The sequence below is a fragment of the Pseudomonas kilonensis genome (genome assembly GCF_001269885.1).
Classification (GTDB): domain Bacteria; phylum Pseudomonadota; class Gammaproteobacteria; order Pseudomonadales; family Pseudomonadaceae; genus Aquipseudomonas; species Aquipseudomonas kilonensis.
Genome location: NZ_LHVH01000020.1, coordinates 56,992 through 137,884 on the forward strand (window position 1 = coordinate 56,992; position 80,893 = coordinate 137,884).

Annotated in this window: 74 protein-coding genes and 2 pseudogenes (1 of these 76 cut by a window edge); 28 read left to right on the forward strand and 48 right to left on the reverse strand. The window is 61.9% G+C overall.

Translation table 11 applies throughout. The annotated features are described in order from the left end of the window. A protein-coding gene (locus AD662_RS13900; RefSeq protein WP_053188080.1) for a methyl-accepting chemotaxis protein crosses the window boundary here: on the forward strand, positions 1–391 show its 3' end. Its footprint begins 1,229 nt before the window's first position; 391 of the gene's 1,620 nt are visible here — the last part of the coding sequence; its start codon lies off the left edge, out of view; its stop codon occupies positions 389–391. 446 nt (positions 392–837) lie between these two features. On the opposite strand, the gene AD662_RS13905 is transcribed toward AD662_RS13900, so the two are convergent. Genes AD662_RS13905 through AD662_RS13920 form a run of 4 tightly spaced genes read right to left on the reverse strand, consistent with a single transcriptional unit; the run spans position 838 to position 3,947 of the window. Next, the gene (locus AD662_RS13905) at positions 838–2,205 is read right to left on the reverse strand and encodes a 4Fe-4S binding protein (RefSeq protein ID WP_018613413.1); all 1,368 of its coding nucleotides are present in this window, start codon (positions 2,203–2,205) and stop codon (positions 838–840) included. Then, positions 2,193–3,047, reverse strand: a complete 855-nt coding sequence (locus AD662_RS13910) for an FTR1 family iron permease (protein ID WP_018613411.1) — start codon at positions 3,045–3,047, stop codon at positions 2,193–2,195. Before AD662_RS13910 ends, AD662_RS13905 begins: the two co-directional genes overlap by 13 nt. 22 nt (positions 3,048–3,069) lie before the next feature. Continuing rightward, positions 3,070–3,414 carry a cupredoxin domain-containing protein gene (locus AD662_RS13915; RefSeq protein ID WP_018613409.1) on the reverse strand — a complete coding sequence of 115 codons (345 nt, stop codon included), beginning with the start codon at positions 3,412–3,414 and terminating at the stop codon, positions 3,070–3,072. Between the two features lie 2 nt (positions 3,415–3,416). Next, a complete protein-coding gene (locus AD662_RS13920; RefSeq protein WP_018613407.1) occupies positions 3,417–3,947 on the reverse strand; it encodes an iron transporter in 531 nt (176 codons plus the stop codon). Between the two features lie 204 nt (positions 3,948–4,151). Between AD662_RS13920 and AD662_RS13925 the strand changes: the two genes are divergently transcribed. Further along, a complete protein-coding gene (locus AD662_RS13925; protein WP_018613405.1) occupies positions 4,152–4,379 on the forward strand; it encodes a DUF3079 domain-containing protein in 228 nt (75 codons plus the stop codon). A gap of 140 nt (positions 4,380–4,519) precedes the next feature. Here AD662_RS13925 and AD662_RS13930 read toward each other — a convergent pair whose 3' ends face one another. The 3 genes from AD662_RS13930 to AD662_RS13940 form a co-directional block, all read right to left on the reverse strand. Further along, complete coding sequence (locus AD662_RS13930; protein ID WP_018613403.1) at positions 4,520–6,259, reverse strand: dipeptidase; 1,740 nt, start codon at positions 6,257–6,259, stop codon at positions 4,520–4,522. A 330-nt stretch (positions 6,260–6,589) separates the two neighbouring features. Next, on the reverse strand, positions 6,590–8,590 hold the full coding sequence (locus AD662_RS13935; RefSeq protein ID WP_018613401.1) for a peptidase U32 family protein: 2,001 nt from the start codon (positions 8,588–8,590) through the stop codon (positions 6,590–6,592). A 116-nt stretch (positions 8,591–8,706) separates the two neighbouring features. Next, complete coding sequence (locus tag AD662_RS13940; RefSeq protein WP_033062923.1) at positions 8,707–10,275, reverse strand: sensor domain-containing diguanylate cyclase; 1,569 nt, start codon at positions 10,273–10,275, stop codon at positions 8,707–8,709. Between the two features lie 127 nt (positions 10,276–10,402). On the opposite strand from AD662_RS13940, the gene AD662_RS13945 reads away from it, so the two are divergent. Then, positions 10,403–10,861 carry a metallophosphoesterase family protein gene (locus tag AD662_RS13945; RefSeq protein WP_053179523.1) on the forward strand — a complete coding sequence of 153 codons (459 nt, stop codon included), beginning with the start codon at positions 10,403–10,405 and terminating at the stop codon, positions 10,859–10,861. A 6-nt stretch (positions 10,862–10,867) separates the two neighbouring features. On the opposite strand, the gene AD662_RS13950 is transcribed toward AD662_RS13945, so the two are convergent. The 3 genes from AD662_RS13950 to AD662_RS13960 form a co-directional block, all read right to left on the reverse strand. Continuing rightward, positions 10,868–11,770, reverse strand: coding sequence for a sugar phosphate isomerase/epimerase family protein (locus AD662_RS13950; RefSeq protein WP_018613397.1), 903 nt, complete (start codon positions 11,768–11,770; stop codon positions 10,868–10,870). Between the two features lie 175 nt (positions 11,771–11,945). Continuing rightward, complete coding sequence (locus tag AD662_RS13955; protein WP_018613396.1) at positions 11,946–13,115, reverse strand: Gfo/Idh/MocA family protein; 1,170 nt, start codon at positions 13,113–13,115, stop codon at positions 11,946–11,948. Positions 13,116–13,133: 18 nt separating this feature from the next. Further along, complete coding sequence (locus tag AD662_RS13960; RefSeq protein WP_018613395.1) at positions 13,134–14,054, reverse strand: TIM barrel protein; 921 nt, start codon at positions 14,052–14,054, stop codon at positions 13,134–13,136. 127 nt (positions 14,055–14,181) lie between these two features. On the opposite strand from AD662_RS13960, the gene AD662_RS13965 reads away from it, so the two are divergent. The 3 genes from AD662_RS13965 (at position 14,182) to AD662_RS13975 (ending at position 16,241) form a co-directional block, all read left to right on the forward strand. Next, positions 14,182–15,237, forward strand: coding sequence for a LacI family DNA-binding transcriptional regulator (locus AD662_RS13965; protein ID WP_033062921.1), 1,056 nt, complete (start codon positions 14,182–14,184; stop codon positions 15,235–15,237). A 73-nt stretch (positions 15,238–15,310) separates the two neighbouring features. Then, the gene (locus tag AD662_RS13970; protein WP_018613393.1) at positions 15,311–15,877 is read left to right on the forward strand and encodes a chalcone isomerase family protein; all 567 of its coding nucleotides are present in this window, start codon (positions 15,311–15,313) and stop codon (positions 15,875–15,877) included. Between the two features lie 58 nt (positions 15,878–15,935). After that, positions 15,936–16,241, forward strand: coding sequence for a DUF6482 family protein (locus tag AD662_RS13975; protein WP_024617111.1), 306 nt, complete (start codon positions 15,936–15,938; stop codon positions 16,239–16,241). A gap of 21 nt (positions 16,242–16,262) precedes the next feature. On the opposite strand, the gene AD662_RS13980 is transcribed toward AD662_RS13975, so the two are convergent. The 8 genes from AD662_RS13980 to AD662_RS14015 form a co-directional block, all read right to left on the reverse strand. Further along, positions 16,263–16,751: a DUF2878 domain-containing protein gene (locus AD662_RS13980; protein WP_018613391.1), complete on the reverse strand. Its 489-nt coding sequence runs from the start codon at positions 16,749–16,751 to the stop codon at positions 16,263–16,265. Then, complete coding sequence (locus tag AD662_RS13985; RefSeq protein WP_033062920.1) at positions 16,751–18,019, reverse strand: SAM-dependent methyltransferase; 1,269 nt, start codon at positions 18,017–18,019, stop codon at positions 16,751–16,753. The genes AD662_RS13980 and AD662_RS13985 overlap by 1 nt, the downstream gene beginning before the upstream one ends. Further along, on the reverse strand, positions 17,982–18,806 hold the full coding sequence (locus AD662_RS13990; protein WP_018613387.1) for a DUF1365 domain-containing protein: 825 nt from the start codon (positions 18,804–18,806) through the stop codon (positions 17,982–17,984). Before AD662_RS13990 ends, AD662_RS13985 begins: the two co-directional genes overlap by 38 nt. Further along, positions 18,803–20,050 carry an NAD(P)/FAD-dependent oxidoreductase gene (locus AD662_RS13995; protein WP_018613384.1) on the reverse strand — a complete coding sequence of 416 codons (1,248 nt, stop codon included), beginning with the start codon at positions 20,048–20,050 and terminating at the stop codon, positions 18,803–18,805. The genes AD662_RS13990 and AD662_RS13995 overlap by 4 nt, the downstream gene beginning before the upstream one ends. A 3-nt stretch (positions 20,051–20,053) precedes the next feature. Next, positions 20,054–20,809, reverse strand: a complete 756-nt coding sequence (locus AD662_RS14000; RefSeq protein WP_018613382.1) for an SDR family NAD(P)-dependent oxidoreductase — start codon at positions 20,807–20,809, stop codon at positions 20,054–20,056. Next, positions 20,806–21,228, reverse strand: a complete 423-nt coding sequence (locus AD662_RS14005) for a nuclear transport factor 2 family protein (RefSeq protein ID WP_014339204.1) — start codon at positions 21,226–21,228, stop codon at positions 20,806–20,808. The genes AD662_RS14000 and AD662_RS14005 overlap by 4 nt, the downstream gene beginning before the upstream one ends. A gap of 146 nt (positions 21,229–21,374) precedes the next feature. Beyond that, on the reverse strand, positions 21,375–22,451 hold the full coding sequence (locus AD662_RS14010) for an alkene reductase (RefSeq protein ID WP_018613380.1): 1,077 nt from the start codon (positions 22,449–22,451) through the stop codon (positions 21,375–21,377). Between the two features lie 51 nt (positions 22,452–22,502). Further along, entirely contained in the window at positions 22,503–23,342 is an 840-nt protein-coding gene (locus AD662_RS14015) for a pirin family protein (RefSeq protein WP_018613378.1), read from the reverse strand. 121 nt (positions 23,343–23,463) lie between these two features. Between AD662_RS14015 and AD662_RS14020 the strand changes: the two genes are divergently transcribed. Then, on the forward strand, positions 23,464–24,378 hold the full coding sequence (locus AD662_RS14020; RefSeq protein ID WP_018613376.1) for a LysR family transcriptional regulator: 915 nt from the start codon (positions 23,464–23,466) through the stop codon (positions 24,376–24,378). Between the two features lie 134 nt (positions 24,379–24,512). Next, positions 24,513–25,130, forward strand: coding sequence for a hypothetical protein (locus tag AD662_RS14025; protein WP_018613374.1), 618 nt, complete (start codon positions 24,513–24,515; stop codon positions 25,128–25,130). Positions 25,131–25,353: 223 nt separating this feature from the next. Here AD662_RS14025 and AD662_RS14030 read toward each other — a convergent pair whose 3' ends face one another. The 4 genes from AD662_RS14030 to AD662_RS14045 all read right to left on the reverse strand — a co-directional run bounded on the left by AD662_RS14030 (position 25,354) and on the right by AD662_RS14045 (position 29,367). After that, positions 25,354–26,556 (reverse strand): NAD(P)/FAD-dependent oxidoreductase, encoded by a 1,203-nt coding sequence (locus AD662_RS14030; RefSeq protein ID WP_053188083.1) that lies wholly within the window; start codon positions 26,554–26,556, stop codon positions 25,354–25,356. A gap of 236 nt (positions 26,557–26,792) precedes the next feature. Next, positions 26,793–27,167 (reverse strand): response regulator transcription factor, encoded by a 375-nt coding sequence (locus AD662_RS14035; RefSeq protein WP_053188086.1) that lies wholly within the window; start codon positions 27,165–27,167, stop codon positions 26,793–26,795. Positions 27,168–27,268: 101 nt separating this feature from the next. Continuing rightward, positions 27,269–27,919: a response regulator transcription factor gene (locus AD662_RS14040; protein WP_053188088.1), complete on the reverse strand. Its 651-nt coding sequence runs from the start codon at positions 27,917–27,919 to the stop codon at positions 27,269–27,271. Next, positions 27,916–29,367: a sensor histidine kinase gene (locus AD662_RS14045; RefSeq protein WP_018613366.1), complete on the reverse strand. Its 1,452-nt coding sequence runs from the start codon at positions 29,365–29,367 to the stop codon at positions 27,916–27,918. Before AD662_RS14045 ends, AD662_RS14040 begins: the two co-directional genes overlap by 4 nt. A gap of 765 nt (positions 29,368–30,132) precedes the next feature. On the opposite strand from AD662_RS14045, the gene AD662_RS14050 reads away from it, so the two are divergent. Beyond that, entirely contained in the window at positions 30,133–31,074 is a 942-nt protein-coding gene (locus tag AD662_RS14050; protein WP_018613364.1) for a LysR family transcriptional regulator, read from the forward strand. Positions 31,075–31,101: 27 nt separating this feature from the next. On the opposite strand, the gene AD662_RS14055 is transcribed toward AD662_RS14050, so the two are convergent. After that, entirely contained in the window at positions 31,102–32,112 is a 1,011-nt protein-coding gene (locus tag AD662_RS14055; protein ID WP_139213181.1) for a GlxA family transcriptional regulator, read from the reverse strand. Positions 32,113–32,319: 207 nt separating this feature from the next. On the opposite strand from AD662_RS14055, the gene AD662_RS14060 reads away from it, so the two are divergent. From AD662_RS14060 to AD662_RS14080, 5 genes are all read left to right on the forward strand, one after another. Continuing rightward, entirely contained in the window at positions 32,320–33,327 is a 1,008-nt protein-coding gene (locus AD662_RS14060; protein ID WP_018613361.1) for an ABC transporter substrate-binding protein, read from the forward strand. Positions 33,328–33,438: 111 nt separating this feature from the next. Beyond that, positions 33,439–34,431, forward strand: coding sequence for a helix-turn-helix domain-containing protein (locus tag AD662_RS14065; protein WP_053188091.1), 993 nt, complete (start codon positions 33,439–33,441; stop codon positions 34,429–34,431). A 70-nt stretch (positions 34,432–34,501) separates the two neighbouring features. Next, positions 34,502–35,434 carry a SphA family protein gene (locus AD662_RS14070; protein ID WP_053188094.1) on the forward strand — a complete coding sequence of 311 codons (933 nt, stop codon included), beginning with the start codon at positions 34,502–34,504 and terminating at the stop codon, positions 35,432–35,434. 12 nt (positions 35,435–35,446) lie between these two features. After that, complete coding sequence (locus AD662_RS14075; protein ID WP_053188097.1) at positions 35,447–36,694, forward strand: MFS transporter; 1,248 nt, start codon at positions 35,447–35,449, stop codon at positions 36,692–36,694. Between the two features lie 26 nt (positions 36,695–36,720). Beyond that, a complete protein-coding gene (locus tag AD662_RS14080; RefSeq protein WP_053188100.1) occupies positions 36,721–38,178 on the forward strand; it encodes an amidase in 1,458 nt (485 codons plus the stop codon). Positions 38,179–38,715: 537 nt separating this feature from the next. Here AD662_RS14080 and AD662_RS14085 read toward each other — a convergent pair. Further along, positions 38,716–40,203 (reverse strand): aldehyde dehydrogenase family protein, encoded by a 1,488-nt coding sequence (locus AD662_RS14085; RefSeq protein ID WP_018613351.1) that lies wholly within the window; start codon positions 40,201–40,203, stop codon positions 38,716–38,718. 629 nt (positions 40,204–40,832) lie between these two features. On the opposite strand from AD662_RS14085, the pseudogene AD662_RS30150 reads away from it, so the two are divergent. Together AD662_RS30150 and AD662_RS30155 are read left to right on the forward strand one after the other, a co-directional pair. After that, a pseudogene (locus tag AD662_RS30150) lies at positions 40,833–41,123 on the forward strand (PAS domain-containing protein); the annotation flags it as partial. Further along, positions 41,103–41,372, forward strand: a pseudogene (locus AD662_RS30155) (methyl-accepting chemotaxis protein); the annotation flags it as partial. The pseudogenes AD662_RS30150 and AD662_RS30155, both read left to right, overlap by 21 nt. A gap of 133 nt (positions 41,373–41,505) precedes the next feature. On the opposite strand, the gene AD662_RS14095 reads toward AD662_RS30155, so the two are convergent. Beyond that, a complete protein-coding gene (locus AD662_RS14095; protein WP_053188105.1) occupies positions 41,506–42,834 on the reverse strand; it encodes an alginate export family protein in 1,329 nt (442 codons plus the stop codon). Positions 42,835–43,125: 291 nt separating this feature from the next. Here AD662_RS14095 and AD662_RS14100 point away from each other — a divergent pair, with 291 nt between their 5' ends. The 3 genes from AD662_RS14100 to feaR all read left to right on the forward strand — a co-directional run bounded on the left by AD662_RS14100 (position 43,126) and on the right by feaR (position 46,276). Then, the gene (locus tag AD662_RS14100; protein ID WP_053188108.1) at positions 43,126–44,625 is read left to right on the forward strand and encodes an APC family permease; all 1,500 of its coding nucleotides are present in this window, start codon (positions 43,126–43,128) and stop codon (positions 44,623–44,625) included. Then, positions 44,570–45,190: a DUF3156 family protein gene (locus AD662_RS14105; protein WP_053188111.1), complete on the forward strand. Its 621-nt coding sequence runs from the start codon at positions 44,570–44,572 to the stop codon at positions 45,188–45,190. The genes AD662_RS14100 and AD662_RS14105 overlap by 56 nt, the downstream gene beginning before the upstream one ends. A 123-nt stretch (positions 45,191–45,313) precedes the next feature. Then, entirely contained in the window at positions 45,314–46,276 is a 963-nt protein-coding gene (gene feaR / locus AD662_RS14110; RefSeq protein ID WP_053179561.1) for a transcriptional regulator FeaR, read from the forward strand. A gap of 182 nt (positions 46,277–46,458) precedes the next feature. Here the strand turns inward: feaR and AD662_RS14115 are convergent, their stop codons facing one another. The 6 genes from AD662_RS14115 to AD662_RS14140 form a co-directional block, all read right to left on the reverse strand. Then, positions 46,459–47,226, reverse strand: coding sequence for an SDR family oxidoreductase (locus tag AD662_RS14115; RefSeq protein ID WP_053188114.1), 768 nt, complete (start codon positions 47,224–47,226; stop codon positions 46,459–46,461). Next, entirely contained in the window at positions 47,219–48,019 is an 801-nt protein-coding gene (locus AD662_RS14120; RefSeq protein WP_053188115.1) for an SDR family NAD(P)-dependent oxidoreductase, read from the reverse strand. Before AD662_RS14120 ends, AD662_RS14115 begins: the two co-directional genes overlap by 8 nt. After that, complete coding sequence (locus tag AD662_RS14125) at positions 48,012–48,833, reverse strand: molybdenum cofactor biosynthesis F family protein (RefSeq protein ID WP_053188118.1); 822 nt, start codon at positions 48,831–48,833, stop codon at positions 48,012–48,014. The genes AD662_RS14120 and AD662_RS14125 overlap by 8 nt, the downstream gene beginning before the upstream one ends. A gap of 78 nt (positions 48,834–48,911) precedes the next feature. Beyond that, positions 48,912–49,571 carry a helix-turn-helix transcriptional regulator gene (locus tag AD662_RS14130; protein WP_018613332.1) on the reverse strand — a complete coding sequence of 220 codons (660 nt, stop codon included), beginning with the start codon at positions 49,569–49,571 and terminating at the stop codon, positions 48,912–48,914. A 51-nt stretch (positions 49,572–49,622) separates the two neighbouring features. Continuing rightward, entirely contained in the window at positions 49,623–49,988 is a 366-nt protein-coding gene (locus AD662_RS14135) for a cupin domain-containing protein (RefSeq protein ID WP_018613329.1), read from the reverse strand. Positions 49,989–50,166: 178 nt separating this feature from the next. Beyond that, a complete protein-coding gene (locus tag AD662_RS14140) occupies positions 50,167–51,465 on the reverse strand; it encodes an NAD(P)/FAD-dependent oxidoreductase (protein WP_053188121.1) in 1,299 nt (432 codons plus the stop codon). 311 nt (positions 51,466–51,776) lie between these two features. Here AD662_RS14140 and AD662_RS14145 point away from each other — a divergent pair, with 311 nt between their 5' ends. From AD662_RS14145 to hpaR (AD662_RS14155), 3 genes are all read left to right on the forward strand, one after another. Then, complete coding sequence (locus AD662_RS14145) at positions 51,777–52,946, forward strand: p-hydroxyphenylacetate 3-hydroxylase oxygenase component (protein ID WP_053188125.1); 1,170 nt, start codon at positions 51,777–51,779, stop codon at positions 52,944–52,946. A gap of 65 nt (positions 52,947–53,011) precedes the next feature. Beyond that, the gene (locus AD662_RS14150) at positions 53,012–53,953 is read left to right on the forward strand and encodes a p-hydroxyphenylacetate 3-hydroxylase reductase component (protein WP_053188127.1); all 942 of its coding nucleotides are present in this window, start codon (positions 53,012–53,014) and stop codon (positions 53,951–53,953) included. A 224-nt stretch (positions 53,954–54,177) separates the two neighbouring features. Beyond that, positions 54,178–54,600 carry a homoprotocatechuate degradation operon regulator HpaR gene (gene hpaR / locus AD662_RS14155; RefSeq protein WP_018613322.1) on the forward strand — a complete coding sequence of 141 codons (423 nt, stop codon included), beginning with the start codon at positions 54,178–54,180 and terminating at the stop codon, positions 54,598–54,600. Between the two features lie 139 nt (positions 54,601–54,739). On the opposite strand, the gene hpaI is transcribed toward hpaR (AD662_RS14155), so the two are convergent. From hpaI to AD662_RS14195, 8 genes are all read right to left on the reverse strand, one after another. Then, complete coding sequence (gene hpaI, locus AD662_RS14160; RefSeq protein ID WP_053179571.1) at positions 54,740–55,537, reverse strand: 4-hydroxy-2-oxoheptanedioate aldolase; 798 nt, start codon at positions 55,535–55,537, stop codon at positions 54,740–54,742. Positions 55,538–55,551: 14 nt separating this feature from the next. Continuing rightward, on the reverse strand, positions 55,552–56,355 hold the full coding sequence (gene hpaH, locus AD662_RS14165) for a 2-oxo-hept-4-ene-1,7-dioate hydratase (RefSeq protein ID WP_018613318.1): 804 nt from the start codon (positions 56,353–56,355) through the stop codon (positions 55,552–55,554). A 12-nt stretch (positions 56,356–56,367) separates the two neighbouring features. Further along, positions 56,368–57,672 carry an MFS transporter gene (locus AD662_RS14170; RefSeq protein ID WP_053188130.1) on the reverse strand — a complete coding sequence of 435 codons (1,305 nt, stop codon included), beginning with the start codon at positions 57,670–57,672 and terminating at the stop codon, positions 56,368–56,370. Positions 57,673–57,724: 52 nt separating this feature from the next. Further along, on the reverse strand, positions 57,725–58,117 hold the full coding sequence (locus AD662_RS14175; protein ID WP_053188133.1) for a tautomerase family protein: 393 nt from the start codon (positions 58,115–58,117) through the stop codon (positions 57,725–57,727). A 45-nt stretch (positions 58,118–58,162) separates the two neighbouring features. Next, entirely contained in the window at positions 58,163–59,020 is an 858-nt protein-coding gene (gene hpaD / locus AD662_RS14180) for a 3,4-dihydroxyphenylacetate 2,3-dioxygenase (protein WP_027911702.1), read from the reverse strand. A 175-nt stretch (positions 59,021–59,195) separates the two neighbouring features. Beyond that, positions 59,196–60,656, reverse strand: a complete 1,461-nt coding sequence (gene hpaE / locus AD662_RS14185; RefSeq protein ID WP_014338032.1) for a 5-carboxymethyl-2-hydroxymuconate semialdehyde dehydrogenase — start codon at positions 60,654–60,656, stop codon at positions 59,196–59,198. Between the two features lie 5 nt (positions 60,657–60,661). Next, entirely contained in the window at positions 60,662–61,432 is a 771-nt protein-coding gene (locus AD662_RS14190) for a fumarylacetoacetate hydrolase family protein (RefSeq protein ID WP_053188136.1), read from the reverse strand. Continuing rightward, the gene (locus AD662_RS14195) at positions 61,429–62,106 is read right to left on the reverse strand and encodes a fumarylacetoacetate hydrolase family protein (protein WP_053179581.1); all 678 of its coding nucleotides are present in this window, start codon (positions 62,104–62,106) and stop codon (positions 61,429–61,431) included. The genes AD662_RS14190 and AD662_RS14195 overlap by 4 nt, the downstream gene beginning before the upstream one ends. 187 nt (positions 62,107–62,293) lie before the next feature. Here AD662_RS14195 and hpaA point away from each other — a divergent pair, with 187 nt between their 5' ends. Further along, positions 62,294–63,199, forward strand: coding sequence for a 4-hydroxyphenylacetate catabolism regulatory protein HpaA (gene hpaA, locus AD662_RS14200; RefSeq protein WP_018613304.1), 906 nt, complete (start codon positions 62,294–62,296; stop codon positions 63,197–63,199). Between the two features lie 62 nt (positions 63,200–63,261). Then, positions 63,262–63,684, forward strand: a complete 423-nt coding sequence (gene hpaR, locus AD662_RS14205; RefSeq protein ID WP_003201625.1) for a homoprotocatechuate degradation operon regulator HpaR — start codon at positions 63,262–63,264, stop codon at positions 63,682–63,684. Positions 63,685–63,855: 171 nt separating this feature from the next. Here hpaR (AD662_RS14205) and AD662_RS14210 read toward each other — a convergent pair whose 3' ends face one another. The 6 genes from AD662_RS14210 to wecB form a co-directional block, all read right to left on the reverse strand. Next, positions 63,856–64,191: a hypothetical protein gene (locus AD662_RS14210; protein ID WP_053188138.1), complete on the reverse strand. Its 336-nt coding sequence runs from the start codon at positions 64,189–64,191 to the stop codon at positions 63,856–63,858. A 199-nt stretch (positions 64,192–64,390) separates the two neighbouring features. Beyond that, positions 64,391–65,170, reverse strand: a complete 780-nt coding sequence (locus tag AD662_RS14215) for an alpha-amylase family protein (protein ID WP_077506954.1) — start codon at positions 65,168–65,170, stop codon at positions 64,391–64,393. Positions 65,171–65,350: 180 nt separating this feature from the next. Continuing rightward, entirely contained in the window at positions 65,351–67,354 is a 2,004-nt protein-coding gene (locus AD662_RS14220) for an NfrA family protein (RefSeq protein ID WP_053188140.1), read from the reverse strand. Beyond that, positions 67,351–69,465, reverse strand: a complete 2,115-nt coding sequence (locus tag AD662_RS14225) for a glycosyl transferase family protein (RefSeq protein WP_053188141.1) — start codon at positions 69,463–69,465, stop codon at positions 67,351–67,353. The genes AD662_RS14220 and AD662_RS14225 overlap by 4 nt, the downstream gene beginning before the upstream one ends. Before the next feature lie 12 nt (positions 69,466–69,477). Beyond that, entirely contained in the window at positions 69,478–71,691 is a 2,214-nt protein-coding gene (locus tag AD662_RS14230; protein ID WP_053188145.1) for a hypothetical protein, read from the reverse strand. A gap of 38 nt (positions 71,692–71,729) precedes the next feature. Further along, positions 71,730–72,959: a non-hydrolyzing UDP-N-acetylglucosamine 2-epimerase gene (gene wecB, locus AD662_RS14235; protein ID WP_018613291.1), complete on the reverse strand. Its 1,230-nt coding sequence runs from the start codon at positions 72,957–72,959 to the stop codon at positions 71,730–71,732. 939 nt (positions 72,960–73,898) lie between these two features. Between wecB and AD662_RS14240 the strand changes: the two genes are divergently transcribed. The 3 genes from AD662_RS14240 to AD662_RS14250 are packed head-to-tail and all read left to right on the forward strand — an operon-like array spanning position 73,899 to position 76,806. After that, positions 73,899–74,459: a TRAP transporter small permease gene (locus AD662_RS14240; RefSeq protein ID WP_018613289.1), complete on the forward strand. Its 561-nt coding sequence runs from the start codon at positions 73,899–73,901 to the stop codon at positions 74,457–74,459. Beyond that, positions 74,456–75,736: a TRAP transporter large permease subunit gene (locus AD662_RS14245; protein WP_018613287.1), complete on the forward strand. Its 1,281-nt coding sequence runs from the start codon at positions 74,456–74,458 to the stop codon at positions 75,734–75,736. The genes AD662_RS14240 and AD662_RS14245 overlap by 4 nt, the downstream gene beginning before the upstream one ends. A gap of 50 nt (positions 75,737–75,786) precedes the next feature. Beyond that, positions 75,787–76,806, forward strand: a complete 1,020-nt coding sequence (locus AD662_RS14250) for a TRAP transporter substrate-binding protein (RefSeq protein ID WP_053188148.1) — start codon at positions 75,787–75,789, stop codon at positions 76,804–76,806. Between the two features lie 152 nt (positions 76,807–76,958). Here the strand turns inward: AD662_RS14250 and AD662_RS14255 are convergent, their stop codons facing one another. From AD662_RS14255 to AD662_RS14265, 3 genes are read right to left on the reverse strand one after another with little or no spacing between them, the layout of a single operon-like run. Then, positions 76,959–77,750: a transporter substrate-binding domain-containing protein gene (locus AD662_RS14255; protein ID WP_033062917.1), complete on the reverse strand. Its 792-nt coding sequence runs from the start codon at positions 77,748–77,750 to the stop codon at positions 76,959–76,961. A 55-nt stretch (positions 77,751–77,805) separates the two neighbouring features. Then, the gene (locus tag AD662_RS14260) at positions 77,806–78,438 is read right to left on the reverse strand and encodes a response regulator (RefSeq protein WP_053188150.1); all 633 of its coding nucleotides are present in this window, start codon (positions 78,436–78,438) and stop codon (positions 77,806–77,808) included. A 31-nt stretch (positions 78,439–78,469) separates the two neighbouring features. Continuing rightward, positions 78,470–79,831 carry a cache domain-containing protein gene (locus AD662_RS14265; protein ID WP_053188153.1) on the reverse strand — a complete coding sequence of 454 codons (1,362 nt, stop codon included), beginning with the start codon at positions 79,829–79,831 and terminating at the stop codon, positions 78,470–78,472. A gap of 315 nt (positions 79,832–80,146) precedes the next feature. Here AD662_RS14265 and AD662_RS14270 point away from each other — a divergent pair. Next, positions 80,147–80,893: carbon starvation CstA family protein (locus AD662_RS14270; protein WP_282955933.1), on the forward strand; the 747-nt coding region annotated here is incomplete at its 3' end.

Consider the following 80,893-nt stretch of genomic DNA (forward strand, 5'->3'; position numbering starts at 1 on the left):
AGTCCGGGCGCTGGCTCATCGGACCCAGGATTCGACTCGGGAAATCGAGGGCATGATCGGTAACATCCGCCTGGACAGCGGGCACGCAGTGAGCTCCATGCAGAACAACAGCGAACTGGTGCAAGCCACGCTGCTAGTGGCCCAGCGCTCCGGCGATGCCCTGGACGAAATCGCCCGCTCGATCTCGCAGATCAACGAGCGCAACCTGATGATCGCCAGCGCCACGGAACAGCAGGCCCTGGTGGCGCGAGAGGTGGACCGTAACCTGGTGGGTATCCGCAACCTCTCCGAACAGGTCATGCTGGGCGCCCGACATACCGATACGGCGGGCCAGGACCTGGCGCAGATGGCCGGCTCACTGCACGAGACGGTGGCGCGGTTCAAGGTCTAGATAGTTTATTGCGGGGCGAGATGCCCGCCGAAGTCGTAGTCACCCGACCCCCTGTGGGAGCGGGCTTGCTCGCGAAAGCGGAGGGTCAGCTTGCATCGATGCTGATGCTGCTGACGTCATCGCGAGCAGGCTCGCTCCCACAAGGATTTTGTGTCGAATCCATATGCAGTGAGTATCCGCAACCCCCTGCTCGCGATAGCGGCGGATCAGTCTGCGATGATGTTGGCTGTTCCGACCCCTTCGCGAGCAAGCCCGCTCCCACAAGAATTTTGTGTCGAATCCAGATGCTGTGAAAACCCGGGCCCCCCTGTGGGAGCGAGCCTGCTCGCGATAGCGCTGGGTCAGCTTGTGGTGATGTTGGATGTGCCGACATCTTCGCGAGCAGGCTCGCTCCCACAAGGGGTTTGTGTCGAATCCGGATGCTGTGAACACCCGCAATCCCTTGCTCACCATCCCCAGAATTGCAACCACCAGCCATAACCCACCAAGCTGCTGGCCAAGACCAGGCATGACATGGCCGGCAATCGCTGGATCGGTGATACCTCTGTTTGCTGCAGGCGTTTCCAGCCCAGCCATAAACTCCAGGCTATCGCCGCTATCAGCAACACGGCCCGAGCCGGTTGGACCCATTCCAGCAGCAGTCCTTCATAGCGCAACAGTTTGACCGTGGTGGCCGACAAACCGAGGAACAACCCTGCACCGCCAAGGGGCGTCAGGGTGATGGCTAAGGGCCAATATTGTGCGCTATCCCCCGAGAGGCGTGCCGCCAGGCGCATCAGCAGCATCAGCGAAGTGCCGATCAGCAGCGCACTCATGCCCAGGTACGCGACGATGCAAAAACCATCGAGCCAACTGAAACTGTCATTGAGTTGCGGATAGTGCGTCAACAGCCACCAGGGCGCATTGTCCTGGAGTGCCCAGAGCCAATCATGACTGACCAGCCATTGGGCCAGGCTCTGCTTGAGGTCGATGAACCACGGGCTGACGGTCCACTGGAAGGCGCCCATGGCCAGGCCGATGACACCGAACAACAGCAAGCGAACATCCCAGGGCGAGAGGGCGTCAGCCGTCGAGTGCAGGATTTCCTCGCTGCTGGAGCGGGCAATCAGCCGTACCGCATCGCGCTGGCCGCTGCAGCGACCACAGGCGTGGCAATCGGCGGCGCCGCGCATACGGCGGATGTCCAGCAAGGGCGCGCAGTTGGGAGGAGGGCGACGCGGTGCCGGGTTTTCCAGCCAGCGTTGTTCGTCCACCTGAAAGTGCACCGGCGCCAAGCGAGCAAGCAGGGAGAAGACGCCGCTGACCGGGCACAGGTAACGGCACCACACCCGCTTGCCCCGGGCGAACAACAGGCCGACGATCACCGCGGCGACGGTCGAGCCGCCCAGAATCAGCAACGCCGCCTGGGCGTAGTCGTAGACGCTGATCAGTTGACCGTAGAGGGTGGTCAGGCAGAACGCCAAGGTCGGCCAGCCAGCCCAGCGCAATCCGCGCGGCACCCCGAGACCCTTGCCGTACTGGCTGGCCCATTCGCTCAAGGCGCCTTCCGGGCACAGCACGCCACACCAGAGCCGCCCGAACAACACGATCGAGAGCAACACGAACGGCCACCACAGGCCCCAGAACAGAAACTGCGCCAGCAACGTGAGATTGTCGAACAGGCGTGCCTGGCCGCTGGGCAATGGCAGCAGGGCCGGCACCACCAGCAGCACCGCGTAGAACAGCACCACCGCCCATTGCACGGCACGAATGGTTGCACCGTGGCGCCGCATGCCGTCGCCCAGGCGTTGAAGCCAGGGGTTCAGGTCGGGCATGGCAGGTTTTCCGCCTTGCGCGGCCACAGCCAGCCCGCGACGACGCCCCAATAGCCCAGCCACACCAGCAGCGTCATCGCACTCGGGCTGGCCCGATACCCGGTGAAGTCCGCCAGGAACCCGCCCAAACCGTGGCCGTCGTCGAGTATTGCGCTGCTGTCCCACAGCGCGTCGCCAATGCCGCGATACACCGCCTCAGGCCAATCCATCGCGAGCAGTTGCCCGCCGACCCGCTCGATACCGCTGACCAACAGCGCCGCCCCCAACAGCAGCAGGATCGCTTCGCTGATGGCAAAGAAACGCGGCCATGAGATGAACCGGCGGCTACTGTGCAGCAAGGAGACGGTCAGCAGCGATAGCACCAGCCCGGCCAGCGCACCCACGGCGAACAAGCCCAGTTGCGGCCCTTGCAGACGCGCACCGGCGCCATACAGGAACACCACGGTTTCACTGCCTTCGCGGCTGACCGCCAGCAACGCCAGCACCAACAGCCCCAGGCCGCCCTGGCGGCTCAGGCGCTGGTCGGCGTGGCGTGTCAGGTCATGCTTGAGCGTCCTTGCGTTTCGGTGCATCCAGCCGACCATCTGCACGATCAGCAGGCTGGCGACCAGTGCCAACGACGCCTGGAACCATTCATTGGCCGTCCCGCTCATGGCCTCGCCGGCCAGCAGGATCAGGCCGGCGAGCACACCGGAAAGCAACAAGCCCAACGCTGCGCCAGCCCATACATAGCGCAGCAGTTGGCTGGCCTGTTGTTGCCGGCTGACCCAGGCCTGGAGAATCCCGATCACCAACAACGCCTCGACGCTTTCGCGCCAGACAATAAACATCGATTGAGTCATGCAAACGCCTCCTGCTGGCCGATTACTGGGCGAGAATCCCGCCCTCGGGCAGTTGCGGATTGAATTCGTCGAAAAACGGATAGCGCCCGGGACGCAGCGGGTGGATGACCACGAAGGTCGTGACACCGGGCGAGAGCACTTTCTCCACGCGCAAAGGCGTGCTTTCGAACTCCGCCGGGCCCTGGCCGATGTTTTTCAGCACGATCTTGAAGCGTTGCCCGGCTGGCACTTCCAGTTGCGACGGGGTGAAATGCCCGTCGCGCATGCTCAGCTCGTAGGTCGGCAGTTCAGCCTGGGCGATTGACGGTTGCAGCAGACCGGCCAGCATCAGCCAGGCCAGGTATGACGGCCAGAATCGGCGATTCATGTTCAGTACCCGCCTTTTTTCCCGATCCCGGCGTAGACGAATTCGTAGTGCAATTCACAGCGCTCGAACCACGGCGCCACGCCGGTTTCCTTGTCGGTATGACGACCGAGGGAGCCATGGCCGCCGGGTGGCAGGACGGTGAACGTCAGTTGATATTTGCCTGGGCCGAGCAGCTTGACGTTGTCGCCATAGTGCGGCCCGTCGTTGGCGACCATGGCGTGGAAGTCGCCCTTGAGTGCGGTGTCGTTGCCTTGTTTCTTCAGTTGGAACGACACATTGAGATAGGGAACGAAGCTGCCTTCCTGGAAACCCTGCTGGTTGTCCGCCGTGGCGCGGATGTCGGCTTCCAGGTGCACGTCGGAATCGGCCGTGGCCCGCATCATCCCGGCCGGTGCCATTTCAATCGGTTGCAGGTACACCGCACCGACTTCCAGCCCTGGGCACAGTTGCGGTTCGCCGATGGGGTATTCCTTGGCCTGGGCCAGTGGTGCGAGAAACAGCAGGGCCAGAGGTAGAGTGGCAAGTGTGCGCATGATGACTTCCTGGTTGGCTAAATGATGGCGCCGAGTCTAGGAAGCTTTGCTGCGAATAATAATGATTCTTGTCAATTTTTAGCGCGAATTCTTGATCGGCGAACGCCTATTCGCTGCTGCGCGGCTGTTCTTGATCAGGATCAAGGGAGGTCGTGCCTCGACGGGGTAGGGTACGGGTACACCCATCGGTTATGCGGGGTCGTCATGGCAAAGCCCTTTCCCATCAGTCCCAAACATCCCGAGCGCATCTGTTGGGGCTGTGATCGTTACTGTCCGACCAGTGCGCTGGCCTGCGGCAACGGTGCCGATCGAACGATGCACCCGGCCGAGATGATCGGGGACGATTGGTACCTGCATGGGGATTGGGGGTTGGAGCTGGTCGACATTACCGCCAAGGTCATCGATCCAAGCGCCACTCACGTGAAGGTGTAGGAGCTGTCGAGTGCAACGAGGCTGCGATCTTCCCAAAAACACTTGAATCTCAAGAGAAAGATCAAAAGATCGCAGGCTTCGCCAGCTCCTACAGAACCGAGCGGGAGCAAGCTCCCTCGCCACAATGGATCACACGCGCCTTAGAGCTTCGGCAACTGCCCGATCCGCCCCATCATCTCGGTCACGATCTGCAAGTCCAACAGGAACTGCTCGACCGTCTTGAACTCGTTGTCGTTGTGACCGGTGTACTTGACGTCGGGCATGGCCAGGCCGAACTGCACGCCATTGGGCAAGTCATGAACCGAAGTGGCGCCGGCAGAGGTGCCGTATTTGTGTTCCATGCCCAGGTTCTCCGTGGCGACGGCCAGCAGCGCCTTGACCCATTCGCCTTCGGGGTTGCGGTACATCGGCTCGTCAATGGAGGCGTCGAAGGCGACGGCGACCTGGGATGTCTTGGTCCAGGCAGACAGCTTGTCGGTGATCTCAGTCTTCAGTGCCTCGGTCGGCTTGCCAACCGGAACCCGCAGGTTGACCGCCAGCTTGAAGGTCTTGTCATCCATCCCGACGTAGGTCAGCGTGGCGGTCAGCGGCCCCATGAACGCGTCGGAAAAGCCGATGCCCAATTTTTTGCCCAGGTAATCCAGGCCCCAGTTGTCGGTGGCGTAGCGCGCGGCGTCGGTGATGTGGTTGTGCTTGAGCGCGACTTTGCCGTCGAGGCCGTTGATGAACACCAGCATCCTGGAGACCGGGTTGACGCCTGACTCGGGCTCGGAGGAGTGGGCCGAGACGCCAGTGAAGGTCAGCTTGACCGTGTTGTCGGCCACTTCGCTTTTTGCCTCAAAGTCGCCGCCATTGGCCTTGGCATAGGCTGTACCGGCCTTGAGTAGGTTGGCGGCCAGTTCGGTGGGCTTGTCGGTGACAAAGGTCGCCACCGACGTCGACGGGATCTGGTTGGTCGCCATGCCACCGGTGAGCGCCGTTATTTCCGCGCCCTTGCCCTGTGCCGCGCGGCGCGGGAAATTGGCCATGACGGTGCCATAGCCTTTCTCGGCAATCACCACGGGGTAGCCGCCGTCCAGTGCCAGGTTGTAGTTGGGCGTCGGGTTGCGTTCGAAATAATAGGGGATGGCGTCGCCGGTGGTTTCCTCGGTGGTGTCGACCAGCAGCTTGAAGTTGCGCGCCAGCGGCAGTTTCTCTTCCTTGATGATCTTCATGGCATAGAGCGCGACCACGATGCCGTTCTTGTCGTCCTCGGTACCGCGGCCATACATGCGGTCGCCCACCAGGGTGACCTTGAACGGGTCGAGGCGGGTGCCATCTTTCAACACCCAGTTTTCCGGCGTTACCGGCACCACATCGGCATGGGCGTGAATGCCGACGACTTCGTCGCCGCTGCCTTGGAGGGAAATCTCATAGACGCGGTTGTCGACATTGCGGAAGTTGAGGTTGAACGCCTCGGCCAGGCTTTTGATCTTGTCGGCGATCTTGAGGAATTCCGGGTTCTCGTGCTGGGCAACGCCGTCCTTGCGAAAGGTCGGGATGGCGACCAGTTCCTTCAGTGTCTCGGTGGCCGCCTGGCCGTATTTCACTCGGGCATAGAGGCCCAGCAGGCGATGGATTTCATTCTGCTGTTCAGTCGAAAGGGTTTTGTTGCCTTGGAACGCGCTGATGGCCGGGCCGAGGTTGGCGGTTTTGCCCAGGTCGCTCTTGGCCACATCGGCCAGGAATTGTCTGAAATCGGTGACTGAGGTGTCGGAGAAGGTTTTGACGATGGCTGCGCCCTGTTGGGCGGTGATGTTGGCGAAGGCTGGTGTGGTGATCGAAGCGAGGCTGGACAACAGCAGGGTGGCCACGGCCAGGTGTTTGAGCGAGAAGTCCATTGCTGGGCATTCCTTTGCAGGCGGTAGGAGGGAAGTGTCTGATTTGATGACACAAACCTTTACAACCTAACAGGCGATTGTGGGGCAGGGGAGTCTGGCGAGGGGAATTTGTCGCACAGTGAGGCAAAAACGGCGCAGAAATGAAAAATCCATTCCAATCACCCAACATTCAGTGTGGGAGCGGGCTTGCTCGCGAAGAGGCCAGCACATTCAACATCATCGTCGACTGTTATGCCGCCTTCGCGAGCAAGCCCGCTCCCACAGGGGATCTGTGGTGGATGCCAGTTTTGTTAACACCCACTCCCACAGGGGAAGCGGGTGGGTATTGGTTTAATGCGGTGCGCGGGGGATCGTCTTGAGCAGGTCTTCAGGGCTGATATGGCCGACCACGGGTTGCGCGGTGCTGCCGGGCAATGGCAGGTCGAGGATGTGCCCCTTGATCTTGCCGACCACATGCATTTCGCAGGGTTTGCAGTCGAACTTCAGCGTCAGCACTTCATCACCGTGTATCAGCTGCATCGGTGCCACCTTGGTGCGTACGCCGGTGACGCCCTTGGCCTGCTTGGGGCAGAGGTTGAACGAGAAGCGCAGGCAGTGCTTGGTGATCATCACCGGCACTTCACCGGTTTCCTCGTGGGCCTCGAACGCCGCGTCGATCAGCTTGACGCCGTGACGATGATAGAAGTCCCGGGCCTTCTGGTTGTAGACGTTGGCCAGGAACGACAGGTGCGACTCCGGGTACACCGGCGGCGGGCTGGTCTCGGCCTTGCGGCCACCGCGTGGGTGGGCTTCGATGCGGGCGGCGGTCAGGGCCTCGATGGCTTCGCGGCGCAAGGCCTTGAGCTGCGAGTTGGGGATGAAGAACGCCTGGGGCGCATCCAGCTCGATCGCGGTGGCGTGGTATTCGGTGGTGCCCAGTTGGCCGAGCAGGTCGTGCAACTGCTCCAGGGCCTGTTCCGGCTTGTTGGCCACGCCAAACGGCCCATCCAGGGCGACGCTGGCGCTGATGCCTTCCTCGCTGGTGGCGGTCAGTTCCAGGCGCGCTTCACGCAGGCGTGCAACCCAGGCCAGGCCCACGCGGCGTTCGGAGGAGGTCTTGAGCAACGCTTGCTGCCAGTTGTGGTCCAGGTTGCGGCTCAACGGGTGGTTGGGGCGCAACTGGTACATGCCGGCCGGCATTTCGTTGGGCTCGACGCGGTAGCGGTAACGCTTCTGGCCATCCTCTTCGAACTCACCCTTGGGCTCAGCGATGTTGGCGCGGAAACCGACGACTTCGCGCTTGACCAGCACATTGAGGCCGTCGCCGTTGGACAGCGGGTCGAAGGTCACCACTTGCAGGTCGCGCTTGCCGACTTTTTCCACCACGCCCACCGGCACGCCGGTAAAGGTCGGCGAATCGAAGGCGCCGATGTCGATCTTGCGTTCGCTGACGAAATAGTCGGTGCTGCCACGGTGGAAGGTCTTGTCCGGGTCGGGGACGAAGAAGTGCGCGGTGCGGCCGCTGGACGCGCGGGCCAGGTCCGGACGGTCTTCGAGGACATCGTCCAGGCGCTGGCGGTAATAGGCGGTGATGTTCTTCACATAGCCCATGTCCTTGTAGCGGCCTTCGATCTTGAATGAACGCACGCCGGCTTCGACCAGGGCGCGGATGTTGGCGCTCTGGTTGTTGTCTTTCATCGACAGCAGGTGTTTTTCGTAGGCGACCACCCGGCCTTGGTCGTCCTTGAGGGTGTAGGGCAGGCGACAGGCCTGGGAACAGTCGCCACGGTTGGCGCTGCGGCCGTTCTGGGCGTGGGAGATGTTGCACTGGCCGGAAAACGCCACGCACAGCGCGCCGTGGATGAAGAACTCGATGGCCGCGTCGGTCTCGTCGGCGATGGCGCGGATTTCCTGCAGGTTCAGCTCACGGGCCAGGACCAGTTGCGAGAAACCGGCCTGGTCGAGGAATTTTGCCCGGGCCAGGGTGCGGATGTCGGTCTGGGTGCTGGCGTGCAGCTCGATGGGCGGGATATCCAGCTCCATCACCCCCAGGTCCTGGACGATCAACGCATCGACACCCGCATCGTATAACTGGTGGATCAGTTGGCGGGCCGGCTCCAGCTCGTTGTCGTGCAGGATGGTGTTGATGGTCGTGAACACACGGGCGTGGTAGCGGTGGGCGAACTCCACCAGCCGGGCAATATCGCCCACCTCGTTGCAGGCGTTGTGACGCGCGCCGAAACTCGGGCCACCGATGTACACGGCGTCGGCGCCATGCAGAATGGCCTCGCGGGCGATGGTCACGTCGCGGGCGGGGCTGAGCAATTCCAGATGATGTTTGGGCAAGGACATTTTTTTAGTCAGGCTGGTCACGGTCGAAGCGCGCATTGTAGCCGCCAGGCGCCTTACAGGCACCTGTGGACTTGGGTTTGCACGATCCTGACCGATGCGCGGCGCTCCCGCCGGGTTCACTCCGGTGTCGAGCTGGCGCTGCACCAACGGTTTCGCCCTGTGTTCTTGGCCAGGTACAAGAAGGCATCGGCGGCCCTGATCAGCATGGCCGGGGTGACGTCCTCTCCGCTCGGCTGGCAGGTGGTGACACCGGCGCTGATGGTCACAATGCCCAAGGGATGGTCGCCATGTTCAATGTTCAAGGCCCTGACGGCTTCGAGGATTTGCTGCGTGACCTTGGCGGCACCGGCGCTGTCGGTGTTGGGCAGCAGCACGGTGAACTCTTCACCGCCGTAGCGGACCGCCAGGTCACCCGGCCTTTTGATGGTCTGCCCGAGCGCGGCGGCAATCGCCCGTAGGCAATCGTCGCCAGCGGCATGGCCGTATCTGTCGTTGAAACGCTTGAAGTAATCGACGTCGAGCATGATCAGGGCCAGGGACGAACCCTGGCGCCTGGCCAGGCGGATTTCATCGGCCAGGGCAATATCCAGCCGCCTGCGGTTGCCCAGCCCGGTCAGGCTGTCGGTCAGCGCCATGTCGCGCATGGCCTGGTGCGCAGTGCGAATCTGTTTCTCCATCGTCATCCGGTAGCGCAGCTGGCTCAACACGATGAGCCCGAAACCCACCAGTATCGCGATCAGGAAAATCAGCACCAGACCGGTCTTGAACAGGTCGCGGCGCCAGGGCGCGATGATCGATTCGCGGGACAAGCCGGCTTCCACCACCAGCGGGTAAGTGGTCAGGGCCCGGTAGCCGTACAGGCGCTCGGTGTCGTCGACGACGGCCCTGGCTTCGGCGATGCCCTGGTTGGAAGTGGGCAAGTGTTCCCTGAAGATCACGCTGTTCACGAGACTCTTGCCAATTACCGACGCGACGAAGGGCCGTCGGACCAGGATTGTTCCGTTGCGCTTGGCCAGGACCAGCGCGCCTTTGCCATCGATTTTGAAGTCGCCGTAGTAGTCGACGAAATAGCTGACCTTCACGGTCCCCAGCAATACGCCGGCAAACGAGCCATCGGGGTTGTTCAGGCGGCGGGAAATGGGAATGATCAGGTCGTTGGTGGAGCGGCTCTTGACGACGTCACCGATGCGCACGCCTCGATCCTCGTGGGTGCGGTGGTATTGGAAGTAGTCACGGTCGGCGTTGTTCGCCATTTCCGGGATCACTTCCTTGTCCGTCACCAGCCATTGGCCGTCCGGGCCATAGATAAACAACCCATGCAGTTGCGGCATGATGGCGGCCTGTTGCACCAATAGCTTATGGATGCGCGGGACGTCCATGTTCTGCAGGCCATCGCCCTCCACCCGTTCACTGAGGGCGGCGGTGACCACATCCACTTGTCGAATGGTATCTTCGGCGTGCTGGGCCGTCGCCCGTGCCAGGTTCGTCACCGAATCGCGGGCAGACGCAAAAGCGGCACGGTAATCGCGCCAGGTGCGCCAGCCTTCGACGGCCAGAAACGCGATGATGACCACCAGCATGAAACTCACGGTCAGTCGCAATGCTGCTCCAGCCCGTGTGCTCTGGGGAGAAAAGGCCTCATCAGTGTTTTCAATCTTTGGCTCTGGCCGTTTGCGTCCGAGCATCAACATTTCCTTTTACGACAGGTCTGCGCGCTATTGATGCGCAGCCTATCTTATTCGATTCCAGCACGTTAGCTCGCTTCGACGAGGCAGGTACAACCGGCGACACACGATTTGGGAGAAATATTTCATGAAGGTTGGCGTCATTTCCGACACCCACGGTCTGCTTCGCCCGCAAGCGCTGGCAGCATTGGAGGGGTGTGAGCGGATCATCCATGCCGGTGACATCGGCAGCCCCGGGATCCTGGATCAACTGGCGTCGATCGCGCCATTGCATGTGGTGCGCGGCAATAACGACCTGGGGGGCGATTGGGCTGGACCGCTTGCCGATCGCCTGCAGTTCGACCTGTGTGGATGGCAGGTCTTGCTGGTCCACGACATCGCCGACGTACAGGATTCACTCGATCCGGACGTGAAATGGGTGATCAGCGGCCATTCCCACAAGCCGGGCATCGAATGGCGTGGCGAGCGGCTGTACCTGAACCCCGGCAGCGCCGGCCGGCGGCGGTTCACGCTGCCGGTGACGCTGGCGTTGGTCGAGGTGAGTGCTAGTGCGATCGAGCCGCGGCTAGTCCGGTTGCTGGAATGAACATGCTTACTTGAAGTACTTGTCGACGTAGGACTGGATTTCCTTGCGCATGAAGCGTCCGGATTCATCCGCCCGTTCTTCCCAGCCGAACACGCAAGCGGTGACGATACCGTCGAAGCCGGTCTTGGCCAGCTCGCTGAAGAACAGGTCCCAGTCGATCTCGCCCTGGTGCATGTCCATGTGCTGGTGGACGGTGACCTTGGCGCCGGGCGGGTTGACGATGTAGCGCAGGCCGGACGAGGCCTTGTGGTTGTAGGTGTCGGCGATGTGGACATGGGCGATCATCGATCCGGCTTCGGCGATCATGGCTTTCATGTCATCGCCGAAATAGAAGGTATGCGGCGTGCAATAGAGGAACTTGACGTTGTCCGAGCCGAGGGTCTTGAGCATGTCGAGGGCCGGGTTCAGGGTTTCGCACCAGTCTTCGGGGTGAGGTTCGACGTTCAGCGTGACCCCCTCGCTTTCCAGGATCGGCACCAGTTCCTCCATCGAGCGCCACCAGGCTGCTTCGCTCGACTCATGGCTGTGCAGGCCGCCGCAGCAACTGACTTTATGCCCACGATCAGGCGACGGCCCGCGGCCAAACTCCGAGTTCATGGTGGTGCAACCCATTTCCACGGCGATCTGGATGGCCTCCTTCCAGTAGTTCACCGCTGCCCGGCGTTCGTCTTCGTGGGGGCTGGCCCAACGATACATCGGCAGCAGCGAGGCCAATTGCAGATCGTGGTCGCGCAGGGCTTTCTTGAACTCGGCGATACGTTCCTTGTGGGCGCGAGGGCGGACCCACCAGGGCAGGAAGTCTTCCCGTGGCGACAGCTCCAGGTACTGGTAGCCAAGTTCGGCGGTCTTGCGGCACAGGTCCGGCAGGCTCAGGTGGCGATGCATGTAGGGGTCGAGGGCGATTTTCATTGTTGTTCTCCTTAGGCAATGCTCATTACCTGTGGCGAGGGGATTTATCCCCGCTGGGGCGCGAAGCGGTCCCAAATGGATCTGCTACTACGGTGTATCAGGATGGAATGTCGGGGGCCGCTTCGCGCCCCAGCGGGGCGGTGCGACGTTTCGCTAAATCCCCTCGCCACAGGGGTCAATAGCCGACCCAGCTTGAATCCTGGTTGGCTGACTCCACACAGCGTTCGACCCAGCGCACACCTTCCACGCCGGCGTCGATGTCGGGGTAGCGCAGGGTGGCCAGCGCCTCGTTGTCGCCACGGTTCGCCGCATCCATGGCCAGGGCGAAGCGGCGATAGAGATTGGACCAGGCTTCGAACAGCCCTTCGGGGTGGCCGCCACCGATGCGGTCGTCCTCCAGCGCGTCGGCGTGCAGGTAGCCCATGCCGCGTTCCAGGGTCTGCGCCGGCTGGCCCTGGATCTCGAAGCTCAGTTGGTTGGGCCGCTCGTCCCACCATTCAAGGCTGGCCCGGGAGCCGATCACGCGGATTTTCTGCCCGTGCATGGACCCGGCATTCACGGCGCTGGACCAGACCATGCCCATGGCGCCGCCTTCGTATTCCATCAAGGTGTAGGCGTTGTCTTCCAACGGGGCGCGGCTGGCGACGAAGCTCTGTCGGCTGCACATCAAGCGTTTGATCTTGAGATCGGGCAGCATCACCTTGGACAAATACAACGGGTGCGTGCCGACATCCCCCAGCACGTAGCTGGGCCCGGCCTGGCGCGGGTCGACGCGCCATTGGGTAGCCTGGTTCTGCGCCTCCACCGGTGCGCTGTGAAAACCATGGGCAAACTGCATGTGCACCATGCGGATCTCGCCCAGTGCCTGTGCCGCGATCATCGCCCGGGCCTGTTCGATCAACTGGTGCCCGGCATAGCCGTAGGTCAAGCCCACGATGCGTCCCTTGGCGTGCGCCAGGCTGCGCAGTGCCTCGGCCTGTTCGAGGGTAAAGCACAGCGGCTTTTCGCAGATCACGTGCAGCCCGGCTTCCAAGGCCGCGCGGGTGATGGCGTAGTGGGTGCCGTTGGGCGTGGCGATCGACACCGCTTCAATCCCATCAAGGCGTTGTGCTTCCAGCTCGAACAGGCTGAGGTAGTCCGAATAGCAGCGCTGGGGGTCGATACCCAGTTGCTCGCCAAAGGCCCGGCCGCGTGCAGGGTCGATATCCAGCGCCGCGGCAACCAGTTCGAAATTCCGGTCGCGCAGGGCGGCCGAGCGGTGGATGTAGCCGATCTGGCTGTGCTCGCCGCCACCGACCATGGCCCAACGTATGGGCCGTGTGATTGTTTTGCTGCCGTTGATCATGACGTTGTCCTTGTGTGATCAGAAACCGATGCGGGCCAGGTAGGCGCGGCTGGCGGCCACGTCGTCGAGGCTGCTCCCGGCGTTGCGTGGGTCGCGCTCCTGTTCGACGGTGATGCAGCCCACATAACCCAATTCATGCACGAGGCTGTGCAGCGCCGGGTAATCGATGACGCCACGCCCGATGGGGCACATCACGCCGCGGGCGCAGGCGGCGAAGAAGCGGATGTGTTCGTTCAGCACCTGGTCGAGCACCACCGGGTCGATGTCCTTGAAGTGCAGGTAGTCCAGGCGATGGGCGTAGGTGCGCAGCGACGCGACTGGGTCCATGCCTGCGTAATAGAGATGCCCGGTGTCCAGGCACAGCCCGGCGACTTCATCGGGAATGTCGTCCACCAGGCGCGCCAACTCATCGGCGAACTCGATGTAGCCACCGGCGTGGGGATGGATGACGGCGCGGATGCCGTATTGATGCCAGGCGATGTCAGCGATGGCGCGGATGTGCGCCATCATCGTGTTCCAGCGAGCATCGTCCAGGCGCGGGGCGCGGTCCGAGTGACCGGCGGCGTAGTCGCGCACCTCGTGGCCCCAGTCGATGATTACCAGATACGGCCCGGCATGGCGCTGGCCGGCTTGCTGCGCCATGGGCGGCAGTTGTTTGAGCAGGGCGCAGATGTCGTGAGTCTGGCGCAGCAATTCAGGCAGGTTGGCGGGGTTGACCAAGTCGTCGAAAATCGTCCCGGCGACGATCTGGAGATCGTGTTCAGACAAGGCCTGAACAAGGGTTCCATCCAGCGGCAGGTAACCATAAGGCCCCAGCTCGATGCCGCGATAGCCAGCCTCGGCGGCTTCGCCAAGCACCCGGCGCCACGGTGGCAGGAACGGGTTCTTGACGTCGTCGACGCCCCAACAGCAGGGCGCTGTACAGATGTGAATGGCCATGGAAGTACTCCGGCTGTGTTTATTGTTATGGGCGGACCTGATGCTATTGCGTTGCCGGGGAGGGGGCTATGGGGCGTTGGCTTAATCTGTCAAAACCCCTCATGATGCCCGGCAGAGGTGTCAAAACATGTCAGAAAAGCCACGCCGAATGCTTCGCCCTACCATGGCCGATGTCGCCCGGGAAGCCGGAGTCAGCCTGTCTACTGTCGATCGGGTGCTGAACCTGCGCGCCGATGTGCGCGCCGACACCGCCCAACGCATTGCCGCGGCGGCCGCGCGGTTGGGGTTCCATGCCAAGGGCGTTATCGAACAGCGGGTGCTCAACGACCGCCCGACCTTGCGGCTTGGCTTCCTGTTGCAGAAAAGTGGTGTGCCTTTCTACCAGGGGCTTGCCCACGCGTTGTCGAACGCTGCCGCGACCTGCACGCGAGCACGGATTCGCGTGGTCATCGGCTACTTGGACGACCTCGACCCGGTCATCGTGGCGCAACGCATCCTGGCCCTGCGCGATCAAGTGGACGGGCTGGGCGTGGTGGCGGTGGATCATCCCCGGGTCCGGGAGGCGGTTGCGCAATTGCGCGAGACGGGTGTTTCGGTGGTGGCGCTGCTGTCGGAGCTGTCCAGCGCCAGCGGCACGGGGTATGTCGGGTTGGACAATCGACTCACGGGCCGCACGGCAGGCTGGTTCATCAGCCGTCTGGCGAGGCAACCCGGGGCGGCGGCTGTCATGCTCAGCAGCCAGCGTTTCCAGTGCCAGGAATTGTGTGAGCTGAGCTTTCGCAGTTATCTGGCCGAGCACTCCAGCGAATGGGAGCTGCTCGCATCGCGCCTGACGCTGGAGGACGATGAGTTCGCGTATGGCAACACGTTGGACTTGCTCAGCGCAGAGCCTGACCTGGTGGGGCTTTATGTGGCCGGTGGTGGCGTCGCCGGCGTATTGCGGGCCTTGCGTAGCCTCCAGGAACAGCGGATTCGCTTGCCGGTGGTGGTGTGCCACGACCTGACGCCGTTGACACGCGAGGCGTTGAAGACGGGCCTGGTCCAGGCGGTGCTGTCGCATCCTGTCGTGACCATGGCCGAACAGGCCGTCGAAGCCCTGGTCGAAGCGGCGACTGCTACGTCGCCAGGCCCGGCGCCGAGGCGGGTGGTGCCGCTTCAGATTGATGTGCCGGAAAGCGTGTAGCTGCACAAAACATGTACAAAACTAAAATTATGTACAAATATTAGGATTCCCTTGATAAGCGGGTAACGCCTTCATGGCCTGGTCGTTCGCGCTCAGGAAAAGCCTGATTGCCATAGCGCTTTGCATGTTTACGCTTTACTGCCCCCAAGTCTTGTCGGACTGGCGCGGCGTATTGCCAGGCACGCGTCTGGTTGGACAAGCCGATTTCGACTGGTATGGGTTCGACGTCTATCAGGCCAGGCTCTGGAGTGCGGCCGCTGCGCCAAGCCTGGAAACAGCGTTTGCTCTGGAACTCAATTACCGACGCGCCATCGACAAAGAGTCTTTGGTCGAAACGAGCCTGAAGGAAATGCAGCGTCTCAACGGTGCGCCCCTGGACGCCAAGCGCCGGGACGAATGGGCCGCGCAAATGCGCCGTGCCTTTATTGATGTGAAGCCTGGAAGTCGTATCACTGGCCTGTATCTGCCGGGGCAGGGCTGTCGTTTCTATGTGGGTGAAAAACTGTCTCTCGCGGTCACAGACTCGCTATTCGCCCGGGCATTTTTTGCCATCTGGCTCGATCCTCGAACTCGAGAGCCTGATCTTAGAAATCAATTGCTTGGAATCAAAACCTCAAGTGAAGGGAGAGATGAGCAGTGAGGCATTTTATGATGGCATTGCTGTTGATGCTGGGCCTGACCCATTGCGCAAACGTGCCATGAACTTGCAGGCGCTCACGGAGCTGGCTGTCGAGGGGCGAGTCCGCGAACTGGAGTTGTTGTCACTGGAGGGTGGCATCTACGTATTGCGCGCCCGACTGGACGGTGGCCTGCGTACGTTGCTCGATGAGTCGGGAAAGACTTTGCATATACGTTCCACCACCCATTTGCGTGAGCTGCTGCGTTTCGTCCCGCGGCTGCCCTGCACGCTGGTGCAACAGGTTGTCCATGATGAGATGTGTGGCCAGCGCGAGGGGCCGATCGAGCCGCTGCGCATGCCGCTTTTCCTCGACGAGCCCTGGTAGCGACGGCGTTCTGGGGCCAGTTCAGTTCGGCTCGGCCAGACGCAGCGCCAGGGTTAGCCATAACGCCCATAGCGGTGCCAGGAACAGGGCGGTGCCAACGACCCCCAGTGGCAAGGCGACGCCCGCCAGTGGCGCCCCCACGCAATAGGCCAGCGGACCACCGACCAAGCCCAGCAACACACCACGCGATACCGGCCGCCTGGCCCAGGCCAGGCTATGACGCAGGCCTGTGGCAAACACCAGCCAGAGCAGCGCCAGCCAGAGCGGCAGCGGGGTTTGCTTGAATATGAACAAGCCCTGCGTACCCAGGCTCCAGTCCAGCAGCATGCCACTGAGCCCGACACGCATCACCGCAAACAGCTCTGCCCGGGGAGCAGGACACAGCCACAGGTGGGCCAGCAATCCGATGACCACCAGCAACAGCCACCACGGGTCCTGTGCCCCGAGCACACAGCCCCACCAACCCAGTTGCAACCAGAGGGCATTGACGATCAGGCCGGTGCGGCTCATCACGTATCCTGGTACTCCAGCAGGGCGGTTCGACGGGCGCCGGGCCCGGCGAAGAGCAGTTGGGCCACGCCGATGGCACGCTCGATGAATCCACCTTCGCAGTAACACAGGTAGAACTCCCACAGGCGCTGGAAGGTTTCGTCGTAGCCCAACTGCGCCAAGGCCTGGTGCGATTGGCGAAAGTTGTCGTGCCAGTGCCGCAGTGTACGGGCGTAGTGCGCGCCGAAGTCCTCGAGATGCAGGAGGTTGAGCGGCGTCTGGGTGCTGGCAGTCTTCAGCAGGATCGACAGTGACGGTAACGCGCCACCGGGAAAAACATGGCGCTGGATAAAGTCCACCGAGCGTCGGGCCTGCTCATAACGCTGGTCGCGGATGGTGATCGATTGCAGCAGCATCAGCCCGTCGTCCTTGAGCAGCGCGGCGCAGCGCCGGAAGTACTCGGGCAGATAGCGATGCCCGACGGCTTCGATCATTTCAATGGACACCAGCTTGTCGTAGCGCCCTTGCAAGTCACGGTAGTCCTTGCGCAACACCTGCACCTGCTGTTGCAGGCCCAATTCTTCGACACGTCGACAGGTGTGGGTGTATTGCTCCAGGGACAGCGTGGTCGTGGTCACCTTGCAGCCATAATGGCTGGCTGCGTAGATGGCGAGGCTGCCCCAACCCGTGCCGATCTCCAGCAAATGGTCGCCGGGACGCAGGTCGAGTTTGCGGCAGATACGGGCGAGCTTGTTGAGCTGGGCCTCTTCCAGACTTTGTTCGGGGCTTTCGAACAGGGCGGCTGAATACATCATGGTGGGGTCGAGCAGGCGCTCGAACAGAGCATTGCCCAAGTCGTAATGGGCAATGATATTGCGCCGCGAACCCCGTCGACTGTTGCGGTTGAGCCAGTGCAGCCAGCGCAACAGCGGGCGGCCGATGCGAGCCAGGCCGCTGTCCATGGCATCGAGCACATCCAGGTTGGCGACGAACAGGCGCGTCACCGCCGTCAGGTCGCCGCTGCGCCAATAGCCGTGGACATAAGCCTCGCCAGCGCCGATGGAACCGTTGCACGCAACCATGCCCCAGACCGCGTCGTCGAGGATCTCGACCTCGGCCATCAAGGGGCTGGCCAGGTCACCGAAGCTCAATGGCTCGCCATTGAGTAGCAGTCGCAGGTGGCCGTGACGCAGGCGGCGCAACTGACCCAGCACGGCTTGCTTGAAAAACCCTCCGTTAAAGAGGTCGCAACTACCAGCCTTGGTAGCGCTCAGGGTCGGTTCGGGCATGATTGGGATCCTTGTGAGCGGTTTGACCCAGACTCAGGCCGTCTTCGCTGGCCTGATGGGCGTAGAGGGGCGTGCGTTTGAAAAGCAGGCGCAGGGCCTGCCAGTAAATGGCGCTTACGGTGCGCAAGCTCATCCAGGGGAAGGCCAGGACATGTCGGCGCAGCGAAGAGGCGTCGAGGGGGTGGCGCTTGAGTGCCAGGTCGGCCTCGAACACCTTGTGGCCGTCGCGCCAGTTCTCCATGCGTATGCGGATGTGCGTGTCCTGGACGAGGAATCCCATGTGATAGTCCATATCCCGAGGCAGGAACGGCGATACGTGAAACGCCTTGGCCACCCTGAAGGCACAGGACTCGCCGGGAGGCACCGGCAATACATAGTGATAGCGCTCGCGCCATGGGGTGTTGCGCACTTCGCAGAGGATCGCCGCCAGGCGCCCGTTGGCTTCATGGCAGAAATAGAAACTCACCGGGTTGAACGACAGGCCCCAACTGCGCGGCTGAGTCAGCAGGTGAATCGCCCCTTGGGGAGCGGCACCCAGGGCTTCGTTGAGGATCTGGCGCACGGCATCGACCAGGGGAACCCCAAGACGGGTGCGCGATGGCAGGTAGTCGCGCTCGCGCCAGCACAGGGGGGCCCAGGACCAGGGCCGTAGCAGGCGCGACAACCCCAGCATGTGTTCCTGTTCGGCGAGGTCCACGTAAAGCATGCCGATCCGATAGCGGAAGGCGTGGATTCGCGGCGTATGGCGCCGATGATCAATCCAGCCGCGACACACACTGCTGTTCAAAGCTGTTCTCCGAAATGCTTTGCCACGTCGAGGGCGCTGACCACGCCATCCTCATGGAAGCCGTTGGCCCAGTAGGCGCCGCAGAAATAGCTGTGCTGATGCCCTTGCAGATCACCTTGGCGGGCCTGGGCGGCAATGGCGGCGAGGCTGTACTGAGGGTGCGCATAATCGAAGCGCGCAAGCACCTTGGCCGGGTCGACCGCGTCGCCTTGGTTGAGGCTTACGCAGAAGATCACCGGGGCATCCAGGCCCTGGAGCAGGTTCATGTTGTAGGTCACCGCGGCAGGTGCTTGCGCAGGGCCACCGAGCCGATAGTTCCAGCTCGCCCAGGCCTGGGGTCGCAGGGGAAGCAGGCGGGTGTCGGTGTGCAGCAGCACTTCATTGCTGGCGTAGCTCAGGGCGCCGAGGACTTCACGCTCCGCCAGGCTTGGCGCCTCGAGCAGGGCGAGGGCCTGGTCGCTGTGGCAGGCGAACACCACCTTATCGAAATGCTCGGTGCCAGCGCTGCTGGTTACGCTAACCCCGGCAACGTTGCGACTGACACGCTGCACTGGGCAATTGAGCCGGATATGTTCGCGAAAGGCTGCGCACAAAGGCTCGATGTAGCCACGTGAGCCGCCCGCGATCACGCGCCATTGAGGGCGCTGATTGACCGACATGAGGCCGTGGTTGTGGCAAAAACGCACAAAGAACTCGAGCGGGAACTCCAGCATCCCGGCGGGCGACATCGACCAGATTGCTGCGCCCATGGGGACGATGTAGTGATCGATGAAACGTTGGCTATACCCTTGGCTGTGCAGGTAGTCGCCGAGCCGGGCGGTTCGGTCGATGCGCTGCGCCTGCAGGTCGGCGGTGGCCTGCCGATTGAACCTGAGTATGTCCCACAGCATGCCCCAGAACCCGGGCGAAAACAGATTGCGGCGGCGGGCGAACAGGCTGCGCAGGGTGTGGCCCTTATACTCCTGGCCGGTGGCCGGATCATGCACCGAGAAGCTCATTTCAGTGGGGCGAGATGCGACCCCCAACTGGTCCAGCAGACGGATGAAATTCGGGTAGGTCCAGTCGTTGTACACAATGAAGCCTGTGTCTACGCCATAGCGCTGCCCCTGCCAATCGACATCCACGGTGTGGGTGTGGCCACCGATCCTGTCGTCGGCCTCGAACAGGGTAATCTGGTGCCTGCGGGCCAACAGGTAAGCACATGTCAGCCCGGAAATGCCGCTGCCGATGATCGCGATGCGCATGCTTCAAGACTCCTTGGAAGGGCGTGCCAGGCGTTGGCCAAGGGCCAGCCGCCAGCGGGCGGGCAAATGCCCGAGCAGGCGCAGGACCAGCGTGAAGGACCACGGAAACGCAATGTCCAGCGGGCGCGCCGGCAGGCGGCGCGCGATATGGCGGGCGGCTCGTTGCGCCGACCAGCGCATGGGCATGGGAAAGTCGTTGCGTCGGGTCAGTGGCGTGTCGACGAAGCCGGGACTGACCAGGGTGACATCGATACCCTCGGCGGCCAGGTCGATGCGCAAGGATTCGATCAGATAACGCAGCGCGGCTTTGGACGCACCGTAGGCGCCGGCGCGAGGCAGGGCCAGCGAGGTGACCGCACTGCTCACCGCCACCAGATGTGGACGCTGGCCCCGGCGCAGCAAGGGCAAGGCGGCCTCCAGGCAATGGCAAGTACCCAGCAGGTTGGTGTTGATGAGCCGTTCGACCAGGCGGGTGTCGAAGTGGTCCGGCTCCAGGTATTCGCAGGTGCCGGCATTGAGGATCACCAGATCGAGCGCCCCCCAATGAAGGTCAATCTGCTGGCAGATCGTGGCGACCTGATGCGGGTCGGTCAGGTCGCCCGGTAGCACCAATATCTGATCTTGATAGCGTGTGGCCAAGGTCTCCAGGGGTTGGCTCCGGCGCGCGCTCACAGCCAGGAGATGCCCCTGTTCCAGAAGGACTGCCGCCAATGCCGCGCCAATGCCGCTGCTGGCGCCGGTCAGCCAGACACGGCTCATGCCAACCTCCGCTTGAGCCAGCGAATCACCGATCCAAACAGCGGCAGATGTTCGTAGAGCAGGGCGCCTGCGTCGAAAAAGTCTTGATGCAGGTAGATTCGATCATTCCAACGCAGATAGCTGCAGCCTTGCAGCGCGATGGGTGCTCCCTGCGCCAGGCGGGGGTGGCTGAAATGCAGGGTCCAGCGCAGATAGCCCTCTCCGGGACCGACTTCATCGAAGGCGTGGAAGTCATAGCGCAGGTTGCTGGCGTTGGCGTACAACTGGGCAAAGTAAGCGCGCAGGGCCGGCAAGCCTTCGATCCGGTGCAAAGGGTCTTGGAACTGTATGTCGGCGCTGTAGAGTTCATCGAGCTCAGCCAGGCGACTGGCGTCCAGCTCGGCGAAAGCGTGGGCGAAACGCTGGAGGTAGACGGACATGCATAGGCTCCGATTGTTGTACAGGAAATGATTCCTGTACAAGTTTTCAGAAGCCTACTGCACGCCTTGTACAAATTAAAGTTTTTTGTACAAGTAATTTCGCTATTTTGTACAAGTCCAAGCGAGGCACGCGCTGGACACTGGGGTCAAGCCCCGGCCAAGGTCGGATAGTCCGTATAACCGCGCTCGTCGCCCTGGTAGAACGTCGATGCATCAGGGGTGTTCAGCGCCTGGCCTCGTTTGAAGCGCTCCACCAGGTCCGGGTTTGCCAAAAACGGCGTACCGAATGCCACCAGATCTGCTTCTCCACGGCTGATGGCCGTGGCGGCGCGTTCGGCGCTGTAGCCGCCATTGGCAATGTACGTCCCGCCGAAACGGCGCTTGAGTTCCAGGAAGTTGAATGGGCCTTCGCCCAGTTCCACGATGTGCAGGTAAGCCAGGCCATAGCGGCTGAGCATTCTGGCCGTGTAGTCGAATGTCGCTTGCGGGTTGCTGTCGCTCATCGAGAAGTAGCTGAAGATCGGCGACAGGCGAACGCCGACGCGGCTGGCGCCGAAGACTTCGATCACCGACTCGACCACTTCCTTGAGCAAACGTGCACGGTTCTCGATCGAGCCGCCGTAGGCATCGGTACGTTGGTTGGTGCCGTCACGCAGGAACTGGTCGATCAAGTAGCCGTTAGCGCCATGAATCTCCACGCCGTCGAAGCCGGCCAGCTTCGCGTTGGCCGCGGCCTGACGGAAGTCGGCGACCACGCCGGGAATTTCATCGAGCTCCAGGGCCCGTGGCAGTTCATAGGGCTTGAGGCCTTCGGGGGTGTAGATCTCGCCATCGGCCTTGATTGCCGAGGGGGCTACGGGTTGGGCGCCGTTGACCTGCACCAACGGATGGGAAAGACGGCCTACATGCCAGAGCTGCAAGAATATCTGCCCGCCCTCGGCATGGACCGCGTCGGTCACCTGTTTCCAACCGGTAATCTGCTCAGGGGTAAAGATCCCTGGCGTTCTCAGGTAACCCTTGCCCTGGGCCGACACCTGGGAGCCTTCGCTGACGATCAGGCCGGCGCTGGCGCGTTGGCTGTAGTACTCGGCCATCAGGGGCGTGGCGGCATCGCCAGCACCTGCGCGGCTGCGGGTCATGGGCGCCATGATCATGCGGTTTTTCAGGGACAGCTTGCCGACTTGAGTGCGGGACAACAGAAGATCGAGACCGATGTCAGTCATGATTCACCTCTAAGGGATCGGGTATGAATTAGGGATTGAGTAGAGGGTCGGCTAAGCCAACCGACCCTCTTGTTGCAAAAGGGCGCCGATGCGCTGGATTTCTTTCTCGCCCTTTTCCAGGGCGGCCTCGCTGGTGTGCACCGAGTAGTAGCCCATCACCAGGTCATGGGGATGCTTGACCGCCGAACCGAGCACGAAGGAGGTCGCGCCCCGGGCAACGATGTCGATGGCCTCGCCGGACGCTTCGAATACCACCATTTCTCCGGCATTGACGTTGCCGCCAGCATCGAGACTGCCGCTGTTGACCGCCAGCCAGGCGACGGTGTGCCCGGCCGGTGGCGTGTAGCGCCAGTGCTCGTTGTCCTGCAACTGCACGGCGAGGTAATTCATGCCTGCTGGCGCCGCAACATTGCTGCGGGCTGCGCCGTATTGGCCGAGCAACACCAGCGCCGGACCTTCACGGGGGATCTCGGAGGGCGCCAGGTAGACGCTGTGGGCCGGGGCATTTTCTTCTGCCGCCGGCAGTGCAACCCAGAGCTGGAAGCCTTGGATCGGCGAACCCGCAACCGGTCGGGCGGTGTGCCATACGCCGTTACCGGCTTGCATCCACTCCATGCCACCGCTGGGCAACGTGCCGGACTGGCCCGTGGTGTCTTCGTAGATCACCTGGCCCTCGATCATGTAGGTCAGCGTGGCGATCCCGGAATGAGGGTGCATACCGAAACCTCTTTGCATGGCATCGGCGTTGAAGGCGAAGTGATCGAGAAACACGAATGGCTTGCAGAGCTGGCCCAGGTCACCTGGGCTCATGAGCCGGGTGATCGGCCCATGGCTGCTGCCGGAGGTGCGGTGGACGATGGCGCGGGGCGGTGCTGCGACGATGCTGTTCATGGGGTGCCTCCAAGTCTTGGGCGGTGGGCCTCGATGCGAGAAGGATAAGTGCCTGCCAATAGATTGATTAGTCGATACAATCGGATTGAACTCATCCACAAAACGAAGGAATGTGCGCGCCATGCTCGATCTCAACGATGTTGCGCTGTTCGTCCAGGTGGTCCGCAGCGGCAGCTTCGCCGAAGCCGCCAGGCGCTTGGGCATGCCTTCCAATACCGTCAGCCGACGGGTCCAGCAGTTGGAGGCGCAGCTTGAATCGCGACTTCTGCAGCGCTCGACCCGCAAACTCACGTTGACCCATGCGGGCCAGGGGTTTTATGAACGCTGTGTGGATGCGGTGGACGGCCTGATGGATGCCGGACAGGAACTGATGATGGGCAGCGAGGAGCCCAGCGGCCTGGTGCGCATCGCAGCGATGGCGGATTTTTTCGATTTTTTCCCGATGGAATGGGTGGCCGACTTTTTAGCCGCGCATCCGCGAGTGCAACTTGATTTCGTGCTCAGCGATGCCCGGGTCGACCTGATTGCCGACCGCATCGACGTGGCCTTTCGCGGCGGTCCCTTGCAGGACTCGGGGTATGTCGGTCGCCAACTGCTCAAGAACGACGGTGACGGCATGGTTGCCAGCCCCGCGTACATTGCCGCGCGCGGCGCACCGCTTTCGTTGCAGGACCTGGCTCACCACGACGGCGTGAGTTTCGCTCATCCCGGCGGCATGACCCATTGGCGATTCGTTGGCCCGGACGGCATCGAGGAACAGGTGCAGATCGCCAGCCGATTCCACGCCAACACCGCCCAGGCGCTGCGCAGGGCGACCGTCGCAGGCCTGGGCATCGCCGTGTTGCCGGGGGCGCTGAGCAGCCTCGACCTGGAAGCCGGAAGGCTGGTGCGGGTGCTGCCGCAATACCAGCGCATCGGCTTCGGCCTGAATGTGCTCTATCCGAGCCGGCGGCAGTTGCCGCTGGCGGTTTCGGCATTCATCGGGTTGGTGATGGAGAAGCTTGAGCTCAAGGCGTTTCCGGCGCGGATGATGTAGACAAGCCTGGGTGCTCCATTTTGCATTTTTCATCCCGGCGGCTAGTCTCACCTGCGTGTTCTGAGGCGCCCTTGAAACTCTGGACGAGTTCAGCTGTGGCCCCATGTCAACCCGATCAAGACAGGGATAATCTTATGCCGGTTGTTTTGCATCAGTTCACCGTGGCCATGGGCGGCGTCATGAACCCAGGTTATCTCGAAGCGTTGGAACTCGCCCGGCAATGCGCGACGCATGCCCATACCCAGGCCCTGCCGGGAGCTGGCATTGCCCACGGCTCCTGTTGGGCCGCATTGGCAACGGTGTCCAATCCGGGCGCAGGTTTTCCCTTGGGGAATGCGGTAGCGGGCGGGGCGGCCCTGCCTTATGGCGTGGTATTTGGAAATTCACGCTTTTCAATCGTTGGCGCCTTCGCTGTTGTGCCCGGCGCGCCTGCGGTCGGGTTTTCCGGTCATGCGGAGCGTAACGCCTTGGTGGTGGCGGGCGGCAATGGCTTGGTGCCCTATGGCCTTGTCGCGCCAAATGCCGGGGACTGGGTGATGTACGTTCAACTGCATCCCTGCCAATACTGCTTGCCATGGCTGCAAGGCGCCGGAGGCGGCGGACTGCTCAATCCTTTTGCGGGGCTGATCGCCGGGGCCCAGAACCTTCATGTCTGGTATCGGTGGGCACACAACCCGGTCGGGTGCGCAGCCAAGGACACCTGGAACGGCCTGCCCCTGGCGACCAAGCTCGCGCAGATCAATACCTGGTGAACAGACGCAGCGATTAGAGAAACAGGTGGGCGCGAGCCTGCTCGCGATGACGGCGGATCAACCAACATCAATGTTGATTGACACACAGCTATCGCCAGTAGCCTCGCTCCCATCGGTTTGGTGCTGGTTTTTCATCAAAAAAACGCCCGCCGAAGAATCATTGGCAGGCGTCTGGGAAAGACCGGCGCAGAAAGGAGAGACTGGCCGGAGTAGGCAGTAAGGGTCAGGCCACCGGAATCAAAGGGTCAGCCGCCGCCAGGGCCGCGGCGCGGTCAGCGGCGGGCGGGTAGATCCACACACTGTTAATCTGGGTCTTGAGATCCTTGGCTTCCTGCCCGACCAGCTTGAGTTGGCGATCCCAACCTTCGGTATACACCGCACCCCAGGCGCCCAGGTCCAGGCAGGTCACGTACTTGGGTTGGCTGTAGGGCATCGGCGCCACACCCAGCAGGTCGGCCGCGACGTTGTTGCCGGCGTAGCGACCCAGGGAGATGGCGTGCTGGCAAGACATCGCCGCGTAATTGCCCAGTGTGTCGGTGGCGGCATAGGCCACGTCACCGGTGGCGAATATGTCGTTTTGCCCCAACACTTTCAGATGGCCGTCGACGTGCAGGCGACCCTGGTGATCGCGGGTGCCAGGCACTTGCTGGGTCAGTGGGTGGGCACGGAAACCCACGGTCCAGATCACGGTATTGGACTCGATACGCTGGCCGTTCGACAGGGTGACACCGCCGGCATCCACCGAATCGACTGAAGCATTGAGGATCCATTCGATGCCCAGGTGATCGGACGCTTCGATCACGGAGGGGCGAATGCCGTCGCCCAACGATGCGCCGATCTGCGGCGCGCGATCCACCACGATGACCCGGATGTTCGCGTCCTCACCCAGGGCGGCCCGCAGACGGGTTGGCATTTCGGTGGCGGTTTCGATGCCGGTGAAGCCGCCGCCGGCCACCACCACGGTGTTGCGGGCTGGGCTGTCCGGCAGGTTTTTGAGGGACTTGATGTGGGTTTCGAGGCGCGTTGCCTGTTCGATCTCATCGACGTCGAAGGCATGTTCGAGCATGCCTTTGAGGTCGGGGCGAAACAGTTTACTGCCCGCCGCCAGTACCAATCGGTCGTAACCCAGGCTGCCCTGGGTGCCGAACACGTCCACGTAGCCGACCCGTTTGCCCTCGACGTCGATACTGCTCGCCGAGCCCTGTACGAACTTCACGCCCACTGCGTCGAACAGTCCGTCCAGCGGAGCCATCATGGTGTGGACGTCCGGCTCATAGAAACGAGGCCGGATGCGCAATTCCGCCTGGGGCGCCAGGACAGTAATCTGCACGTCATTTCGATCATGCTGGTCCAGCAGGCGGGCCGCGCTCAATGCGCTCCATACCCCGCCGAAACCAGCACCAATAACCAGAATTTGCTGTTTCATGATGTGCTCCCGAAGACAAAATCGATACGTTGAATGAATTAAACTTTTCAGCGTGACCGTGGCGCGAAGTACTCCAGAAATGCCTGGCTCCAATGTATTTACATCGAGCACATTCAGTTTCGGTTCGCTGTAGGAAATCTTATTGGCCGGGACTGTGTTTAACACTTCTACATAAGGTCATCGGACCCATGCTTGGGTAGGTGTGGTCTATACGAAGGTATGAGGGGGCGGTGCAGTCAAGCAGACCGGGCCAGTACCGATTCGATACAGGCGATCAATTCAGCACAGTCGAAGGGTTTCGGGAAAAACGCCACCGGCTCGGGCGTGCCAGCGCTGACACGCGGTGGCACGCCAGGGTATCCGGTGATGAAAATTATCGGGATATGAATGCCCAGGGTCGACAGTTGATCGTACATCTGAATACCCGTCATGCCGGGCATTTGTATATCCGATATCAGGCAGGCTGTATTTTCAAGTTCGCAGGAAGATAAAAAGTCCAAGGCGCTGGCGTATGTTTCAACCCGATATCCGTGGGAACGTAACAAACCATCCAGGGCAACTCTAACTGATTCATCATCATCAATAATTGAAATAATTGCGGTGTTGGACATGTCGATACCTGGGGTGATATCAGGTAGCCATAAAGGCGCCCGTTATCAGTGCAAGATACGCCGTCCAATGGGCCCGCCAAGTATACGTGGGTATGAACTTTCTACTGCTCGCCACGCAATTCAAGTACCTGGGCCATGCGCACCAGATCGGCGAACGAACGTGCGCACATTTTGCGCATGGCTTGGCCGCGGTGAATCTTGACCGTGATTTCACTCAAGCCTATTTCCCCGGCGATCTGCTTGTTCATCAAGCCAGACGCTGCCAGCGCCATGACCTGCTGCTCCCGGGGCGTCAATGTGGCGTAGCGATCAATAAGTTGCTGGTGGCTGCGTGCTGACTCGTGTCGCAGCCGGTCCTGCTGATGAGCGGCGGCTACGGCATCGATCAGGTCCTGCTCGCGAAACGGTTTGGCGAGGAAATCCACGGCACCGGCCTTCATTGCCCGCACGGTCATGGCGATGTCACCGTAACCGGTCATGAACACGATGGGCAGGTGAACGTTGGCCGCGGCCAGTTGGCGTTGGCAATCCAGGCCGCTGGCACCTTGCAGCCGCACATCCAGTACCAGGCAACTGGGCAGGTCGAGCCGGGGATGGTTCATGAATTGCGCGACCGAACCGAACAAATGGACCTGCAGGCCGATGGAGCGCAGCAGGCTGCCGAGGGATTGGCGCAGCGGTGCGTCGTCGTCGACGATGTAGACGACGGGGGCATCGCCGATGACAGGGTGGGTGGTGTGTGTGGGGTTCATTGGGTGTTCTCCGCCAGGGTGATGCAAGCGAGCAGCGGCAGCGCGAACCTGAACGAGGTGCCTTGGTCGGCTTCGCTGGTCGCCCAGAGCCTGCCGTCATGGAAATCGATGATGGACCGGCAGATGGAAAGGCCCATGCCCAGGCCGTTTTCCTTGGTGGTAAAAAACGCATTGAACAAGGACGGCAGGACCTCGGGAGCAATGCCGGTTCCGTGGTCGGTCACCTCCAGCAGCGCTTCGTCATCCTCTGTCCATGTGCGTATGTGCAGGATTCTTGCGTGTATCTTGACCCCGTCCATGGCATGACAGGCATTGATGATCAGATTGATGATCACTTGCTGCAGTTGCACCCGGTCTGCGCTGACCTGGCCGTCCGTCGCCGCCAGGTCCAGCTTCGCCCGGACTTTATGATGAGCCAGTTGCTGCTGGACCAGGTTCAGGGTCTCGCGGACGATGTCGTCCAGCCGTTCGGGCTGGCGCAACGGGTCGCACTTGCGCGACAGCGCCCTGATACCGCTGATGACCTCGCTGGCACGACAGCCGTTGGCGACGATCCGGTCGAGGCAATCCAGGGCTTCATCGAGATCAGGTTCCGGACGTTCGAGCCATCGGCGGCAGGCCTCGCCGCTGCTGGTGATGGCCGTCAGTGGCTGGTTGACCTCGTGGGCAATGGACGCGGCCATTTCCCCCAGGGAGGTCAAGCGAGTGACGTGGGCCAGTTGGCTCTGGGCGCGGAACAGTGCTTCTTCGGACAGCTTGCCGGCGGTGACGTCCATGAGTGCGCCGAGGTACTGGAAACGGCCATGCTGGACGAGCAGTGGACTGGCGATCATGTGGATATGCTTGATACGCCCATCAGGCATCAGCAGGCGCAGCTTGACCTCTATCTGTGGTTCGCCGCCGGCGGCCTGCAAGAAAACCCCGCGTGCCAACTCCAGGTCCTCAGGGTGGGTGCGCTCCAGCATCATCGACACCGTCGGTGTTTTGCTGGGTGGGTATTCGAAGATCCGTGCCGATTCCTCCGACCAGGACATCTCTTTCCGATCACCGCGAAAGCCCACGCTGCCGGTCTGGCTCAGGCGCTGGGCGCCGATCAGATAGGCCTCGTTATGCCGCAGGCTGTCGGACGCCTGCTTGCTGCGCAAGGCCAGGAACGCGATGGCCGACAATGCGGTCAGGCAGCGAAAGAAGCCGGTGGTCGATTCCCAGCGGTGATAGCCTCCGTTGTACAAGAACATCGCGGTGAGCAGGAACATGCTCATCAGCGCGACGGCGATCACCAAGTTGATTGAAAACAAGTTGGCCGCCATCAACAACAAGGTGATGTACAGCAGAGTCGGGGCCAGGTCGGAATGGGTTTCGGAGTTGATGATGACAATTCCGCAGGCCACCACCAGGCCTACCAACCAGCCGAGGGCGTTGACCAGCGGGTGGGTGCTGATGCCCATCGACGGTCGCGGCCCGCTCTGGCATGGGGTGTATCGAAGGCTGTCATAGACGTTCTTGAGCATCGCGGAGGGTAGGGGCACGCTGGCAGACCTTCTGTTTTTACGGGGTCTCGCTCTGGGATGTCGGGGAGACAGAGCATCGATTCGTATCTTAGAAGCGGCCCTTTGTCTGAGGTAGGACATAAAACCCTGAAATCCCGCCAAGTCGCGCCTAAGAGAGGGGCCGCTGCGCAGCCCAGCGGGAGCAAGCTCTCATGGAACAAATTACAACTTGCTGATTTTTAATAAAAAAATTTCTGCTGAAATAAATCGGCCATGTGTCTCAGGTAGGTAAGAACACTCCCTTTGTGGCGAGGGGATTTAGCGAAACGTCGCACCGCCCCGCTGGGCTGCGTAGCAGCCCCCAAAACCAGGCAACTCGGTGTGCCAGGAAGATTGAGTTGACTGCTTTAGGGCCGCTGCGCGCCCCAGCGGGGATAAATCCCCTCGCCACAGGGCCTTGTTCCCTGCGCGACAGCGCAGCGTCGAAGACGCGGCGGGGACTCCCTCGCCACAAACGGCGCTGTTCGCCACGGGCCCGGGTGTATACCGAAGTATTGATGACGCCGCCCAAAGGGTGAGTCGAGTGTCCCCATGTACGACAGACACTGGCCCGCCCCGGGGATTAGGCTTTCAACACCTCGTCGCCGCCGTGCCTTGATGAAGGGCCTAGGTGGTGATCTTGTTCACTTCTGACTCAATGGCCTGGCGCCTGAGGCGATGACTATGATGAACAGAAATGACTTGCGTCGTGCTGACATCAATTTGCTGGTGGTTTTCGAAACCATGATGCACGAGCAAAACGTTACCCGCGTCAGCGAAAAGCTGTTTCTCGGCCAGCCAACGATCAGCAGTGCCCTGGCGCGCTTGCGGTTGATGTTCGATGATCCGTTGTTCATCCGTTCGGGACGGCTGATGGAGCCGACCTCCCGGGCCCAGGAAATCTTCTCCAATCTGTCGCCGGCGCTGGACGGCATCGCCGCCGCCTTGAGCCTTTGCCAGGCGTTCGAGCCGTCCACCAGCGAGGCGACCTTCCATATCGGGCTGTGCGATGACGTCGAGTACGCATTGCTGCCGGAGCTGTTACGCCGCCTGCGGGCCGAGGCACCCGGCACCACATTGGTGGTGCGTCGGGCCGACCAATGGCAGTTGTCCCAGCTGTTGGCCAGCGGTGAGATTTCCCTGGGAATCAGCCCAACCTTGGAACTGCCGGCCAATGCCCGACGCAAGCTGCTGCGGCCGATTCGGCCGATGCTGTTGCGCGCCGATTCGCAGCCCGGTGAACTGACGCTGGACGAGTTCTGCCGTCGGCCCCATGCGATTGTGTCGTCCATGGGCAATGTTATCGATGACTCGGACCGCGCGTTATGCCTGATGGGCCGACAGCGGCGGGTGGTGTTGACCGTGCCGCAATTCAGCGCCTTGCCCGTGCTGTTGGCCCAGAGCGACATGATCGCCATCGTGCCGGATTACGTTGCCCAGGCGATGGCGGTGACGACCGGCATGAGGGCGCAAGCGGCCCCGATCTGCTTGCCACAGCACGAGCTTTCCATGGTCTGGCGCGGCGCCTCGCACAATGATCCGGGGGAGCGGTGGCTGCGTTCGCGTTGCAGCGCGTTCCTGGCCGAGCAGGCCGACCCGCGGGAGCATTCGAAGAGAGTGGCCTGACGGGACCGTACCCTAAGGGGTTAGTGCTCAGCGGGAAAACCGGTTGCGATACTCCCGGGGGGAAATCGAGAGATGGCGCTGGAAGGTGTGACGCATTCGTTCTTCGTCACCGAAGCCGCAGGACCGGGCGATCTGGTCGATGTTGCGCTGGGAGTCTTCGAGCATTCGACGCGCGGCTTCAAGGCGGAACATCTCGACGGCTTTGGCCGGGGTTCGTCCGGTCTGGCGTTTGTAGACCCGGGCAAAATTGCGTGGGCTCATCCTTGCCTGGCGGGCCAGTCGTTCGACGGTGAGGTTGTCGTCATCCAGGTGTTCGGTCATCCAGGCGTGCAGTTCGTCGAACCCGGCGCTGTCCTGCATCTGCAACTGCAGCAGTTGGCTGAACTGCGCTTGTCCGCCGGGGCGCTTGAGAAACACCACCAGCTCACGGGCCACCTGCAGGGACACCTCGCGCCCACAATCGGCTTCGACCAGTGCCAGGGCCATGTCGATGCCGGCGCTGACACCGGCCGAGGTCCACACGGCGTCCTGCTGGATGAAGATCGCGTCCAGGTCCACTGTAATCGACGGGAAGCCGCTCTTGAGCATGTCGCACATGGCCCAATGGGTGGCCGCGCGGCGTCCGTCCAGTAAACCAGCCTGGGCCATGAGGAAGGTGCCGCTGCATACCGATGCGGTACGCCGGGCCTTGACCGAGGCTTTGCTCAGCCATTGCACCAGGTCGACACAGTCAATCATCGCCTGCCGTATGTCCGGTGCGCCAGGCACGATCAACGTATCGATGAGCGTCCCGTCGAGCTCGTGCAGGGCACGGGTATCCACGACCAAGCCTTCGGCGGTCTGCATCAATCCGCCTTCCAGGCTTGCGGTGTGCAGGGTGTAGCCGGGCAGGCCGCGTTCAGTCATGGCTTTGGTGGCGGCCCAGAAAACGGTCTGGGCACCGGTCAGGTCCAACAGGCCCATCTGCGGATAAGCCAGGAATACCAGTGTGCGCGGTTGGGAAATGGACTCGGCGGCGATGCCGACCTCCAGGGTCATCTCGTTCATGATCGCTTCGCGCTGGGTGTTCGTCAGGGAGGTATGCAAGATTATCAAGTGATCGTACCCGTGAGTGCGATTTCATGGGTTCGGATGCCGAACATTTAGGTGCTATTGATATGCCATTAAGGTATTTAAATTAACATTCTTATAGCTTTAAAGTCGTTGTCTTCAGTCTTTTTCACTTACTGTGAGGTTCATCAGACCATGGCTTTCAAGCGTTCTGCGCTCACCTTGTTGGTTTCCCTGGCGGCCACTGCGCTGCTCAATCCCTTGGCCCACGCCGAAGGCAAGATCAGCATCGCCCAGCAATTCGGTATCGGTTACCTGATCCTCGACGTGGTGCGTGACCAGCAGTTGATCGAGAAACATGGCAAGGCCCAGGGCCTCGATATCAAGGTGGACTGGAACAGCATTTCCGGCGCAACGGCGATGAACGAAGCCTTGCTGACCGGTGCCCTGGATGTGGTGTCGGCGGGCGTTCCGCCGATGCTGACGATCTGGGATCGGACCCGCGGCAAGCAGAACGTCAAGGCCATCGCCTCGCTGGGGTCGATGCCCAACTATTTGCTGACCAATAACCCGAACGTGAAAAGCCTCAAGGACTTCACCGACAAGGACCGGATCGCTGTCCCGGCGGCAGGTGTGGGGTTCCAGTCGCGCACGCTGCAGATCGAAACCGCCAAGGAGTTCGGCAACGATCACTTCAAGAAATTCGACGACATCTCGGTCAGCCTCCCGCACCCGGATGCGACGGCGGCGCTGATCGCCGGTCAGTCAGAAATCAATTCGCACTTCTCCAGCCCACCGTTCCAGTACCAGGCACTGCAAAGCCCCAACGTACACAAGGTGCTCAGCTCCTATGATGTGCTGGGCGGGCCGGCGACGTTCAACGTGCTCTACACCACGGAAAAATTCCACGACGAAAATCCCAAGACCTACAAGGCGTTCTACGACGCCCTGGTGGAGGCGCAAGGCATTATCAAGGCCGACAAGCCGGCCGCTGCCCAGACCTACATCCGCGTAGAGCAGTCCAAGTTGCCGCTGCCGCTGGTGGAAAAAATCGTCACTGACCCCGAAATCGACTTCACCGTCGTCCCGCAACGCACCTACATCTATGCGCAGAAGCTGCACGAACTGGGCGTGCTGAAAAACCAGGCCGACAGCTGGAAGGACTATTTCTTTGAAGAGGCCCATGCCGGTGCCGGCAGTTGAGTCCTGAGCGATTATCCGTTTTCGGCACAATTGCCCGACCGGCCCACGGGGCGGAATGGAACTTGCCTGAGCTTTGACCCGTATGCCCTGGAATCATCAAAGGTCGGGTCAATGAACAACTCCAACATGGCGCAGCCAGCGATCTCGTCGGACCTGTTGCCGACGCTGCCGATCAATCGGTTCCGCACCGCAGACATCGACGAGCACGCCCGCAACATGGGTGGCTGGCAGGTTTGCTATGACCAGTTGACCCCCGGGCGTTTCGAAGGCGAGTTGATCGAGTTCCGCTCGGAGTGGATGCAACTGGTGCGCGACCGCTCTAATCAGGCACTGACCAAGCAAGGCATGGCCTGGGAGGGCGCCATCACCTTTAGCGTGCCGCTGAGTGCCGATGGGCCGGTCTTTTGCTCCGGGCACCCGATTATCGAGCCCAGCCTGTTGGTCGCCCGTGGCCAGAACCTGCCCGAGCTGCGCACACCCCAGCATCTCGACCTGCTCAGTGTCGCCATCGACGAGCAGGCGTTGGAGCATGTGCTGGAACGACAGGGCAGTCGCTTTCGAATTACCGATCTTCCCAAGTGTTACCGTCTCGGCAACTCGACGCTGCCCGCCGAGCTGGCGGCGTTGTTCGATGAGCTTGAAGGCGGCGAGCAGGGGCGTGACTCGTTACTGGGTTACGAGTCGATCCGCCGTGGCCTGCGTGACACGGTGATGCTGCACATACTGGAACTGGTGGCACCGGATGAGGCGCCGCCGCTCAACCCCACGGCGCGCAAGCGCATGGTCGACCGCGCCCGGGAATATGCCTTGACCCATGTCGATGAGCCGCTGTCGATCCTCGACCTGTGCAACCACATCGGTGCCAGCCGACGAAAACTGCAGTATTGCTTCCAGGAGACGCTGGGTATCAACCCCGTGGCCTATTTGCGGGCGTTGCGCCTCAATGCCGTGCGTCGTGAACTGCGCAGCGGCGGCCATGCCCAAGGTGTACAGGAGGTGGCGGCACGCTGGGGCTTCTGGCATTTGAGCCGGTTTTCCAGCGACTATCGAGTGTTGTTCGGCGAGACGCCTTCACAAACCCTGCGTCGCACGCATCTGTGCTGAAAACGGATAACGGCTGACCGGCCGGCTCCCTAGGATGACCCCTACACCACATGGTCGGGAGGGGCATTCGATGAATCAGAAGAATAAAACCAACGTCTTGCGCTGTACTGGGTTAACCCTGGGATTGATCGCTGTCTGTGGCGCTGCCCATGGCACCGAAAACGGCGCGCCGACCACGGCGGTCGGGGTCTACGATTTCGGCGCGGGCATGATGCCGCCGGCCACGCCCTTCGGCACTGTCGGCCTGCGAACTGCGTTCTATTCGGCCAACGTGCAGAAAGATCGCCACGGCAAGTCTGCGGACAACAATTTCTCCCTGGATGTCTTGTCCATCGGCGTCGCCTACATGCGCATGACCGATTACACCGTGCTGGGCGCCAAGTACGGCTTCGGCGCCGTCGTGCCGTTCTTCCAGATGGACGCCTCGCTACAGGTGCAGACGCCTGTCGGTCCGCTGGACCTCGCGGCCGACCCGTTTCGCCTGGCTGATATCCAGGTGCTGCCGGTGATCTTGCAATGGACCCTTTCACCGAATTTGTTCGTCAATGCCCAGTTCCAGATCCAGGCCCCCACAGGCGACTACGACAAGGATCGCTTGATCTCGCCGGGCCTCAACCACTGGACCTTCTCGCCGATCCTCAACGCCACCTACATCTCCGACAGCGGCTTCGAAGTGTCTTCCAGCTTCGAAGCCGACATCAACACGCGCAACCACGCCACCGACTACAAGAATGGCGTCGAGTACCGCCACGAGTTCGCCGTGGGTCAACACGTTGGCCCGTGGACCGTGGGCGTGGGCGGCTATTACTACCGGCAATTCACCGATGACGATGCGCCGGGCCTGGAAGCGGGCAATCGTGCCCGGGTGTTGGCGGTCGGGCCGGCGGTGAGTTACTTCAAGCCCGGCATGCCGCCGATATGGCTGCATGTCTACAAGGAGCTCGATGCGCGCAACCGCGCCGAGGGCTACACCACGGCGCTGCGTATTTCTCAAAGTTTCTAAAAGGGGCTCGCCATGAACCAATCAAGTTCCGTTTCAACCGCGGCCAGTCCGTCCCGCCAGGCCAGTTGGCGTGAAGGGCTGGTGCTGATGCTGGGCAGCAGCCTGACGATCATGGGGGCGGTGATGGTCACGCCCATCCTGCCCAGGTTGGGCGCCGAATTCGGCCCCCTGGAGCCGCGCGCCGATCTGCTGGTGCCGTTGGCGATAACCGGTCCGGCTTTGGCGATTGCCGTGTGCGCACCGTTGGCTGGCTGGTTGGCCGACCGCGTAGGGCGCAAAGCCTTGCTGGTGATTGCCACGGTGCTCTACGCCTTGCTCGGTGCGCTGCCGGCCATGCTCGACAGCCTGCCTTCGATTGTCGGTGCGCGGCTGTTGTTCGGGTGCACGGAGGCGGCGGTGATGACCTGCTGCGCAACCTTGATCGCTGACTATTGGCAGGGCGAGGAGCGGTTGCGCTACGTCAATCGGCAGGTGGTGACTATTGGCCTGGTGGGGGCGCTGTTTTTCGTGGTGGGCGGGGTGCTCGGCGAGCACTCGTGGCGCACGCCGTTCCTGCTGTATTTGCTGCCACTGCTGCTGGTGCCGGTAATGATGAAAGTGCTCTGGGAACCGCCGCTGGCGAAGCTACAGAGGGTCGAGCAGAGCGTCGATGAGTCGGGACCGGCCAAGGTCGCCGTGCTGCAACTGCTGGTCGGCTACCTGATGATCCTGGGCGGCATGGTCCTGACGTTCATCATGCCGATCCAGGCGCCGATGCTGTTGGTCAGCCTGGGGATCACCTCCAGCACGATGATTGGCCTGGCCGCGGGGTTGAGCCTGTTGGCGACCCTGGGCGGTTCGCTGATGTGGCCGTTGCTGCGCCGCCGCTTCGGCATCGCCGGTTGCAACGCACTGTTGCTCGGCCTGATGGGCCTTGGGCTGTGGCTGCTGATGCGCGGGCAGAGCTACAACGCCGTGCTGGTGGCGGTATTCATCCAGGGCCTGGGGGCCGGGTTGCTGGTACCCAACGTGATGGCGCCGGTGATGAATGCCCTGACCGCCAGCACCCGCGGCCGAGGCTTGGGCGGGTTTACCTCGTGCCTGTACATCGGTCAGTTCGTCAGTCCGCTGGTGGTGGCCTTGGTGATTGTCTTCGCCGGTGACCTGCGTCACGCCATCCAGTGGCTGTCCCTGGCCAGTCTTGCCTTGGCGCTGCTCTGGGTCGTTGTCGGCCTGCGTGCACGCGGCCAGGGGCAGGCGCGCGCTGTCGGGTCACATTAATCGTCATGACACAAGGAACCTGAAACATGGGTATGCAAGACATCCACCACCTGATGGACATTGAAGATGCCACGGCGCTGGCCGAGTGGGTCAGGCGTGGCGAGGTTCAGCCCGGCGAACTGCTGGAAACGGCCATCGAGCGCCTGGAACGGGTCGAGCCGCAGCTCAATGCGGTGGCCGAGCGCTTGTACGATTCGGCCCGGGAGGCGGCGCGCAAGCCTCAGGCTGCACAAGGCCTGCTGGCCGGTGTGCCGACCTTGATCAAAGACCTGTTTTCACCGGTCAACGGCGCGGCGATGACTAACGGTTCGCGCGCGCTGGGCGACTGTCGTGCGGATTTTGATTCGGAAGTCGTCGCGCGGTTGCGGCGTGCCGGATGCCAGCTGATGGGCACCAGTACTTCTCCGGAGTTCGGCACTTCGTACTCCACCGAATCCGCGCGCTTGGGCGCCACCCGCAACCCCTGGAGGATCGATCATAGCGCCGGTGGCTCCAGCGGTGGCGCGGCGGCACTGGTGGCGGCCCGCGTGGTGCCGTTTGCCCACGGCAACGACGGTGGCGGTTCATTGCGCGTGCCGGCGTCTTGCTGTGGCGTGTTCGGGTTCAAGCCCAGCCGCGGCCTGATGCCGTCGGGGCCGATAATGGGCGAGGGCTGGGCGGGGATGGGCACGCCTCATGCGATCACTTTGTCGGTGCGCGACAGTGCGGCGTTGCTGGACGCCACCGCCGGGATGGACCTGGGCGCGCCGTACGCCGCGCCGATCCAGGCGTTGCCGTATGTGATGGCAGTGCAGGCTGATCCCAAGCCGCTGCGCATTGCCCTGGTCGAGCAGCTCGGGCCTTGGCCTACGTCACCCCAGAGCCTTCAGGCGGTGGGCGAGGCCGCGCGGTTGTGCGAGTCGTTGGGGCATCGTGTTGAATCGGTGAGCCTGCCGGTGGCGTTGCTGGAGTTTCTCGACCACGTGTTCAGCATTATTGGTGCAAGCACCCGTCGCTATGTCGACCTGCTGGGCCAGATGCGTGGGTTCGCCGTGCAGGCGGAAGAACTGGAGGTGCGGACCCGGATCATCCTGCGTGACAAGGGCAACGTCAGCGGCGCCCAATATGTCGCGGCGGTGGAATGGATTCATGCGCTGGGCCGGCAGTTGGCAGTGTTCATGCAGGATTACGACGTGATCCTGACCCCGGTCCTGACCCGTGAACCGATGCCGATTGGCGAACTGGATCTGCAGGATGTGTGCATGAGCCTGGATCAACTGCTTGAGCGCTACCACAGCTATGCGCCGTTCACTGCGTTGTTCAATGCCAGCGGTCAGCCGGCGATGTCAGTGCCATTGTCCTGGAGCGCCAATGGCCTGCCGATGGGGGCGCATTTTGCCGGTCGCTTCGGCGAGGAAAGCACCTTGCTGGCCCTGGCCGCCCAACTGGAACGCGCCCAGCCCTGGCGCGGCCGAGTCCCACCGGTCAACGCCTGCCGGCGTTAAAACTGTGGGAGCGGGATTGCTCGCGAAGGCGGCGTCAGATTCAGCATCATGGTTGACTGATGGGCCGCTATCGCGAGCAGGCTCGCTCCCACAGGGGATTTTTGGTGGTCGCGGATGGCTTGGGCGACTCGGAAAAAACTGTGGGAGCGAGCTTGCTCGCGATGGCGTTGGGTCAGTCGGCATCATGGTTGGCTGATAGTCCGCTTTCGCGAGCAGGCTCGCTCCCACAGGGGATCTTTGGTGGTCGCGGATGGCTTGGGCGACTCGGAAAAAAATTGTGGGAGCGGGCTTGCTCGCGAAGGTGTTGGGTCAGTCGGCATCATGGTTGGCTGATGGGCCGCTATCGCGAGCAGGCTCGCTCCCACAGGGGATTTTTGGTGGTCGCGGATGGCTTGGCGATTCGGAAAAAACTGTGGGAGCGAGCTTGCTCGCGATGGCGGCGTCAGATTCAGCATCATGGTTGGCTGATAGACCGCTATCGCGAGCAAGCTCGCTCCCACAAGGGGGCTCTGAGGGGTGTCCCAGAGCCCTTGAAGGTCAGTAGCGGATCATCACCGACTTCAGTTCGGTGTAGTCGTCGATGAATGCACTGCCGAATTCACGGCCTATCCCTGAAGATTTGCTGCCGCCAAAAGGCACCGCCGGGTCGAGCAGGGTGTGCATGTTCACCCAGACCGTACCAGCTTCGATCGCGGGGACCATGCGCAGGGCTTTGCCCAGGTCGTTGGTCCAGAGGCTGGCGCTCAGGCCGTAGGGGGTGTCGTTCATCAGTTCCAGCAACTCCTCCTCAGTGTCGTACGGGAAGAACGTGGCGATCGGGCCGAAGGTTTCTTCGTTGAGCAGGCTGTCGTCGCGGCGATTGGCGAGGATGATGGTTGGCTCGACATAGCAACCCGGTCCATCGATCAGCTTGCCACCGTGGACGATGGTGTTGTTCTGTGCGCGGGCCTTGGCGAAGAACTCCGCGAGTTTGTGCTGGTGCTGGCGGTTGGTTACCGGGCCGAATTCGGTGCGCTCGTCCAGGGGCGAGCCGATGGTGAGTTTGCTCAGGCGCTGGGCCAGTTTGTCCATGATCGACTCGATCTGCGAGCGATGGACAAAGAACCGTTCCGCTGCAGCGCAGATCTGTCCCGAATGCAGGAAGCCCGCCTCGATGATGCCGTTGACCGCCACCTCGGGGTCGATATCACGCAGGAACCCCGCCGCATTCTTCCCGCCCAGTTCCAAGGTTGCACGGGTCAACCCGGCGCCCATGGCCGCTTGGCCCACCGCCAGGCCGGTGGGCACGGAACCGGTGAATGAGACCTTGTTGGTGCCCGGGTGTTCGATCAGCCCTTTGCCCACCAGACCGCCACCGGTCAACACATTCAGGGCACCGGCTGGAAGGCCGGCCTCGATGGCCAGTTCAGCGATGCGCAGGATGGTCAGCGGGGTGAACTCGCTGGGCTTGATGATGATGCTGCAACCGGTCACCAGGGCTGAGGCCAGTTTCCAGATGGCGATCATGGTGGAAAAATTCCACGGCACGATGCCGACCACCACCCCGACCGGTTCGCGCAAGGTGAAGGCGGTGTAGCGTTCGCCTGCGAAGGAGGGCAGTGATGGGGTGATCGTCTCGCCGTTGATCTTGGTCGCCCAGCCCGCGTAGTAACGCAGGAAATGAGCGGCCTGATCGACTTCGAAGGCCCGGGAGATGTGGATGATCTTCCCCGACTGGCAGGTCTCGATCTGCGCCAGCTCTTCGCGGTTGCGTTCCAGCAGGTCCGCCAACTTGAGCAGCACATGGCCGCGGACTGCGGGTGCCGTTTGGGACCACTGCTTGAAGCCGCGGCGGGACGACTCCACCGCCGCATCAATGTCGCCGGGAGTGGCGTCGCTGACCTGGGCGATGACTTGGCCGGTGGCAGGGTTGACGACGTCTAGCGTCTGGCTGCTCTGGCTTTCGACGTAGCCACCGTCGATGAACAGGGCGTGATGTCTACCGAGGAAGGCTTCGACCTGAGGCAGCAGGGCAATATCGCTCATGAGGGTTTCCTGATCACGAATTAGGGAAAGCCCCGAGGGTAATCCCGGCAGGACCGTCCAGCTTGACTGTGCCTGCCGCGCCGTATGTCTGTGGCTGCCAGCCTGGGTGGTTGGCAGCCAGGAGCAAGGCCCCGTGCAGGCAGGGACAAGCCAGCCTGGCCGGTTTGCGATCAGATCCGGGTTTCGACTTGATGGCATAGGGGCGGGCGATGTTTCTCCAGACCAACAAACAGAAACGGGTGTTGATCGCACAGGTGCAGCGCGTACTGGCCGGCGAAACGGAGGACACGCCGCTGCTCGACGCGTATCCGCCACTGCGCACCGTCCTTGAGCAGCATGCACGGCAGATGGCGAGCGCGACTGCGCATCTGCATCAGGTCGAGGCACAAGTGGAGACGCAAACCTTGCGCTGGCAGCAAAGCGAGCATGAGTTGCACAAGGTTCGCCAGCAATTGGAGCAAGCCCACGAGCGCGAGCAGGTGCTTGAAATTCGCTTGGGCGAACTCAGCCTGCAGCTGCAGCAACAACGCCGGGATGCGCAGATCTGGGAGCTGCTGCAGTCGACCCTGACGGAAGGCTGCTGGGACATTACCGTGGTCAACGGTGACCTCCAGCACCCGGCCAGTGGCATGCGCTTTTCCAGTCAGTTCCGTGCGCTGCTGGGTTACGGGCCTGACGACCTGCCCGATGGCTGGGATGCCCAGGTCGGCATCACCCACCCGGACGACTTGCCCAAGATCATGGCCATTTTCGACCGGGAAATCCTTGGCTCACAGGGCAGCGGTGAATACGTCTTCGAATACCGGATGCGCCACAAGACCCGGGATTACATCTGGTGTCGTGAACGCGGTCGGGCGGTACGCGACTCCCATGGGCAACTGGTGCGGATCATTGGTGCGGTGCGTGATATCAGTGACGAGCGCTCGGCCCAGTCCACCCATCAGCGCATGCTCGAACAGAACCAGGTGACCTACGCCCAGATTGCCACGGTGGTGGGGGTGATCAAGGGCATTGCCGACCAGACCAATCTGCTCGCCTTGAACGCCGCAATTGAAGCCGCCAGGGCCGGAGATGTCGGGCGCGGTTTCTCAGTGGTGGCCGATGAGGTGCGCAAGCTGGCGCAAAGCACCCGGCAGGCGACCCATCAGATCCAGACCATGTTGCACCAGCACAGATAACAGGCGAATCGCTATCCCGTAGGAGCTGACGAGTGCAACGAGGCTGCGATCTTCCCAAAGACACTTGCATCAAAAGCGAAAGATCAAAAGATCGCAGCCTGCGGCAGCTCCTACGGTCGGCCTGTCAGAACGGAACCGCCACCACCAACTGGCTATAGACGTTGGTGCCATTGCCGCCAACCTGATTGCCACCGCTGTCCGCATCCTTCTCAGGCTTGTACAGGCCCACCAATGGCGTGATGATCAGGTGCTCATTCACCGCCCATTCCACGTACAGGTCCAGCTCCTGCGCATCGAGGTTCAGCGCGTCACGGGTATGCAGGGTCTGATAGTCGAAGAACAGTGCACCAATGGTCACGGTTTCTGCCGGCTTGAGCTTGAGGCCGACGTGCTGGATGGCGGTATTGCTGTTGAACGGACCGGCATAGTTGCCCGCCACTTCACCCTGGAACCAGGTGCCATAACCACGGCTCTGGCCGTTGAACATCGAGTCCCAGTCTTTGGAGTAGCGGCTGTAGCGATAGGTCAGGTCTGGCGTCCAGGGCAGGTCGGCGAAGGTGTAGCCGGCTTCGGTGTACCAGGCTTTCTCCGGGCCCGCGTCCTTGTCCTGCCAGGCGTACTCGAAGGAGAAATGCGCATTTTCGATGCCGGCATTCCCGGCGCCGCGCAGGCTGTAGATGTCCATGCCGTCGCGCTGCTTCTGGAAGTCGCTGGCGTAGCGGTCATCGACATCGATGCCATGGATATAGGTCAGCCCCAGGGTGCCAGGTGCGGCGGTGTATTCCAGGGTGCTGGCGGCCATTTCGGTGTTGGCCTGGGCGCGGTTGTCGGACTTGATCCACATCAGGCTGCCATGCACGCCTTCCTTGCCGCCCAGGCGCACGACAGCGGTTTTGTCGAAGGCATGCCGGGCCGCCAGGTAATAGGCGCCGCCACGGTTGAGCTCGCCATCGGCCACGCCTTTGCCCAGGTTCAGGCCATCGTCGTTGATGATGAAACCGTCGCCCAGGGTGATCACCTGGCGGCCGTAGGACAAGTCGACACCGTCCTTGCCCAATGCCGGGAACAGATCCCCCGAACGCCAGCCGGCAAAGGCTTCATCGAACTTGGTGGTGCGTTCGGAGCCGTCGCTCAAGCCGGCTGCGTCGCCATCGCCCCAAGTGCCGGAGCTGACCAGGTTGGCCGTCCCGTAGACACTGCCCAGGCCGCCGAGTGTCTGGTCGATACTCAGGCCATACTTGATGAAACCTTCGCGCCAGCTCGAACCGCCGGCGGTGCCGTCGTAGTTCTTGCGGCTGTTGAACAGCCCGTAGACCGCCAGGAAGTTGCCGGTGACGGTGGTGTCTTCGTCGGTGTAAAGCTCATAGGCCTGCGCCGATGAATCGGCGACCAGCAGGGCAATGCCCAGGCCGATGGCGGTGCGCAGCAAAGGTGTACGGTGTGTGTGCTCCATGGTGGATTCCCCTGTGTGATAGGACAGCAGAGCGCGCATTAAGGGGAGTGGTACCCGGGGAAGTCTTTCACCTGCCTGCCATGGAGTTGACTCAGGCCGCCAGCGCCGCGGTGTTGGCAGGCAGCAACAAAACCGGCGGCAGACATGGGCAAGACGCCCGGGGCGGCGCAGCGCAGAGTAAGGCTGCACGCAACGCCGTTTCGATCAGGGATTGGTTGGGGAAGGCATGATCGCCGGCTCCTGGACGGCAGTGGCATCCCTACTAAAAATCCGCTTTCGAGGATCTGCACCATGTCGATCAATGACAGGCTCACCGAGCACTTGAACCGGGGTTCGGTGGGCTTTCCCACCGCGTTGGCCAGCACCATTGGCCTGATCATGGCAAGCCCCGTGATTCTCACCGCGACCATGGGCTTTGGCATTGGTGGCAGCGCCTTTGCCGTGGCGATGCTGATCGCCGTGGTCATGATGCTGGCCCAGGCGACGACGTTTGCCGAGGCCGCGTCGATGCTCCCGACCACCGGCTCGGTCTATGACTACATCAACTGTGGCATGGGACGTTTCTTCGCGATTACCGGGACCTTGTCGGCCTATCTGATTGTTCATGTGTTCGCCGGCACCGCCGAGACCATCCTGGCCGGTGTCATGGCCCTGGTGAACTTCGAACACCTCAACACCCTGGCCGAATCGGCAGGCGGCTCCTGGTTGCTGGGCGTGGGGTTCGTGGTGGTGTTTGGCGTACTCAATGCGTTCGGCGTCAGTGCCTTTGGCCGGGCCGAAATCATCCTGACGTTCGGCATGTGGACCACCCTGATGGTGTTCGGCGTGCTGGGCCTGATCGCTGCGCCGGCGGTGGAGCTGGAGGGCTGGTTTGGTGCGTCCGTGGTGGGCACCGATCTGGTCACGGTGTTGTCGCTGGTGGGCATGGCCATGTTCATGTTTGTCGGCTGCGAATTCGTCACACCGCTGGCGCCGGACCTGCGCAACTCTGCGAAAACCATGCCCCGGGCGATGATGCTGGGCTTGTTCAGCGTTGCCACCTGCATGTTCATCTACGGCGCAGCGATGAAGCGCCAGGTGGAAAACGTGCTGCTCGATGCCACCAGCGGTGTGCATCTGCTCGACACCCCCATGGCGATTCCACGCTTCGCCGAACAGGTCATGGGCGATATCGGCCCGATGTGGCTGGGCATCGGCTTTCTGTTTGCCGGTGCGGCGACCATCAACACCCTGATGGCCGGCGTGCCGCGAATTCTCTACGGCATGGCGGTGGACGGCGCGTTGCCGAAGGTCTTCACTTATCTGCACCCGCGCTTCAAGACGCCGTTGCTGTGCATCCTGGTGGCGATGCTGATTCCTTGCCTGCATGCGTGGTGGCTGGGCGGTAATCCCGACAACATCATGCACTTGGTGCTGGCCGCGGTATGTGCCTGGAGTTTTGCCTACCTGCTGGTGACCGTGTCGGTGGTCAGCCTGCGGATTCGTCGCCCTGATCTGCCGCGGGCCTATCGCTCGCCGTGGTTCCCGTTGCCACAGATCCTGTCCAGTGTCGGCATTGTGTTGGGCATGTGGTTCATCACACCGCCCGGGATGAATCCGGCAGACATCTACGTGCCCTTCGCGGTGATGCTCTGCGGCACCGCGGCGTATGCCTTGTTCTGGACCCTGGTGGTACAGAAGGTCAATCCATTCAAGCCAGCGTCGGTAGAAGACGTGCTGGCCAAGGAGTTCTCCCATGAGCCAGGGCAACCTGCGGGCGAGTTTATCGACCCTGCTGCAAAAACTGTCTGAGTTGTTCAGCGCCCAGCGCGCCCCGGCCGGTTATCGGCCTGGGGCGACCCTGGAACACTTGCGGCGCAACCTGGCGCTGGTGCGATTCGAGGTGGTGGGCCCGGCTACGGCGACGGCCGCCACCGACGATGGCAGCTTGCAGTTGGAGATTGTCGAGCGCACCGAGTCGCAGTTGTTGATGCACCTGGTGATGACCGAGTTCGTGCTGCGCGTGCCTGCCTCCCGAGAGGGCACGGCGCGCCTGGAACTGCACCACGGCGGGGCTGTTCGGCGTAGCGGCATTCGTTGCCGGCAGCGGGACGGGCGCAGTGACCTGGCGGCCCGGTTGCAGGCGGCCGTGGAGCAGGATCCGGTGCTGTACCAGGCCCTCATGCCGCTGGATTTCAAACGGCTGCTCATCGATCTGCAAGGACGCCAGTGGTGCGTGCGCCTGGAACACATGGGCGGTAGCGAAGTGGTCAATCGCATGCCGGCCTTTCGTCGCTATATCCCGTTGAGCCGGGAGCAGCGCACTGTCTTGCTGGCGACCTTGAGTGGCCTGCAGCGGGTGTTGGCAACGCTCTGATTCCTTTGTTCTACCCTGGCATCATTCCTGCTACTGCTCTGGCGATCAGGTACTTGTTGCGCGCATATAGATAACATGTTAACTATTGCCGCACAAAAACAAAAAGCCACTGCGGAGAATGCCATGAGCATGCAACAGGTTGGGCAGGACGGTCTGGACACTTGGAACCGGGATCTGCGGGCGACTTGCGGCCACTTCGACACCGAGCTGGCCTTCAATCGTGCGCTGTTCATTGGTGAAGTGTCGAACTTCCATCGGGGTGGCCTTGCCCTCGCGAACCTGCGCACCAATGCCGGTAACATCAAGCGTCACTCGCCCAACGCCGATCACGATGATGACCAGGATTGCCTCCTGGTCAGCCAGCGCAGTGGCTACTGCCGCATTACCCAGAACGGTCGGAGCATCCAGTTGGCGCCCGGTGAGTTGTTGTTGATGGATTCCGTTGGGGCGCTTGAAATCACCCCGTTCGGCCTGATCGAACACGCGGTGCTGTCCTTGTCGCGCCAGGACGTGTCGCGGCAACTGGGCGGGGAAACCAGGACCTTTGGCAAGGTGTCGTCCAGCAAGGCGTGTGGGCGGATGCTGCATGTCTTGATGGACCAGCTGTGCAGGGACACACCGGACGGCGAGGGCGCGGCGGGCGAGGGTGAAGCCTTGCAGAGTGCCTTCGTTTCGCTGTTGGGCTCGGCCCTGGAACAGGATAATGATGGCCGTGACGAAGGGGTGGCGTTACAGGGGAGTCACTTGCGCAGCTATGTGCAGAAGGTCATCGACGAATCACTGACCCAGCCCGGCCTCAGCCCGGTGGGCCTGGCCAATCGGCTGAATATTTCGGTGCGGCATCTGTATCGCTTGTTCGAAGAGCAGGATGACAGCGTTTGCCGCTACATCCAGCGGGCCCGGCTCAAGCGCAGCGCTGATGACCTGACCAACCCGTTCCTGCGAGATGAGTCCATTACCTCGATTGCCTACAAATGGGGCTTTACCGATTCGGCGCATTTCAGCCGTTCGTTCAAGAAGCAGTTCGAGCTGTCGCCCAAGGAGTTTCGTTCCAGCCGTTTGCAGGTGGGGATGGGGGTGGCTTGAGTGGATGTGTCCAATAGCTTTGCAGTCTGAACCACCGCTTTCGCGAGCAAGCCCGCTCCCACAAAGGGATTTGTGATGAACATGATTTTTTTGGATGACATTGGAAAGTGTGGGAGCGGGCTTGCTCGCGAAGGCGGCGGTACATTCACCACCATCGTCAGCGAGGCACCGCTCCCGTAGGCTCAAACCTCCGGCAAAGTCGAACCCCCATCGACCACCAAAGTCTGCCCGGTCACATAACTGGCCAGGCTCGACGCCAGGAACAGCATGGCGCCAGCGATGTCGCTCGGTTGGCCCAATCGACCCAGCGGCACCCGGCGGGCGATGTCCTGGTTGACCTCATCGTCGCCAAGATTCGCCATGGCCGGTGTTGCAATCATGCCCGGCTCGACGCCATTGACGCGGACATTCTCGACCGCCAGCTCCAGCGCGGCATTGCGAATGAAACCATTGACCCCGGCCTTGGAGGCCGCGTAGTGGCTGAGCCCTGGATACGCGACCCGCGGGCCGGTGACCGAGGAGGTCACCAGCACGCAGCCTTGGCCCTGGCGCCGGAACATCGGCAACGCGGCCTGGGTCAGCCAGAACAGCGCCGACAAGTTCACCGCCAGCGTTCGCTCAAGCATCGACGGGGTGATCTCGGCGAACGGTGTCAGCGGAAAATAGCCGGCGTTGTGCACCAGGATATCCAGCCTCCCCAAGCGTTGCTCCAGCTCGGCCATCATCCCGAAGACCGCCGTTGCGTCGGCCAGGTCAACCCCCACCGCTTGCACCTGACAGCCCACGGCGGTCAATTCGCCGGCCACTGCTTCGGCCCGGGCCAGGCCCAGGTCGGCAATGACCACGCGAGCCCCTCGCAGGGCAAACGCTTCGACGATGGCCCGGCCAATGCCCTGGGCGCCGCCCGTGACCAGTACGGTCTGGCCGCTGAAATCCAGATCCTCAGGCATCGGTCGCCTCCATCCGGCTGAAGGCCAGTGTCGGCACGTCGACGATGCTGGAACCGCCATCGGCCACCAACGTCGCCCCAGTGATGATCGACGCATCAGGCGAGGCCAGGAAACGACAGGCGTTGGCGATTTCCTGCGCACTGGCCGGCCTGCGCAACGGCACGTCGGCGCAGACCCGGTCATACGCCTGTTGCAACGTTTCGCCATGGAACTGCATCAATGCCTGCATTTCTTCATCGGCCATGGGCGTGCGGACCCAACCTGGGCAGATCGCATTGACTCGTACGCCGTGAGGCCCGTAATCCCTTGCCAGGGAGCGGTTGAGGCCCAGCAGCGCATGCTTGGCGGTGGTGTAGCCGCACACGTGCGGGCCTGCCGCCAAGGAAGCAATGGAGGCGATCAGCACAATGTTGCCGGCGCTTTCCTGCAGCAGGGGCAGGCACGCCCGGGCGCTGTAGAAGGCGCTGTCGAGATTGCTGCGCAGGGCCGCTTCCCAGGCCGATGGCTGAGTCTCGGTGGCGCTGCCCAATCCCATGCCGCCGGCACAGGCCAGCAGCACGTCGAGTCGGCCAAAACGCGTGCGAATCTGCTCGACGAAGCCGTCCCAGGTGGTCGGGCAGGCCGCGTCGCCCACCAGCACCAGGCCGCCGATGTCCTCGGCGAGGGTTTCCAGGGGCTCGCGGCGTCGACCGATCAGCACCAGGTTGGCGCCTTCGGCGGCATACAGGCGGGCGCAGGCCGCACCGATACCGGTGCCGGCGCCCGTGATCACGACGGTGCGTAATTCAGGCATCGGGATACTCCGTCTGATTGATAACCTGGCAGTAGGAACTGACCGGGAAATTGGAATACTCATCGAACGACTCACCGGCGTAGCCAAAGATCTTGCCGTCGCTGCGATGCTGTTGCAGGTCGATCAGCACCAGGCCCAGGGTCGGGATGATTTTTTCCCGCCACACGAACAGGTACAGCTGATCGGCGATCTTGTAGGTGTCGCAGCGATCGGTGTCGCACAGGCCTTGTTCAACGCCCTTGAGGCACTGCCACGAGTAGAACTGGTCGTTGAGGTAAATGTGTTCATAGACTTCGCTCGGGCTGTAGCGATACAGGTTGCGCAGCCCCACCAGTTCGGTGGTCGGTGCGTGCGGGCACAGGCCAGGCTGCCAGGGACGATCGAGGCTGCCGTGCAGGAACTGCGCTTGAACCGAGGTCAGGGGCTTGCCGGTCAACGCCCGGCTGTAGAGGCCTTCGCCGGTTTCTTGCTGGCTTGGCATGCGGCCGATCACGGCGGTGAAGGACGCGCTGGCGGTATCGAGCACCAGGCTTATCGATGACGTCAGCTCGCCTTCGCGCTTGATGAAGTCCACCAGGTACAGGCCCGGGCGTACCGACGTGGCCCGGTAGGGCGCGGTGCCGCTGGAGTGCCCATCGGCGGCGTTCCAGGACACGGCATTCTGCTCGAAGCGATGCTCGATCTGCCAGCCATTGGCGAAATGCAGGGTGAAGGTCTTGCCGTCCAGGTCGGCCAGGTTTGGCAGGATGAAGGCTTCGGGGGCAAAGCCATCGGCCAGGGCGCCGACGGTGATCCAGTCTGAATAGGTGCTCATTGCAAGGCTCCGGTGGTTGAGTTAGCCACTCGGATCATGCGGTGCCGGGCAACGGCGGCCTATCAACCAAATGGTTGATCAGAGGAACAGTGCGCTGACCAACTCGGTACGGCTGCTCACGCCAACCTTGCGAAACAGGTGGATCAGGTGAGTCTTGATGGTCGGTAAGCCCACCTCCAGCTCCCGGGCCAATTGCTTGTTGCTGACGCCTTGGCGCAGCAGCCAGGCAATCTGGCGTTCCTTGGGCGTCAAGTCGCCCAGTGGGTCCTCATGGCCAGGCAAATGGGCCACGGCCAGTTGCAGCAAGGCCTGCAACGCGCTGAGTTGACTCAACTGCTGGCTGGTGAAGACGCCTTGCTCGGCAGTGCGCAGCAACGAAATCGCGGCTTGGGGCTGACCGTCCCGATGGGCGAAGACTTCCACCACGTCGACCACGCCGTAGCGCTGCAGGAAGTCGTGATAACGATGGTTGTCACGTCGCGGTTGGCGGGCCATCGCCAGGCTCAACGGCACCACGGCCAACTCGCTGGACACGCAGTGGCGCGGGTGCAGCGGATCGAACTGGCGGTAGTTGTCCAGGTAGTCGCGGTGCATCTCGCCGCTCATCCCATGCAGGCTGAAGTCATGGACCTGCAACTGCCGATCAACGCAGTAGAACGCCGCCCGGCTGACGGGAACCAGCTGGGTAAAGGCGTGCAGGCACTGGCCGGCGATGTCCTGGGTGGGGATGACGTTCATGCTCGCACCTTCGCCGAGAGGGCTGCCGGTGGGGCCGGCAGCCAAGTCCGATCAGGCTACCGCGAAGTAGTGTTTGACGAAACTCTCGCTGAGCACTTCCCACAGCACCGGCGTGCCCTTGGTCACGAACCAGCTGTCGCCGGCCTTGTAGCGGGTGCTCTGGCCGGTGGTCTCGTCGGTGAGCACTACTTCACCGGTGACCACGGTGGCTTGTTCGGCGAAGGGGTAGACCATCCGGAACTTGCCTTGGGTGGTGCCGAAGTAGGCGCTGCTGACGGGGTCGGTCGGTGCGCCGAAGGTCATCTTGCCGAAGGCTTTGACTTCGCCTTCGAGAATCTGCGAACCGAGATCGGCGACGGTTCCCCAGGCGTCCAGGTCGGACAGCTGGATGTCTTTTTCGAGGGTGATAAGGGGCATGGCAGTGACTCCTGATGATTGAAAAATAGTGAAGTTGGGTGGCGTGCTGTAGGAGCTGGCGAAGCCTGCGATCTTTTGATTTTGACCTTTCGCTCTAGACTCAATGGTCAATGGAAAGATCGCAGCCTCGTTTCACTCGACAGCTCCTACGGCAGCGCAGCGGGATAAATCCCCTCCCTCAGCGACGGCCGTTCCAGTAGCCCGACAGCTGATGCCAGGACTTGCCGGCGGTCAGCAGCAATGGACGAATGGCGTCTTTGCCGATGATGGTCGGGCGATGGATCGAGCTGACCAGGTCGTAGCGCGCCGAGCCTTCGCTCATGCCTTCGGCCAGCACTTTGCAGATGATGTGGCTCGGGGTGACGCCAAAGCCTGAGTAGCCCTGGACGAAAAACGCGTTGCTGCGACCGGGTAGGGTGCCGATCTGCGGGAACAGGTTCGGGCTGCACGCCATCGGGCCACCCCAGGCCAGGTCGATCTTCACGTCCTTGAGGTACGGGAAGATCTTCAGCATCAGGCGCCGGTTCCAGGCCTTGAGATCCTGGGGAATGTGCTCCACCAACGGCGTCGCGGCACCGAACAGCAGGCGGTTTTCGTGGGTGACGCGGTAGTAGTCGATCACCGGGCGAATGTCGCTGTAGGCACCGCGAATCGGGCTGATGCGCTGGATCAGTTCGTCCGACAACGGCTCGGTCATCATCTGGAAGGCGTAGGTGTTGATGGTCGAGCGGTGCAGTTCCGGTTCCAGCTTGTTGAGGAAACTGTCGCAGGCCCAGAGCAGCTTGCTGGCCCTGACCGAGCCACGCCCGGTACGCACGGTGATGCGCTCGCCATAGCTGACTTCCAGGGCCGGGCTGTTTTCGAAAATCCGCACGCCGTGGCTGACCAGGGCCTTGGCCTCACCCAGTAGCAGATTCAGCGAGTGCACGTGCCCGCCGCCCATGTGCAGCAAGGCGCTGCTGTAGGCCTTGGAGCCGATGATCTGCTGCACGTCGGAGCCGCCGAGAAAGCGGATCTCGTGTTTGCTGTTGACTGACTTGAAGTCTTTTTCCCAGGCCCGCAGGGTTTTCTCCTGGCGCGCGTTGAAGCCCATGTAGCCGTAGCCGTGGCAGAAGTCGGCATCGATGGCGTACTTGGCGATACGGTCCTTGATGATGTCGGCGCCCAGGTCGCTGATCTCGAAGATCTGGCGCAGGCCGTCTTCACCCACGTCCTTCTTGATCTTTTCCAGGTCATGACCGATGCCGGCCATGATCTGCCCGCCATTGCGCCCGGTGCCGCCGAACCCCAGGTAACGCGCCTCCAGCACCACGATGTTGGTGATGCCTTTTTCGGCGAGCTCCAGCGCGGTATTGATGCCGGAGAAACCGCCGCCAATGACCACAACATCGGCGTCCACGTCCTGTTCCAGCGTGGGGAAGCTGAGGTTGTATTTCTTGGTGGCCGTGTAATAGGTGGGCGTTTCGATATTGATCATGACGCAACCTGACAAAGTGAAAGGAAACTCCGTTGCAACGCCTACGCAAGGCATTGCAGGGGATGGCCCTATTAAGAGCCCGGATGGGGGCGCCTGTCTTGATCATCCGTGCCGGGGTATTTGACCGAGCGCGCCAGGGAGCCGAAACCTGCCCATGAAAAGTACAATCTTGGATCTGGAAGGTGCATTTTTCAGCCGCCCGTGATTGCCCATACTGGACCGGCCTTAATCACTGATCCCGCTGTTTGTGCAACCTCAGGTTGCCGGGCAGAGGCGGGATCGGCAGATGCCAATAATAAAAGAGCCTGTCCATGAAAAAGCCAAACCCGCTGCTCGAAGACCTCAAGCCGATCCTGCCGGTCATTGCCGCCAATGCCTTCCAGGCGGAGAAAGACCGTAGCGTGCCTGCCGAGAATATAGCCTTGCTCAAAAGCATCGGCATGCACCGGGCCTTCCAACCAAAACCCTACGGTGGCATGGAGATTTCCCTGCCGCAGTTCGCCGATTGCATCGCGCTGCTGGCCGGTGCCTGTGCCAGCACGGCCTGGGCCATGAGCCTGTTGTGCACCCACAGCCATCAGTTGGCAATGTTCCCGGCCAAGGCCCAGCAGGAAGTCTGGGGCGATGATCCCGATGCCACCGCCAGCAGCAGCATCGCGCCGTTTGGTCGCACCGAGGACGTCGAGGGCGGTGTGATGTTCAGCGGTGAAATGGGCTGGAGCAGCGGCTGCGATCATGCCGAATGGGCGATCGTGGGGTTTCGCCGTAAAAACGCCGAAGGCGCCCAGGACTATTGCTTTGCAGTGCTGCCGCGCAGCGACTATGCGATTCGCGATGACTGGTTTGCGGTGGGCATGCGCGGCAGTGGCAGCAAGACGTTGATCATCGACAATGCTTTCGTGCCGGAACACCGGATCCAGAAAGCCAAGGACATGATGGAGGGCAAGTCCGGCGGATTCGGCCTCTACCCCGACAGCAAGATTTTCTACTCGCCATACCGACCTTACTTCGCCAGTGGTTTCTCCACGGTCAGCCTCGGCGTGGCCGAACGGATGCTGGAGGTCTTTCGCGAGAAAACCCGCAACCGTGTGCGGGCCTACACCGGTGCGGCAGTCGGTGCCGCTACCCCGGCGTTGATGCGCCTGGCCGAGTCGACCCATCAGGTGGCGGCGGCCCGTGCCTTCCTGGAGAAAACCTGGCAGGAGCACGCCGAATACGGCGAGCGCCATGAATACCCCAGCCGGGAAACCCTGGCGTTTTGGCGGACCAACCAGGGTTACGCCACCAAGATGTGCATCCAGGCCGTCGATCGCTTGATGGAGGCGGCTGGCGGCGGTGCCTGGTTCGAAAGCAATGAGTTGCAACGGCTGTTCCGCGACGCCCACCTGACCGGCGCCCATGCCTATACCGACTACGACGTCTGCGCGCAGATTCTCGGTCGTGAGCTGATGGGGCTCGAGCCCAATCCATCCATGGTTTGACCGCCTGTTCGCTGAACCCTAGAACAATAATCGAGGCCGTCGCTCGAGGCGGCCGGGAGTCTTGCATGTCCAGTCTTTGTGCTACCGCTTTCGATACCCGCGCGTTCCGCCGGGCCCTGGGTAACTTCGCCACCGGCGTGACCGTGGTCACCGCTGCCACTGAAGATGGCCGCAAGGTCGGTGTGACGGCCAACAGTTTCAACTCGGTGTCCCTGGACCCGCCATTGATCCTGTGGAGCATCGACAAACGTTCCAGCAGCCATGGCGTGTTCGAAGCCGCCAGCCACTTTGCGGTGAACGTGCTGGCCGCCGACCAGATCGACCTGTCGAACAACTTCGCACGACCCAAGGAGGACCGCTTCGCTGAAATCGAATTCGAGACCGGCGAAGGCGGCGCACCGGTGCTTGTCGATTGTTCGGCGCGTTTTCACTGTGAAAAATTCCAGCAGGTCGATGGCGGCGATCACTGGATCATGATCGGCAAGGTCGTGGCGTTTGATGATTTCGGACGCTCGCCGTTGCTCTATCACCAGGGCGCCTACTCGATGGTGCTGCCTCACACGCGCATGACCAAACGGGAAGAGGGCCAGTCCCCCAGCAGTCACTTCCAGGGGCGCTTGAGCCATAACCTGTATTACCTGATGACCCAGGCACTGCGGGCCTATCAGGCCAGCTACCAGCCGCGTCAGTTGTCCACCGGCTTGCGCACCAGTGAGGCGCGGATGTTGATGGTGCTGGAGAACGACGCCGGGCTGAACCTGTGCGACCTGCAGCGGGAAGTGGCGATGCCGGTGCGCGAGATCGAAGAAGCCGTGGCCAACCTCAAGCGCAAGGGCCTGGTGAGCGATGAAGGCGAGCGGGTACGCCTGACTGCCAAGGGTATCGATGAGACCGAAGGGCTCTGGGCGATTGCCAAGGAGCAGCAGGACAAGGTGTTCGACCCGTTCAGCGAGGAACAGGTCGAGCACTTCAAGCAAGTGCTCAAGGGGGTGATCAAGGGAGCTTGAGCGACATTCAGTAAAGACTGGCATTCACCCCTTGTGGCGAGAGATGTGTTGTGGGAGCAAAGCTTGCTCGCGACATAGGCGACTCGATTTCTGAAAGAGTTTCATTGCCTGTATCGCGAGCAAGCTTTGCTCCCACAATGAGTCCCCTTGCCGCAGGTAACTCGGCATCGAAAATGATAAGATTTAGTTAACTCATTAACTAAATCCCTCTCGCGAACATACTCATGCCCAAGCTGCGCCAATCCTTGACCCTGACTCTGCTCCAGGCCCGCGAAGCGGCCATGGGGTTTTTCCGGCCTTCCCTCAATCAACATGGCTTGACCGAGCAGCAATGGCGGGTCATCCGTATTCTCAGCCAGCATGATGAGCTGGAGATCAATCGCCTGGCCGAATTGGCCTGCATCCTCAAACCCAGCATGACCGGCGTGTTGGTGCGCATGGAAGCGGCGGGCATGGTGGTGCGGCGCAAGGCTGAACAGGATCAGCGGCGAGTGCTGGTGCGCCTGGCGCCGCAAGGGCAGGCGAGTTTCGATTCGATGAGCCAGAGCATGGAAGAGAATTACCAGCGTCTGCAGGACAAGTTAGGGGAGGAAAAATTGCAGACGCTGCTGGGGTTGCTCAATGAGCTGAAGGCGATCAGGCGCTGAGACCCCGGGCTAGTTGTTTTCTGTGGGAGCAAGGCTTGCCCGCGATGAAGACGCTGCGGTCTTTCAGAGACCGAGGTGCCTGTTTCGCGAGCAAGCTTTGCTCCCACAGATCCCCTTGCCACAAGGTATTTGATACCGATCAGTACACGCCGCCAACCGCAGGCTTCGGTGTGTCCTTGAACGTCGCCGCCAGTGTCTGCAAGCCCCGCATCAACACCGTCGTATCCACGCCCACCGCGACAAACGCCGCGCCGAGTTCGATATAGCGCCGGGCCAGTTTTTCATCGGCGCTGAGAATCCCGGCTGCCTTGCCGGCCTGGCGGATGCGGGCGATGGCGTCTTCGATGGCCGCTTGCACCTCCGGGTGACCGGGGTTGCCGCGAAAACCCATGGACGCGCTCAGGTCCGCCGGGCCGATAAAGACCCCATCCACACCTTCCACTGCCGCAATTTCATCCAGGTTGGCCAGGCCTTCGCGGCTTTCGATCTGGACCAACAGGCACATCTGTTCGTCGGCCTTGTCGAGGTAACCGGGGATGCTGTTCCAGCGTGATGCCCGGGCCAGTGCGCTGCCGACGCCGCGTACGCCATGGGGCGGGTAGTGGATGGCGCGCACCAGTTCGCGCGCCTGGTCGGCGCTTTCCACCATCGGCACCAGCAGGGTCTGCACGCCAATATCGAGCACTTGCTTGATCAGCGCCGTGTCACCGATCACCGGGCGTATCACCGGCTGGCTGGGGTAGGGTGCCACGGCCTGAAGCTGGCCGAGCAAGGTGCGCAAGTCGTTGGGCGCGTGTTCACCGTCGATCAGCAGCCAGTCGAAGCCGGCGTTGGCCGCCAGTTCCGCACAGTAGGCATCGGCCAACCCCAGCCACAGGCCGATCTGCGCCTCGCCGCTGCGCAGGCGTTGCTTGAAGGTATTGATGGGCATGTCCATGAAACGGTCTCCGATCAGACGAAACGGCAGGCAATGGAACCGAGCATGTCGTAGTCGACATGGAAGGTGTCGCCGGGGTTGGCGGCCACCGGGCGGGTGAAGGAGCCACCGAGGATGACCTGTCCCGGTTGCAGGGTGACGTCATAGGCCGCCAGTTTGTTCGCCAGCCAGGCCACGCCTTTGGCCGGGTGATTGAGCACCGCCGCCGAGACGCCGGACTCTTCGATCACGCCGTTGCGGTAGAGCACCGCCGGCACCTTGCGCAGGTCGATCTCGGTCGGGCGTACGGCGCGACCGCCCATGACCACGCCGGCATTGGCGGCGTTGTCGGAGATGGTGTCGAACACCTTGCGGGTCGCCTTGGTCTGCGGGTCGATCTGCTGGATGCGCGCATCGATGATTTCCAGCGCCGGGATCACCCATTCAGTGGCGTCGAGCACGTCGAACACCGTCACGTTCGGACCTTTCAACGGCTTGCCGAGGATGAACGCCAGCTCCACTTCCACCCGTGGCACGATGAAACGCTCGAACGGGATATCGGTGCCTTCATCGAAAAACATGTCGTCGAGCAGTGCGCCGTAGTCCGGCTCGGTGATGTTCGACGACACCTGCATGGCCCGGGAGGTCAGGCCGATCTTGTGGCCGACCAGCTTGCGACCGTCCTTGATTTTTTGCGCGACCCAGGCGCGCTGGATGGCGTAGGCATCCTCGATGGTGATGTCCGGGTGATCGAGGGAAAACTGCCGCACCTGTTCGCGGGAGCGTTCGGCATGGTCGAGGCGGGCGGCGGCTTGCTGGATGAGGTTCTGGTCAAGCATGGCAAGGGTCTCTTATTGAGGGTTGACGATGGCGGCCCGGGTGCGCAGCACCAGCAAGCCGCCAAGGGCGATGAGCAGGGCCAGCACATACAGGGCGAGGCTGGCGCTCTGGGTGGTGTCGCGCATCCAACCGATCAGGTAGGGCGCGAAGAATGAGGCGATGCTGCCGAAGGAGCTGATCAGCGCAATACCGGCTGCCTGGGTGGCGTTGGACAGGAAGGCTGGCGGCAGCTGCCAGAACATCGGCAACGCCGCACTGGCGCCCATGCCGGCGACAATCAGGCCGCTGAGCACCAGGGTCGGATTACCAGGTGAGAGCCCGGTGACCGCAATACCCAGCGCGGCCATCCACAGCGGCACGCACAGGTGCCAGCGGCGTTCGCGATGGCGGTCGGAGGAACGCCCGCAGCCGATCATGAAGAAACAGCCGGCCAGGTACGGCACCGCGCTGAGCAGCCCGACCTTGCCGTCGCTGCCGATGCCGGCGCCATGGATCAGGGTCGGCATCCAGAAGGCCAGGGTGTTCACCGCCAGCATCACGGCGAAGTAAACCGCCACCAACAACCAGACCTGCGGATTGTTGAGGATCGCCGAAAACGAGGTGATGGATTTGCGCTGTTCTTCAAGGCTCAGTTGTTCGCGCAGCTGCTGCTTGGCGTGTGGTGTGAGCCACCTGACCGTCTCGAAATTGTCCGGCAGGCACTTGAGCACAACAAGGCCGAGCAGGATCACCGGTAGCCCTTCGATGACGAACATCCATTGCCAGCCGCGCAGGCCGCCAAGGTCATGGAAGTGCTCGAGAATGCCGCCGGACAAAGGCCCGCCAATCACCCCGGCCATCGGCACGGCGATGGCAAACAACGCAGTCACCTGGGCCCGACGCCGGGCCGGATACCAACGGTTGAGAAAGACCAGGATGCCAGGAAAGAAACCGGCCTCGGCCACGCCCAGCAGAAAGCGCAACACGTAGAAACCGGCGGCGCTGTCGATCAGGAACATGCCGGTGGACAAGGCGCCCCAGACCACCATCAGCGCGGCGATCCAGCGCCGCGGACCGACCCGGTCCAGGGCCATGTTGCTGGGCACCCCAAACAGCGCGTAGGCGATGAAGAACAGCCCTGCGCCGAAGCCGTAGACTGTATCGCTGAACTGCAGGTCGGCGCTCATCTGCATCTTCGCGAAGCCGATGTTGATGCGATCCAGGTGGGCAAAGAGGTAACAGACCAGCAGCAGCGGCATCAGCCGCCAGGTGATGGTGGCGTGGGTGCGGTCGTGCGCGATGGTGCCGGCCGTGTTGGCGGTATTGGCTGTGCTCATGATCTTGTACTTTTTGTCAGAGAGGCCGATGGGAAACGCGAGGCAGACGGATTCAGATGGCCTGGCCCTTGAGGAAGGCGTGGACGTTGTTGGCCTTGAAATTGAGTTGTTCGTGCAGCTCGATCATCTCGAACGACAGGGCCAGCAGGCGTTGGGCCTGGAGCTCGGCGAAGTGCGCGGTGATCACCTCGAAGAGTTTTTCCGCGACTTTCTGGCGGGTGGCCAGGTCACGGCCGTGGCCGACTTTCAAGGTCATGTGCACGAAGGCGTAGTCGTGCTTGCCGTCAGCCATGCGCCAGGTGTCCAGGCGCACGCCGCGGCTGCGAATGCCGCCCAGGGGGAACACGCCGCTGTCGCCCAGCAAGGCGTGGACCTTTTCAAACAGGCCGGGCAGGTCGGCTTGTGGTTCGATGTTGTCGGTGTATTCAGCGATGAAATGCGGCATGAACGGCTCCTTCAGGCCGCACGGGAATGCCGTACGGCCGCAGTGTCAAACAGGGAAGACAGCGTTGATCTGTCCGGTGCCGGAGCTGCCGAAAGGCTCGGTGATGATTTCGGCAGGCTTGTCGTAGTCCGGCCCGCCGAGCAACCCCAGCAGCATCGCCGTGTCATGCATCTTGCCTTCGCCAAAGCAGTGTTCGGCGTAGTCCGGGAGCATGGCGCAGAACTCTTTCCAGCGGCCCTGGCGCCACATCTCGACGACGTGCAGGTCGACCTGCTTGTCGAATTCCCGCGTCCAGTTGTGGATGTTGGCTTCGGCGTTGCGATCATCGGAGAAACGGTGCGACAGCGAGCCGGACGCCAGCACCAGCACCTTGCGATCGCTTTTTTCGATGGCCCGGCGCACGGCGGCGCCGAAGGTGAAGCTGTCTTGCAGGCGGTGCCAGGCGCACCAGGCGGCAATCGACACGACGTTGAATTTCTGTTCCTGAGGGACGTCCATGTGCATGTAGCGCATGGGCACCAGCGTGCCGTATTCCAGTTCAAGACTCGGGATGTTGTGGGCCAGGGTGCGCACGTCGGCGGCATTGGCCTCGGCGGCGATCAGCTCGCCCAGTTCCGGGGCGCCTGAGTATTCGTACTCCATGTTCTTGATGAAGTGCGGCAGCTCGTTGCTGGTGTAGATGCCCTTGAAGTGCGCGCCGCTGTTGACGTGATAGGCGCTGTTGACCAGCCAGTGCACGTCGAACACCACGGCGGTATCGGCCCCCAGTTCCCGGGCGCGACGACCGATTTCCTTGTGGCCGGCAATCGCGGCGGCGCGGCAACCGTGGTGCTTGCCGGGCAGCTCCGACAGGTACATCGAGGGAACGTGGCAGATTTTCGCAGCCAGGACGACTTCGCCCATGATGATTCTCCTGAAAAATTGTTCTTGTTGAATCTTGGTTGTGGGAGCAAAGCTTGCTCGCGAATGCAGACGACTCGATTTCTGAAAGACCGCAGTGCCTTCATCGCGGGCAAGCCTTGCTCCCACAGGTACAGGGATAAATCCCCTCGCCACAGGGCTCATCACTTACCTTGGGTCATACACCCCACCGGGGTATGTGATGACTGCCCATGGAGATGCAAACGTTCTTGATCTCGGCAAACACTTCAAAGCTGTACTGTCCGCCTTCGCGGCCGGTTCCGGAACCCTTTACGCCGCCGAAAGGCTGGCGCAGGTCGCGCACGTTCTGGCTGTTGATGAACACCATGCCGGCCTCGATGCCATGGGCCAGGCGATGGGCCTTGCCGATGTCCTGGGTCCAGATGTACGAGGCCAGGCCGTATTCGGTGTCGTTGGCCAGTTGCAAGGCTTGGGCCTCGTCCTTGAACGGGATCAGGCACACCACCGGGCCGAAGATTTCTTCCTGGGCGATGCGCATGTTGTTGTTCACGTCGGCGAACACCGTTGGCTGGATGAACTGGCCGCGGCTCAAGTGCGCCGGCAAATTGGCCGGACGCTCCAGGCCGCCGGCCAGGAGGGTGGCGCCTTCTTCGAGGCCGATCTTGATGTAGCCGGTGACCTTGTCGTAGTGGGCCTGGGTGATCATCGAGCCGACCTGGGTTTTCGGGTCCTGCGGATCACCGACGATCAGGCGCTTGGCGCGGGCGGCGAACTCGGCCACGAACTGCGGGTAGACGCTTTCCTGGATGAAGATCCGGCTGCCGGCGGTGCAGCGTTCGCCATTGAGGGAAAAAATCGTGAACAGCGCGGCGTCGAGGGCGCGTTCGAGGTCGGCGTCTTCGAAAATCAGCACCGGCGACTTGCCGCCGAGTTCCATCGAATACTTCTTCAACCCGGCGGTCTGCATGATTTTCTTGCCGGTGGCGGTGCCGCCGGTGAAAGAGATCGCCCGCACATCCGGGTGGCGCACCAACGCATCGCCGGCGGTTGCGCCGTAACCCTGGATCACGTTCAACACGCCATTGGGCAGGCCAGCCTCGACCGCCAGGCGCCCCAGCTCGTTGGCGGTCAGCGGCGACAGCTCGGACATCTTCAGCACGGCCGTGTTGCCCAGCGCCAGGCACGGCGCGGTCTTCCAGGTCGCGGTCATGAACGGTACGTTCCAGGGCGATACCAGCGCGCAGACACCCACCGGTTGGTACAGGGTGTAGTTGAGCATCTGGTCGTCGACCGGATAGGTGTGACCGTCCATCCGCGTGCAGACTTCGGCAAAGAAATCGAAGTTGTGGGAGGCACGCGGGATCAGCACGTTCTTGGTCTGGTGGATCGGCAAGCCCGTGTCGAGGGTTTCCAGTTCGGCCAGTTTCGGCACGTTCTGCTCGATCAGTTCACCGAGCTTGCGCATCAATCGGGCGCGTTCCTTGGCGGGCGTATTGGCCCACTTTGGAAAGGCCTCCTTGGCCGCAGCCACGGCTTGGGCGACTTCCTCGGCACCGCCGCTGGCGACTTCGCCGATGGCCTCGCCGGTGGCCGGGTTGTAGTTGACGAAGACGTCTTTGCTTTCGACCTCACGGCCGTTGATCCAGTGTTTGATCATGCTGCTCAAGCCTCTTTACGGGATGCGAAGAACTCGGCTTCGCTGACAATTCGATTGACCAGGCGACCGACGCCTTCCACTTCCACCACCACTTCATCGCCGGGCACCACGTCCGCCAGGCCTTCCGGCGTGCCGGTGGCGATCATGTCGCCGGGCTGCAAGGTCATGAAGCTGGACAGGTATTCGATCAGGTACGGGATATCGAAAATCATGTCCCTGGTGCTGCCTTCCTGGCGCAGTTCGCCATTGATCCAGGTGCGCAGCGTCAGGTTGCTCGGGTCCGGCACATCGGCCACATCGACAATCCATGGGCCGACGGGGGTGGTGGCATCACGGTTTTTCACCCGCAGGTTGGGGCGGTAGTAGTTTTCCAGGAAGTCGCGGATCGCGTAGTCGTTGCACACGGTGTAGCCGGCCAGGTATTCCAACGCATCCTCGCGCTTGACGTTGCGCGCCGCTTTGCCGATGACCGCCACCAGCTCGCACTCGTAGTGCATGTAGGCGACGTTGTCGGGACGCCAGGTCGCCTGGTTGTGGCCGGTGTAGGTGCCGCGGGACTTGATGAATGCCAGGGGCTCGGTCGGCGGCTTGAACGCCAGTTCGGCGGCGTGATCGGCATAGTTCAGGCCCAGGGCGAACATGCTGCCGGTGGCCGGTGGCAGCCACTGGACCTGGTCCTCGGCCAGCACGCGACCGTCGGCCAGGCGTACAGCGTTGTGAGCTTCAACGGTGACGGCTTGATCCTGGCCTTCAAAACGAATGCGCGCGTGTTTCATGAACCTGCTCCTGTTTCCTCGGCCACGATGGTATTGACCAGACGGCCCAGGCCACTGATGTCCACTTCGACACGGTCACCGGGCAGTACGTCGACCCGGCCCTCAGGCGTGCCGGTGATCAGCACGTCGCCGGCATGCAGGGTCATGAACTCGCTGATCTCGGCAATCAGTTGGGGAATGTTGCGAACGAAGTGGGCCGTGCTGTTCTGCTGGCGAACCTCGCCGTTGACGTACAGCGTGATCGCCAGGCTGTGCGGGTCGGCCACCTGGGCGGTGGGCACCAGTTCCGGGCCGATGGCGCAGAAGCCGTCCCGGCACTTGGCCTTGACGGCGGGGCGGTAATAGCTGTCTTCCGGGAGGCTGAATTCATTGACGATGGTGTAGCCGGCCACGTAGTCCAGGGCTTCGGCGGCGCTGACGCGACTGGCTGACTTGCCCATGACCACGCCAAGCGCCGGCCCTGGTTGCAGTGTTTCGCCGCGACCGGGGTGAACCACCTCGGCACCGTGCCAGTTGCGGGTGTTGGGGGTCTTGATGAACAGCACGGGCTTGAGCGGCGGCTTCTGGTAGGGCGGTTGCTCGAACTCGGCGAGGCGCTGTTTCAGCAGCCCCTGGTAGTTCAGCGCGACCCCGAACAGGGTGCCGGTCGCGACGTCATGCAGGGCACGGCTCATGCTTGTCTCCTGGCGATGCAGAGGGGTGAGGGCTCTGCGGTTATTGTTAATGTGTTAACAGTTATAATTAAGATGTTAACTATCGTCAAGCGTGACAGAATGAGCGGGCACTGGTTGCCTTGCCGGATTCGGTGCAGGATGGGTGCGGCAGGTGCCTGGACCAGAATAAGAAAACGAGTACTGCGTGATGACTGACCGTCAGCCGATCCCCAACATCAACATTGGTCAGGTGTACGACCAGCGCTACAGCGACGCCGAAGTGCATTACGACCGACTCGCCAACCTGGCGGATTTTTTCGGCCGCAACATGCCGGTTCATCGCCACGACCGGTTCTTCCAGGTGCACTACGTCAAGAGCGGCACCGTGCGGGTGTATCTCGATGATCAGCAGTACGTCGAATCCGGCCCGATGTTCTTCCTCACGCCACCGACCATTCCCCATTCCTTCGTGACCGAGGCCGACAGTGACGGACATGTGCTGACGGTGCGCCAGCAATTGGTGTGGCAGTTGATCGACGCCGACCCGAGCCTGGCGCCGGCGGGCGTGCAAATGCCGGCGGCCTGCGTAGCGCTGGCGCAACTGGGGCCTGGGCAGGCGGGGGAGGTGCGGCGGTTGGAATACCTGTTCGAGGAATTGAGCGAGGAGGTGACGGCCGGGCGCCCGGGGCGTAGCGCAACACTGGACGCTTTGACGCGGCTGATCATGATCAGTCTGCTACGGTTGTGTTCCAACTCCCTGGAGGCCAGGCCGGCCCGGCATGAAGACCTGAAGATCTTTCACCGCTTCAACGAGTTGATCGAGGCCCACTACCTGCAGCATTGGCCGTTGTCGCGCTACGCCGAAGGCATAGGCGTGACCGAGGCGCGCCTCAATGACGTGTGCCGACGCATCGCCGACCTGCCTTCCAAGCGCCTGATCATGGAGCGGCTGATGCAGGAGGCCAAGCGCCTGTTGTTGTTCACCGGCAGCTCGGCCAATGAAATCTGCTACCAGCTCGGGTTCAAGGACCCGGCCTATTTCAGCCGTTTTTTCCAGCGCTACGCACAGCTCACGCCGGGGGAGTATCGCCAGCGGCAATCGGGGTTGCGCTGAGCGCTTGCAGCGCTGTGATAGCGACACTAAGCTGCCGACTCGCCCATCCACACAGTTCGAACATGGCCAACCCCAGACCCTCATTGACCCTGACGCTGTTGCAAGCCCGCGAAGCGGCGATGGCTTTTTTTCGCCCGGCGCTGAACCAGCATGACCTCACGGAACAGCAATGGCGGGTGATCCGCATCCTCCATCAGCAAGGGGAGCTGGAAAGCCATCAGCTCGCTCACCAGGCGTGCATCCTCAAGCCGAGCATGACCGGTGTGCTCAGTCGACTGGAGCGTGATGGGCTGGTGCGGCGGCAGAAGTCCAGTCAGGATCAGCGGCGGGTTTTTGTCGGGCTGACCGAGCGCGGCCAGCAGTGCTTCGTGTCCATGAGCGAGGGCATGGAAAGCAACTATCGACGGATCGAAGAGCAGTTTGGCGAGGAAAAGATGCAGCAACTGCTCGCGCTGCTCAATGAACTGAAGAACATCAAGCCCTGAGCCGACCTGTCAGGCACTCACAGCGAGGATGCGCTGTAGGAGCTGACGAGCGAAGCGAGGCTGCGATCTTTCCACTGCTCATCGAGTCGAAAGCTCAAGATCAAAAGATCGCAGGCTTCGCCAGCTCCTACAGAGCCCAGCGGGAGCAAGCGCCCTCGCCACAAAATCACTTCACACCGCGCTGCGTTCACGCAACTCCTGCAAGCGATCTGAGCCACCTTCGGCCACACGATTCTCGCGCAAGCGATCGGAGCCACCTTCGGCCACACGATTCTCGAGCAAGCGATCTGAGCCACCTTCGGCCACACGGTTCTCGCGCAAGCGATCGGAGCCGCCTTCAGCCACGCGATTCTCGAGCAAACGATCAGCCCCGCCTTCAGCCAGTTGCTGCACCTGGTTGTGAATCGATGCACTGGCTGCGGTGGCCGAGGCGACATTGGCCAGGCCGACACCGCCAACCAGTGTCAGGGCGATAGCCAGGGACGATACTTTCGAGAAATTGAACATGGTGATTCTCCTTGCGCTTGATTGAGTGGGTCCGTGGCAGCGAATGTGTTGCTGTCCGGTGATCACAGTTAAACGCGCGGATGTATCGACGATGTGTGCCAGGAGGGGCGAAATTCAATGTTTCGTATCAGCCCGCATTTCAGATACAGACCGATACAAACTCAGTAAGCGAGGGCAAGCGGATGGCTTTAAGGCCCGGTCAAGGCTGGGCCAGGGCTTGTTTCAACTGGTCCACCAAGGTTGGCGGCATGTAGTGCGGGCCGTCGAACAGGTAGAGCGGATAGCCTGCATAGGCCGCCAGTTGTGGCTTGAGCTCATCGACCGTGGCGGAGCGGAAGCCACCGCCGTATTTGGGGCGAAAGGCTTCGACGATGATCCGCACGCGATCCTGGCCAAGCCGATCACGCAGGGCGTCGGCGTAGTTGCGGGCAACCGGGGCGGTGCGGGCATAGACGCCAACGCCGTCCTGGAAAAACACGCCGATGTCGTTCGGCAACCATTGCTTGAGCCAGTCTGCGGTAGCGGCGGGGCCGATGTTGGCGCCGTCGTAGACGCTGATCCACAGCGGGCGTGGCAGCTTGGCCAGCAAGGCCGGCAGTTCCGTGGCGCCCGACCAGCTGGGGTCGACCTCAGCCGGAAAATACCAACCGGTGACATGCAAGGGCGTCGGCAACCCGGCAATGCGCTCTGACAGCGCCGCCAGTTGCTCGATATTTTCCCGTGAGCGGTTCTCGCTGAAATAACCGGCCAGCCCGAGGATGACATCTTGGGCCCAGGGCGCCTGGGCGATGCGCGCCCAGTCCGGCAGCACGGGGACGCTGGGCAGGCCGGTGCCGGGCACGAAGGCCTGGTCGTCCACCACTGTCCATTGCACGAGCAGCTCGTGCACCCCCAGTTGTTCCCAATTGCCGCTGATGCCGACGGTCTGGTTGTCCGGCTGCCAGGCGATGCCGACGATGTTTGGTGTCGTGGTGGTCATTATGTAGTACGTCCCTGTACCTGCGCTGAGGAGCGCGGCCACAAACAGCGCCGCGATGGTCTTGCGATTGATGAACTTTGCGAAGCTATTCAAACAAGTCCCTTCTGGATGCAGTGTAGTCGCGGCTCGGCAAGGCGAGCCGTTTTTCGTACCGACGAACCGAATGTCCCACCAACGTCCTCAGTAGGAGTAGGTCAGGCGCGCGAACGCGCCTTTGGCGCGATCCTCGCCAAACACCCTGGCCCGGTATTGCAGGGACAGGTCCACATAGGAGCGTGGCGCGTTGTAGGCGTCTTCCCGGAACCAATAGCGTACGTTGTTTCCTATCCCGATCCCCCCGGCGTCGCCGGAAGAAAAGTCATTGCCGCCTTCGCTCTTCATCTTGGAATCGTAGTCGATCGCCGCGACGACATGGGGGAAGGCCACCCAGCGCGAGCCGGTCCCGCCGATGGCATAGCTGCGGCCCACTTGCCATTCGCTGTTGAAGTAGTCTCGCGAGTCGTTGATGTAGTGGCCGACCTCGGCGTACAGCTGCGAAGTCCACCAGCTCGGCACATCGACCCGCAGATCGGTGCCGATGCTCGAACCGTAGCCCAGTCGCACCAGCCAGTCGCCGTCGACATTGGAAGAACCCAGCGGGAAGGTCCGTTCAAGGGCGGCCATGATGTTGACCGAACTGAAGGGCTTGACCCGCACGCCGAGGGCGCCTTGCAAGGCATCCGCGCCAGTGTCCGAATCGCTGTTCTTGCTCCACAGGGTGTCGGTGATGCGTCCGTAGAGTTCGACAAAGCGACCATTGCGATAGCCCAGCGGACGCCACGACAGTTCGGTGCTGTTTTGCAGCAGGTCATTGCTTTCGCTGCCGCTGCTGCTGGTGCCCGGGGCGGCGCTCAGGCCACTGGAACTGTTGCCGCGATAGCTGGTGGTGCTGGTCAGGCCGATAGTGCGCGAAACATCGCCCACGGTACGACGGGTATCGAACAGCTGTTGTGCAGACAGCGGAGTCTCAGCGGTTTCTTGCCCATCGATGACACGCTTGAAGTAGGCCACGGCTTCGTCGTCTTCATGGACTCGCATGGCGTTGTAGGCAGCGTCCTGGGCGGGTGCCGGTGCCAGTCGCGCGGTGGCGTCCGCCTTGCGGAACGCGGTATGGGCTGCTTCGTCGTCGCCGGCCCGAACCCAATCATAAGCTAACTGCAGATCACTCACCGGAGCCTGCTCGCCGCTGTTAGCCGGCGAGATGGAGCAGGTCAGACCGTAGGTGCTTTCCTGGCACAGCAGCACGGGTGGCGAGGACTGGGCCTGGGCGGAGCGGATGTCACGGGCTTCCCCTGCCGACAGGCCCGCAAGGCTCTGGGCGTAGTGAAGATCGTCCTGGGCCGCCTGCGTCTTGCCCTGGCGGTTACGGGCATAGCTGCGCAGGATCCACGGCGCGGCTTGGCGATCGTCCAGTGTCAGCGCGGCAGAAGCGGCCTGTTCGGCACCCACGTCAGCCTTCGCCGCCAGCAGGGCACTGATGAGCAACTGCTGGTTGGCGGTGATTTCCGGGGCCCAGGCCACGGCTTTGCGCGCCTGATCCACGGCCAGGGCTACGTTGCCTTGCTCCAGCGCGCGATAGCCCTGGATTGCCAGCGGTACGGCGAGTTGACGGCGAATGGCTGTGCGGCGCATCAGCAACGTGTTGTCGTTGGCAAAGACGCGAAGGGCATCGGTGGTGGCCTGGTCGGCTTCTTCCAAGTGTTGCTGGCGCTGCAAGGAATCGATCAGCAACAGGCGATATTCACGGCGTCGGGGTGCCTGGGTCACGGCCTTGCGGGCCGATTGCGCAGCCAGGCCGAATTGTTCGCGGCCATAGGCCTTGAACCCTTGGGACGCGGCGACGAAACCCGGTGCTGCGCCAGCGGGACGAGACGCGGCCAGGGACCGGGGGTGGTCGCGCAGTTTCTTGTCCCGTTCGGCCAATTCAATCAAGGTGTTCAGGCGTGTCACATCGGCTCGCAGGCGCAGGGCTTCGCGCGCCTTGGCGATGGCCTGGTCGTAATCCTTGCGTTCGTAGGCGCTGTAGGCCTCGTTGGCAGCGGTATAGGCCGGACCGGACAGTGGCAGCGGCAACGCTTCGGCAAGTGCAAACGCGGGTATCAGGCTCAGCCCCGTGGCCAAAAGGGTCAGGAAGCGGCGGTTCATGCCGGGAGCTCCGTTGGGTAGAGATTGTGCTGACGGGCCACGGCCTGTTCGATCGTCGCGCGTGGCAGCACACCGCTGTCGACCAGGTAATCGCCGATACGGCCGTGGTGTTGCGGCCGGTACTGGAGCATGACGCGACTGAACTCGTCGCGATCGAGCTGGCCCATTTCGATCAGCAGGTCGCCCAGCAGCGGCGCCCGGGCATTGGGCACGGCATGACCATTGCGCGCAGGCAGCTTGCGCAACAGCGCGAGAATTTCGCTTTCCCGGGCGATCAATTGCACCGGCTCGCTGCCCAGCTCGGCGCTGACCTGTCGCAGGCCTTCGTCGGGCAAGGGGTTGGCGACGGCGATCTGTTCGCAGCCTTCGCTATTGCGTCCCAGGGGCACGACCCGCCAGCGCAAGGCAAATTCGGGGCTCAACGAGGACGTCGAGGCAGCGGCTTTCTCGGCGACATCAAAGACCCGGGGCAGGTCATTCTGGAACGCGATGGCTTCGGCCAGGGTTTCATCGTCCAGCCAGCCGTTATTGAGCAGAATTCGCCCCAAAGGCACGTTGCGCGACTTTTGTTCGTCGAGCGCGCTTTGCAGGGCCGTGTCGGTGATGGCCTGCCAGGACAGCAACACGCTGCCCAGGCGGCGTGGCGCGATGGCGACCAGGTCGGTGGAAGGGAAATCGTGCATGGTCTTGTCCCAGACCAGCTTGCGATTCATGACCTTGCCCACCAGGAACATGCGCCAGGCCCGGGAGGCGGCCATGAAGTTGACGAAGTTGCCCACCAGCATGCGGGGCATGGACAGCAAGCCATGCTGCCAACCGTACAGCACTGCGGTGAAGTAATAGCGGTGCAGGATGCGCCAGACCAAGGCGACGCCGTTGGCCAACAGCAGGTATTTGACCAGGCCATTGGTTTCAAACGGCGTGGGGAAGGTGACATCCCACAAGCCGCTGTGGCGCAGAATGATCAAGCCCAGCAGTTGCACCAGAATGACGTAGGCGATGATGCTCACGAATGCCGTCACCACGCCCTTGCGGTCGCGAAACAGCAAGTATCGGTTGGCCAGCGAGCCGTTCCAGCCCATCTGCTCCCAGCCTTGCAAACCGATGCCCAGGGTCCAGCGGGCCTTCTGCCGGAAGGCGGTGCGGAACGTGTCCGGGAAAAACTCGCGCACGCACAGTGGCATCGTCAGGGTCGATTCGTAAGGTTTGCGGAACCAGGATTTGCGCAGCACCCGGAACTGCACCGGAAAACGTACGAAGATCGCATTCATGCCAACCTTGGCCAATCGCGCGCCAACGTCGTAGTCCTCGGTGAGGCTGTCGGTGTTGAACGGCTGGTTTTCGGTTTCACCGGCCAGCACCCGCAGGGCGCGATGGGAAAAGCAGGTGCCGACGCCGGCCGAGGGCACGGTGTCGGTCATGCTTTCACGCACCACCAGGTCCTTGCCGTGCCATTCGGCGAACTCGTCCATGTAGACGCCTGCCACCCATTCGTACCAGTTGCGCTCCAGCGACACCACCGGCAATTGGATCATGTCCTTGCGCGGCAACAGGTAGTTGAACAGACGCAGTTCCAGCGGGTGCAGCACGTCCTCGCTGTCGTGCAGGACGACGCCAGCGAAGGTCATGCCATGGGTTTTTTCATGCAGGAAAATCGCCTGGATCACCCAGTTCAGGCAGTCGGCCTTGCAGGTCGGCCCGGCATGGGGCACTTCCACGCGGTGCAGTTGTTTGTAACGCCTGCGCATCCGTTCGACTTCGTCGATGGTGCGCTGGTCGTTGATGTATGTACCGACGAAGACCACGTAGTTCTGGTAGTCGAGTGTCGACACCATGTTCTCGATCATCGGTGCGATGACGTCGTATTCCAGCCAGGCCGGCACCATGATCGCCAGGGGCTGTTCGTCCCGGGCCAACAATTGCTCGACGGTCAGCGGCCGGTAGCGGCGGTCCACGGTGAACTTGCGGTACAGGCGACGAGACCAGTACCACAGGTCAATGATCAGATCGTCCAGGCTGGAGATCAGGATCAGCACCGCGACCACGATGGTCGCGATCTCCAGGTAGTTGTAGTAATGGGCCAGCCAATAGGGCCAATAAAGCGACGTCATCGAAGGGTACCGTTACTGGCGATTGCGGCGGGCGCTACGGCCTGCCAGCAACAAGAGGAGGAACAGGGCAATGGCGCCCGGAATCAGCCAGAGCAGCGAAGGTTTACGCCAGGCGTCCAGGCCCTTGGGTTCTTCGCGGTCGATCAGCAGGCTACCGCTTGGGTCTTGGGTATCGAAGATCGCCACGGCGCCGTTGTTGCCCAGAATCGCCACGTCGCCACGGGTCAGCACAATCGGCTTGGCCAGGCTTGGCGGCTGGTTGCCCAGGGCCCGGTAGACCAGGCCATGTTGGCCTGCGCTCTGCACCACTTGCAGCGAAGCCAATTGGTTGAGGGGCTGCACGTCCAGCAGCACCTGGTCCTTGTGGTTGATGCGCAGGCGACCTTGCTCATCGACCTGGACCGATTCCTGGCTGTCCTTGAGCGGCAACTCGAAGGCCAGGAAGGCTTTGTCCGGGCTGACGACGGCGTTCGCATCAGCGCTGACCTTGAGTTGCGCGCGCAGCGGCGATACACCGGCGGTGTCGGCCACCGAAATGACCCGCGCCAGGCTGCTGGCCGGTTGGTCGAGGTAGGCCTGGGGCACCAGGATCTGGGTGTCCGCGGCGAAGCGTGCGGCCATGCCGGAGAAGTCGTCGTCCAGCGAGGTTTTTTCCAGGACGATATGGCTGGTCGGCAGGACCGACACCGGGAAGGCTTGCGGCGTTTCCAGGCAGCGGTCGCTGACCGGCTGGCGCTGGAACGATACGCGCAAGGTGTTTTTCGAGCCCAGGGCGTAGCGCGGGATGTGGGCCTGGATGCGCTGCGGCTCACCGTTGGCGGTCAGTTGCTGCGCGCCGATCAGGAAATCATTGAAAAACAGCGAGGCCACCGGTGCTGTAGGGGAAGCCCCCGGGGCTGCGGAAACGTCGACCACGGCCATGACGGGCAGGCGACCGTCGTACGCCACGCTGCCCAGGGGGAACGAGGTGCTCCAGTCGAATCGCGAGGCCACGTCGAAGTTGCCGGGGGCGCCGCCCAGTCGCGACAGGGTCAAACGACCATCCTCGCTCAACGGGGTTTGCGCTTCGCTCACGGTCAATTGGCGACTTTTCGCCAGTTTGCTCCAGGCCGTACCGAGCAGTGACAAGGCTTTGCCGGTGGATTGTGGGGCGATCATCAGGACCGGGCGAGTGCCCAGCAGCGCCAGGCGTACGCTGTCGGTGTCGGCGCTCGCCAGTGCGGCGTTGATGTGCTGTTTGCGCCATAGGCTCAGTGCGCTGGCTGCTGTCGTGTCGAGGCCTTGGACCTGGCTTTGCAAGGCGTCCAGGGACTGGTTGATGGCCTTGAGCAGTTCCGGGTCGTTGATCGCCAGGTCAGCCTGTACGTTCGGGGTCTGGCCCAACACCAGCAGTGCGCCGATCTCGGCCGGGTTGGCCAAGGTGTGCGGGCCTTTGCCGTTGAGGCTGGCGAAGGCCGGAATGCTCAATAACTCGGCAGGGATGCGCAGGCCGCTCAAGTCCACGCTGTCCTGCACGACAGGGAAGGGCAGGATGCGGCTGTGTTTGCCGATGCGCTCCAGCGCCACGCCCAGGCGCCAGGCCGAATCGTAGCTGGCGGCGGACAACGAGCCGGGGGCGACGAGAATGCCCGGCTCGCCGGGCAGGGCCGCCCAGGCCGCACCGACGTCGCGCAACTGGCTGGCGTCGTAGCTGTAGCTCAGGCGCGTCTCGGGTTGGATGCGCAGCACATTGCCGATGACCCGATCGTCTTCACACAATGGCCGAGACACCACCGAGGACCAGGCGAGGCCCAGGCGTACCAGGCCGTTGTCACGCGCGGCCTTGTCGACGCCGAGTGTGGCGCTGGCATCGCCTTGTGCCTCGCTGAGCCCTTCGGCGCGCACCGGGTAGCCATCGAGGGACAGCAGCAGGGTGTTGCGACCGCCTTCGCCATTGAGGTAATTGGCGTCCAGTTGCAGCGTCGCGTTCTCGAGGGCAACGCCGGCGGGTACCGGCAAGTAGAGCTCGCGGCGGGCGTCGCTGGCGCTCAAGAGGATCGGCGCCGTGATGCCCAGGTCGCTCAAGCGCACCTCACGCGTCTGGCGGGTATCGGCGTTGAGTCGATGAATGGCCTGGGTCAGCGGGCTGTCCGCGGCCAGGGCAAAGGTCGGCATGAGCGCGAGCAGGCTCAAGCCGCAGGCAAGGGCGCTGAGCGCACCTGTAGGGAGGGCAACGGAAGGCTTCATTCAGGCAAGTCTCGATCTGATAAGGGGAATGACAGTGGTCAGTTGAAATCGGCGAGCAACTCGCGCGGCTCGGACAGGGACGGAGCGACCGGTTGCTGCCGTGCAGGCAGCGGGGCTACGACGAAGTCGTCGACGGGACGCCCCATCAGGGTATCGACGATGCGTTGGCTGGCCTTGCCGTCGCCATAGGGGTTGGCCGCCTGCGAGGCGCGGCGCCATAACGTGTCATCGTCGAACAGCGCATCCACGCCAGCGATGATCGATGCTGGCAAGGTGCCAACCAGGCGCACCGTGCCCGCCGCCACCGCTTCAGGGCGTTCAGTGACATCGCGCATCACCAGTACCGGTTTGCCCAGGGACGGCGCTTCTTCCTGCACACCACCGGAGTCGGTGAGGATGACATGGGCGTGTTGCATCAGGCGCACGAACGCCAGGTAGTCCAGCGGCTTGATCAAATGCACATTGAGCAACTCGCCCAATTGTTCGGTCACCGGGCCCAGGACGTTGGGATTGAGATGCACCGGGTAGACGATCTGGATATCCGGCCGCTGGGCCAGGTGACGCAAGGCCTTGCAGATGTCCAGGAAGCCTTCGCCGAAGTTCTCCCGGCGGTGGCCGGTCACCAGCAGCAGCTTGCGTCCGGTTTGCAGGAACGGGAACTGTTGGTCCAGTTCGCCACGCAACCGGGCATCGTCATTGATGCGCCGGGCCGTGAGTTGCAGTGCGTCGATCACGGTGTTGCCGGTCACCAGGCAACGGCCTTGCAAGCGTTCGCCCAGCAACTTGTCGCGCGATTGTCCGGTGGGGGCAAACAGCAGGTCGGCGCTGAGGTCGATGCACCGGCGGTTCATTTCTTCCGGCCAAGGGCTGTAGATGTCACCGGTGCGCAGGCCGGCTTCCACATGGCCGACGGGGATGCGTCGATGGAAGGCGGCCATCGACGCGACCATGGCCGAAGTGGTATCGCCATGGACCAGCACCCGATCCGGCCGGGTCTGTTCCAGCACCGGGTCGATGGCTGCGTACAACGCGGCAGTCAGGGAGTTGAGTGTCTGGTGCGGCGTCATCACGTCGAGGGTGAAATCGGCCTTGAGATCGAACAGATCCAGGACTTGCTTGAGCATGCTCTGATGCTGGCCGGTGACGCAGATCAGCGACTCAATGCCCGGTTCGGCGGCGAGGGCCTTGACCAGGGGCGCCATCTTGATGGCTTCCGGACGGGTACCGAAGATCGAGAGAATCTTGATTCGTGGATGGTTAGTTGCCATGACGCCCTTCCTTGCGCAGTGTGCTGCGCCGCACAACAGCCCACCCGGACGCGATGAGGCGTTCGAGTAAATAAGCAATTTAAGTTTTAAGTAGTAGCCCGTTGTCAGACAGCGGTTTGACGTACACAGGAAGTGACGCGGTAGCATCTTCAAAATCGGGGCGGCAGATTAATAGCATTAAAGATCATGAGTGCAAAGGTTTAATGTGCGAAGTTCCTTTAATAATTTTCTAGAGGAGTGTTTTGAAGTGGGGGTTGAGTGTTTTCTTGTTGTCGCTGTATGGAATATTACCTATTGATTTTAAAGGATTTTCTATGTTGTTAGATGGTGGATATATGCGCGCCAGGTGTTAGGGTGAGCGGCGCTGTGGTTTTTTTGGCGCCGAATACTTGCTTGCTGATCATGCGATGTGTCATCGAAATGGCGCCTGTAAATCGTCGGGAGGCTACTCGATTAGAGGGTTGGTTAGTTGTGTGCGAAGTTTGCGTTTTAATGAAAGTTCAATTTAATTCGAGTTTTTATATTAATAAATTGGAGGGATGTTTCTGTCGCCAGGGCCCACTCGGCAGAGTCGTTACTTATGAATAAGACAGGTTGCCTGGAGTCGCCCATTCGAATCCAAATGGCAGCAACTCGTTCGCCCGGTCCGACCGATAATCGCACGCTTTGTGTTGCACACCTGCCTGGCTTATTGACCAAACTAACCGGGTGGTACATTTTATCGGCAATCAGTCTTGTCCAACGTGACCAAGACCATAATAAAAATAGAGGAATACTCATGCCTTTGCGTTTGCGAGCACCCCATTTCCCCTTGATCCGTTGTTCCAGCCCTGGAGCATCTTCCAGCCTCTCAGGTTCGATTCGATAGCGGCTACGCTGTTTGCGGTCTTATCGCGCCAGCGGGATGTCGGCGCTCGACAAGCCTCGGAGTTCTTCAAAATGACAAAAGTCGTCGATCTGTATTTCAAGCTGCTCAAGCTGCTGATTGTGTTGTGCATGGTCGCGATGATCGTGCTGGTGTTCGGCAATGTGGTGCTGCGCTATGCCTTCAACTCTGGCATCAGTGTGTCGGAGGAGTTGTCGCGCTGGTTCTTCGTCTGGATGATTTTTCTCGGTGCCCTGGTGGCGCTCAAGGACCGTGCTCACCTGGGCATGGACAGCCTGGTCAAGCGCTTGCCGCCGGCCGGCAAGCGTATCTGCCTGGTCATCAGCCATCTGCTGATGCTGTACATCTGCTGGCTGATCTTCAGTGGCAGTTGGCAGCAGGCCGCGATCAACCTGAATGTCGTCGCCCCTGCCTCAGGATTGTCCATGGCGCTGTTCTATGGTGCTGGCCTGGTGTTTGGCGCCAGTGCCGCAGCGATCCTGTTCTACGAGCTCTACCTGGCGCTGTTTGGCAAGCTCGGGGATAACGAGCTGGTGATGGTCAAGGCCAACGACGCCGAGGTAATCACACATAACCCCGTCACCCCTGACCCCATCAAGAGTACCCGCCCATGACGCTGGTTATTTTCCTCGGTTCCCTGATGGGCAGCATGGCGCTGGGTATGCCCATCGCGTTTGCCTTGCTGGTGGTCAGCGTGGCGTTGATGTTCTACCTGGATCTGTTCGACGCGCAAATCATTGCCCAGAACCTGCTCAACGGCGCGGACAGCTTCCCACTGATGGCTGTGCCGTTCTTCATGCTGGCCGGCGAAATCATGAACGTCGGTGGCCTGTCCAAACGCATCGTCAACATCGCCATGGCGCTGGTGGGGCACAAGCGTGGTGGCCTCGGTTATGTGGCGATCATCGCGTCCTGCCTGCTGGCGTCGCTCTCCGGTTCGGCCGTGGCCGATGCGGCGGCACTGGCGGCGTTGCTGGTGCCGATGATGGTGCTGGCCGGGCACAACCGAGGGCGCTCGGCCGGTCTGATCGCCGCCGGTAGCATCATCGCACCGGTCATTCCGCCGAGCATTGGTTTCATCGTCTTTGGCGTGGCGTCCGGGGTGTCGATTTCCAAGCTGTTCCTGGCCGGTATCGTGCCGGGTCTGATGCTGGGGGCTTCGCTGGCCGTTGCCTGGTGGTACATCTCCCGCAGCGAGAACGTCGAGACGCCGCCCAAGCGTTCTCGTGCCGAAGTGCTGCGCACGTTGCTCGACGGTAGTTGGGCGATGGGCCTGCCCTTGATCATCATCCTGGGCCTCAAGTTCGGCATCTTCACCCCCACGGAAGCTGCCGTGGTCGCGGCGGTCTATTCGCTGTTCGTGTCCCTGGTGATCTACCGGGAAATGAAAGTCAGCCAGTTGTACGAAGTGATTCTGTCCTCGGCCAAGACCACCTCGGTGGTGATGCTGCTGGTGGCGGCGGCCATGGTTTCATCGTGGCTGGTGACCATCGCCGATCTGCCGGGCCAGTTGGCGGAACTGCTGGCGCCCTTCATGGACAACCAGACCCTTCTGCTGCTGGTGATGATGGTGCTGATCATCCTGGTGGGAACGGTGATGGACATGACCCCGACCATCCTCATCCTCACCCCGGTGCTGATGCCGGCCGTCATCCAGGCGGGGATCGACCCGGTGTACTTCGGCGTGCTGTTCCTGATCAACACGGCCATCGGCCTGATCACGCCTCCCGTGGGCACGGTGCTCAACGTGGTCTGCGGGGTGGCGAAGCTGGACTTCGAGGAAATCGTGCGCGGGGTGTGGCCGTTCATGTTTGCGCAGTTTGTGGTGCTGTTCTTGTTGGTCCTGTTTCCGCAATTGGTCCTGGGACCGTTGAAATTCTTCACCGGATAACACCGGTGCTGGCTAGCTCGACCTTAAAACAATAATGATCGGAGAGTGACATGGGACAACTGATGAAAACCCTGATGGCCGGGGCGTGCGCAACGGGACTGCTGCTGGGTAGCGTGGTCAGTCACGCCGATGAAATTCGCGAGCGCACCCTGCGATTCGCGTTCCAGAACGTCAAGGAGCATCCACAAGGGCAGGGCGCGCAGAAATTCGCCGACCTGCTCAGCGAAAAGAGCGGTGGCAAGATCAAGGTCCGCCTGTTCGCCGGCGGTACCCTAGGCGGCGACGTGCAAACGGTGTCGGCGTTGCAGGGTGGCACGCTGGACATCACCGTGCTCAACTCCGGCATCCTGGCCGCCCAGGCGCCGGATTATGCCATGCTCGATTTCCCGTTCCTGTTCAACAACGTCGAGGAAGCCCATGCAGTCATCGATGGGCCGGTCGGGCAGAAACTGGCGGCGCAATTGGACAGCAAGGGGCTGGTAGGGCTGGGTTATTGGGACCTGGGTTTCCGTAACCTGACCAACAGCAAGCACCCGGTGACCAAGCTTGAAGACATGCAGGGCTTGAAGATCCGCGTCATCCAGTCGCCGATCTACCTGGAAACCTTCTCCGCCCTGGGCGCCAACCCCGTGCCGATGTCGTTCCCCGAGGTCTACACCGGCCTTGAGCAGCACACCATCGACGGCCAGGAAAACCCCTTCACGGTGATCGAGGGCAACAAGTTCTACGAGGTGCAGAAGTATCTCTCCGTCACGGGCCATATCTTCAACCCGCAGTCGTTGATCATCAGCCAGAAAACCTGGAACCGCCTCAACGACGATGAAAAGGCAATGATTCGCGCGGCCGCGGCCGAGGCGCAAATATTCCAGCGCGAAGTCACGGCGGCGGGCATGGACAAGGCCAAGGCGACTTTGGCCGGTGCGATGACCGTGAATGAAATCACCCCAGAGGAGAAAGATCGCTTGCGCGAGCGTGTGAAGCCGGTGATCGACAAATTCGCCAAATCCCTGGACGGCGACCTGGTGAAGACGATGTACGAGGAGATCGCCAAGGTGCGGGCGGCGCAGTGAGATGAGTGGGCCTGACACCAACGTCAGGCCTGGGCAGATACAATCTTGTGGGAGCGGGCTTGCTCGCGAATGCGTAGGGACATCCAGCATCACTGTAAGCTGGCCCACCGCTTTCGCGAGCAAGCCCGCTCCCACAGGTTCTTGCCTCTCTGTTATTGAGCCGCTGGTACCGCCAACCATTGCCCAATCACTTTCTGGTAGCTGCCATTGGCCTTGCTCAGGTGCAGCCACTGATCGACGTACATCTTCCAGGTGGTGTCGTCCCGAGGCAGCAGGTAGGCCTTCTCGCCATATTGCAGGTAGCGGGTCGGGTTGACCGCGCACAGGCCAGGCTTGAGTTTTTGCTGGTAGAGCGCTTCCGACGCGTCGGTAATCATCACGTCGGCTTTCTTGTCCAGCAGTTGCTGGAAGATGGTCACGTTGTCGTGGAAGCTGAGTTGGCCGTTGGGCAGGAACGCCCGGACGAAAGCTTCGTTGGTGCCGCCGGCCGGCTCGACAAGACGCACCGAAGGCTGGTTCATCTGCTCGATGGTCTGGTAGCGCTCCTGGTCTTCGCAACGCACCAGCGGGATCTTGCCATCCACGTCCAGGGTGGTACTGAAATAGGCTTTCTTCTGGCGCTCCAGCGTCACCGAAATCCCCCCCATGCCGATGTCGCATTGACCGGCAACCATATCCGGCATCAGGGTTTTCCAGGTGGTCTGCACCCATTGCACCTTGACGCCCAGGCTGGCGGCCAGCGAGCGTGCCATGTCGATATCGATGCCTTCGTATTCGCCGGTTTGGGTTTTAAAGGTATAGGGCTTGTAGTCGCCGGTGGTGCACACCTTCAGTTCACCGCGTTGCAGGACCTGGTCCAGCAGCGAGGGGGCCGGCTCGGCCAGGGCGCTGCCGGAGAGCGCCAACAGGCCACAGAGCGTCATCGAGCTTGTTATGGTTTTCATAGTGATTGGACGTCTCGCAAGGGAAGGGGACAAGACCGGGGAGTGTAGCAAGGGCCTAGCGCGAAATGATCCCGTGGTCGATCGCGTATTTCACCAGGGCCGCGGGCTTGTCGATGTTCAGCTTGCGGCGGATGCTCAGGCGATGGGTTTCGACGGTGCGTACGCTGATGTCCAGTTCACGGGCCATTTCCTTGTTGTTCAGGCCCTGGACCATTTTCGCCAGCACCTGGCTCTCCCGTGGCGTCAGCTCGTTGTCGGTGTGCGGGGCGGTGGCGAGTCGCTGGGCGATCTCGGCACTGTAGAAGGTGCCGCCGCTGATGATGGCTTCGATGGCCGCGATGATTTCCCGCGACGGCGCGTTCTTGAGCACGTAGCCGCTGGCACCGGAACGCACCGATTCGTTCACGTACTCATAATTGTCGTACATGCTGAGGATGAGGATCTTGAGGTTGGGGTATTGCTTGCCCAGCAGCCGGGTCAGCTCGAGCCCGTTCTTGTCCTTGAGGCCGATGTCCATCAGCAGCAGGTCCGGTTGGCAGCGACCGACCATTTCGATCGCTTGCGCGCCGTTCTCGGCTTCGCCCACCACATCCAGTTGCGGCATCACCGACAGCAGGGCCCTGATGCCATCGCGGACCAGAGAGTGGTCATCGACCAGCGCGACGCGAATCACGGGAGGCAGGTTCATCGGCAAGTGCTCTTGTTGGAAGGGGCGTGCATCAGCTTTCCGTGACCGAGAGATTCATGGGCAGCAGGATGTCCAGTTCGCTGCGGCCCGGCACCGACGTCACTTCCAGGCGTCCGCCGAAATGCTCGACCCGCTCGCGGATGTTACGCAGGCCGATGCCGGCATGGCCGCGTTCCACTTGTGGGACGTTGAACCCCATCCCATCATCGACCACCGTCAGGCGCAAGGACTGGCTGGAGCCGAACAGGGTGATGCCGACGCTTTTGGCCCCGGCATGGCGCTCGATATTGGTCAGGGCTTCCTGGGCAATGCGGAACAGCGAGACAGGGGCACCATTTTCCAGGCGGCAATCGAATTCGTTGCTTCGATAGGAGACTTCCAGCCCGCTGCGCTGTTGGAATTCGCTGGCAAGCTGGCCGATGGCGGCGGGCAGGCCCAAGGTGTCGAGCAGGGACGAGCGCAAGTCGTGGGAGATGCTACGGATCTCGCCGATGGCTTCGCCCAGCCGGTCGGTCGCGTTTTTCAGGATGCCCAGGCCGTTTTCCTGGCCATTCTCCAACACATGGCTGGCCAGTTCGAACTGGAATTTTATCGACACCAGCAACTGGCTGATGCCGTCGTGCAGCTCGCGAGAGACCCGCGAGCGTTCTTCTTCCTGCAAACTGACGATGCGCTGGTTCAGGCGCTGCAGCTTTTTGTCGGCCAGGCGATGTTCGCTGACGTTGAGGGTCATGCCGCCAGCGAACACCAGCAGGACCGCCACCAACGCGATCGCGGCGATGGCTTGCATGGTGGTGTGGATGCCATGGGCGACTTCGTCACGGGCTTGCTGGGTGGCGCGCTCAACGTCCTCCAGGTAAATCCCGGTGCCGAGCATCCAGCCCCATTTGTCCAGCATCACGACATAGGCCAGCTTGTCGGTCACCTGGCCGGAGGAGGGCTTGTTCCAGGCGTAGCGCTGGAACCCTTCGCCTGATTCGGCGCTTTTGATCAGTGCCTGGATGACCGGTAGGCCGTGGGGGTCCTTCATGTCCCAGAGGTACTGCCCCACCAATTCCGACTGGCGGGCATGCATGAGGCTGCGGCCCTGGCGGTCGTACACGAAAAAGTAACCGTTGATGCCGAAGCTGAGCTTGCGCAGTTCTTCCAGGACCTGCTGTTGCGCGCGCTCGTCTCCCCGGCCGTTGTCATACAGCGGGGCGATCAGGCTCTGCGCCATCTCGACATAGTTCTTAAGCTCGGCGCGCTTGCTCGCCAGGATGCTGTCTTCGATCAGCTGCGCCTGTTGATCGCCCAACTGGCGATTGAGCGAGATCACCAGGGCACAGATGACCGCGATGGCCAGGACCAGCGGCAAAATCCCGAGGGCGACGATTTTGTGTTTGAGCAGCATCTGTACTCCTGTCCGGACTCGGCGGGGAGGCGAATGGCGGCATCATATGCCAAACCCATGGATGAGGCATAAAACCTGTGGCGCAAGACCTGTGGGAGCAAAGCTTGCTCGCGATGCAGGCGCCGCGGTGTATGAAAGACTGTATTGACTCTGATCGCGGGCAAGCCTTGCTCCCACAGGGGGAATTGGGGTTCTACGTAGTACTACGGATTTATTTATTGACCCATTGCAGGGATATTGGGTTGGCTCCGAATAGCCGGGGCACACTATAAAAACAATCGCCGCAATCCACTGGATATCGGCAGGAGACACGCAATGACAACCCGTCTGGTTAAACACCTCGCCTGGTTTGCCGTCGCCGTTCTGGGGGCCTGTGCGTTGAGTGTCGTGGCCTTGCGCCGCGGCGAACCCATCAATGCCCTCTGGATCGTCGTCGCAGCCGTGGCCATCTACCTGGTCGCCTACCGCTACTACAGCCTCTTCATCGCCAACAACGTGATGCAACTCGATGCGCGCCGGGCCACCCCCGCTGTGCTCAACAACGATGGCCTGGACTATGTCCCGACCAACAAACACATTCTGTTCGGCCACCACTTCGCGGCCATTGCCGGCGCGGGGCCGCTGGTCGGGCCGGTGCTGGCGGCGCAGATGGGCTATTTGCCCGGCACGCTCTGGCTGATCGCCGGCGTGGTGCTGGCCGGTGCGGTGCAGGACTTCATGGTCCTGTTCCTGTCCACCCGCCGCAACGGGCGTTCCCTGGGTGACATGGTCCGTGAGGAAATGGGTCGCATCCCTGGCACCATCGCGCTGTTCGGCTGCTTCCTGATCATGATCATCATCCTCGCGGTGCTGGCGCTGATCGTGGTCAAGGCCCTGGCCGAGAGCCCGTGGGGGATCTTCACGGTGATGGCGACCATCCCGATCGCGATGTTCATGGGCATCTACATGCGCTACATCCGCCCGGGCCGCATCGGTGAAATCTCGATCATCGGCGTGCTGTTGCTGCTGGGCTCGATCTGGCTGGGCGGGCAAATTGCTGCCGACCCGGTCTGGGCCAAGGCC

Coding starts and splice junctions, on each gene's coding strand:
- feaR (WP_053179561.1), top strand. CDS start 45,314: ATGAGCATGCAACAGGTTGGGCAGGACGGTCTGGACACTTGGAACCGG.
- AD662_RS13975 (WP_024617111.1), top strand. CDS start 15,936: ATGAACTTGCAGGCGCTCACGGAGCTGGCTGTCGAGGGGCGAGTCCGC.
- AD662_RS13905 (WP_018613413.1), bottom strand. CDS start 2,205: ATGCCCGACCTGAACCCCTGGCTTCAACGCCTGGGCGACGGCATGCGG.
- AD662_RS14115 (WP_053188114.1), bottom strand. CDS start 47,226: ATGCCTGAGGATCTGGATTTCAGCGGCCAGACCGTACTGGTCACGGGC.
- AD662_RS14015 (WP_018613378.1), bottom strand. CDS start 23,342: ATGAACAGCATCGTCGCAGCACCGCCCCGCGCCATCGTCCACCGCACC.
- AD662_RS14085 (WP_018613351.1), bottom strand. CDS start 40,203: ATGAGCGATATTGCCCTGCTGCCTCAGGTCGAAGCCTTCCTCGGTAGA.
- AD662_RS13930 (WP_018613403.1), bottom strand. CDS start 6,259: ATGGACTTCTCGCTCAAACACCTGGCCGTGGCCACCCTGCTGTTGTCC.
- AD662_RS14045 (WP_018613366.1), bottom strand. CDS start 29,367: ATGGGCATCAGCACCCACCCGCTGGTCAACGCCCTCGGCTGGTTGGTA.
- AD662_RS14240 (WP_018613289.1), top strand. CDS start 73,899: ATGACAAAAGTCGTCGATCTGTATTTCAAGCTGCTCAAGCTGCTGATT.
- AD662_RS14265 (WP_053188153.1), bottom strand. CDS start 79,831: ATGCTGCTCAAACACAAAATCGTCGCCCTCGGGATTTTGCCGCTGGTC.
- hpaD (WP_027911702.1), bottom strand. CDS start 59,020: ATGGGCGAAGTCGTCCTGGCTGCGAAAATCTGCCACGTTCCCTCGATG.
- AD662_RS13970 (WP_018613393.1), top strand. CDS start 15,311: ATGGCCTGGTCGTTCGCGCTCAGGAAAAGCCTGATTGCCATAGCGCTT.
- AD662_RS14025 (WP_018613374.1), top strand. CDS start 24,513: ATGCCGGTTGTTTTGCATCAGTTCACCGTGGCCATGGGCGGCGTCATG.
- AD662_RS14105 (WP_053188111.1), top strand. CDS start 44,570: ATGAGCCAGGGCAACCTGCGGGCGAGTTTATCGACCCTGCTGCAAAAA.
- AD662_RS13920 (WP_018613407.1), bottom strand. CDS start 3,947: ATGCGCACACTTGCCACTCTACCTCTGGCCCTGCTGTTTCTCGCACCA.
- AD662_RS14100 (WP_053188108.1), top strand. CDS start 43,126: ATGTCGATCAATGACAGGCTCACCGAGCACTTGAACCGGGGTTCGGTG.
- AD662_RS14145 (WP_053188125.1), top strand. CDS start 51,777: ATGAAAAAGCCAAACCCGCTGCTCGAAGACCTCAAGCCGATCCTGCCG.
- AD662_RS14195 (WP_053179581.1), bottom strand. CDS start 62,106: ATGAGCCGTGCCCTGCATGACGTCGCGACCGGCACCCTGTTCGGGGTC.
- AD662_RS14000 (WP_018613382.1), bottom strand. CDS start 20,809: ATGAGCCGTGTCTGGCTGACCGGCGCCAGCAGCGGCATTGGCGCGGCA.
- AD662_RS13960 (WP_018613395.1), bottom strand. CDS start 14,054: ATGGCCATTCACATCTGTACAGCGCCCTGCTGTTGGGGCGTCGACGAC.
- AD662_RS13985 (WP_033062920.1), bottom strand. CDS start 18,019: ATGCCCGAACCGACCCTGAGCGCTACCAAGGCTGGTAGTTGCGACCTC.
- AD662_RS14005 (WP_014339204.1), bottom strand. CDS start 21,228: ATGTCCGTCTACCTCCAGCGTTTCGCCCACGCTTTCGCCGAGCTGGAC.
- AD662_RS13940 (WP_033062923.1), bottom strand. CDS start 10,275: ATGCTCGGACGCAAACGGCCAGAGCCAAAGATTGAAAACACTGATGAG.
- hpaE (WP_014338032.1), bottom strand. CDS start 60,656: ATGATCAAACACTGGATCAACGGCCGTGAGGTCGAAAGCAAAGACGTC.
- AD662_RS14020 (WP_018613376.1), top strand. CDS start 23,464: ATGCTCGATCTCAACGATGTTGCGCTGTTCGTCCAGGTGGTCCGCAGC.
- hpaH (WP_018613318.1), bottom strand. CDS start 56,355: ATGCTTGACCAGAACCTCATCCAGCAAGCCGCCGCCCGCCTCGACCAT.
- AD662_RS14170 (WP_053188130.1), bottom strand. CDS start 57,672: ATGAGCACAGCCAATACCGCCAACACGGCCGGCACCATCGCGCACGAC.
- AD662_RS14245 (WP_018613287.1), top strand. CDS start 74,456: ATGACGCTGGTTATTTTCCTCGGTTCCCTGATGGGCAGCATGGCGCTG.
- hpaR (WP_018613322.1), top strand. CDS start 54,178: ATGCCCAAGCTGCGCCAATCCTTGACCCTGACTCTGCTCCAGGCCCGC.
- AD662_RS14220 (WP_053188140.1), bottom strand. CDS start 67,354: ATGAACCGCCGCTTCCTGACCCTTTTGGCCACGGGGCTGAGCCTGATA.
- AD662_RS14060 (WP_018613361.1), top strand. CDS start 32,320: ATGGCTTTCAAGCGTTCTGCGCTCACCTTGTTGGTTTCCCTGGCGGCC.
- AD662_RS14040 (WP_053188088.1), bottom strand. CDS start 27,919: ATGAACCCCACACACACCACCCACCCTGTCATCGGCGATGCCCCCGTC.
- AD662_RS13915 (WP_018613409.1), bottom strand. CDS start 3,414: ATGAATCGCCGATTCTGGCCGTCATACCTGGCCTGGCTGATGCTGGCC.
- hpaA (WP_018613304.1), top strand. CDS start 62,294: ATGACTGACCGTCAGCCGATCCCCAACATCAACATTGGTCAGGTGTAC.
- AD662_RS14215 (WP_077506954.1), bottom strand. CDS start 65,170: ATGACCACCACGACACCAAACATCGTCGGCATCGCCTGGCAGCCGGAC.
- AD662_RS14065 (WP_053188091.1), top strand. CDS start 33,439: ATGAACAACTCCAACATGGCGCAGCCAGCGATCTCGTCGGACCTGTTG.
- AD662_RS14260 (WP_053188150.1), bottom strand. CDS start 78,438: ATGAACCTGCCTCCCGTGATTCGCGTCGCGCTGGTCGATGACCACTCT.
- AD662_RS14095 (WP_053188105.1), bottom strand. CDS start 42,834: ATGGAGCACACACACCGTACACCTTTGCTGCGCACCGCCATCGGCCTG.
- AD662_RS13935 (WP_018613401.1), bottom strand. CDS start 8,590: ATGTCCTTGCCCAAACATCATCTGGAATTGCTCAGCCCCGCCCGCGAC.
- AD662_RS14190 (WP_053188136.1), bottom strand. CDS start 61,432: ATGAAACACGCGCGCATTCGTTTTGAAGGCCAGGATCAAGCCGTCACC.
- AD662_RS14030 (WP_053188083.1), bottom strand. CDS start 26,556: ATGAAACAGCAAATTCTGGTTATTGGTGCTGGTTTCGGCGGGGTATGG.
- AD662_RS14255 (WP_033062917.1), bottom strand. CDS start 77,750: ATGAAAACCATAACAAGCTCGATGACGCTCTGTGGCCTGTTGGCGCTC.
- AD662_RS14120 (WP_053188115.1), bottom strand. CDS start 48,019: ATGCCTGAATTACGCACCGTCGTGATCACGGGCGCCGGCACCGGTATC.
- AD662_RS13965 (WP_033062921.1), top strand. CDS start 14,182: ATGTCAGAAAAGCCACGCCGAATGCTTCGCCCTACCATGGCCGATGTC.
- AD662_RS14250 (WP_053188148.1), top strand. CDS start 75,787: ATGGGACAACTGATGAAAACCCTGATGGCCGGGGCGTGCGCAACGGGA.
- hpaR (WP_003201625.1), top strand. CDS start 63,262: ATGGCCAACCCCAGACCCTCATTGACCCTGACGCTGTTGCAAGCCCGC.
- AD662_RS14150 (WP_053188127.1), top strand. CDS start 53,012: ATGTCCAGTCTTTGTGCTACCGCTTTCGATACCCGCGCGTTCCGCCGG.
- AD662_RS14135 (WP_018613329.1), bottom strand. CDS start 49,988: ATGCCCCTTATCACCCTCGAAAAAGACATCCAGCTGTCCGACCTGGAC.
- AD662_RS13910 (WP_018613411.1), bottom strand. CDS start 3,047: ATGACTCAATCGATGTTTATTGTCTGGCGCGAAAGCGTCGAGGCGTTG.
- AD662_RS13995 (WP_018613384.1), bottom strand. CDS start 20,050: ATGCGCATCGCGATCATCGGCAGCGGCATTTCCGGGCTGACATGTGCT.
- AD662_RS13955 (WP_018613396.1), bottom strand. CDS start 13,115: ATGATCAACGGCAGCAAAACAATCACACGGCCCATACGTTGGGCCATG.
- AD662_RS14225 (WP_053188141.1), bottom strand. CDS start 69,465: ATGACGTCGCTTTATTGGCCCTATTGGCTGGCCCATTACTACAACTAC.
- AD662_RS13980 (WP_018613391.1), bottom strand. CDS start 16,751: ATGAGCCGCACCGGCCTGATCGTCAATGCCCTCTGGTTGCAACTGGGT.
- AD662_RS14035 (WP_053188086.1), bottom strand. CDS start 27,167: ATGTCCAACACCGCAATTATTTCAATTATTGATGATGATGAATCAGTT.
- AD662_RS14050 (WP_018613364.1), top strand. CDS start 30,133: ATGATGAACAGAAATGACTTGCGTCGTGCTGACATCAATTTGCTGGTG.
- AD662_RS14175 (WP_053188133.1), bottom strand. CDS start 58,117: ATGCCGCATTTCATCGCTGAATACACCGACAACATCGAACCACAAGCC.
- hpaI (WP_053179571.1), bottom strand. CDS start 55,537: ATGGACATGCCCATCAATACCTTCAAGCAACGCCTGCGCAGCGGCGAG.
- AD662_RS14010 (WP_018613380.1), bottom strand. CDS start 22,451: ATGACTGACATCGGTCTCGATCTTCTGTTGTCCCGCACTCAAGTCGGC.
- AD662_RS14210 (WP_053188138.1), bottom strand. CDS start 64,191: ATGTTCAATTTCTCGAAAGTATCGTCCCTGGCTATCGCCCTGACACTG.
- AD662_RS14075 (WP_053188097.1), top strand. CDS start 35,447: ATGAACCAATCAAGTTCCGTTTCAACCGCGGCCAGTCCGTCCCGCCAG.
- AD662_RS13950 (WP_018613397.1), bottom strand. CDS start 11,770: ATGAAAATCGCCCTCGACCCCTACATGCATCGCCACCTGAGCCTGCCG.
- AD662_RS14080 (WP_053188100.1), top strand. CDS start 36,721: ATGGGTATGCAAGACATCCACCACCTGATGGACATTGAAGATGCCACG.
- AD662_RS14140 (WP_053188121.1), bottom strand. CDS start 51,465: ATGATCAATATCGAAACGCCCACCTATTACACGGCCACCAAGAAATAC.
- AD662_RS14055 (WP_139213181.1), bottom strand. CDS start 32,112: ATGACCCTGGAGGTCGGCATCGCCGCCGAGTCCATTTCCCAACCGCGC.
- AD662_RS14130 (WP_018613332.1), bottom strand. CDS start 49,571: ATGAACGTCATCCCCACCCAGGACATCGCCGGCCAGTGCCTGCACGCC.
- AD662_RS13945 (WP_053179523.1), top strand. CDS start 10,403: ATGAAGGTTGGCGTCATTTCCGACACCCACGGTCTGCTTCGCCCGCAA.
- AD662_RS14230 (WP_053188145.1), bottom strand. CDS start 71,691: ATGAAGCCTTCCGTTGCCCTCCCTACAGGTGCGCTCAGCGCCCTTGCC.
- AD662_RS14070 (WP_053188094.1), top strand. CDS start 34,502: ATGAATCAGAAGAATAAAACCAACGTCTTGCGCTGTACTGGGTTAACC.
- AD662_RS13925 (WP_018613405.1), top strand. CDS start 4,152: ATGGCAAAGCCCTTTCCCATCAGTCCCAAACATCCCGAGCGCATCTGT.
- wecB (WP_018613291.1), bottom strand. CDS start 72,959: ATGGCAACTAACCATCCACGAATCAAGATTCTCTCGATCTTCGGTACC.
- AD662_RS14125 (WP_053188118.1), bottom strand. CDS start 48,833: ATGAGCACCTATTCAGACTGGATCACCGTCGGCGCCCTGGCCGATGGC.